Source organism: Mesorhizobium sp. B2-3-12 (assembly GCF_006442205.1).
GTDB lineage: Bacteria > Pseudomonadota > Alphaproteobacteria > Rhizobiales > Rhizobiaceae > Mesorhizobium.
Genome location: NZ_VFVR01000005.1, coordinates 1 through 114104, shown reverse-complemented (window position 1 = coordinate 114104; position 114104 = coordinate 1). Strand labels below are relative to the sequence as shown.

Annotated in this window: 101 protein-coding genes and 2 tRNA genes (1 of these 103 running past the window's edge); 47 read left to right on the top strand and 56 right to left on the bottom strand. The window is 63.8% G+C overall.

Annotated features, from left to right (window positions below):
* From FJ948_RS30910 to FJ948_RS16330, 10 genes are all read right to left on the bottom strand, one after another.
* Positions 1-721: the 5' portion of an acyltransferase family protein gene (locus FJ948_RS30910; RefSeq protein WP_281405361.1), read on the bottom strand. It extends 602 nt beyond the left edge of the window; only the first 721 of its 1323 coding nucleotides appear in the window; the start codon lies at positions 719-721; its stop codon lies off the left edge, out of view.
* Positions 715-1329 (bottom strand): acyltransferase, encoded by a 615-nt coding sequence (locus FJ948_RS30620; RefSeq protein ID WP_281405360.1) that lies wholly within the window; start codon positions 1327-1329, stop codon positions 715-717. Before FJ948_RS30620 ends, FJ948_RS30910 begins: the two co-directional genes overlap by 7 nt.
* A 214-nt stretch (positions 1330-1543) precedes the next feature.
* A complete protein-coding gene (locus FJ948_RS16365; RefSeq protein WP_140706101.1) occupies positions 1544-3019 on the bottom strand; it encodes a hypothetical protein in 1476 nt (491 codons plus the stop codon).
* A gap of 37 nt (positions 3020-3056) precedes the next feature.
* Positions 3057-3527 carry a GtrA family protein gene (locus FJ948_RS16360; RefSeq protein ID WP_246677537.1) on the bottom strand — a complete coding sequence of 157 codons (471 nt, stop codon included), beginning with the start codon at positions 3525-3527 and terminating at the stop codon, positions 3057-3059.
* Positions 3505-4206, bottom strand: coding sequence for a class I SAM-dependent methyltransferase (locus tag FJ948_RS16355; protein WP_140706097.1), 702 nt, complete (start codon positions 4204-4206; stop codon positions 3505-3507). The genes FJ948_RS16360 and FJ948_RS16355 overlap by 23 nt, the downstream gene beginning before the upstream one ends.
* Positions 4199-5227 carry a glycosyltransferase family 2 protein gene (locus FJ948_RS16350; protein ID WP_140706095.1) on the bottom strand — a complete coding sequence of 343 codons (1029 nt, stop codon included), beginning with the start codon at positions 5225-5227 and terminating at the stop codon, positions 4199-4201. Before FJ948_RS16350 ends, FJ948_RS16355 begins: the two co-directional genes overlap by 8 nt.
* A gap of 124 nt (positions 5228-5351) precedes the next feature.
* The gene (locus FJ948_RS16345; RefSeq protein ID WP_140706093.1) at positions 5352-6782 is read right to left on the bottom strand and encodes a HAMP domain-containing sensor histidine kinase; all 1431 of its coding nucleotides are present in this window, start codon (positions 6780-6782) and stop codon (positions 5352-5354) included.
* Positions 6779-7453, bottom strand: a complete 675-nt coding sequence (locus FJ948_RS16340; RefSeq protein WP_140706091.1) for a response regulator transcription factor — start codon at positions 7451-7453, stop codon at positions 6779-6781. The genes FJ948_RS16345 and FJ948_RS16340 overlap by 4 nt, the downstream gene beginning before the upstream one ends.
* A 50-nt stretch (positions 7454-7503) precedes the next feature.
* Positions 7504-7890 (bottom strand): hypothetical protein, encoded by a 387-nt coding sequence (locus FJ948_RS16335; RefSeq protein ID WP_140706089.1) that lies wholly within the window; start codon positions 7888-7890, stop codon positions 7504-7506.
* A 173-nt stretch (positions 7891-8063) separates the two neighbouring features.
* On the bottom strand, positions 8064-8681 hold the full coding sequence (locus FJ948_RS16330; protein WP_140706087.1) for an outer membrane protein: 618 nt from the start codon (positions 8679-8681) through the stop codon (positions 8064-8066).
* Between the two features lie 463 nt (positions 8682-9144).
* On the opposite strand from FJ948_RS16330, the gene FJ948_RS16325 reads away from it, so the two are divergent.
* Entirely contained in the window at positions 9145-9408 is a 264-nt protein-coding gene (locus FJ948_RS16325; RefSeq protein WP_140706085.1) for a DUF6460 domain-containing protein, read from the top strand.
* 3 nt (positions 9409-9411) lie between these two features.
* Here FJ948_RS16325 and FJ948_RS16320 read toward each other — a convergent pair whose 3' ends face one another.
* Positions 9412-10314, bottom strand: coding sequence for a histone deacetylase (locus FJ948_RS16320; protein WP_140706083.1), 903 nt, complete (start codon positions 10312-10314; stop codon positions 9412-9414).
* Positions 10315-10444: 130 nt separating this feature from the next.
* On the opposite strand from FJ948_RS16320, the gene FJ948_RS16315 reads away from it, so the two are divergent.
* Positions 10445-11785, top strand: a complete 1341-nt coding sequence (locus FJ948_RS16315; RefSeq protein ID WP_140706081.1) for an MATE family efflux transporter — start codon at positions 10445-10447, stop codon at positions 11783-11785.
* Here FJ948_RS16315 and FJ948_RS16310 read toward each other — a convergent pair.
* Positions 11778-12854 carry a quinone-dependent dihydroorotate dehydrogenase gene (locus FJ948_RS16310; RefSeq protein ID WP_140706079.1) on the bottom strand — a complete coding sequence of 359 codons (1077 nt, stop codon included), beginning with the start codon at positions 12852-12854 and terminating at the stop codon, positions 11778-11780. The two genes, FJ948_RS16315 and FJ948_RS16310, sit on opposite strands and share 8 nt — an antisense overlap.
* Positions 12851-13201 carry a DUF952 domain-containing protein gene (locus FJ948_RS16305; protein ID WP_140706077.1) on the bottom strand — a complete coding sequence of 117 codons (351 nt, stop codon included), beginning with the start codon at positions 13199-13201 and terminating at the stop codon, positions 12851-12853. Before FJ948_RS16305 ends, FJ948_RS16310 begins: the two co-directional genes overlap by 4 nt.
* A gap of 162 nt (positions 13202-13363) precedes the next feature.
* Between FJ948_RS16305 and FJ948_RS16300 the strand changes: the two genes are divergently transcribed.
* Positions 13364-13798 carry a hypothetical protein gene (locus FJ948_RS16300; RefSeq protein ID WP_140706075.1) on the top strand — a complete coding sequence of 145 codons (435 nt, stop codon included), beginning with the start codon at positions 13364-13366 and terminating at the stop codon, positions 13796-13798.
* 122 nt (positions 13799-13920) lie between these two features.
* The gene (locus tag FJ948_RS16295; RefSeq protein WP_127870796.1) at positions 13921-14580 is read left to right on the top strand and encodes a response regulator transcription factor; all 660 of its coding nucleotides are present in this window, start codon (positions 13921-13923) and stop codon (positions 14578-14580) included.
* A 76-nt stretch (positions 14581-14656) separates the two neighbouring features.
* Here FJ948_RS16295 and FJ948_RS16290 read toward each other — a convergent pair whose 3' ends face one another.
* Positions 14657-18187 carry a PAS domain-containing hybrid sensor histidine kinase/response regulator gene (locus FJ948_RS16290; RefSeq protein ID WP_140706073.1) on the bottom strand — a complete coding sequence of 1177 codons (3531 nt, stop codon included), beginning with the start codon at positions 18185-18187 and terminating at the stop codon, positions 14657-14659.
* 253 nt (positions 18188-18440) lie between these two features.
* On the opposite strand from FJ948_RS16290, the gene mscL reads away from it, so the two are divergent.
* Together mscL and FJ948_RS16280 are read left to right on the top strand one after the other, a co-directional pair.
* A complete protein-coding gene (gene mscL, locus FJ948_RS16285) occupies positions 18441-18860 on the top strand; it encodes a large conductance mechanosensitive channel protein MscL (RefSeq protein ID WP_140706071.1) in 420 nt (139 codons plus the stop codon).
* A gap of 109 nt (positions 18861-18969) precedes the next feature.
* The gene (locus tag FJ948_RS16280; RefSeq protein WP_140706070.1) at positions 18970-20136 is read left to right on the top strand and encodes a pyridoxal phosphate-dependent aminotransferase; all 1167 of its coding nucleotides are present in this window, start codon (positions 18970-18972) and stop codon (positions 20134-20136) included.
* 192 nt (positions 20137-20328) lie between these two features.
* Here the strand turns inward: FJ948_RS16280 and hemA are convergent, their stop codons facing one another.
* Entirely contained in the window at positions 20329-21606 is a 1278-nt protein-coding gene (gene hemA, locus FJ948_RS16275; RefSeq protein WP_140706068.1) for a 5-aminolevulinate synthase, read from the bottom strand.
* 280 nt (positions 21607-21886) lie between these two features.
* Between hemA and galE the strand changes: the two genes are divergently transcribed.
* From galE to FJ948_RS16260, 3 genes are all read left to right on the top strand, one after another.
* Positions 21887-22882: a UDP-glucose 4-epimerase GalE gene (gene galE / locus FJ948_RS16270; RefSeq protein ID WP_140706066.1), complete on the top strand. Its 996-nt coding sequence runs from the start codon at positions 21887-21889 to the stop codon at positions 22880-22882.
* Between the two features lie 105 nt (positions 22883-22987).
* Complete coding sequence (locus FJ948_RS16265) at positions 22988-24238, top strand: D-amino acid dehydrogenase (protein ID WP_140706064.1); 1251 nt, start codon at positions 22988-22990, stop codon at positions 24236-24238.
* A 1-nt stretch (position 24239) separates the two neighbouring features.
* Complete coding sequence (locus FJ948_RS16260; RefSeq protein WP_140706062.1) at positions 24240-26066, top strand: alanine racemase; 1827 nt, start codon at positions 24240-24242, stop codon at positions 26064-26066.
* Here the strand turns inward: FJ948_RS16260 and FJ948_RS16255 are convergent, their stop codons facing one another.
* The 7 genes from FJ948_RS16255 to FJ948_RS16225 all read right to left on the bottom strand — a co-directional run bounded on the left by FJ948_RS16255 (position 26067) and on the right by FJ948_RS16225 (position 33311).
* Complete coding sequence (locus FJ948_RS16255; protein ID WP_140706060.1) at positions 26067-27443, bottom strand: FGGY-family carbohydrate kinase; 1377 nt, start codon at positions 27441-27443, stop codon at positions 26067-26069.
* Positions 27440-27757 carry an L-rhamnose mutarotase gene (gene rhaM, locus FJ948_RS16250; protein WP_140706058.1) on the bottom strand — a complete coding sequence of 106 codons (318 nt, stop codon included), beginning with the start codon at positions 27755-27757 and terminating at the stop codon, positions 27440-27442. Before rhaM ends, FJ948_RS16255 begins: the two co-directional genes overlap by 4 nt.
* Positions 27757-28758, bottom strand: coding sequence for an ABC transporter permease (locus tag FJ948_RS16245; protein ID WP_140706056.1), 1002 nt, complete (start codon positions 28756-28758; stop codon positions 27757-27759). Before FJ948_RS16245 ends, rhaM begins: the two co-directional genes overlap by 1 nt.
* On the bottom strand, positions 28755-29732 hold the full coding sequence (locus FJ948_RS16240) for an ABC transporter permease (protein ID WP_140706054.1): 978 nt from the start codon (positions 29730-29732) through the stop codon (positions 28755-28757). Before FJ948_RS16240 ends, FJ948_RS16245 begins: the two co-directional genes overlap by 4 nt.
* A complete protein-coding gene (locus FJ948_RS16235; RefSeq protein ID WP_140706053.1) occupies positions 29729-31270 on the bottom strand; it encodes a sugar ABC transporter ATP-binding protein in 1542 nt (513 codons plus the stop codon). The genes FJ948_RS16240 and FJ948_RS16235 overlap by 4 nt, the downstream gene beginning before the upstream one ends.
* A gap of 185 nt (positions 31271-31455) precedes the next feature.
* Positions 31456-32451, bottom strand: a complete 996-nt coding sequence (gene rhaS / locus FJ948_RS16230) for a rhamnose ABC transporter substrate-binding protein (protein WP_135861998.1) — start codon at positions 32449-32451, stop codon at positions 31456-31458.
* A gap of 56 nt (positions 32452-32507) precedes the next feature.
* The gene (locus tag FJ948_RS16225) at positions 32508-33311 is read right to left on the bottom strand and encodes a DeoR/GlpR family DNA-binding transcription regulator (protein WP_140706052.1); all 804 of its coding nucleotides are present in this window, start codon (positions 33309-33311) and stop codon (positions 32508-32510) included.
* A gap of 185 nt (positions 33312-33496) precedes the next feature.
* Between FJ948_RS16225 and FJ948_RS16220 the strand changes: the two genes are divergently transcribed.
* The 3 genes from FJ948_RS16220 (at position 33497) to ggt (ending at position 38957) form a co-directional block, all read left to right on the top strand.
* The gene (locus FJ948_RS16220) at positions 33497-35599 is read left to right on the top strand and encodes a bifunctional rhamnulose-1-phosphate aldolase/short-chain dehydrogenase (protein WP_140706050.1); all 2103 of its coding nucleotides are present in this window, start codon (positions 33497-33499) and stop codon (positions 35597-35599) included.
* Positions 35600-35688: 89 nt separating this feature from the next.
* The gene (gene rhaI / locus FJ948_RS16215; RefSeq protein ID WP_140706048.1) at positions 35689-36981 is read left to right on the top strand and encodes an L-rhamnose catabolism isomerase; all 1293 of its coding nucleotides are present in this window, start codon (positions 35689-35691) and stop codon (positions 36979-36981) included.
* 236 nt (positions 36982-37217) lie between these two features.
* Entirely contained in the window at positions 37218-38957 is a 1740-nt protein-coding gene (ggt, locus tag FJ948_RS16210) for a gamma-glutamyltransferase (protein ID WP_140706046.1), read from the top strand.
* Positions 38958-39022: 65 nt separating this feature from the next.
* On the opposite strand, the gene FJ948_RS30995 is transcribed toward ggt, so the two are convergent.
* A complete protein-coding gene (locus FJ948_RS30995; protein ID WP_171883371.1) occupies positions 39023-39277 on the bottom strand; it encodes a hypothetical protein in 255 nt (84 codons plus the stop codon).
* A 360-nt stretch (positions 39278-39637) separates the two neighbouring features.
* Between FJ948_RS30995 and FJ948_RS16200 the strand changes: the two genes are divergently transcribed.
* Genes FJ948_RS16200 through FJ948_RS16190 form a run of 3 tightly spaced genes read left to right on the top strand, consistent with a single transcriptional unit; the run spans position 39638 to position 43498 of the window.
* Entirely contained in the window at positions 39638-40567 is a 930-nt protein-coding gene (locus FJ948_RS16200) for an ABC transporter substrate-binding protein (protein ID WP_246677536.1), read from the top strand.
* A gap of 34 nt (positions 40568-40601) precedes the next feature.
* A complete protein-coding gene (gene fhuB / locus FJ948_RS16195; protein ID WP_246677542.1) occupies positions 40602-42608 on the top strand; it encodes a Fe(3+)-hydroxamate ABC transporter permease FhuB in 2007 nt (668 codons plus the stop codon).
* A 23-nt stretch (positions 42609-42631) separates the two neighbouring features.
* Positions 42632-43498: an alpha/beta hydrolase-fold protein gene (locus FJ948_RS16190; protein ID WP_140706043.1), complete on the top strand. Its 867-nt coding sequence runs from the start codon at positions 42632-42634 to the stop codon at positions 43496-43498.
* Positions 43499-43506: 8 nt separating this feature from the next.
* Here the strand turns inward: FJ948_RS16190 and FJ948_RS16185 are convergent, their stop codons facing one another.
* The 4 genes from FJ948_RS16185 to FJ948_RS16170 form a co-directional block, all read right to left on the bottom strand.
* A complete protein-coding gene (locus tag FJ948_RS16185) occupies positions 43507-43941 on the bottom strand; it encodes a hypothetical protein (RefSeq protein ID WP_140706041.1) in 435 nt (144 codons plus the stop codon).
* A gap of 112 nt (positions 43942-44053) precedes the next feature.
* Complete coding sequence (gene pcaF, locus FJ948_RS16180) at positions 44054-45259, bottom strand: 3-oxoadipyl-CoA thiolase (RefSeq protein ID WP_140706579.1); 1206 nt, start codon at positions 45257-45259, stop codon at positions 44054-44056.
* Between the two features lies 1 nt (position 45260).
* Positions 45261-46067 carry a CoA-transferase subunit beta gene (locus tag FJ948_RS16175; RefSeq protein ID WP_140706040.1) on the bottom strand — a complete coding sequence of 269 codons (807 nt, stop codon included), beginning with the start codon at positions 46065-46067 and terminating at the stop codon, positions 45261-45263.
* Positions 46064-46921 (bottom strand): CoA transferase subunit A, encoded by an 858-nt coding sequence (locus FJ948_RS16170; RefSeq protein ID WP_140706038.1) that lies wholly within the window; start codon positions 46919-46921, stop codon positions 46064-46066. The genes FJ948_RS16175 and FJ948_RS16170 overlap by 4 nt, the downstream gene beginning before the upstream one ends.
* A gap of 120 nt (positions 46922-47041) precedes the next feature.
* Between FJ948_RS16170 and FJ948_RS16165 the strand changes: the two genes are divergently transcribed.
* From FJ948_RS16165 to FJ948_RS16150, 3 genes are all read left to right on the top strand, one after another.
* On the top strand, positions 47042-47812 hold the full coding sequence (locus tag FJ948_RS16165; RefSeq protein ID WP_140706036.1) for an IclR family transcriptional regulator C-terminal domain-containing protein: 771 nt from the start codon (positions 47042-47044) through the stop codon (positions 47810-47812).
* Between the two features lie 208 nt (positions 47813-48020).
* On the top strand, positions 48021-48242 hold the full coding sequence (locus FJ948_RS16160) for a hypothetical protein (protein ID WP_140706034.1): 222 nt from the start codon (positions 48021-48023) through the stop codon (positions 48240-48242).
* Positions 48243-48696: 454 nt separating this feature from the next.
* Positions 48697-49833, top strand: coding sequence for a site-specific integrase (locus FJ948_RS16150; RefSeq protein ID WP_140706031.1), 1137 nt, complete (start codon positions 48697-48699; stop codon positions 49831-49833).
* A gap of 56 nt (positions 49834-49889) precedes the next feature.
* On the opposite strand, the gene FJ948_RS16145 is transcribed toward FJ948_RS16150, so the two are convergent.
* Together FJ948_RS16145 and FJ948_RS16140 are read right to left on the bottom strand one after the other, a co-directional pair.
* Positions 49890-49965 (bottom strand) — tRNA-Phe (locus tag FJ948_RS16145).
* A gap of 172 nt (positions 49966-50137) precedes the next feature.
* Positions 50138-51010: a helix-turn-helix domain-containing protein gene (locus tag FJ948_RS16140; RefSeq protein WP_140706029.1), complete on the bottom strand. Its 873-nt coding sequence runs from the start codon at positions 51008-51010 to the stop codon at positions 50138-50140.
* A gap of 104 nt (positions 51011-51114) precedes the next feature.
* Here FJ948_RS16140 and FJ948_RS16135 point away from each other — a divergent pair, with 104 nt between their 5' ends.
* The 5 genes from FJ948_RS16135 to FJ948_RS16115 all read left to right on the top strand — a co-directional run bounded on the left by FJ948_RS16135 (position 51115) and on the right by FJ948_RS16115 (position 57405).
* Complete coding sequence (locus FJ948_RS16135) at positions 51115-52383, top strand: extracellular solute-binding protein (RefSeq protein WP_140706028.1); 1269 nt, start codon at positions 51115-51117, stop codon at positions 52381-52383.
* A gap of 176 nt (positions 52384-52559) precedes the next feature.
* Complete coding sequence (locus FJ948_RS16130) at positions 52560-53420, top strand: sugar ABC transporter permease (protein ID WP_140706577.1); 861 nt, start codon at positions 52560-52562, stop codon at positions 53418-53420.
* Entirely contained in the window at positions 53417-54253 is an 837-nt protein-coding gene (locus FJ948_RS16125) for a carbohydrate ABC transporter permease (protein ID WP_140706026.1), read from the top strand. Before FJ948_RS16130 ends, FJ948_RS16125 begins: the two co-directional genes overlap by 4 nt.
* Before the next feature lie 8 nt (positions 54254-54261).
* Positions 54262-55341, top strand: coding sequence for a sn-glycerol-3-phosphate ABC transporter ATP-binding protein UgpC (gene ugpC / locus FJ948_RS16120; RefSeq protein ID WP_140706025.1), 1080 nt, complete (start codon positions 54262-54264; stop codon positions 55339-55341).
* A 36-nt stretch (positions 55342-55377) separates the two neighbouring features.
* Complete coding sequence (locus tag FJ948_RS16115; RefSeq protein ID WP_140706023.1) at positions 55378-57405, top strand: aldo/keto reductase; 2028 nt, start codon at positions 55378-55380, stop codon at positions 57403-57405.
* Between the two features lie 22 nt (positions 57406-57427).
* On the opposite strand, the gene FJ948_RS16110 is transcribed toward FJ948_RS16115, so the two are convergent.
* The gene (locus FJ948_RS16110; RefSeq protein WP_181173693.1) at positions 57428-58336 is read right to left on the bottom strand and encodes an AraC family transcriptional regulator; all 909 of its coding nucleotides are present in this window, start codon (positions 58334-58336) and stop codon (positions 57428-57430) included.
* A 213-nt stretch (positions 58337-58549) separates the two neighbouring features.
* On the opposite strand from FJ948_RS16110, the gene FJ948_RS16105 reads away from it, so the two are divergent.
* The 6 genes from FJ948_RS16105 (at position 58550) to FJ948_RS16080 (ending at position 67589) form a co-directional block, all read left to right on the top strand.
* Positions 58550-60016 (top strand): alpha-glucosidase/alpha-galactosidase, encoded by a 1467-nt coding sequence (locus tag FJ948_RS16105; RefSeq protein WP_140706021.1) that lies wholly within the window; start codon positions 58550-58552, stop codon positions 60014-60016.
* Positions 60017-60163: 147 nt separating this feature from the next.
* Positions 60164-62245: an ABC transporter substrate-binding protein gene (locus tag FJ948_RS16100; protein ID WP_140706019.1), complete on the top strand. Its 2082-nt coding sequence runs from the start codon at positions 60164-60166 to the stop codon at positions 62243-62245.
* A 131-nt stretch (positions 62246-62376) separates the two neighbouring features.
* On the top strand, positions 62377-63384 hold the full coding sequence (locus FJ948_RS16095) for an ABC transporter permease (protein ID WP_140706017.1): 1008 nt from the start codon (positions 62377-62379) through the stop codon (positions 63382-63384).
* Entirely contained in the window at positions 63385-64521 is a 1137-nt protein-coding gene (locus FJ948_RS16090; RefSeq protein WP_140706015.1) for an ABC transporter permease, read from the top strand. It begins immediately after the preceding gene.
* Between the two features lie 10 nt (positions 64522-64531).
* Positions 64532-66199, top strand: a complete 1668-nt coding sequence (locus FJ948_RS16085; protein ID WP_140706013.1) for an ABC transporter ATP-binding protein — start codon at positions 64532-64534, stop codon at positions 66197-66199.
* Between the two features lie 19 nt (positions 66200-66218).
* Positions 66219-67589, top strand: coding sequence for an alpha-glucosidase/alpha-galactosidase (locus FJ948_RS16080; protein ID WP_140706011.1), 1371 nt, complete (start codon positions 66219-66221; stop codon positions 67587-67589).
* A gap of 15 nt (positions 67590-67604) precedes the next feature.
* Here FJ948_RS16080 and yacG read toward each other — a convergent pair whose 3' ends face one another.
* The 9 genes from yacG to FJ948_RS16035 all read right to left on the bottom strand — a co-directional run bounded on the left by yacG (position 67605) and on the right by FJ948_RS16035 (position 73355).
* Positions 67605-67802, bottom strand: coding sequence for a DNA gyrase inhibitor YacG (gene yacG, locus FJ948_RS16075; protein ID WP_140706009.1), 198 nt, complete (start codon positions 67800-67802; stop codon positions 67605-67607).
* On the bottom strand, positions 67799-68425 hold the full coding sequence (locus FJ948_RS16070) for a Maf-like protein (protein WP_140706007.1): 627 nt from the start codon (positions 68423-68425) through the stop codon (positions 67799-67801). Before FJ948_RS16070 ends, yacG begins: the two co-directional genes overlap by 4 nt.
* A gap of 22 nt (positions 68426-68447) precedes the next feature.
* On the bottom strand, positions 68448-68666 hold the full coding sequence (infA, locus tag FJ948_RS16065; protein WP_006329283.1) for a translation initiation factor IF-1: 219 nt from the start codon (positions 68664-68666) through the stop codon (positions 68448-68450).
* A gap of 149 nt (positions 68667-68815) precedes the next feature.
* The gene (locus tag FJ948_RS16060) at positions 68816-69286 is read right to left on the bottom strand and encodes a low molecular weight phosphatase family protein (RefSeq protein ID WP_140706005.1); all 471 of its coding nucleotides are present in this window, start codon (positions 69284-69286) and stop codon (positions 68816-68818) included.
* Entirely contained in the window at positions 69274-69759 is a 486-nt protein-coding gene (locus FJ948_RS16055) for a UPF0262 family protein (protein ID WP_140706003.1), read from the bottom strand. Before FJ948_RS16055 ends, FJ948_RS16060 begins: the two co-directional genes overlap by 13 nt.
* Before the next feature lie 6 nt (positions 69760-69765).
* Positions 69766-71058, bottom strand: a complete 1293-nt coding sequence (hisD, locus tag FJ948_RS16050) for a histidinol dehydrogenase (protein WP_140706001.1) — start codon at positions 71056-71058, stop codon at positions 69766-69768.
* 7 nt (positions 71059-71065) lie between these two features.
* On the bottom strand, positions 71066-71497 hold the full coding sequence (locus FJ948_RS16045; protein ID WP_140705999.1) for a DUF2948 family protein: 432 nt from the start codon (positions 71495-71497) through the stop codon (positions 71066-71068).
* Between the two features lie 204 nt (positions 71498-71701).
* On the bottom strand, positions 71702-72994 hold the full coding sequence (murA, locus tag FJ948_RS16040; RefSeq protein WP_140705997.1) for a UDP-N-acetylglucosamine 1-carboxyvinyltransferase: 1293 nt from the start codon (positions 72992-72994) through the stop codon (positions 71702-71704).
* Between the two features lie 130 nt (positions 72995-73124).
* On the bottom strand, positions 73125-73355 hold the full coding sequence (locus FJ948_RS16035; protein WP_181173692.1) for a hypothetical protein: 231 nt from the start codon (positions 73353-73355) through the stop codon (positions 73125-73127).
* A 108-nt stretch (positions 73356-73463) separates the two neighbouring features.
* Here FJ948_RS16035 and FJ948_RS16030 point away from each other — a divergent pair.
* The 5 genes from FJ948_RS16030 to FJ948_RS16010 all read left to right on the top strand — a co-directional run bounded on the left by FJ948_RS16030 (position 73464) and on the right by FJ948_RS16010 (position 79114).
* Positions 73464-73538 (top strand) — tRNA-Thr (locus FJ948_RS16030).
* Between the two features lie 221 nt (positions 73539-73759).
* A complete protein-coding gene (locus FJ948_RS16025) occupies positions 73760-74902 on the top strand; it encodes a hypothetical protein (protein ID WP_140705993.1) in 1143 nt (380 codons plus the stop codon).
* Positions 74903-75114: 212 nt separating this feature from the next.
* Positions 75115-76755 carry a DUF882 domain-containing protein gene (locus tag FJ948_RS16020; protein WP_140705991.1) on the top strand — a complete coding sequence of 547 codons (1641 nt, stop codon included), beginning with the start codon at positions 75115-75117 and terminating at the stop codon, positions 76753-76755.
* Positions 76756-76850: 95 nt separating this feature from the next.
* Positions 76851-77756: a MurR/RpiR family transcriptional regulator gene (locus tag FJ948_RS16015; protein ID WP_140705989.1), complete on the top strand. Its 906-nt coding sequence runs from the start codon at positions 76851-76853 to the stop codon at positions 77754-77756.
* Between the two features lie 41 nt (positions 77757-77797).
* Positions 77798-79114, top strand: coding sequence for an ArgE/DapE family deacylase (locus FJ948_RS16010; protein ID WP_140705987.1), 1317 nt, complete (start codon positions 77798-77800; stop codon positions 79112-79114).
* Between the two features lie 22 nt (positions 79115-79136).
* Here the strand turns inward: FJ948_RS16010 and FJ948_RS16005 are convergent, their stop codons facing one another.
* Genes FJ948_RS16005 through FJ948_RS15985 form a run of 5 tightly spaced genes read right to left on the bottom strand, consistent with a single transcriptional unit; the run spans position 79137 to position 83758 of the window.
* Positions 79137-80171 (bottom strand): branched-chain amino acid ABC transporter permease, encoded by a 1035-nt coding sequence (locus FJ948_RS16005; RefSeq protein WP_140705985.1) that lies wholly within the window; start codon positions 80169-80171, stop codon positions 79137-79139.
* A complete protein-coding gene (locus FJ948_RS16000) occupies positions 80168-81043 on the bottom strand; it encodes a branched-chain amino acid ABC transporter permease (RefSeq protein WP_140705983.1) in 876 nt (291 codons plus the stop codon). Before FJ948_RS16000 ends, FJ948_RS16005 begins: the two co-directional genes overlap by 4 nt.
* A gap of 9 nt (positions 81044-81052) precedes the next feature.
* Positions 81053-81766, bottom strand: a complete 714-nt coding sequence (locus tag FJ948_RS15995; protein WP_140705981.1) for an ABC transporter ATP-binding protein — start codon at positions 81764-81766, stop codon at positions 81053-81055.
* Positions 81763-82500, bottom strand: coding sequence for an ABC transporter ATP-binding protein (locus tag FJ948_RS15990; protein WP_140705979.1), 738 nt, complete (start codon positions 82498-82500; stop codon positions 81763-81765). The genes FJ948_RS15995 and FJ948_RS15990 overlap by 4 nt, the downstream gene beginning before the upstream one ends.
* A gap of 4 nt (positions 82501-82504) precedes the next feature.
* Entirely contained in the window at positions 82505-83758 is a 1254-nt protein-coding gene (locus tag FJ948_RS15985) for an ABC transporter substrate-binding protein (RefSeq protein ID WP_140705977.1), read from the bottom strand.
* Positions 83759-83948: 190 nt separating this feature from the next.
* Here FJ948_RS15985 and FJ948_RS15980 point away from each other — a divergent pair, with 190 nt between their 5' ends.
* Both FJ948_RS15980 and FJ948_RS15975 read left to right on the top strand, forming a co-directional pair.
* Positions 83949-84767 (top strand): alpha/beta hydrolase, encoded by an 819-nt coding sequence (locus FJ948_RS15980; protein ID WP_140705975.1) that lies wholly within the window; start codon positions 83949-83951, stop codon positions 84765-84767.
* Positions 84768-84949: 182 nt separating this feature from the next.
* Entirely contained in the window at positions 84950-86341 is a 1392-nt protein-coding gene (locus tag FJ948_RS15975; RefSeq protein ID WP_140705973.1) for a multicopper oxidase family protein, read from the top strand.
* 32 nt (positions 86342-86373) lie between these two features.
* Here FJ948_RS15975 and FJ948_RS15970 read toward each other — a convergent pair whose 3' ends face one another.
* The 3 genes from FJ948_RS15970 to FJ948_RS15960 all read right to left on the bottom strand — a co-directional run bounded on the left by FJ948_RS15970 (position 86374) and on the right by FJ948_RS15960 (position 88622).
* A complete protein-coding gene (locus FJ948_RS15970; protein ID WP_140705971.1) occupies positions 86374-86661 on the bottom strand; it encodes a PTS sugar transporter subunit IIB in 288 nt (95 codons plus the stop codon).
* 21 nt (positions 86662-86682) lie between these two features.
* On the bottom strand, positions 86683-87144 hold the full coding sequence (locus FJ948_RS15965; RefSeq protein WP_140705969.1) for a PTS sugar transporter subunit IIA: 462 nt from the start codon (positions 87142-87144) through the stop codon (positions 86683-86685).
* Positions 87145-87215: 71 nt separating this feature from the next.
* Positions 87216-88622, bottom strand: coding sequence for a PTS transporter subunit IIC (locus FJ948_RS15960; protein ID WP_140705967.1), 1407 nt, complete (start codon positions 88620-88622; stop codon positions 87216-87218).
* 342 nt (positions 88623-88964) lie between these two features.
* On the opposite strand from FJ948_RS15960, the gene FJ948_RS15955 reads away from it, so the two are divergent.
* The gene (locus FJ948_RS15955) at positions 88965-90278 is read left to right on the top strand and encodes an NAD(P)H-dependent oxidoreductase (RefSeq protein WP_140705965.1); all 1314 of its coding nucleotides are present in this window, start codon (positions 88965-88967) and stop codon (positions 90276-90278) included.
* 184 nt (positions 90279-90462) lie between these two features.
* The gene (locus FJ948_RS15950) at positions 90463-90699 is read left to right on the top strand and encodes a type II toxin-antitoxin system VapB family antitoxin (protein WP_140705963.1); all 237 of its coding nucleotides are present in this window, start codon (positions 90463-90465) and stop codon (positions 90697-90699) included.
* A gap of 21 nt (positions 90700-90720) precedes the next feature.
* Here the strand turns inward: FJ948_RS15950 and proC are convergent, their stop codons facing one another.
* The 3 genes from proC to FJ948_RS15935 are packed head-to-tail and all read right to left on the bottom strand — an operon-like array spanning position 90721 to position 93892.
* The gene (gene proC, locus FJ948_RS15945) at positions 90721-91536 is read right to left on the bottom strand and encodes a pyrroline-5-carboxylate reductase (protein ID WP_140705961.1); all 816 of its coding nucleotides are present in this window, start codon (positions 91534-91536) and stop codon (positions 90721-90723) included.
* Between the two features lie 60 nt (positions 91537-91596).
* Positions 91597-92925 carry an O-antigen ligase gene (locus FJ948_RS15940; protein WP_140705959.1) on the bottom strand — a complete coding sequence of 443 codons (1329 nt, stop codon included), beginning with the start codon at positions 92923-92925 and terminating at the stop codon, positions 91597-91599.
* Positions 92894-93892, bottom strand: coding sequence for a glycosyltransferase (locus FJ948_RS15935; RefSeq protein ID WP_140705957.1), 999 nt, complete (start codon positions 93890-93892; stop codon positions 92894-92896). The genes FJ948_RS15940 and FJ948_RS15935 overlap by 32 nt, the downstream gene beginning before the upstream one ends.
* A gap of 171 nt (positions 93893-94063) precedes the next feature.
* On the opposite strand from FJ948_RS15935, the gene FJ948_RS15930 reads away from it, so the two are divergent.
* Genes FJ948_RS15930 through FJ948_RS15920 form a run of 3 tightly spaced genes read left to right on the top strand, consistent with a single transcriptional unit; the run spans position 94064 to position 96962 of the window.
* Entirely contained in the window at positions 94064-95236 is a 1173-nt protein-coding gene (locus FJ948_RS15930) for a glycosyltransferase family 4 protein (protein ID WP_140705955.1), read from the top strand.
* Positions 95233-96039 (top strand): WecB/TagA/CpsF family glycosyltransferase, encoded by an 807-nt coding sequence (locus tag FJ948_RS15925; protein WP_140705953.1) that lies wholly within the window; start codon positions 95233-95235, stop codon positions 96037-96039. The genes FJ948_RS15930 and FJ948_RS15925 overlap by 4 nt, the downstream gene beginning before the upstream one ends.
* Positions 96036-96962 (top strand): DUF6492 family protein, encoded by a 927-nt coding sequence (locus FJ948_RS15920; RefSeq protein WP_140705951.1) that lies wholly within the window; start codon positions 96036-96038, stop codon positions 96960-96962. The genes FJ948_RS15925 and FJ948_RS15920 overlap by 4 nt, the downstream gene beginning before the upstream one ends.
* 6 nt (positions 96963-96968) lie before the next feature.
* Here FJ948_RS15920 and FJ948_RS15915 read toward each other — a convergent pair whose 3' ends face one another.
* Complete coding sequence (locus FJ948_RS15915) at positions 96969-98264, bottom strand: lipopolysaccharide biosynthesis protein (RefSeq protein WP_140705950.1); 1296 nt, start codon at positions 98262-98264, stop codon at positions 96969-96971.
* Positions 98265-98463: 199 nt separating this feature from the next.
* On the opposite strand from FJ948_RS15915, the gene FJ948_RS15910 reads away from it, so the two are divergent.
* The 4 genes from FJ948_RS15910 to FJ948_RS15895 all read left to right on the top strand — a co-directional run bounded on the left by FJ948_RS15910 (position 98464) and on the right by FJ948_RS15895 (position 104920).
* The gene (locus FJ948_RS15910) at positions 98464-101043 is read left to right on the top strand and encodes a GNVR domain-containing protein (RefSeq protein ID WP_140705948.1); all 2580 of its coding nucleotides are present in this window, start codon (positions 98464-98466) and stop codon (positions 101041-101043) included.
* Positions 101044-101223: 180 nt separating this feature from the next.
* Entirely contained in the window at positions 101224-102123 is a 900-nt protein-coding gene (gene folD / locus FJ948_RS15905) for a bifunctional methylenetetrahydrofolate dehydrogenase/methenyltetrahydrofolate cyclohydrolase FolD (protein ID WP_140705946.1), read from the top strand.
* Positions 102124-102151: 28 nt separating this feature from the next.
* Positions 102152-103150 carry a GlxA family transcriptional regulator gene (locus FJ948_RS15900; RefSeq protein WP_135920564.1) on the top strand — a complete coding sequence of 333 codons (999 nt, stop codon included), beginning with the start codon at positions 102152-102154 and terminating at the stop codon, positions 103148-103150.
* Between the two features lie 108 nt (positions 103151-103258).
* The gene (locus FJ948_RS15895; protein WP_140705944.1) at positions 103259-104920 is read left to right on the top strand and encodes a VWA domain-containing protein; all 1662 of its coding nucleotides are present in this window, start codon (positions 103259-103261) and stop codon (positions 104918-104920) included.
* A gap of 64 nt (positions 104921-104984) precedes the next feature.
* Here the strand turns inward: FJ948_RS15895 and edd are convergent, their stop codons facing one another.
* The 3 genes from edd to zwf all read right to left on the bottom strand — a co-directional run bounded on the left by edd (position 104985) and on the right by zwf (position 109052).
* The gene (edd, locus tag FJ948_RS15890) at positions 104985-106808 is read right to left on the bottom strand and encodes a phosphogluconate dehydratase (RefSeq protein WP_140705942.1); all 1824 of its coding nucleotides are present in this window, start codon (positions 106806-106808) and stop codon (positions 104985-104987) included.
* A 73-nt stretch (positions 106809-106881) separates the two neighbouring features.
* On the bottom strand, positions 106882-107598 hold the full coding sequence (gene pgl / locus FJ948_RS15885; protein WP_140705940.1) for a 6-phosphogluconolactonase: 717 nt from the start codon (positions 107596-107598) through the stop codon (positions 106882-106884).
* Complete coding sequence (gene zwf, locus FJ948_RS15880) at positions 107580-109052, bottom strand: glucose-6-phosphate dehydrogenase (protein ID WP_140705938.1); 1473 nt, start codon at positions 109050-109052, stop codon at positions 107580-107582. Before zwf ends, pgl begins: the two co-directional genes overlap by 19 nt.
* A 312-nt stretch (positions 109053-109364) precedes the next feature.
* Between zwf and FJ948_RS15875 the strand changes: the two genes are divergently transcribed.
* A complete protein-coding gene (locus FJ948_RS15875; protein WP_140705936.1) occupies positions 109365-110111 on the top strand; it encodes an SDR family oxidoreductase in 747 nt (248 codons plus the stop codon).
* A 92-nt stretch (positions 110112-110203) separates the two neighbouring features.
* Positions 110204-111508, top strand: a complete 1305-nt coding sequence (locus FJ948_RS15870) for a Mur ligase family protein (RefSeq protein ID WP_140705934.1) — start codon at positions 110204-110206, stop codon at positions 111506-111508.
* Positions 111509-111541: 33 nt separating this feature from the next.
* On the opposite strand, the gene FJ948_RS15865 is transcribed toward FJ948_RS15870, so the two are convergent.
* Together FJ948_RS15865 and FJ948_RS15860 are read right to left on the bottom strand one after the other, a co-directional pair.
* Entirely contained in the window at positions 111542-112408 is an 867-nt protein-coding gene (locus tag FJ948_RS15865; protein ID WP_181173690.1) for an SH3 domain-containing protein, read from the bottom strand.
* A gap of 377 nt (positions 112409-112785) precedes the next feature.
* Positions 112786-114072, bottom strand: coding sequence for an FAD-binding oxidoreductase (locus FJ948_RS15860; RefSeq protein WP_140705931.1), 1287 nt, complete (start codon positions 114070-114072; stop codon positions 112786-112788).
* Positions 114073-114104: the final 32 nt, after the last annotated feature.

Sequence of the window (114104 nt, the reverse complement as noted above, 5' to 3'; positions counted from 1 at the left end):
TTTTATCGGCGTTGGCCTCCAGGCCCGACACATAGTGGGCGGCGAAGGAATCGCCCCACAGCAGCACATTGGTGGCAAAGCCGTGCGTGCGCGTGCAGGCGGCGAGATTCCAGTTCTCGATCCGGTTCCCGCCCTCGTTGAAGCAGACACCGTTGCGCCAGTCGCCCACCACGATCCTTTGTGTCGAAAAATCGGGAAACCGCTGTGGAAACCCATTGCCGAGCATGCCGGCCAGGCCGCCGATGCACAGCAGCGCGATCGCCGTCGCCGAAAAGGCGAAGATCGGCAGCGGTGCGGTGAAGGCCCGCTTCTGCCGGAAAGGCTGTTCGACATATTTCCACGAAAAGGTCGCCAGGGCGAAGCTGGCCACCGTCATCGCGACGATCGTCGGCACGGAGATGGCTTTAAGGGAGAGGTAGTGGACGAAGGAATTGATCGGCCAGTGAACGAGGTAGAGCGAATAGGAGATGAGGCCGACCCAGACCATCGGAGCGAATTGGAGCACGCGCGTGGCGACCGGCACCGGCCGGTCCGCGTGATTTTGGCCCGCGTAGATGAGCAGCGCCGTTCCGATGCAGGGAAACAGGGCATTGTAGCCGGGAAACGGGTCGCTCTCCGAAATCGTCAGGAAGCCGAAGGCGAGCAGGGCAAAGCCTGCCAGGCCGATCAGTTCCGTCGCCGGCCGGCTGGCAAGCGCCGGCGGCTTTTTCAGCATCAGCATGGCGCCCAGCGCCAGTTCCCAGATGCGTGTCGGCAGGAGTAGAAGCCGGCGGTCGGCGCCAGCGTGGTCGCCGTCACCGCCAGCGCAAAACTGCCGATGGCGATCGGCAGGAGTATCGTCAGCCAGCGCTTCGAGGCATAGCGGTAGATCAGGTACACGAGGATCGGCGCGAAGATGTAATACTGCTCCTCGACCGACAGCGACCATGTGTGCAGCAGCGGCCGCAGCTCGGCGTCGATCGAAAAATAGTTCGTCGTCTTCCAGAAATAGATGTTCGACCAGAAGGTCGAGGCAGCGATCACGCTGAGGCTGTATTCGTGCAGGTCCGACGGCAGCAGGATGAACCAGGCCGCAATGCTTGAAAGCAGGATGACGAAGCTCAGAGCCGGCAAGATCCGCCTTGCACGGCGCCAGTAGAAGCGTCCGATCGAGAACTGGCCGCGATCGAGATCGTCGAGCAGGCTGCCGCTGATCAGATAGCCCGATATGACGAAAAAGATGTCGACGCCGGTGAAGCCACCGGGAATGGCGGACACGCCGAAATGGAAGAGCACGACGGGCAGCACCGCGACGGCCCGCAGGCCATCGATGTCACGCCTGTAGTTCATTCGGCCGGTCCCAACGCCGTGACCCGCGACGGTCGCTCGGCGGGACCTGACAGGCTCGTCATGCGGTGATCCCGCGTCGTGCGAAAAATCATGGCTTGTAGGCCTCACGGAATGTGCCCTGCAGCATAGTTTTGCTGCACCGCAACATGCATGTCAAGGCGAATGCCAGGCCCGTGAGCGCCGGTGGTGCCGGTTTGCGAAGGGAGGCGATAAATCAGGCGCCGGGAGGCAGGTAGATTACGGCATGGTCGTCGGAATAGGCTCGCTTCCAGCCCAACTCCGCGAAGAAGGGGATGCGTGTGTCGTCGGCGGCAAGCAGCGCCCAGCTAATGGCGTATTTCTTCAACTGCGCCTCCAGCAGCGGTTTCCCGTCGCTTTGCCCCGTCGCGTCATCCGCTTTCATGAACCCGCCCAGGAACAACTGGTCGGTCCTGCCATCGATATAGGTCTTGATGCCGTGGAAAATCAGCGTGCCGCCGAAATTGTAGGAATTCAGCACGTTGCCGGCGAGGTTGTGATCCCTGGCGAATGCAAGCGCACCGCTGGCTGATGTCTTCGGACTTGGCTCGACCTGGTAGGCACTGCCGGCGATCGCGGCCACACCGAGCACCAGGACAATGACCGCGGCGCAAAGCGCGTGGAACCGCCTGGCAAAGAACATTTCCAAGCTGTCTCGCTTTTCCGCCAGCCAGGTCGTGGCCGAGAGCGGCGGATATTGCCGTGCGATTTCGACCGCCATCACCAGGGGTATCAACAGAAAGGGCAAATACATAAATCGCAGATGGGTGAGATAGACATGCAAGGTGAAGGCGATGAACAGCGCCTTGGCCCAGTCGATTCGTATCCGCGACACCAGCAGTGCGAAAAGCGCCGCCAGCATTGCGATTTCCTGGGAAGATTGCTCGCTCGCGTTGAAAGGGCGCCATTCCTGGATCAGGGATACCGCCTCATTGCCGCTGGCGACGGTGAATGTGGCCAGGATTGCTTTCACGCCGTAAGGATGGATGAGGCTGGCCACCAGGCAAAGCAGGCCGAACGCGACCCATCTTGCCAGGAGCGCGGGCTTCGACAGGCCGATGCGTGCCAGAAGGTTCAGGCCGGCAAAGCCGGCGATCACGAAGCTCAGCGTGAAGGTCGCGTGCAGGTTCGCCCACAAGACGACCAGCGCAAGCAGCCACCAGGGCGGCGCCTGCTCCTCGGCCGAAGCGCGAAACAGCACCGCGGTCCAGGCGACGATGATGGGCAAGGTGAAGACATGTGGACGCGCGGTATAGATCGGGGCGATCAGAAAGGCGGCGGCGAAGGCCAGCGCCACCGCCAGTGTCGGCTTGAGCCGCGCGGTGAGGAACCATGTCATCATCAGGACCATCAGCCCGATCGTGGCGATGATCAGCGTGACGACGCCATTCCAGCCGGCAGCGCGATAGGCTAGTCCGAGAAGGACCTGGCCCAGCCATTCCTTGGCGATCCAGGGCTGGCCGGCGAAAGTATAGGAATAGGGGTCGACGGTCGGAAATGTCCGGTTCGCCAGGAAGTCCAGCCCCACCTTCACCTGCCACCAGCTGTCGGGGTCCTGTAGGGTCGCGCCGGCAAAGGGGACGAGTGCCATAGCCGTGAAACAGGCTGCGAGGAGGCAGAACATCAGCCTGATCCGTTCCCCCTGCACCGCCTCCGGCTGAGCGTTCGTCATATTGCGTTGCCCCTGACTGTTTGCGCCGGCGTTTGGTTCAAGACACCGGCCCGGACGGCGACCGCCCCGGCCGCTCCGTCATTGGAATTTTGCGGCCGGCATTGTCGTGATCGCCATGGTCCACGAACACGAAGTGCGCCGAGCCGAGGTAGAAGACAATCGAGTAGACGCAGATCCCCGCAAGGTGAACCAGAGGGCTCTCGATCAAGCCGGCCGAACGGGCCGCGATCACGATTGCCAGGTTGAGGCCGTAGGCGATCAGGAAGACGCTTCCATAGCGCAGTGCCGTTCCGCGCCGCGAGCCATCCCTCCCGCCGAAGGTCCAGTTGCGGTTGAGAAAGAAGCCCACGACCAGACCCGCCGCATAGCCGGTCGCATTGGCAAGGATGTCGCCAAGCCCAAGAGCAAGCCCGGCCAGGATAACCGTATATCCCAGCGCCGTGTTCAACAGGCCGACCGCACCGAAACGAAGCAGCCTCGAACAGTCAAACGGCAGGCTTGACCACATGCGCAAAATATTGGGCTCCGACGGGTATCTTGGTGAGAAACCGTTCCAGCGGCCTCAGCCTCGCAAGCAGTCTGGGGAAGAAAATCCGGTAGACGATCCGCGTGTGGGAAAGACCCGCCGCGGCCAATCGCCCGCGCATCTCGCGCGAGGTGATCAGCACCGCATTCTCGTCGAAGGCGCAATTTCTGACCGCGTGGGTGGTCAGAGGATTCCACGGATTGTGCTCGAAGAGAAAAAAGCTGCCCCCATCGGCCATCACCCTGCCGATCTCGGCGAGCAGCCCGACCTGGAGGGTTTCGGGAATGTGGTGGAAGACGCAGGCCGCGAATGCCAGATCGAAGCTGCCGTCAGCGAACGGAATCGTCCTGCCATCGAAATGCGCGAAGACGCCCTGGCCGGGAAAACGCTTGCGGGCGATGTCGAGCGATTCCCGCGAAGGATCGAGCAAGACGATCTCGCTGTCGGGAAACGCGCGGCGCATATGGCCGAGCGAATTGCCGACCCCGGCGCCGAAGTCGAGTATGCGCCGGGGCGTCACACCGGCTTGCGCCAGCGTCGCCGCGACATCGTCGATCTTGTATTTCGCGAAGAATTCCGGCGTCTCGCCGCTCAGTCTTATGCTCGCGGCATGCTGTTCCTGGTATTCTCGCGCGAACTGGTCGAACTCGGCTTCAAGCACGGGCGGCCCTCTTTGCCATCTCCTGGAGGCGGTGGACAGGCAAATCCTGGTCTTCGGTCGCCGCCTGGCTTCGTGAAACGATCTCGTTGACGAAGTAAAGCGGCCGCCGCTTCGTCTCCATGTACATGCGGCCGAGATACTCGCCGAAGATGCCGAGCACCAGAAGCTGGACGCTGCCCAGGATGAGGATGATCGCGGCAAGGCTCGTCCAGCCGGGCATCACGTTGCCCATGGACCATTCGAACAGCGCATAACCCAGCACCACCAGGCCGAGCAGGCCGAACATCATTCCCAGCAACGAGGCAAACCGCAGCGGCACGATCGAAAAGCTGGTCATCGCGTCGACCGCCAGAAGAACCATCTTCTTCAGCGGGTAGTGGGTGGCTCCGGCATAGCGCCGGTGCCGTTCATAGGGGAAGGCCACCTGCCTCAGCCCGATCCAGCTCACCATGCCGCGAATGAACCTGTAGCGTTCGGGCATCGTGTTCAGGTGGTCCAGAGCACGGCGGCTCATCAGCCGGAAATCTCCGGTGTTTGGCGCGATCTCGACATCGACCATCCGGCCGAGCAAACGGTAGAACATCGAGGCGGAGGCCAGCTTGAACCAGCTTTCGCCGTCCCGTTTCACCCTTTGGCCGTAAACGACGTCGAAGCCTTCATCCATCTTCGCCAGCATCGCGCCGAGCAGTTCAGGCGGATCCTGGAGATCGGCATCGAGAATGAGGATGCGCTGACCGCGGCAGAACTCCAGTCCCGCGCTCAAGGCGATCTGGTGGCCGTAGTTGCGGGCAAGGTCGATGGCGACCACATGGTCGTCCTTTTCGGCCAGCTCGAAAATGGCCTCGCGGGTGCCGTCGGTCGCTCCGTCGATGACGAGCACGACCTCGTAGGAGAGGCTTTGCTCGAGACATGCGGCGCTGACGCGTCGATGAAGCTCCGCCACGCCGTCGCGCTCATTGTAGCAAGGCACGACGACCGACAACATGGGTGCGCGGTGCGCGCCGATTTTTTCCGTTCCCACCAAAGCCTGGCTCCCGCTTTGGAGATGGCAATAGCGGCAATTGGTTAGAAAACAGATAAGCCAGGGATCGGCGCGGCGGTTGCCGGCCCTGCCGCGATGCTTTTGGTGCCGTCAATGGCCCGAGTCACAAACAAACCGGCAGTTCCATGCGGATGCGGGCGCCGCGCCATGAGCCGGCCAGGATCCGGATCGTTCCCTGGTGCAACAGGGCGATCTGCCGGGCAAGATTAAGCCCCAGCCCCGCCCCACGCGACTGCGGCCTGAGGCGATAAAAGGGTTCGAAGACATTCTCCTGCTCTTCCACGGGAATGCCCGGGCCTTCGTCGCGCACTTCGATGCCACCGGCCTTGTCGATCGCGATCGTGATCGTGCCGACGCCGCCGCCATGCTCAATCGCGTTGCGCACGAGGTTGGCGAGCGCCCGCTCGATCTGCGGCACGTTGACTTCGACGCGTGTCTTGTCAGGCGAGGGCTCGAAGGCAAGGTCGTAGCCGGCCTCGACGGCGAGCGGCGCGAAGTCGGCCGCCACCCGGCTGACGAGACCCTCGAGATCGACGATCTCGCGCTGGTCCGATGGCCGGTCGAGCAATTGATGGTCCAGCAATTGCTGTGCAAGATGCGACAGGCGCTCGATATCATGCAGCAGCCGCGCGCTCTGCGGCTCCTGCCGCAGCAATTCGGCGCGCGTGCGCAGGATGGCGATCGGCGTGCGCAATTCGTGCGCGGCATCGGTGAGGAAACGGTTGTGCCGGTCATAGCCCTGCGCCAGGCGGGCCAAGGCTTCGTTGAAGGCATGCACCAGCGGCGCGATCTCCTGCGGCACATGCTTGACGGGCAACTGCATCGCGCGGGTACCGATATCGATGCGGGCAGCCTGGCGGACGGTTTCGACAAGGCCGGCAAAGGAACGGCGCACCACGGCCGGCGTCGTCACCAGCGTGGTGGCGCCCATGACCAGGACGATGGGCAACAGCAGTATGGCGATGACGAGCGCCAGCGCCGGCAGCGCGCGCTCCCAGTTCCTGCTGCCATCCGGATACCGGGCGACCTCGACCGTGGCCGAAATGTTGATCTCGAGCCCGTCGGTCTCCTGACGCGAGGACTGCGTCGCGGCGATGATCCGGACCGCCCCGGCCCTGGTCGAAGCGTTTTCGATATAGGCTTCCGGGCGCATATCCTCATCGGAGAATCCGATCGTGGCGTGGTCTGCTTCACCGAGCAGCCCACCGAAATCCTTGGTGTAGACAGCTGGTATCGTGCCGGAACGGACGCTCTGCCCGCGATCGTCGCGAACGATGTACCAGACATTCGGGAAGCCCCGGCGAAACGCCGCGAGTTCTTCCGTTTCACGCACGATCAAGCTGCCGCCCTTATCGCGGTCGACGGCATCCTTGACGGCCGCGACGGCAGCCTCATTGTCGATAAGCAGCCTCGGATTGGCAATCCAAAGGGCCGCCGCGCAAAGCACGATGAAGAAGAGCAGCGTTGCTGCCTGCAGCAGGATCAGCCGGCGGACCAGGATCCATTGCAGCGATCGCGTGCGGATCTTCTTCACGAGACTGCCCGCAGGAGATAGCCAAGGTTGCGGATCGCCCGTATCTCGATGCCGGCCGCGACATCATCGAGTTTGCGGCGCAGCCGCGAGACATGTGCGTCGAGCGCATTTGAGCCGATCTCGTCGTCCAGGGCGTAGACGGCCTCCTCCAGAGCGCCGCGCATGATGGTCCGGCCCGGCCGGCGGATAAGGGTTTCAAGCACCAGCCTCTCACGTCGCGGCAAATCAAGGGCCTGATCCTCGACCAGCGCCTCGCGATGGCGGAAATCATAGGTGAGGCGGCCGACCATCGTCTGGTTGGCGCGCGGAGTGAACGAGCGGCGATGGAGCGCATGCAGCCGCGCGACGAGTTCCACCGTAGCGAAAGGCTTGACCATGTAATCGTCGGCGCCGGCATCGAGCCCGGCGACCCGGTCATCCAACCCGCTCATCGCCGTCAGCGCGATGACAGGCACATCCAGGTGCAATGCGCGCAGGCGCGGGATCAGGCTGAGACCGTCCCCATCCGGCAGCCGGCGGTCCAGCACCACGGCGTCGTGATGGCCCAGGCGAGCGACCGCCTCCGCGTCGGTCAAGGTCGCGGCATGGTCGACGATGATATCCAGACGTTCCAGGGCGGCCTTCAACACGGAGGCCATTTCCGGTTCGTCCTCGACCAGCAGGACGCGCATTGGCGTTCTCCTTCACCCGTAGCCGCGGGATTTGCCGCCGCCGCGGCGGTTCATTCGCATTCCAGCTTTGGCCGGCGGAAATTGGTGATGAACCAGCGGCCGCCGGAAGCGCGGGCGTAAAATGTGTAGAAGCATTCCTGACGCTCGATATAGCCGGGCGTCTCGGTCTCTTCATAGACGGTTCCGTGTTTTGTGTGGCGAACCTCGCCGCTCGATGTCCCGGCAACCGTTGACGTCGAGACCTGGCGCCATTGATAGGCACGCTCCCCCTGGCCGAGATCGACGACCGCCGTTGGTGGACCGTAGTCCAGGACGACCGATTCGACCGGCTGTCCGACATAGTTCTTCATGATGTCGGAGGCGCAGCCCGCCAGGGCGAACGCGGTCGCGATGAATACTATCTTGGACGTCAGTCGGCCGGCGCGATGCGTGGACATTGCTGATTCCATGGTGAAAACGCCGGACCTAGATTGCGAAGATTACATCGACATTGCGACAAGCATGGAATGTTCGCGGCCTCGAAGGGAGATCGGTGTCCAGGAACCAAGACCGAGAAGATCGCGCAATGCCGTTGCTGGCATCGCGCGATCGAATCCGCCATTTGCCACTGCTAGAACCGGTAGTTGATGCCGGCTTTCAACTCATGGCTGCCGATTGTCTCCCTGGATCTGCCAAGGGTCGATGTCGTTTCCACGCCGGGGGTGCGGACATAGTCGTACTCGACCTTGGCCGAGAGGCCGCCGGCGAAGCCCTGCTCGATGCCGGCGCCGACAAGGTAACCGACCTTCCAGCCGTCGCTGCTTATCACGCCGTCGCCCTTGTCGAACCTGGTCATGGCCACGCCGCCGGTCCCAAACAGCAGGGTCTGGTCGAAACTGACGCCGGCCTTCGCCTTGGCCGCGCCACGCCATTTTTCCTTGATCTTGCCGCCCCGGACATCGTGCTCGGCGCCGCCCAGATAGGAACCTTCGATCTCGGCGCCGAGAACCGCCGGACCCACCTGCTTGACATAGCCGGCCTGGACGCCGCCGCTGAGGCCGTTTCGGCCCGCGAACGGGTTCGGCATTCCCGTGAACGCCGTCCCGCCATGGACGCCGACATAGGCGCCACTCCATTGGAAGGCCGGGGGATCGTTGTAGGTGGGCGACAGGTCGGCGGCCATCGCCGGTCCGAGGAGACAGACGGCAAGGACACTCGCCGTCAGGACGATCTTTGCTCGAGAGGACACTGCATTACTCCAACACAAACGCGCATCCGGCACCGATGCGCTGGTTAACTGCCGAGGAGCCGGACCGTTGGGGCGGTCGGCTCCGATTGGTGTCTTTCAGGGATGGTTGCGCGGCTTTGGGGACCGGCTTTCACCGGCTGTGGTAGGGGCAGAGCGCCGCGCGGTCCGTCACCTGAAAGACGCCTGACATCTCGCAAGTGAAAATTGCACGCACATTGCGCAGAACTGGAAAATGGCGATTTTGTGCTTTATTTTCAATAAATTAAAATGAATTTGTTTACCCGTTTTTAAGAATTGCGAAGGGCTTGAAGCCGCTCGGCCAGTTGCTCGAACGATAGAGGGCCCCCTCTGGGCCGCGGCTTGTCGGTTCCAGCCATGCGCCGCGCCGGCTTGATGGATGGCCGCCAAGCACGTATCTCTGGGCCGTGCCCACGAGTCCGGGCATCTCAATCGGGAGACGACCTTGTCCGCACTGACGCGCTTTCTCGGCGACTCGCCGCTCAGGGTTGTCCTGAAGCTGCTGGTGATATCCTTTCTCGTCGGCCTGGTCATGAATGCCTTCGGCTGGTCGCCGATGGACGTGTTCTACGGCATCCAGAAGTTCTTCATGGACCTCTGGAATCTCGGCTTCCACGCCATCGACCGCTTCCTCGGCTATATCCTGCTCGGCGCGGCGATCGTCGTGCCGGCCTTCATCCTGCTCAGGGTCGCCAACTACCGGAAATGACCTTCAGGCGTAGCCCGAGGCGACCTCGAACAGGATGGCGTGGCGCGCCGCAAGCGCCGGCACATCGGTGGAATAGCCGCCGCCGATGACACCGCAGACGGGAACGCCGAGCGCCCGAAAATGGCCGATGACCATCTCGTCGCGGGCGCGAAGTCCATCGTTGGAAAGCGCCAGCCTGCCCAGCCGGTCCTCGGCATGGACGTCGACGCCGGCATTGTAGAAGACGATGTCCCAGGGCGTACGGGCGGAGAGTTCCGGCAGGATGGTATGGAGCCTTTCGACATAGGCGGCATCGCCGGTGCCGTCGGGCAGCGCCACGTCGAGGTCCGAGGCTATCTTGCGTACGGGGTAGTTGCGTTCGCCATGCATGGAAAAGGTGTACGCGCGGGGTTCATCTCGCAGAACGTCGGCCGTGCCGTCGCCCTGATGCACGTCGAGGTCGACGACCAGGATATTTTGTGCCGCGCCCTCTTCAAGCAGCACCAGCGCGGCGACGGCAACATCGTTGAAGGTGCAGAAGCCGGCGCCTTGCGCGCGCCGCGCATGATGGCTGCCGCCGGCGGTGTTGCAGGCGATGCCGTGGCGCAAGGCAAGCCGCGCCGCCGCCACCGTGCCGCCGGTGGCAAGCTGTGCGCGCAGCGAGACGCGCGGGCCGACCGGAAAGCCGATCTCACGCTCGATTTTTTCAGGCACGGCGCAGTTGATGACCTGGTCGACATAGTCCGCGGCGTGGGCAAGCCTCAACCAGGACGCCGGCGCGGGCCCGGCTGTGTTGAGCGTCTCGGGTCCGGTCAGGCCGCGGGCCCGCAAGGCCTCCATCAGCAACGGATATTTGCTCATCGGAAAGCGATGGTTGGTGGCGAAGCCGGCGTCGTAGTCGGGGTGGTGGACGATCTGCAGGGGCATGAACTGGTCGGACGGTTTCGCGCCAGAGCGGGATTTCGGTTGGCCGTCGCGTAACGGCGATTGCGCGGTGGCCGGAAAATGGGGCACATCGGTTCCCCGATCAAGTCGCAATCAGCAAGGCAGCAATCCTTTGGACCAGGGTGCCAGCCCAACCGACGCCAGGGCCTTTTCCGTCACCAACCGCTCGGTGCTTGCCATTGCCGTGCCGATGACGCTCGCCTATCTGACGACGCCGCTGCTCGGCCTGGTCGATACGGCGGTGGTCGGCCAGTTCGGGGATGCCGCCTTGCTCGGCGGCCTGGCGGCCGGCGCGCTGGCTTTCGACGTCGTCTTCACCACCTTCAATTTCCTGCGCTCGGGCACAACTGGCCTCGTCGCCCAGGCATTCGGACGCGGCGACGCCCTCGAGGAACAGGCGGTGTTCTGGCGCGCCGTGCTGATCGCGGTCGTTGCCGGCGTCGTGCTGGCAGCGCTTTCGCCGCTCATCGCCCTTGGCGGCCAGTGGTTCATGGACGCTGGACCACGCGTCAGCGACGCGATGGGCGTTTATGTCAGGATCAGGCTCCTCGCCGCCCCGTTCTCGCTGATCAACTACGCCATCCTCGGTTACGTGCTGGGGCGCGGCGAGGGCGGGCTCGGGCTTGTCCTGCAACTGGTGCTCAACGGCATCAACATCGCGCTCTGCTTCCTGCTCGGCCTTGAACTTGGCTGGGGCGTTTCCGGCGTCGCCTGGGCAACCGTCACCGGCGAATTCCTGGCCATGCTGCTTGGTCTGGCGATCGTGGTGCGCCGGTTCCGATCCAGCCCGCCCTTGCCCCGCCACCGCCTGCTCGACATGTCAGCCTTCCTGCGCATGCTGTCGCTCAACCGCGATATCATGATCCGTTCGTTCTCGCTGCTCGCCGCCTTCGCGCTGTTCACCCGCCAGGGGGCTGCGTTCGGCACGGTGACGCTTGCCGCCAATGCGGTGCTGATGAATTTCTTTCTCGTCGCCGGTTACTTCCTTGATGGTTTCGCCACCGCCGCCGAACAGCTGGCCGGCCGCGCCATCGGCGCGCGGGCGGCACAACCCTTCCGGCAAGCGGTCCGTCTGACCCTGTTCTGGGGCTTCGGCTTGGCCGCCGGCGCGACATTGGTGCTGTCGCTGGCGGGTGCCAACCTGGTCGCTGTCGTGACGACATCGCAGGAGGTCCGCGCCGTGGCCGATGTGTATCTGCCGTGGGCGGCTTTCACCGCGCTGAGCGGTGTGCTCGCTTTCCAGATGGACGGGGTTTTCATCGGCGCGACATGGTCACGCGACATGCGCAACATGATGCTCTTGTCATTCCTCGTCTTCGCCGCCGCGCTGATGACGCTGGCGCCCGCCTTCGGCAATCACGGCCTGTGGGCCGCGCTGCACGTTTTCCTGCTGGTGCGGGGATTGAGCCTGCTGACAATTCTGCGGCTGCGGATGCGGACCGCGTTCAGCTGAGCGGCTTCGACGCCCACTGGTCAAGATGGCTGTCGCGCAACTCGCGCATCGAGCTGAGTTTCTCCGTCTGAGCAAAGCGCGCCATCCCGGCCACGATCCGGCCCGGCAGCGCCGGTCCGGCATAGATCATGCCGGTGTAGAGCTGGACGAGATCGGCGCCAGCGCGGATCTTGTCAAGCGCCGTCTCCGACGAGTTGACGCCGCCGACACCGATGATGGCCATGTCGGGCCCGAGCAGCTTGCGCATCTTGGCAAGCACCATGGTCGAGCGCTCGAACAGCGGCTTTCCCGAGAGCCCCCCCGTCTCCCCCGCGGCGTCGCCGCGCAGCGCCGGCCGGGAAATCGTGGTGTTGGAAACGATGATGCCGTCGATCCGCTTTTCGGTGACCTCGGCGGCGATATCCTCCAGCTCGGCCTCGACCAGATCCGGCGCGATCTTGAGGAAGACCGGCGGCCGCGCGGACGCCGCGGCGCGTGCGGCCATGACGCGCGACAAAAGTTCGCCGAGCTGTTCGCGCGCCTGCATGGTGCGCAGGCCCGGCGTGTTGGGCGAGGAAATGTTGACGGTGAGATAGCTGGCGTGGGGCGCGAAGCGGGTGACGCCGCGCTCATAGTCGCCGATTCGATCGGTGCTGTCCTTGTTTGCGCCGATGTTGACGCCGACGATGCCGCCGCGCCCCTTGCGCGCGGCAAGGCGTTTTTCGGCCGCGGCGTGGCCTTCATTGTTGAAGCCCAGCCGGTTGATGACAGCTTCATCCGAGGTCAGCCGGAAGATGCGCGGCTTCGGGTTGCCGGATTGCGGCAATGGCGTGACGGTGCCGATCTCGGCGAAGCCGAAGCCCAGCCCAAGCAGCGCGTCGGGCACCTCGGCGTTCTTGTCGTAGCCGGCCGCCATGCCAAGCGGATTGGGGAAATCGAGACCGCAAAGGCTGATCTTCAGCCTTGTATCGCGTACCGTCCGCGCGCCGACCGGCAGGCCGCAGCGCAGTGCCGCGATCGACAGGCCATGCGCGGTTTCCGGATCGAAGGTGAACAGCAGCTTCTGGCCGATCCGGTCGAACACGCTCATTGCCCCTCCAGGGCGGGGAACTGGTGGGTGCCGTCAGCACCAAGCGGCAGCGGCTTGACCCATAGCACCGCTTTCAGGTCGAGCACGCCGTAGAGATGCGGAAACAGCGCACCGCCGCGCGAGACCTCATATTTCAGCGCTTCACCCAGGCTGGCGCCGTCGATGGCGACCAGCAGAAGGTCGGCCTGGCCGCGGAAATGCTTGGCCGCCGTTTCCCTGGCCTGCGCCGCCGTCGAGAAATGGATGAAGCCGTCGGCGATGTCGATCGGCGCCCCGGTGAAGCGGCCATTGGCTTCGGCCTCGCGCCAAGGCGCTTGCGGGGTTATCTTGTAGATAATCTGTGACATGGTTGCGCTATAGAGCAATTCCGGGAAAAGTGTGAGGCGGTTTTCCGTCCGGAATTGCGTCAGACGAGTCCGAACCAGTCGTGCGGGGAAGGCCAGGCCAAGGGTCTTCCCCATTTCCGGCGCAAACATGCGATATTTCAGGCTTTGGCCATGGAGGACGACATGCGTCTGCAGCACATCCTGATCCCCGCCGCGCTCGTTTCGCTGGTCGCGGCTTCAGCTTATTCGGAAGAAACCGACCGCTACCGGCTGGAAAAGTCGGCCACCGGCTATATCCGCATGGACACCCAGACCGGCGCGATGTCGATCTGCGAGGAGCGTTCGGGCCAGCTCGTCTGCAAGATGGCCGCCGACGAACGCGCCGCTTACCAGGATGAGGTCGATCGCTTGCAGAGCTCGATGAAGGCTATGGACGAGCGCGTCACCAAGCTGGAGAATTCGCTCTCCGCCCGCCTCGAATCGAAACTGCCGAGCGAAGAGGATTTCAACACGACGATGAGCTACATGGAGCGCTTCCTCAGGAGCTTCATGGGCATCGTCAAGGACATGGACAAGGACAGTGGCAACGGCGCCCAGCTCAACTCGCAGAAGACCTGAGCGCCATAGACGAGGGAAAACGCGGCGCGTTGGCTTTGCCGCTTGAAAACAGCGCGCCGCCCCTCATAATCGTCCGACTGATCCCGCAAAAAGCAGTAAATCGGGGATTCGGGGAGGGACATTTGCCGTCAGGCTATTCTTTCGTCATCGCCGACGATCATCCGCTGTTTCGCGGCGCCCTGCGCGAGGCGCTTGCCGGCATCGGCAACGTCACGGCTATCCACGAGGCCGGCGATTTCGAAAGCGCCAAGGCGCTGGTCGTGGCCAATGAAGACGTCGATCTGGTGCTGCTGGACCTGTCGATGCCCGGCGCCAGCGGCCTCTCCGGCCTGATCTCGCTGCGCGGCATCCATCCGGCGGTGCCGCTGGTCGTGGTGTCGGCGCATGACGATCCGGCGACCATCCGGCGCGCGCTCGATCTCGGCGCTTCCGGTTTCATCTCCAAGTCGGCCAGCATGGAGGAGATCCGCGGCGCGGTGCAGTCGGTGCTTGCCGGCGATATCGCGGCACCCGTCGGCGTCGATCTCGGCGTCGAACGCGATCCCGAAATATCGGACCTGATCAAACGGCTGCAGGCGCTGACGCCGCAGCAGACGCGCGTGCTCGGGATGCTGGCCGAGGGGCTGCTCAACAAGCAGATCGCCTATGAGCTTGGCGTCTCCGAGGCGACGATCAAGGCGCATGTCTCGGCCATCTTGCAGAAGCTCGGCGTCGACAGCCGCACCCAGGCGGTGATCCTCTTGTCCAAGATTGGCAGCGACCCGCTGCAGCCGGCGGGCTGACCGGATGTCCGGGACGACCCAATCTCCACGGAGCTGTCCAAATTCCCTGCTTCGGTTGCCCTTGGCTCTTGGCGGGCTATTCGGCGGCCGAAGCCAGCGGCCTGACCCTGGCCATCATCGAGCGCAGGGCGGCGGGTTTCAACGGCTTGTTGATCACCGGAATCTCGAGCCTGCCCGCCGCCGCCCGCACCTCGTTGGAGCGGTCGGCGGTGACCAGCACGGCCGGCAGGTCGTCCCCATGGGTCGCTCGCAGCCCGACAATGATATCGAGACCGGTTTCGCGGTCGAGATGGTAGTCGGCAAGCACGATGTCCGGACGCTCGATCGCGGCCCTGTCCAGATCCTGCGAGCCGGTGACCGTGGCGACATTGCAGCCCCAGCCTTCGAGCAGCAGCCGCATGCCTTCGAGGATACGGGTGTCGTTGTCGATGCACAGCACACGCAGTCCCGACAGCGAAGCCGCCGCGCGGGCCGGCGCCCTGGCCTCGACCTCGCGTAGCGGCTCCTGCGCGGCCGCTACCGGCAGGATGACAGAAAAGCGCGTGCCTTTGCCAGGATTGGAGAAGATGCGGATCTCGAGCCGCAACACCCTGGCGATGCGGTCGACGATGGAGAGGCCGAGACCAAGACCTTCGGCTTCGCGTGCACCTTCGTCCAGCCGGGTGAACTCGTGGAAGACGGTGTTCAGCTTGTCGCCGGCAATGCCGATGCCGGTATCGATGACCTGGATCTCCGCCAATTCGCCACGGCGCCGCACGCCGACCAGGATGCGGCCTTGGCGGGTATATTTGATGGCGTTGGAGACCAGGTTCTGGATCAGGCGGCGCAAAAGATTGCGGTCCGTCATCACCGTCAGTGAGGACGGAATAATGGTCAGTTCGAGCTTCTTTGCCGCGGCCATCGGCCGAAAATCATTGCCGATCTGGCTGAGCAGTCCGTCGAGGTTGAAGGCCGTGTCATCCGGTTTCATGGCGCCGGCATCGAGGCGCGAAATGTCGAGCACCGCGCCCAGGATGGTCTCGACCGATTCCAGCGAGGATTCGATGTTGACCGCCGCCTTGCCGGCCGGTCCCCGGCCGGCTTTCTCGATCAGCGAGGAGCAATAGAGCCGGGCGGCATTCAAGGGCTGCAGGATGTCGTGGCCGGCGGCGGCGAGGAAGCGTGTCTTGCCGAGATTGGCCTCCTCGGCCAGCATCTGCGCCTGTGCCAGTTCCTCGTTGACCCGGATCAATTCCTCGTTGACCCGGATCAATTCCTCGTTGACCCTCGTCAGCTCGATGGTGCGGGTCTTCACGCGCTGCTCCAGCGATTCATTGGCACTTTTCAGCGCCAGGTCCTGCTCGACGCGTCCCGATATGTCGGCATAAGTGGCGACGATGCCGCCGTCCGGCATCGGGTTGGAGCGAAGTTCCAGGATGCGGCCGCTGGTCTTCAGTTCCGTCTGCCACGGGCTGACGAAGCTGGTCAGCCGGTTGAGCATCGCCACGCGCTGGTCGGAGGGAATGTCGCCGCGCTCGGCCAGATGACGCAGGATACGGTCGAGCGAGACGCCGACCTGGCCCATCTCGTCTGGCAGGTCGAACAGCGCCCGGTATTGACGGTTCCAGCAGATCAGGCGGAAATCGCGGTCGAAGACGGTGATGCCCTGTTCCATCTGGTCGAGCGCGATCTGCAGCAGGTCGCGATTGTGCTGCAGCGCCTCCGTCGCGTCGTCGAGCAGGCGGAAGGCGTCCCTGGATTCGCGGTCGTGGCGGCGAAACAGCAGCGACAGGATCAGCCGCGCCGAGGACGAGCCGACGGCGCTGGCCAAAAGCTGTTCGGAAAAGCGGATGACGTCCATGCTGGCCTGCTCGTTGCCGTGCAGCGAGGTGCCGTTGCTTTTCTCGAAGGATTGGAAGGACCGCTCGGTGCGTTCGACGCCGAGATAGCGTGAGATCGTGTCCTTGAGGTCGTTGACGGTGATGGCGGTGCGGAAGCGGCGCAGGCTCGGCATCGGGCCGGCTTCGCGCGGCACGAAGATCGACGCCTGGATGCGCTCAAGCGGCACCGACGCCCGCGACAGCGAGCCGAAGACGAAGAACAGCGTGTTGATCGACAGGCTCCAGAGCACGCCGTGATTCAGCGGTTCGGCCACGGTGCCGAACAGTGCCTGCGGCCGCAATGCCTCGAAACCGAACAGTCCATGCACGATGATGCCGGTATCGGGGGGGACGAGCGACGGCACCAGCAGCGTGTAGCCCCAGACCAGGATGCCGGCGACCATGCCGAGTGCCGCGCCCCGGCCGTTGGCGCCGCGCCAGATCAATCCGCCGATCAGGGCCGGCGCGAATTGCGCGATCGCGGCGAAGGACATCAGGCCGATCGAGGATAGCCGGGCGCTGTTGGTGCTCTCGCGGTAGTAGAGAAAGGCGATGAAGAGCAGGATGAAGATCGCTCCGCGCCGCACATTGAGGATGAGCGTCGACCAGTCCTCGTTTTCGGAAGTGGTCGTGCGCAACAGCCGGCGCACAAACAACGGGATGATCAGGTCGTTGGAGATCATGATCGACAGCGCCACGCTCTCCACGATGACCATGGCGGTTGCCGCCGACAGGCCGCCGATGAAGGCGGCCATGGCCAGAAAATCATGGCCGCTGAACAGCGGCAGCGACAGCACGTAGAGGTCGCTGCTCGTCCTTGTGCCGACCAGCGTCAGGCCGGCAAAGGCGATCGGCAGCACGAACAGGTTGATCGCCACGAGGTAGAGCGGAAACACCCATGTCGCGGTGCGCAGCTCCGCCTCGCTGCGGTTCTCGACAATGGTGACGTAGAACTGCCGCGGCAGAAGGATTATGGCGAAGCCGCTCAGGCAGGTCAGCACCAGCCAGGTGGCAAGCGACGTCGAATAGCCCATTGCCTGCCGCACCTGGCCATTCTCGGCCAGCCGGTCGAACATGTCGCCGGGGCCGCCGAAGATCAGGAAGGTGACCATCAGGCCGATCGCCAGAAAGGCGGCAAGCTTGACCACCGTCTCGACCGCCACCGCCAGCACCAGCCCGTCCTGATGTTCGGTGGCGTCGGCATGACGGGTGCCGAACAGGACCGCGAACAGGGCCAGCAGCATGGCGACGACCAGCGAAATGTCGCTGACGAAGGGATCGAAAGAGGGTGGCGAGCCAGTATAATGCTCGACCATCAGGCTGACCGAGCCGGAGATCGCCTTCAATTGCAGGGCGATATAGGGCACGGCGCCGATGGTGGCGATCAGCGTGGCGATCGCGGCCACGGTAAAGCTCTTGCCGTAACGCGCGCCGAGGAAGTCGGCGACCGAAGTGATCTTCTCGGTCTTGGCCAGCCGCACGATACGGTTGAGCAGCGGAAAGCCGAACACGAACACCAGCACCGGGCCGGTATAGATGCCGAGGAATTCCAGGCCGCGTTCGGAGGAAAGGCCGACCGAGCCGAAGAAGGTCCAGGACGTGCAGTAAATGGCAAGGCTGAGCGCATAGATAAAGGGTCGCGCCCTGCTGGGGCCTGATAAGGCCGAGCGGCGGTCGCCCAGGCTGGCGATGGCGAACAGCAGCGTCACATAGGCGATCGCGATGAAGACGATGAACAAGCCCTGCACGCCGGCAAGATCCTCCCTGTGCCGATTTTCATCTAGCCGGGTTAGACGCAATCACAGCTTGGCACATGAGTCCATCACGGCTTTGGGCGCATGAAGCATCTGATTTCAAAGGGGTAACGCAAGGTAAGGCGAAGCCGGTTGTTTTCTCCTTTTTGCCCATGTTGCAACTTGAGGTTTTTGTTATGGTGTCCGCGGGCCGGTGCCGGAGAGGTGGGAAGCGGCAGCGCGGCCCGCCATGATAAGGAGGGTCGAAATGCTGAAAGAATTCCAGGAATTCATTTCCAAGGGCAATGTGATGGACTTGGCCGTCGGCGTCATCATCGGCGCTGCCTTCGGCAAGATCGTCACTTCTCTGGTCGACGACGTCATCATGCCCTTCATTGGTGCACTCGGAGGAGTCGACTTCAATAACTACTTCATTGGGCTGTCACACAATGTAACTGCCACCAATCTTGAAGATGCGCGCAAGCAAGGCGCTGTCTTTGCTTATGGCAGCTTTATCACCGTGGCGTTGAACTTCCTAATCATTGCCTTTGTCATCTTTCTGATGGTCAAGGCGGTGAATAATCTTCGCCGCCGACTTGAGCGCGAGAAGCCTGTTGCTCCCGCCGCGCCGCCCCCCGCTGACGTTGCGCTGCTCACCGAAATCCGCGATCTGCTGGCCAGGCGATAGGCGGATACGGTTCTTCTGGACCAAAACCCCGGTCGTTCACGGCCGGGGTTTTCTGTTTTCGTATCTGGTAAGCAGCGCTTGAGACCGCCCGAGACAACGGACCTTCCCAATGACCTTGATCCAGACCCTGCGCCCCGAGGCCCTGGCCGCGCCTGAAAGCGGTATCGTCGCCGTCGTCAACTATGGCCGACTGCGCGAGGGCCTGATCCCGCTCTGGGCCGGCGAGGGCGACCTGCCGACACCGTCCTTCATCACCGATGCCGCGTCGAAGGCGCTGGCCGGCGGCGAGACGTTCTACACCTGGCAGAGGGGCATTCCCGATCTCAGGCAGGCGCTGGCGCGCTACTACGCCAGGCATTTCGGCAAGACCTTCCCCGAGGAACAATTCATCGTCACCGGCTCCGGCATGCATGCCATCCAGCTAGCCCTCGACGCGCTTGCGGGCGCCGGCGACGAAGTGATCTACCTGTCGCCCGCCTGGCCGAATTTCGACGCCGCCGCCGCCATCGCGGGCGCCGTGCCGGTGCCGGTCACGCTCGACCATTCCGGAAATGGCTGGTCCTGCGACGTCGAGAAGATCGCCGCAGCGGTCACGCCGCGCACCAAGGCGCTGTTCATCAACACACCGTCCAATCCGACCGGCTGGACCGCCGACCATGAGACCTTGCGTGCGATCCTCGATCTCGCCCGGGCCAAGGGCCTGTGGATCATCGCCGACGAGATCTATTCGCTGTTTCACTACGGCCATGGCCGCGCGCCGTCCTTCCTCGATATTGCCGAGGCCGAAGACCGCATCCTGTTCGTCAACAGTTTCTCCAAGAACTGGGCGATGACCGGCTGGCGGGTCGGCTGGATCAAGACGCATCCGAGCCTGCAGCAGGTGTTCGAGAACTTGATCCAGTATTCCAACTCGGGCGTCGCCCAGTTCATGCAGCGCGGCGCGGTCGCGGCGCTCGACGAGGGCGATGCCTTCGTCGCCGAACAGGTGGAGCGGGCACGGAAAGCCCGCGACCTGGTCTGCCGCATTCTCGGCGAAACCGGCAAGGCGCGCTTCACCGTGCCACAAGGCGCCTTCTACCTGTTCTTCACGGTCGACGGCATCACCGATTCACGCAGCGCCGCCTTCGACATCGTCGACAAGGCCAATGTCGGCCTGGCACCCGGCACCGCCTTCGGCCCCGGCGGCGAAGCGTTCCTGCGCCTATGCTTCCACCGCCGCCTCGACCAGCTCGAGGAAGCGGCAAACCGGCTGGCGAAGTGGGTGAAGACTGTTTGAGGTCGGTTTGGGATTGATGGTCTCGCAAGACGATAGCGTGCGGCGGTAGCGGCCGACCGTCGCATTCTTCGGCTGATGTCGCGGCGGAGACCCTAGGATCCTGTGTGTTTTTGCCATGCTACAGTTGAGGTGGGCTGAAGAAACGGGCGGAAGGCGGCGCCCTAACCAGCCAGTCGCCTACGAACAGCGCCGTCAACCGCCCGACTTGGGCACCAGCAGCGGAATGATCCGGTCGCTTTTGGCCACCGAAGGCCGTCCCGCCGAACCGTAGGGGATGCCGAGTGCGTCCCAGGTCTCGACGAGCGCGTCCTGCAGTTCGGCGATCAGCGCATCGGAATGGAATGGCGTCGGCGTGATGCGCAGCCGCTCCGTGCCGCGCGGCACGGTCGGGTAGTTGATCGGCTGGATGTAGATGCCGTGCACGCCGAGCAGGCGGTCGCTGGCCATCTTGCAGAGTTCCGGATCGCCAACCAGCAGCGGTACGATATGGGTTGGCGACGCCATCACCGGCAGGCCGGCCGCCGACAGGATCTGCTTGGTTCGCGTTGCCTGCTGCTGCTGGGCGTCGCGCTCGGCCTGTGAGCGCTTCAGGTGACGGATCGAGGTGGTGGCCGCGGCGGCGATCGCCGGCGGCAGCGCGGTGGTGAAGATGAAGCCTGGCGCGTAGGAGCGAACCGCGTCGATGACGGCGCTCGTGCCGGTGATGTAGCCGCCCAGCGTGCCGAAGGCCTTGGCAAGCGTGCCTTCGATGATGTCGATGCGGTCGGCGAGGCCTTCGCGCTCGGTGATGCCACCGCCGCGCGGCCCGTACATGCCCACTGCATGGACCTCGTCGATATAGGTCAAGGCATTGTAGCGCTCGGCGAGCTCGACGATCTCCTTGATCGGCGCGATGTCGCCGTCCATCGAATAGACGCTTTCGAAGACGATCAGCTTGGCGCGTTCGCGGCCCGCCGCCTGCAGCAGGCTTTCCAGATGCGCGACATCGTTGTGGCGGAAGATCTTCTTCTCGGCGCCCGAGCGCCGCACGCCTTCGATCATCGAGGCATGGTTCAGCTCGTCCGAGATGATCAGGCAATTGGGCAAAAGCCGTGCGATGGTCGAGATCGAGGCCTCGTTGGAGACGAAGCCGGAGGTGAAGACCAAGGCGGCTTCCTTGCCGTGCAGGTCGGCCAGCTCATGCTCGAGTTCGACCAGCGGGTTGGACGTGCCGGAAATGTTGCGGGTGCCACCGGCGCCCGAACCCATCTTGCCGGCCGCGTTCTGGAACGCGGCGATGACGTCGGCGTGCTGGCCCATGCCGAGATAGTCGTTGGAGCACCAGACGGTGATTTCCTCGGCGCGGCCGTTGGAACGCCAGATAGCACGCGGGAACCTGCCCGCGATGCGCTCGAGGTCGGCGAAGACGCGGTAGCGACGCTCGGCATGGAGCTGATCGATCGCTTCCTCGAAAAACCGCTGATAGTTCATATCGACTTCCCAATTTTGCGCGGGATCATAATCATTGGCCTTTTGGTCGTCCACCGGGCCGATTTGGTCAAAATGCCACGCCCCGGACCTGTTCCTAACGACAGCGGATCGTGGCCTATTCCCAATTCATGGCACGGTCTTTGGTTCACTTTTGTTTCCGCACGATGCCACATCAAGTGAACGCTGGTTACCTCTCGTTTTAATGGGCAGACGGCAGACTTTCCAGTAAGGCGGTTGTTGAGACAGTTTCCGATAAATCTTGGGTAAGCGAGGACTTGGGATGACGGTTTTGGTAACAGGCGGCGCCGGCTATATCGGCAGCCATATGGTCTGGGAGTTGCTGGATGCGGGCGAGAACGTCGTCGTTCTCGACCGCCTTTCCACCGGCTTCGAATGGGCGGTGGCACCTGAGGCGAAGCTGGTCGTCGGCGATGTCGCCGACGGGGAATTGGTCGGCTCGATCATCCGGGAAAACAAGGTCGACGCCATCATCCATTTCGCCGGTTCCATCGTGGTGCCGGAATCGGTCGCCGACCCGCTCGCCTACTACGAGAACAACACCTCGAAGACCCGCACGCTGATTGAAACCGCGGTGCGCGAGGGCGTGCCGAATTTCATCTTTTCCTCGACAGCCGCCGTCTATGGCGGCGCCGGACTGGAGCCGGTGCGCGAGGATGCCCGCCTGGCGCCGGAATCGCCCTATGGGCTGTCCAAGCTGATGAGCGAGTGGATGCTGCGCGACGCAAGCCTTGCGCACGACATCCGCTACACGGCGCTGCGCTATTTCAACGTCGCCGGCGCCGATCCGAAGGGCCGCACCGGCCAGTCCACCCCGGGCGCCACCCATCTGATCAAGGTCGCCTGCGAAACCGCGCTCGGCAAGCGCCCGTTCATGCAGGTCTTCGGCACCGACTATCCAACGCCGGACGGCACCTGCATGCGCGACTACATCCATGTCAGCGATCTGGCCGCCGCGCATCGCCTGGCCCTGCAGCGGCTGCGCGATGGGGGACAGAGCCTCGTCGCCAATTGCGGCTACAGCCATGGTTATTCCGTGCTCGAGGTCATCGACAGCGTGCGCCGCGCCTTCGGCCATGATTTCGAGGTCAGGATGGGCGACCGGCGTGCCGGCGACGCCGCCGCCGTGGTGGCCAATTCGGATCTTGCCCGCTCTGAACTCGGCTGGACCCCGCAGCGCGACGATCTCGACCAGATCGTCAACGACGCGCTCGCCTGGGAACGTATCCTGACCAGCAAAAACTCCGCGCGGGGCTAAGCCCGCGCTTTCCCCAAGGGCTCGCAAGCCGCGCGGCGACGCGCTATGGAAGCATTCGCGATACGGTGCCGAGGCGCCGTGCCGCGAGGAGCTTTGGGGGATCGCATGAAGATAACGGTGCTTGGAGCCGGCGTCGTCGGCACGGCAGCCGCCTATTATCTGGCCGCGGACGGTCACGAGGTCACCGTGATCGAGCGCCATCCGGCGCCGGCGCGGGGCACCAGCCAGTCGAATGCCGGCCTGGTGTCTCCCGGGGATGCCACCGCCTGGGCCTCGCCCGCGGCACTTAAGACGTTCCTGCGCGGGCTCTACAATCATGATCTCGGCATCAAGGTCAGGCTGCGCTTCGATCCCTATTTCCTCGCCTGGAGCCTGCGCTTCCTGCGCCAGTGCACGGTGGCCCGCCTGCGCGCCAACAGCCAGGTCAAGCTGCGGCTGGCGCTCTATTCGCGCGACTGCATCAACGCCATCTCCGCCGAGACTGGCATCCATTACGACGAGCGCAAGAAGGGAATCCTGTATTTCTTCCGCTCGCAGCACAGCCTCGATACCGGCACCGACAATTATCGCTATCTGGCCGAGCATGGCCTGCCGATCGAGATCGTCGGCCGCGATCGGCTGGTCGAGCTTGAACCGGGTCTTGCCGGTGTCAAGGAAAAGATCGCCGGCGGCGTCTATTCGCCGATCGACCAGACCGGCGATTCCCGGCAGTTCGTGGAAAATCTGGCCGCCTATGCCGCCGAAAAGCTCGGCGTGAGGTTTCGCTACGGCACCACGGTCGAAGGCCTCGACATCGAAGGCGACCGGGTGCGTGCCGTGATGACCTCGGCCGGGCCGGTCACCGGCGATGCAGTGGTGATCTCGATGGGGCCGGAGAGCGGTCTGCTCGGCCGCCGCTATGGCATCGACCTGCCGGTCTATCCGGTGAAAGGTTACACGGCGACGATTCCGCTGGAGGACGAGAGCAAGGGCCCGACCATGGGCGGCGCCGACGAGGACCAGCTGATGGCCTATTCGCGCCTTGGCAATCGATTGCGGTTGGCTTCGACCGCCGAATTCACCGGCTTCGACCGCACCCACAAGCCCAGCGACTTCGCCACCATGTTCAGGACCGGCAAGGATCTGTTTCCTGGCGCTTTCGACGAGAAGAAAGCCGAGCTGTGGGCGGGTTTGCGGCCGATGATGCCGAACTCGGTGCCGGTCATCGGCCAGGCGAAATACCGCAACCTCTATCTCGACACCGGCCACGGCCATGTCGGCTGGACCATGGCCTGCGGCTCGGGCAAATTCCTCGCCGACCTAGTTGCCGGGCGCAAGCCGGAGATCGATCCCCAGGGACTGGTCTACGGGGGATAAAATGTCGGGACCGCAAGTCGCCATCGACCTTGGCCGCATCGAGCGCAACGCCCGCACCATCGTCGACCGCTGCGCGCTTTCTGGCATCAAGGTGTTCGGCGTTACCAAGGGCACATGCGGCATGCCGCAAGTGGCGCGCGCCATGCTGCGCGGTGGGGTGGCCGGCATTGCCGAATCCCGCTTCGAAAATATCCGCCGGCTGCGCGCCAGCGGCATATCGGCGCCGATCATGCTGTTGCGCAGTCCGCCGATGGCGCGCGTCGAGGAGGTGGTGCGCACCGTCGACGTCAGCCTGCAGTCGGAACTGACCATCATCCGCGAGATCTCGCGCATCGCCGAGCGCATGGGCCGTGTCCACGACATCATGCTGATGATCGATCTCGGCGATCTCAGAGAAGGCATCTGGCCGAACGACCTCATCCCCACGGTCGAGCAGATTCTGGACATGAAGGGCGTGCGCATCGCCGGCATCGGCACCAATCTCGGCTGCTTCGGCGCCATCATGCCGACCCAGGAAAATCTCGGCCAGCTCGTCGCCCATGCCTACAAGACCGAGCGTCTGTCAGGAAAAAGCCTGGACTTCATCTCCGGCGGCGCCTCGTCGTCGCTGCCGCTGTTGCTCGAAGGCAAATTGCCGGCCGGCATCAATAATCTCAGGGTCGGCGAGGCGATCCTGCAGGGCGGCGTCGAGACTTTTCGCGATGTGCCATGGGCCGAACTCGAACCCGATGCCTGTCGGCTGACCAGTGACGTCATCGAGGTCAAGCTAAAGCCGTCACGGCCGATCGGCATGTCGGGCTACGATGCGTTCGGCAACCAGCCGGTCTTTCCAGACGAAGGCGACAGGCTGCGCGCCATCGCCAATATCGGCCGCGAGGACGTGCTGGTCGAAGGGCTGACGCCGATCGCAAAGGGGATACGGGTGCTCGGCGCCTCCAGCGACCATCTGCTGCTCGATGTGCAGGACGCCGATCCGCCGCCGGCCGTCGGCGACCGCGTCGCCTTCCGCATGAGCTATGGCGCCATGCTGCTGGCGATGACCTCGGAATATGTCGAAAAGGCCCCGATGCACGATGTCGCCGACTTTTCCGGCCGCAAGATGGTGCAGATCACGGCCGAGCCTGGGGCCGCCGGCATCCTGGCCAGGGAAGGCACCGGTGCTCGGCTGGAAGCGATGAATTTCGATGTCGTCGAACTGGCCGATATCGACCGGCCGCCCTCGGGCCTGATCCGGCTGACCGCTGGCGCTGACCGGCGCATCGCTCACAAGGCGCTGACGACGACCGCGCGCGCGACACACTCCTTCGGCCTGATCTGGGTCGATTCCATCGCCGCCCTCATGCCGGAAGAAGAGGAAGGCATCGATCTGCCGGAGGCGTCCGTGCTGGCGCGTACGCTTGGGCTCGACCACAAGGCGGGCGCGCTGCAGCCGCGGCTGTCGCCGGAAAACGTCGTCATCGTCGGGCTGCGCCATGCCGATCCGGCGGAAGCGCGGGTGCTGAAGGATTCGCGCGTCTCGGCCTTCACCATGACCGATATCGACGCCATGGGCATGCGCGACCTGATGCACGAGGCGATCCGCATCGCCACCTCCGGCACACAAGGTTTTCATGTCAGCTATTCGCCCACGGCGACCGAATTCGCCGGCTGGGCGGCTGGTTCCGGCGGCCTCACCGTGCGCGAAACGCATCAGGCAATGGAGGCGATCGCGCTGTCCGGCGGGCTGCTGTCGATGGATGTCTCCGGCCTGGCCACCGATCTTGAACCCAGGATCGGCAGCGACACCATCAACTTCGTCATGTCGGCCTTCGGCAAGCGGATCCTCTGATTACCCAACTGCCTCGACCGCCGTCCGCCACGCGCGCGCATACTCCGCCCAGGCCGGATCGACCGGGGGCTCTTGTGTCTGGCCCTTGCCATGCGCGGCTCCCTGATCCGATGCCAGCAGAGCGGCCCCGATGCTGGTGCCGGTCGCGGCTTGCGATGCGATGACCGCACGGCCAGTGCTCGCGGCGAGCATCCGTGTGAACAATTGGTTGCGCGCAAAAGGTCCCTCGACGGTGGTCGGGCCATCGCCGCCGATGAGGTCGAGGCACGTCGCTGTCATCAGCGCCAGGTAGAAGGAGATGGCGGCAAAGCGCTGGCCGGGAGGGATGGCCTCGCCCTTGCGCCATGCGGCCGCATGATGCGGAAACGGCCCCGAGCCTTGCTGGGTCGAAGGCAAAAGCAAGGTCCTGCGCGCCAGCACGGCGACAACGTCGTTGTCGGTCCAGTCCTGCGCCGCGCCTTCGGTCAGCAGCGAGAATTCCCGGCCGCCCATGAAACGCGCCGAGGGCACGGGGTCGCCGAGCGCATTGACGTTGACCAGCGTATCCCTTGCAGGGTCGAGCGCCACCGTCCTGCCGCCGACCGCCATCGACACCACCCAGGTGCCGGTCGAGACGACCGAGAAAGGCGGTTTGTCGGCCAGGAGATGCGGCAGCAGGGAGGCGTTGGAATCGTGCAGGCCGCAAAAGACGGGCGTTAGAGGATCGAGCCCGGTGCGCTGCGCAAGCACGGGCAGGACCGAGCCAAGACGGTCCCTGGCAGGTCGCACGGGCGCCATCAGGCCGCGCCAGCCCAGCCGGTCGACCAGCGCCGAAAGATCTGCTGTCCAAGGGTTCCACAGATCGGTGTGGCAGCCGAGCGACGTCACCTCATTGGCGGCGACGCCGGTCAGGCGCAGCGCCCAGTATTGTGGGTACATCAGCATCGCGGCGACCTTCGCGAACTGCGTCGGGAAGCTTTGCTGCTGCCAGAAGAATTGCGCGCCGAGATTGAGGCCGAGCGGCAGGCGCGGGGTGCCGGTCTCGGCGAAAGGCGGGCGGATCGCGTCATAGTCCGCCGCGAGCCCGTCGGGTCCGTCGAATTCATAGTCGAGCACAGGCAGCACCAGCTCGCCCGTGGCGTCGACCAGCACGCCGGTCGCGCCATGGGTGGTAATGGAAATCGCGTCGATGCGCTGGTCGCGGTTGAGGTCGGCGAGACTGTCGAGGATGAACGCCCACAGCGCTTCGACATCGTGATGCGGGTAGGGCGCCTGCCGCACCGGCGCGTTCGGCATGCGGCGCAGCGCCACCTCGCTCAATGTGGCGAGATCGACCAGCGCCACCTTGGCGTTGGTCTTGCCGATATCGATAACGGCGATGTGGCGGAGCGTGCTCATTCCATATGGAACACGGTTTCCAACGGCACAGCCACTGGCTCGTTGTCCGCCTTCGTCTCCATGACATCGGCCATGTGGGCCCACCAGCGCTGCATCACCGGATGGCTGGGCAGATCGGCCATGCCGTGATCGTCGCGCCGCCACAGCACGCCGAACAGGATGTTGGTGTCTTCGTCGAGATGGATCGAATAGTCGGAAACGCCGGCCTGTTTCAGCAGCGCGACCAGCGACGGCCAGATTTCGTCATGACGCTTTTTGTACTCGGCCTTCATGTCGGGTTTGAGCGTCATCTTGAATGCGTATTTCTCGGACATCAGGCCAGGCGTCTCCCGCGCAGCCGCCGCCAGACGATCGGCAGGGCGATGACGATGATCAGGAGCAGGCCGATGAAGATCGACATGACGATGCCGGGCACGTTGAGCAGGCCCAGACCAAATGTCACCAGCCCCATGATCAGGGCGGCAAGCACCACGCCGACAATGCTGCCGGCGCCGCCAAGGATCGAGACGCCGCCAAGCACCACCATGGTGATCACCTCGAGCTCGTAGCCCTGCGCGATCGACGGCCGCGTCGAGCCGAGCCGCGAGGTGATCAGCACCGAGGCGATGCCCGACATCAGCCCGGTCAGGCAAAACAGGATGAATTTTGTGCGGCCGACGCGCACGCCGGAAAACTGCGCCGCGATCGGATTGTTGCCGATGGCGAAGACACGGCGGCCGAAACTCGTGCGGTGCAGCACAAACCAGTAGACGACGGCCGCGATGAGAAAGAGCACCAGTTCGAACGACACCACCCACCAGACATAACCCTGGCCGAAGAAGGCGAAGCTTTCTGGATAGCCCTTGTAGGCCTGATCGCCGAGGATGATGAAGGCGATGCCACGAAACAGGCTCATCGTGCCGATGGTGACGACGATGGACGGCAGGCCGAGGCGCGTCACGAGGAGCCCGTTGAAGGCGCCGCAGCCGAGGCCGACGCCGATGCCGATCAAGACAAGCACCGGCGTGCCAGCGCCGGCCTGCACCGCCATGCCCATCATGGTCGAGGCGAGTGCGATGATTGCGGCCACCGACAGGTCGATCTCGCCCGAAATGATCAGCAACGCCATGGCAAAGGCGATCAGGCCCTTCTCGGTGAAATTGAAGGTCAGGTCCGAAAGCGAATAAGGGTCGAGGAAATAGGGCGAGGCGAAACTGTTGATGGCGAAGATGGCGATGGCCACCACGACCAGCAGCGCTTCCCAGGAAAAGATCGCCGAGGAGAGCGGCTTGTCGAGCCGGTCGGGAATGTGGCGCGGGACGGGAACGTCGGTCATGCCGCCTCCACTTTCCTCAGGATGATGCGGCCCTGCTGGCGTTCGCCGCGCGCGTTGAGCACGACGGCCAGGATGATGGCGCTGCCCGAGATCGCCATCTGCCAGAAGGGCGAGATGTTGATGACAGGCAGCGCGTTGGAGATGATGCCGAGGAACAATGCGCCGAGCACCGCGCCGCCGACCGAACCGATGCCGCCGGCGATCGAGATGCCACCGATGACGCAGGCGGCGATGATGTTGAGCTCATAGCCGTTGGCGACCTCGACCGAGGCGATTACGTAGCGCGAGATCCAGAGATAGCCGGCGAGGCCGCCGATCATGCCGGAGATGCAGAAGACGATGAATTTCGTGCGGCCGACATCGATGCCGGTATAGACCGATGCCGTCGGATTGACGCCGATCGCATAGATCGAGCGGCCGAGCGCGGTACGCGTCATCAGGACGAAGAACAGCGCGATGACCAGCATGGCGATCCAGGACAGCACGGGAATGCCGAGCAAAGCGGCGCGCTGGAAGCCGATGAAGTCCGGGCTCATCTTGTCGGCATTGACCCAGGCGCCGCCCGAAATGACGAAAGTGGCGCCGCGATAGATGGTGAGCGTGCCCAGCGTCACCACGATCGATGGGATGTTGAGCCGCCACACCAGAAGACCGTTGATGGCGCCGAGCACCAGCCCTACGGCAAGTGCGATCACGATCAGCAGCGGGATCGGGATCGCCGGATGGGCGGCGTTCAGCATCGCCACCACCATGCCGGTGAAGCACAGGTTCGAGGCCATCGACAGGTCGATGGAGCGGGTCAGGATGACCACCATCTGGCCGAGCGCCAGGATCATCAGGATCGAGGTGTCGTTGAACACCTGCCGCAGATTGCCTGGGTCGGCGAAGGCCGGAAAGCGCGTCGAGATCAGCCCGATCAGCACGGCGATGGCGGCCAGCAGCCAGATTTCGCGGTATTTGAGCAAAGCCTTCATGCCGCGATCCCCGCTGCCGTCCGGACCAACGTCTCGGCGTCCAGTCCCTTATTGTCGTAGACCGCCGCGATCAGGCCTTCGCGCATGACGACGACGCGGTCGGACATGCCAAGAATTTCCGGCAGTTCGGATGACACCATGATCACCGACAGGCCCTGCGCCACCAGCTCGGCCATGAAGCCGTGCACGGCGGCCTTGGAGCCGATGTCGATGCCCTTGGTCGGCTCGTCCAGGATGATCACCTTGGGTGTCGTCGCCAGCCATTTGGCGATGACCACCTTCTGCTGGTTGCCGCCCGAAAGCGTACCGACATCCTGGCTGAGCGAAGAGGCGCGCAAATCCAACCGCTCGGTGTAGGAGCGGGCCAGCGAAAACTCCTCCGCCAGCCGCAGCATGCCCGACTTGGAGGTGCGGGCGAGCGATGGCAGCGAAACATTCTGGAAGATCGGCAGGCCGATCACCACGCCTTGCTTGCCGCGTTCCTCCGGCACGTAGACGATGCCGGCCTCGATCGAATCCGCCGCCGATTTCGGCGCGATCGCCTTGCCTTCCAGCGTGATCGTGCCGCCTGATATGCGGGTGATGCCTGAAATCGCCTGCATGACCTCGCTGCGCCCGGCGCCGACGAGGCCATAGAAGCCGAGGATTTCGCCCTTGTGCAGATCGAAGCCGATATCCCTGAACTCGGTCGGATGTGACAGGCCGGAAACGGAAAGCACCGGCGCGCCGATCTCGGCCTTGCGCTGCGGGAAGATATGGTCGACCGAACGGCCGACCATCATGCGCACGATCTGGCTCTGGCCGGCATCCCTGATCAGCCCTTCGCCGACCATCTCGCCGTCGCGAAACACGGTGTAGCGGTCGGCGATGCGGTAGATCTCGTCGAACTTGTGGCTGATGAACAGGATCGCCTTGCCCTGCTCCTTGAGGAAATCGATGAGCAGGAACAGCTCCTCGATCTCCTTCATCGAAAGGGCGGCCGTCGGCTCGTCCATGATGACGATCCGAGAGTCGATCGACATGGCGCGCGCGACGGCGACGAGATGCTTGTTGGCGATGCCGAGATCCCTGAGCCGTGCATCGGCGTCGATATGGCCGGCATGCATGGTGTCGAGAACTTCGCGCGCATTGTTGCGCATTGTGCGCCAGTCGATGGTGCCGAAGCGGCTGCGCGGCGCATGGCCGAGAAAAATGTTTTCGGCGACGCTGAGATCGTCGAACAGCACGGTCTCCTGATGGATGGCGGTGACGCCAATTCCGAAGGCGGCGTGCGCGCTTGGCAAGGTGACGGCCTGGCCGTCGATGCTGATCGTGCCTGCGTCGGGCTGGTAGATGCCGGTCATGATCTTGACCAGCGTCGATTTGCCGGCGCCGTTCTCGCCGATCAGCGCGGTCACCTGGCCCGGATAGAGCGACAGGCTGACATTGTGCAGGGCGCGGACACCGGGAAAGCTTTTCGAGATGCCGGACAGCGTCAGGCGTGGAGCCGAGGCCGGAGGCCGCTCCTGCGTCTCGCTGTGTCGGGCCGTCGTGTCCATATCCGTATCAAGCCCTGAAACTAGAGCAATTCCAGGAAAAGCGTGTAACGGTTTTCCGTCCGGAATTGCGTGAAAACAAAGAGTTAGAGCGGGTCGGCGATTCCATCAAACGCTGAACCGCTCTAGGTCCGTTTGAAGACGCGGCGGGACGTGAGTCCCGCCGCGTCAGCTTGAGAACTCGGAGATCAATAGATCTTGGAGAACTTTTCGATGTTGCTCTTGTCGAACTGGAAGGGCGGAGCCATCGCGGCCGAGTTGGTGTCGTCGAGCGTCACCTTGCCGACACGGCCGATCGACAGCGTCGCACCGGGCTTGGCTTCTTCCTTCTTCACCGCCAGGTCATGGGCGAGGTAGACGGCGGAATAGCCGAGGTCGATCGGGTTCCAGAGAGCCACGGCCTGCGAGGCGCCGTTGTCGATGAACTTCTTGAACTCGGACGGCAGCGCCAGGCCGGTGACGTTGACCTTGCCGATCAGGTTCTCGTCGGTGACGACCTGGGCGGCGGCGACGACGCCGACGGTGGTCGGCGCGATGATCGCCTTGAGGTTCGGATAGGACTTCAACAGGCCCTTGGCTTCGTCGGTGCTCTTGGCCGAATCGTCATCGCCATAGACGGTGGCGACGAGCTTGATCTTGGGGAACTTCTCCGGCAGCACTTTCTTGGCCGCTTCGATCCACGAATTCTGGTTGGTCGCGGTCGAGGAGGCCGACAGGATGGCGACGTCGCCGCCTTCCGGCAGATAGTCGGCGGCGAGCTTGATGATGGTCTCGCCGATCAGGCCGGTGTCGGACGGGTTGAGGTGAAGCTGGCGGCCTTCCTTGGCGACGCCCGAATCCCAGGAGATGACGGTGATGCCGCGCTCCATGGCCTTCTTCAGCACCGGCACCAGCGCGTCGGCGTCATTGGCGGAAATCGCGATGGCGTTGACCTTCTGCGCGATCAGCGAATTGACCACTTCGATCTGTGCCTCGGCGGTCGCCTTGGTCGGGCCGGTGTAGATGATATCGACGTCGCCGAGTTCCTTGGCGGCCTCTTCGGCGCCCTTGTTGGCGGCATCGAAGAAGCCGTTGCCGAGCGACTTCACCACCAGCGCGATCTTGACGTTTTCCGCGTAGGCGGCATTCACGAACATGGCGGCCGAGAAGGCCGCGGTCACCATCAATTTCTTCAAGAAGCTCATCTGATATCCTCCCTTGAGCGTTGCATTTCCATCGCCGCCGCGGACGTGAGTTGGTCTCAGGCCTGCAGTGAAGATTCTTCCTTTGTCGACTTGCGGGCGACGATCAGCGTCACCCCCGCGGTCTCCAGCATCTTGGCTTCGCGATCCTCGATGCCGTCATCGGTGATGACGGTGGCGATGCGCGAAAGACCACACAGGATCAGGCTGGAGCGTTTGCGGAATTTCGAGGAATCGACCAGCACCACCAGTTCGTCGGCCTGGTCGATCAGCTTCTGCTCCGCCTGGATCAGCAGCGGATCGCCTTCCATCAGGCCGAGCGGCCCCAGCCCTTGAGCACCCATGAACATGCGGCGTGCGTAGAAATTGCGCGTCACGTCATTGTCGAACGGCGACAGGATGATGTTCTGCTCGCGGTAGATCGTGCCGCCCGACAGCATCACCGTGTTCTTGGAGTGTTTGAGCAGGTGCTCGGCGATCGGGAACGAATTGGTGAAGATCGGCATGCGGCGCCCGGTCAGGAAATGCACCATCTGGAAGGTGGTGGTGCCGCCATTGATGATGATCGGCTCGCCGTCCGTGCACAGTTCGACCGCTTCTCGAGCGATGGCGCGCTTCTGCGAGGCATTGAGCGTTTCGTTGACGGAGAAGGGCCGACCGGCCAGCCCGATGAACTGCGGCGGCGAGATCGCCTCGGCGCCGCCGCGCACCCGGCGCAGGCGTTTCTGCACGTGGAGAGCCGCGATGTCGCGCCGGATCGTCGCCTCGGAGGACTCCGTCAGGTCGACCATCTCCTGCACCGTCACCACAGGTTTTTCCTGGACGGCGGACAGAATGATCCTGTGGCGCTCTTTTTCGTGCATGGTTCCTCCCTGCCTGGCCATCTAGGCACCCAAAACGAGCAGTGTCAATCATTTCCGATCATATAATTTCATTGTGCAGTGCAATATGATCGATGTTGATCGTTTGTGATTGACAAGCCGCCTGCTTGCGTAGACATTCCCGGCCAAATGGACCGCGCCTTTTCGCGTCCCCAGGGAGGATATCTATGCTCGACAAGCGCTCCGGCTCGCGCCTCGCCAATCTTTGGGATGATGCGAAAGTGCAGGGGATGAGTGGTCCCGAGCTGCTGGTCTATCGCTCGAACACGCTCGGTTCCGACAAGCGCGTCACCAATTATGGCGGCGGCAATACGTCATCGAAGATCCGGCAGAAGGATCCGCTCACCGGCCAGGACGTGGAAGTACTATGGGTGAAGGGCTCGGGGGGCGACAGCGCCTCGATCAAGCTTGACGGCTTCGCCACGCTCTACATGGACAAGCTGCAGGCGCTGAAGGGCCTCTATCGCGGCGTCGAGCACGAAGACGAGATGGTGGGGTATCTGCCCCACTGCACCTTCAACCTCAATCCACGCGCGGCCTCGATCGACACGCCGCTGCACGCTTACGTGCCGAAGCCTTTCGTCGACCACATGCATCCCGATGCCATCATCGCCATCGCCGCCGCGAAGGATTCCAGGGCGCTGACCAAGGAAATCTTCGGCGATGCCATCGGCTGGCTGCCGTGGAAACGGCCGGGCTTCGAACTTGGCCTGTGGCTGGAGAAATTCTGCGTCGAACACCCTGCCGCCAAAGGCGTCATCCTCGAAAGCCATGGCCTGTTCACCTGGGGCGATACCCCGAAGCAATGCTACGAAACGACAATCGCGGTGATCAACCGGGCGATCGAGTGGTTCGAGCGCCGCTCCGAAGGCGTGGCGATCTTCGGTGGCGAGGTGGTGAAGGCGCTCGACGCTACCGCGCGTCGCGCGATTGCCGCCAAGCTGATGCCGAAAATCCGCGGGCTGATCTCGGAAAAGAGCCACAAGCTCGGTCATTTCGACGATTCGGCCGCCGTGCTCGAATTCGTCAACTCAAGGAATTTGCGCCCGCTGGCGGCACTCGGCACTTCGTGCCCGGACCATTTCCTGCGCACCAAGATCCGGCCGCTGGTGATCGAGTTCGATCCGGCGAAGCCCGATGTCGACGCCGTCATCGCGCGCCTCGCCGACGACATTGCCGAATATCGCGTCGGCTACCAGGCCTATTACGATAGCTGCAAGCATCCGGATTCGCCCGCCATCCGCGATCCCAATGCCGTGGTCTACCTGATGCCCGGCGTCGGCATGTTCACCTTCGCCGGCGACAAGGCGACGGCGCGCATCTCGGGCGAATTCTACGTCAACGCCATCAACGTCATGCGCGGTGCCTCGACCGTGTCGTCCTATGTAGGCTTGCCCGCGCAGGAAGCGTTCGACATCGAATACTGGCTGCTCGAGGACCTGAAGCTGCAGCGCATGCCAAAGCCGAAGTCGCTCGCTGGCCAGATCGCGGTGGTCACCGGCGGCGCCGGCGGCATCGGTCGCGCCACGGCCAACCGGCTGTTGCGCGAAGGCGCCTGCGTCGTGCTGGCCGATATCGACGAGGCGGCGCTCGCCAGCGCCAATGAGGAACTGGCAAAGGCCTATGGCAAGGATTTCGTCCGGCCGGTTCTCATCAACGTCACCTCGGAGGATCAGGTCGTCGCCGGCTTCGCCGAGACCGCGGTCGAGTTCGGCGGCATCGACATCCTTGTCTCCAATGCGGGGCTCGCCTCCTCGGCGCCGATCGAGGAGACGACGCTGGCGCTGTGGAACAAGAACATGGACATCCTGTCGACCGGCTATTTCCTGGTCTCGCGCGAAGCGTTCCGGCTGTTCAGGGTACAGAAGATCGGCGGCAACATCGTCTTCGTCGCTTCCAAGAACGGCCTTGCCGCATCGCCCAACGCATCAGCCTATTGCACCGCCAAGGCCGCCGAGATCCACCTCGCGCGCTGTCTGGCGCTGGAAGGGGCGGAAGCCCAGATCAGGGTCAATGTCGTCAACCCGGACGCGGTGCTGCGCGGCTCGAAAATCTGGACCGGCGAGTGGAAGGAACAGCGCGCCGCCGCCTACAAGATGTCGACCGACGATCTGGAAGAACATTACCGCTCGCGTTCGATGCTGAAGCGCTCCGTCTTCCCGGAAGACATCGCCGAGGCGATCTATTTCCTCGCCTCCGACATGTCGGCCAAATCGACCGGCAACATCATCAACGTCGACGCCGGCAACGCGCAGAGCTTTACGCGCTAAGCTTTCCTTCTCCCCGTTCTACGGGGAGAAGGTGCCCGAAGGGCGGATGAGGGGCGGCGCCAGCCGTGCGAATACCGGGAGGAACAGCAGTGTCCGAATTGATCATCTCCGCCGACATCGTCGCCAGCAGTAACGCAGCGCGCGAGGCCGACCTCGAGCGTGACTATGCCTCGCTCGGCGAACGCCTCGACCGCCGAGGCATCGCCGTCGACGCCATCCGCGACAAGGTCGAGAAATTCGCGGTGGCGATCCCCTCCTGGGGTGTCGGCACCGGTGGAACGCGCTTTGCCCGCTTTCCCGGCGCCGGCGAGCCGCGCGATGTCTTCGACAAGATCGAGGATTGCGCCGTCATCAAGCAGTTGACGCAGGCGACCCCGACCGTCTCCCTGCACATCCCATGGGACAAGGCCGATCCGAACCGCCTGAAGCAGGCGGCCTCCCGCTTCGGCCTCGGTTTCGACGCCATGAACTCCAACACCTTTTCCGACGCGAAGGACCAGGAGCATTCCTACAAGTTCGGGTCGCTGTCGCATGCCGATGCCGGCGCTCGCCGGCAAGCGGTCGAGCACAATCTCGAATGCATCGAGATCGGCAAGACGATTGGCTCCAAGGCCCTGACGGTGTGGATCGGCGACGGTTCGAATTTCCCCGGCCAGGTCAATTTCGCCAAGGCGTTCGAGCGTTATCTCGACGCCATGCGGGAGGTCTATGCCGGCCTGCCGGCCGACTGGAAGCTGTTCACCGAACACAAGATGTACGAGCCGGCCTTCTATTCCACGGTGGTGCAGGACTGGGGCACCAACTACATCATATCGAAGGAATTGGGTGACAAGGCCTTCTGCCTGGTCGACCTCGGCCACCACGCACCCAACGTCAACATCGAGATGATCGTTTCGCGGCTGATCCAGTTCAAGAAACTCGGCGGCTTCCATTTCAACGATTCGAAATATGGCGACGACGATCTCGACGCCGGTTCGATCGATCCCTACCGGCTGTTCCTGGTCTTCAACGAACTGGTCGACGCCGAACTGTCCGGTGCCGAGGGGTTCGACCCCGCCCACATGCTCGACCAGAGCCACAACGTCACCGATCCGATCGAGAGCCTGATGCTGTCGGCGGTCGAGGTGCAGCGCGCCTATGCGCAGGCGCTGCTGGTCGATCGCAAGGCGCTCGAAGGGTTTCAGGAGGGCAATGACGCGCTGATGGCGACGCAGACGCTTAAAGTAGCCTACCGCACCGATGTCGAACCGATCCTGGCCATGGCGCGGCTAAAGACCGGCGGCGCCATCGATCCGGTCGCCGCCTACCGGGCGGCAGGCTACCGTGCCAAGGTCGCGGCCGAACGGCCTGCAGTCGCTGGCGGTGGCGGCGGAATCGTCTGAGGTCGAGCCACTCCCCCTCATCCGGCCGCTTCGCGGCCACCTTCTCCCCGAGGGAGAAGAGGTCAGCGCCGGCGCAAGCTCCTCTCCCCTTGGGGAGAGGTCGGATTGCCCGAATTGCTCTTGCAATTCGACTTGGCAATCCGGGTGAGGGGGTCTCTCACGCGCTTATTCAATTGTTATTGGACTAACGCCTTCCGAAGGTCTTTCCTAGGCCGTCCCCGCTTAGGAGTCCCGCCATGCACCTCACCCGCCGGACGCTCATTGCCGTCAGCCTTTCGATCACCTTTGCCTTCACACCATCCGCCGGCGTCTTCGCCGCCTCGCCGGCCCCGGCCAAGGGCGAGAACGGCATGGTTGTCACGGCCCAGCATCTGGCTTCGGAAGTCGGCGTCGAGGTGTTGAAGAAGGGCGGTAATGCCGTCGATGCGGCTGTCGCCGTCGGCTACGCCTTGGCCGTCGTCTATCCCAATGCCGGCAATATTGGCGGCGGCGGCTTCATGACCATCCGCTTCAAGGACGGCAAATCGACCTTCCTCGATTTCCGCGAACGGGCGCCGCTTGCGGCGACCAAGACCATGTATCTCGACAAGGGCGGCAACCCGGTGAAGGGTGCCAGCCTCGACGGCTATCTGGCGGTCGGCGTGCCGGGTTCGGTCGCCGGTTTCGAAATGGCGCGCGAGAAATACGGCACCTTGTCCAGGCAGGATTTGATGGCGCCGGCGATCGCCTATGCCAGGGATGGCTTCGTCCTCAACCAGGGCGATGCGGCGTCATTCGCCGGCGGCGCCGACAGGCTGGCGAAGGATCCGGCGGCGGCGGCCATCTTCCTCAAACCCGACGGCAAGCCATACGGCATTGGCGAGAAGCTGGTTCAGCCCGACCTTGCCGCCTCGCTGTCGGCCATTTCCGAGAGAGGGCCCGATGCCTTCTACAAGGGCGCTATCGCCGACGCCATCGTCAAGGCGAGCGGCGCCAAGGGCGGTATCCTGGCCAAGGGCGATTTCGAGCAATACGCGGTGCGCGAACTGAAGCCCGTCACCTGCTCCTATCGCGGCTACGAGATCATCTCATCGCCGCCGCCGAGCTCCGGCGGCGTCATCATCTGCGAAATCCTCAACGTGCTGGAAGGCTATCCGCTTTCCTATCTCGGCGCCGGATCGGCCGAGACCGTCCATGTCATGGTCGAGGCGATGCGCCACGCCTATGTCGACCGCAATTCGGCGCTCGGCGATCCCGATTTCGTCGACAATCCGGTCTCGAAACTGCTCGACAAGGGCTACGCCAAGGACATCCGCGACAAGATCGATCCATTCCGGGCCGGCGTGTCGCAGGACCTGATGCCGAAGGGATTTGGCGAGTCGAAGGAGACCACGCATTATTCGATCATCGACAAGGAGGGCAACGCGGTCGCGGTCACCTACACGCTGAACGGCTCGTTCGGCGCCGGCGTCGTTGCCGATGGCACCGGCATCCTGCTCAACAACGAAATGGACGATTTCACCCAGAAGCCCGGCGTGCCCAACCTCTATGGCCTCGTTCAGGGCGAAGCCAACGCCATCCAGCCGAAGAAGACGCCGCTGTCCTCGATGAGCCCGACCGTCGTGGCCAAGGACGGCAGGCCGTTCATGGTCATCGGCAGCCCGGGCGGCTCGCGCATCATCAACATCACGCTGGAAGCGATCGTCAACGTCATCGACCACGGCATGAACATCCAAGAGGCGATCGACGCGCCGCGCATTCATCACCAATGGCTGCCCGACACCGTCTATATCGAGCCGTTCGGCCTGTCGCCGGACACCGAAAGGCTGCTGGCCGGCATGGGCTACCACCTCGATCTGGCCGACCAGAGCTGGGGCCAGGCGGCGGGCATTCTCGTCGGCGGCAAGAGCCTGGCCGAAATCGAGAAGGGCGGCGGCGCGCGTTACAATGGTGCCATCGACAGCCGCGCGGCATCGGGCGAGGCGCTCGGATACTGACAGGCGGTAAGCCCGTTCCCTGAGCGGCGAAGCCGGACTCCGCCTTTCGGGACCGGCAAGTGCCGTCAGGTCACCAGTGTGATGGTCGATGCAATCAGCATCAAGGCGGCAATGCCGACGAACAGCGCGTAGATGCGCGGCCGGTCGAGCAGAAGCGCATTGCCGGAAATCCAGGCTGACGTGGCGCCGCCGAGGGCGAAGAGGAAGCCGTTGCGATGGCCGAACGTCATCGACGCGGCCATCAGCCCGCCGATGATCAGGGCGCCGAACACGATGATCACGGCGACCGCGTATTTCTCGAAGTCGTTGCCGCCGCCCATGGCTGGACCGATTGCGTTCAGATTCGGCAGGTCGTCCGGATCGAAGGGGTTCGCCGACCCGTATTCGTCTTGACCCATGGATTCTCGCATCACTTGATCTCCGCTGACCGGCAACAAACCATCAACGCCTGCCGAGTGCAACCCGATCGCGCTGTGGCGGATGCGCCCGGCACCGGCTTCGGCCCGTTTTTGGCGATGGTTTGCTGACGGATTTCCGGAGCTGTTGCCGGTTCGCGTCACCTGCGTCCCTCGCATTTGTCGCCTCCCATCTCGTCTTAAAACTTGACTGGAAATATCCTGTTTTATAGTCAACCGGGATCGGTCGCCGAAGACCAGGTCCCGGCAAACAGGCAAGACAAGTTGAACACAGACCATCGACCCCGGCCAGGAGAGGCAAATCGCCCGCACGGCCTGATCACACGCCGCCGCGCGCTCGCGCTGTTCACCTTGCCTTTGGCCGGCATGGTGACGCCGCCAGCCAAGGCGAAGCCGCTGCGCATCGTCTGCCTCGATGACGGGCTGGCGGAGACTTTGCTCATGCTCGGCGTCACGCCGATCGCCGTCGCCGACCGCGCGGTCTGGGAAAAGTGGGTCGTCGAGCCGTCGCTGCCGCCCGAGGTCGCCGATATCGGCACGATCCTGGAGCCCAATCTCGAATTCCTGCAGCAGCTTCGTCCCGACATCATCCTCTCCATCCCTTTTCTCGACGGCATCAGGCCGCTGCTTGAACGCGTCGCGCCTGTGACGACGATCGGCATCTATACGCCGGACGGTCAGCCCTATCAGCGCGCCGTCGAGGCGACCCGGCAACTGGCCAGGCTTGTCGGCAAGGAAAGTGAAGGCGAGGCGCTCATCGCGGCGACGGCGGCCCATTTCTCAACCATCAAGCAGCAGCTGGAACCGCTTTCGGCACGGCCGGTCTATGTCCTCAGCTTCCTCGATCCGCGCAATGTTCGCGTCTATGGCGAAAAAAGCCTGTTCCAGGCGGTGTTTGACCGCATCGGCATCCGCAATGCCTGGACCGGCGAGACCAATTACTGGGGATTTGCGACCGTCGGCATCGACGGCCTGGCGACGTCCTACGACGCACGCCTTGCCTATCTCGAACCCTTGCCTGAAGGGGCAACAGGTACACTGACCGAGAGCCCGGTCTGGAACGCCATGCCGTTCGTGCGCAACCGCTCGATCATGCGCCTGCCCGCGGTGCTGATGTTCGGCACGCTGCCCTCGGCGCGCCGCTTTGCCCGGCTGCTGGCCCGGGCGCTGATGGCGGAGACCGCCCGTGGCTGAGCAGCAAGCAATCTTGCCCGACGATGCCAGCCTCATGCGCGGCCAATCCTCGCCGTCCCGCATGCCAGACAAGTATCCTCTGGGCGCGATGCTGCTCTGCGTCGTACTTGTCTGCGCGGCCAGCGCCGCGACCCTCTCCAACATGAGCGTGCAATTGCCGGCGGCGCGTTGGCCGGATGCGCTCGCAAATCCCGATGTTGAAGATATCAGGCAGGTGCTCGTTCACTACGCCTTCCTGCCAAGGCTTGCCGTCAGCCTTCTCTGTGGCGCGGCGCTTGGTTTGGCCGGCGCGGTGCTGCAGCAGGTTCTGCGCAACCCGCTCGCCTCGCCGGAGACCGTCGGCGTTTCGGCCGGTGCCTATCTGGCGCTGGCGCTGGCGACGCTCCTGGCGCCCTCCCTGTTGGCCCACGGCCGCGAATGGGTGGCGCTTGCCGGCGCTTTCACGGCCCTTGCCGCGGTCCTGGCGCTCTCCTGGCACAAGGGCCTGTCGCCGCTTTCGGTCGTGCTCGCCGGGCTGGTCGTCAGCCTTTATGCCGGCGCCATCGGTGCCGCGCTGGTGGTGCTTCGGCATGAATGGCTGGCCAGCCTGTTCCTCTGGGGCGCTGGTTCGCTCGGCCAGCAGGACTGGTCGGCGACGCTGTGGCTTCTGCCGCGCCTTGGCGGTGCCGCGCTGGCGATCGGCCTGATGGTGCGCCCGCTGACCTTGCTTGGCCTCGACGACGAAGGCGCGCGCAGCCTCGGCGTTCCGCTCGGTGTCTATCGCTTCGCCGGCCTGGCGGCGGCGGTCGCCCTGATCGCCTTCGTCGTTGCCGCCGTCGGCGTCATCGGCTTCGTCGGTCTCGCAGCCGCCACGCTCGCGCGCATCGGCGGCGCCCGCCGGCTTGGCCAGCAACTGGTGATGGCGCCGCTGATCGGCGCGGCACTGCTGTGGGCCGCCGATCAGGGGGTGCAGGTGGCGACCGGGCCGCAGGGCGACCTGCTGCCGACCGGCGCGATGACCGCGCTTCTCGGCGCGCCGCTGCTGCTGTGGCTTCTGCCCCGACTCGCGCTTGGGACGGAAGCGCCGGCCCTCACCGTCGAGCGGTTGCCCAGAACGACAAGGCCGGGCCTGGTGCTGGCGGCGATCGCTGGCGTCCTGCTTCTGATGCTCGTGCTGGCGCTGCTCTATGCACCGGGGCCAGATGGCTGGACATTCGCGTCCAGCGATCAGCTGCAACCCTTGTTGTCCTGGCGGCTGCCCAGAGTGTCCGCGGCGCTTGCCGCCGGCGCGATGCTGGCGCTGGCCGGTTTGATGATGCAGCGGCTGACCGGCAATCCAATGGCAAGTCCCGAAGTGCTCGGGATCAGCGCCGGCGCGGCACTTGGCATGATGGTGGCGCTGTTCGGGCTGGCCGACGCCAGCCGGCCGGTGCAGACCGTGGCCGCCACGATCGGCGCCTTCGCCGCCCTTCTGGTGACGCTGGCGATCGGCCGTCGCGCCGCCTATGCGCCGGAGCGGCTGCTGCTTGCCGGCGTCGCTCTGACGGCCCTGTTCGACGCGCTGATCCTGGTGCTGACCGCCACCGGCGATCCGCGCGCCATGCTGCTGCTCAACTGGCTCACGGGTTCGACCTATGGCATCGACGCGGGCTCGGCGCTTTTGACCTCGACGACGGCCTTTTGCCTGTTCCTGGCGACCCCACTCTTCATGCGCTGGCTGGACATGCTGCCACTCGGATCCGCCGCGCTTCAAAGTCTCGGCGTCAACCTCAAGGCAACACGGCTGCTGGTGCTCCTGATGGTCGCCGCACTCACCGCCGCCTCGACGCTTGTCGTCGGGCCGCTGACCTTCATCGGCCTGATGGCGCCGCACCTGGCCCGACGCCTCGGCCTGTCACGCGCGCTGCCGCAAGCCATCGGCGCGGTGCTCGCCGGCGCCCTGATCATGGTCTGTGCCGACTGGATCGGCCGCACCGCCATCTTCCCGCGCCAGATCCCGGCCGGCCTCGTCGCGACGCTGATCGGCGGCCCCGTCCTGATGTGGCTGCTGCGCCGCCGCTGACGTTTGTCCCTGTGGAGATATTCATGTCCAAGTCGACGCCCGCTTTGATCGCCGACACCACTGCTCACGATTTCGTTCCGGCCTATGGTGGCGCCCCCTGGCGGGTCTTCATCCATGTGCCCTCCGGCCCGGCGCCCGAGACCGGCTGGCCGGTGCTCTACATGACCGACGGCAATGCCGTCATCGCAACGGCGGTCGACGCCATGCGCGCGCAGGCCTTCTATCCCGCCGGCACCAACGTCGGCTGGGGCGTCATCGTCGCCATCGGCTATCCCGTCGAGGGCGCCTACGACCCGCTGCGCCGCTCCTGGGACCTGGGACCCCCACCGGGCCAGACCTACCCGCCCTTCTACGAAGGCACACCGGAAGTCAGGACCGGCGGGGCAGGGGAGTTCCTGGCCTTCATCGAGGATGAGCTGAAGCCTTGGGTCGCCAGCCGGGTCAGAATCGATACCAGCCGCCAGGCACTTTACGGTCACTCCTTCGGTGGCCTGTTCGCGCTCTACGCCCTGTTCACGCGCCCGCTTTCGTTCCGTACCTTCATCGCCGCCAGCCCGGCCATCTACTGGGAAGACCGCGCCATCGACCGCTTCCTGAAGCCATTCGAAATCGCCATACCAGAAGGATTGGAGGCTGACGTGATCCTGTCGGCCGGCGAATACGAGACTGAAAAGCTGGCGCCGTTCCAGATCGGCGCGGAAGACGAGGAAAAGCGCCTGCAGCAGAAGAAACTGATCCGCACCGACGAATTCGCGCGGGCGATGGCGGAACGCCTCGACGCGCTGCCGGGCCTGCGGGCGAGTTTCGAGCTGCACGCCGGCGAGAACCACATGTCGATCCTGCCGGTGACCGTCAATCGCGCGGTGCAGGCGGCGTTCGCGGTGCGGTAAATTTCTGTTCAGCGCGCCGGCAGCAGTTCGAACAGCTTGGCGCCGTTTTCCTGGCCGCGCTCGTCATAGCCGATAATGCCGAACCATCGGGCGACGTCGGGCCCCTGCAGCCAGCTGCGCGAGTGGATGGGCAGGTTCCCGGCAAGCGCCTGGATATGCCTGATGTGCCGCTTGCAGAAGCGCACGGTCGAGCCGCGGAAGAAATCCTCCTGCGCGGCAAACAGCGTATCGGCCGCGTCGCTGTTCTCATGCCAGGCAATGATCGCCACGGCCTTGTCGCCCTCGACCAGTGCGTGCGCCCGGCCTTCCTTCAGATTCATCATCAGATTGTCGTAGGCGATCTTGCTGTCCTTGCCGGCCGCCGCGTACTCGTCCGACATCCGTTTGGACAGGCCATGGAAGACATCCTCGAGATCCCCCAGCGTCGCTGCGCGTGCTCTCATTTCACCTCCTGCAGCCCCGGCAGGGAGTTTGCCCTAGGGTTGTGGGATCACCAAGCAAATTGAATCCGCAAGAAGGCGGATGAGAGCAAAGTCGTACCACCCACTGAAGCGGTCAGACCCGCTCCAGCGCGATGGCGATGCCTTGGCCGACGCCGATGCACATGGTGGCCAGCGCATAGCGTCCGCCGCGTTCGCGCAGCTCCAGTGCCGCCGTGCCGGAGATGCGGGCGCCGGACATGCCCAGGGGATGGCCGAGCGCGATGGCGCCGCCATTCGGGTTGACGTGCTCGGCATCCTCGGCGATGCCAAGCTGGCGCAGCACGGCGATGCCTTGCGAAGCGAAGGCTTCATTGAGCTCGATGACGTCGAATTGTTGCGGCGTCAGGCCAAGCCGCGCGCATAGCTTTTGCGTTGCCGGCGCCGGACCGATGCCCATGATGCGCGGCGCGACACCGGCGGCCGCACCGCCAAGGATGCGCGCGATCGGCGTCAGCCCGTATGTCTTCACGGCCGCCTCCGAGGCAACGATCAGCGCCGCCGCGCCGTCATTGACCCCGGAAGCATTGCCGGCCGTCACCGTGCCGCCTTGCCGGAACGGCGTCGGCAATTTGCCGAGCGTCTCGACCGTGGTACCGGCGCGGGGATGCTCGTCCTTCGAGACGACGACTGCGTCGCCCTTGCGCTGCGGGATCGTCACCGGGGTGATCTCCTTCGCCAGCCGGCCATTGGCCTGTGCCGCGACCGCCTTGTCCTGGCTGCGTGCGGCGAAAGCATCCTGGTCCGCGCGGGAAACTGCGAAGTCTTCCGCCACGTTCTCGCCGGTCTCGGGCATGGAATCGACGCCGTACTGCTTCTTCATCAGCGGGTTGACGAAGCGCCAGCCGATGGTGGTGTCATAGATCTCCGCATTGCGGGAAAAAGCAGCGTCGGCCTTGGGCATGACGAAGGGCGCCCGGCTCATCGATTCGACGCCGCCCGCGATCATCAGCTCCGCTTCGCCGGCCTTGATCGCGCGCGCGGCGATGGTCAGCGCGTCCATGCCCGAGCCGCACAGCCGGTTGACGGTCGAACCCGGTATCTCCTTCGGCAGCCCGGCGAGCAGCAGCGCCATGCGCGCCACGTTGCGGTTGTCCTCGCCGGCCTGGTTGGCGCAACCATAGACGACGTCGTCGACCGCCTGCCAATCGATGCCGGCATTGCGCTCGACCAATGCCCTTAGCGGTATCGCACCAAGATCGTCCGATCGTACCTGGGATAGCGAACCGCCGAAGCGGCCGATCGGCGTGCGGATGTAGTCGCAGATATAGGCCTCGGCCATGTCAGGCTGCTTTCCCTTTTCCGGTCCCTTCATGCGCCGCCTTGGTGCGGGCCTGCAGGTCGCGCAATGTCTTCAGTTCGAGTTCGCTTGGCGCCGGCGTTTCGTCAAGCGCCTCGGCGAACCTGACCGTCCAGCCACAGCTCTCCTGCACCTGTTGACGGGTGACGCCGGGATGCAGCGAGACGACAATGAATTCCTTGGTCAGCGGATCCGGCTTCCAGATGGCGAGATCGGTGATGAGAAGCGTCGGGCCTGATGTATCGATGCCCAGCCGCTTGCGATGATCGCCGCCCTCGCCATGGCCGAAGGAGGTGAAGAAATCGATCTTCTCGACCATGCCACGCTTCGACTGCGCCATGGTGATGTAGATCTCCTTCGACGAGGTCGCGATCTCCGGTGCGCCGCCGCCGCCGGGCAGCCTGGTCCTGGGATGGAAATAGCCGCCGATCACGGTGGTGTTGATGTTGCCGAACTTGTCGAGCTGGGCGGCACCCAAAAAGCCAATGGAAATGCGGCCGCCCTGTAGCCAGTAGCGGAACATCTCCGGCACCGCGACGGTGGTGACCGCCGTCTCGCACAATTCGCCATCGCCGATCGACAGCGGCAGCACATCGGGCGCGGTACCGATCGTGCCGCTTTCGTAGATCAAGGTGATGTCGGGCGCGTGCGTCAGCCGGGCCACGTTGCAGGCGGCCGATGGCGCGCCGATGCCGACGAAGCAGACATCGTCGTTTTTCAACGCGCGGCTGGCGGCGATGGTCATCATCTCATTGGGGGTGAAGCCCAAGGGGCTATCATTGTCGCTCATGCCGCTCTCCTCAGATGCTCGATCCGGGCGGCGAAATCATTGGCGCTCTTCTCGATCACATTTGCCTGCATCCAGGCCTGGAATTTCTCGCGGTCGCCGGCGATCTCGTCCCATTCGAGATAGGCGGCATTGTCCCTGACATAGTAGCCATGCGCGTAGGATGGATGCGAACCGCCCGGCACGACCGAGATCGCCGCGATGGTCCAGCGCGGCAGCACGGTCAGATTCGGGTGCAGATCGTCGAAACTGTCGACCACTTCCTCGACCGTCACCACCGCGCGTTTGGCGGCGAGCACCGCTTCCTTCTGGATGCCGATGATGCCTTCGACCAGCACATTGCCTTTTCTGTCAGCCTTCTGCGCATGGATGAAGGTGACGTCAGGCCGGATCGAAGGCACGGCCGCGAGCACCTCGCCGGTGAATGGGCAGGTGACTGACTTGATGTTCGGATTGACCTCAACCAGCCCGGCGCCGCGATAGCCGCGAAACACGGCGCAAGGCAGACCGGCGGCGCCCGCCTCATAGGCGTTGGCCATACCGGCATGGCTGTGCTCCTCGACCTCGATCGAGCGGGGAAAACCGTTTTCGATGGCGTCGCGGGCGCGCCGCAGCAAGCCGACGCCGGGATTGCCGACATAGGAGAAAACAATCTTCTTCGCCATGCCCATGCCGATCATCTGATCGTAGATCAGGTCGGGCGTCATGCGGATCAGGGTCAGGTCGCGAAACCCCTGGCGGATCGCCTCATGCGCGGCGGCTGTGGGGATCAGATGGGTGAAACCTTCGAAGGCCACCGTGTCGCCGTCATGCAAATTCTCCGCGACAGCCTCTTTCAGGGGCAGGAACTTGACCATTCCAATGGCTCCGCATCTGCAAAAAAGTTCGTATTGCGAACATGTGTTTTATATGCGATACTTTTACGTCGAGCTCTGCCGCCGAGTCAATCCGGTGGCATTGGATTTCCGGAGGCGGCATTGGACGACGAGACCGTTTCGCGTGACCATGTCGGATCGCTCGAGCGTGGGCTTGGCGTGATGGAGATTCTGGCCCGGCATCCCACCGGCATGACCCTGACGGAGATGGCCGAGGAAGCCGGCCTGACCCGCGCCGGCGCGCGGCGCTTCCTGCTGACCTTGGTCGCCACCGGCTACGCGACCCAGTCCGGTCGTGTATTTTCCTTGTCGCCGCGCCTGCTGACTGTCGCCCGCACCTGGCTGGGAGGCGCCTCGCTGTGGACCTTCGCGACGCCCATAATGCGTGCCGTGGCGGCGCAGTTGAACGAGGCTTGTTCGGCGGCGATCCTGTCGGGCGAGGATGTCGTCTATGTCGCCCGCATTCCCGGCCGCCGTATCGTCAGCATCTCGCTTGATGTCGGCACCAGGCTGCCCGCCTATTGCACCTCGATGGGAAGAATGCTGCTGGCAGGACTGACATCAGGGGAATTGGAAGCATTTCTTGGCAAGGCGACGATCGAACGGCGGACGCCGAAGACGATTGTTGAGAGGCCGTTGCTCGCGAAGGCCATTGCCAGGGCCAAGACAGTCGGGTTCGCCATCGTCGACGAGGAACTGGAGCTTGGGCTGCGGTCGATCGCCTTACCGATCAACGACCGCGCCGGCCACATCGTCGCCGCGATCAATGTCTCGACCCAGTCGGCGCGCTTTTCTGTCGAGGCGATGGAGCGCGACATCCTGCCGGTGCTTCGAATGGCCAAGGGGCGGGTGGAGGAGTTCTTCGTCGTCTGAGGCCCGGGATTTCCGGAATACTCTCGGAAAAGATCACACGCGCAAGCGTAGGGGATTCGGCGAAAGGGAGTGGCGGGAGGGAAGATGGTGCCCAGAGGCGAGGCACAGAAAATAGGCAGATTCAATGCCTTGCGGCGCGGCTGGACAGTTTCGCTTCCCACGCAATCATTGATCTTTTCGCAAAAGTGTCCAGCAGCTATCATGGCGCATGTCTGACCAGGTTCCGAGCCAGAAGAGACCGAAGCTCATCGTCGTCGTCGCTTTCGATCGTGGCAATGATGGCGAGCTATTCCCTGCATTCGGCCCGGCCGATCAGCAGAGCGAGGAGCGCGCAATCCGCATTGCCAAAGATCTGGCAGGGAAGCACGTCGGCGTGCCTACGTTTGAAACGACCTCTTGGCCGTCGTCGTCCGTGATGATGGTTGCATAGCGAGTTGACATAGAAGTCTCCTTGTGGGGGCTCAGATGGAACATCGTTGCTGTCATCAAGTTTGGGCCTGAATTGCCTTGATTCAGAAAGTGAACCCGATGACAGACAATCTATCGCGCCGAGAGGAACAGAAGGGAACAGGCCGGGTCCTCAAGTGGGGAGTGGTCTTGGCCGGGGCCATTTTACTATGCCTGCTGGCAATTTTTGTGCTTACGCCCCTGTCAGGGGGCTCATGGCGGACAGCGCCGTTCAAGCGCGCTCCTGAGCAAAACCAGGGTGGGAATGCGCCAGCGGAAACCTCGCCGTCGCCGGGCGTCCACAAAGATCCCAATGGATATGCCAAAATGCCAGGTTCGCAGTAGCCCTCGAAGCCGCGACCCTCACGCAGCTCGATCCCCACGAAGTCAACAAAAAACCCGCCTGATTTGGCGGGTTCCCGGCGCAACACACCACTATGACGGCGCGCGGCTTGAACAGGCTGCAAGCTTCAGCCTACATCGTTGAGGATCGGACGGATGGCATCCTCCGGTTCTATTTCCGCCGCGGCAAAGCAAAGAAGATCCCGCTACCCGGCGTCCCCGGCACCGACGAATTCAACACAGTCTATTATCAGGCCCTGAAAGGCGAGATCAAAATTGGCGCTACAGGTCCAAAGCTTGCCGGCAAGGGAACTCTGCGTTGGCTGTGCGAGCAATACTATGCGTCGGCCGAGTTCAAGCACCTCGACCCGAAGACGCGCCAGGTTCGCCGGCTCATTCTCGAATCCTGCTGGGCTGAGCCGACCAAGCCGCGCGGAACGAAGCTCTTCGAGGATATGCCCCTGCCAGCCTTTACGGCGAAGTCGGTGCGCGTGCTGCGCGACCGCAAGGCCGACCTGAAGGAAGCAGCCAACGGCCGCGTCAAGGCGCTGCGCCAGGTCTTCAAATGGGCATGCCTTCCCGAGATCGACCTTGTCACCGTCAACCCGGCCCGAGATATCGCCTATTTCAAAACAGGGTCGGAAGGCTTCCACTCCTGGACCATCGAAGAGGTCGAGCAGTTCGAGAAACGGCATCCGGTCGGCACCAAGGCCCGCCTTGCCCTCGACCTGCTGCTCTACACCCTTCAGCGCCGAAGCGATGTGGTGCTGTTCGGCAAGCAGCACGTGCGCAAGGGCGTTCTCCACTTCACCCAGTACAAGGGTCGAAACAAAAAACCGATCACGTTGGAAATCCCGATCCACCCCAGGCTGCAGTTCACCATCGACAACAGTCCCTGCGGGGATCTGACGTTTCTGGTGACCGAGTTCGGCCGTGGCTTCACTGGCAACGGCTTCGGCAACTGGTTTCGGAAGCGGTGCGACGAAGCCAACTTGCCGCAATGCAGCGCCCATGGCCTACGGAAGGCAGCATCAGGCCGCATGGCCGATCGCGGCGCCACCGAGCATCAGATCATGTCGATGACGGGGCATCAGACCTCAAAAGAGGTGACGCGCTACACCAAGGCAGCGCGCCAAAAGGTCATTGCCAAGAGCGCGGTCGGACTGCTTGCCGATAGGGAAGGTGCGGAGGAAACCGAGAACAAAAGTGTCCAGAAAAACGGGGTGGTGTAAATCGGCTGGACAAAACGGGGCAAAAAACCGTGCAAATCAGACGGCAAGGAAAGTGATGGTGCCCAGAGGCGGATTCGAACCACCGACACGCGGATTTTCAGTCCGCTGCTCTACCAACTGAGCTATCTGGGCCTGTTCCGGCTAACGAAAACTCGTGCTCCGGATTTCATGGCAGCGCCGTGGGCGCCCCTTGAAAGCGCGTGGGTTATAGCATGGGAATCCGGCCTGTCCAGCGCCTAGATGTGGATTTCCGGCAGGAAAAGAAATGCCGTGCGATCCGCTGCTTTCCGCGCCGCGGTCCGGCCTATCTGGCGCTTGCCAGCCCCTTGCGGAAATCGGAAGGGGTCATGCCGGCGAGCTTGCGGAAGGATTTGTTGAAGGCGCTGAGCGAGCCGAAGCCAGAGTCCATGGCGACGCGCAGCACATTGGCGTCCTGGTGCATCAGCAGCGCCTGCGCATAGCTCAGCCGCAACAGGTTGACATATTCGTTGAGCGTCATGCCGGTCGATTTCTTGAACAGGCTCATGGCGTATTTGGGGTGGATGTCGGCGGCCGCCGCTATGTTCACGCAATCGATGTCGTAGAGGAAATTCTCGGCGATGAAATCGCACATGCGCCCGACATTGCGCGACGATTGCTGGTCGAACGGGTTGCCCGCTTCCTGTCCGGCCGGGTTTTCCGGCACCAGCCTGTAAGGTTCGAACCGCACCCGCTCCAGCCGCAGCAGCAGCTCGTTGACGGCGTGCTCGGTCCGTGCCGCATCGCCCGAGCGGGCATAGCGGTTCCAGCGCGCAAAATTGTCGTTGTCGGATTGGTCGGTGGCGCTGGTCACCAGCGTTGCCCCGGTCATCAGCCGGTGGCGTATGTCGGCTGGCAGATGCAACCGGAAGAAATGCACCAGCGGCAGGTGCGCGCCGGCATAGATGGCGTCGTCGCTGAGATCGTCCATCTGATGCGGCAGGCCGCCCCAGAAAAAGCACATCTCCCCGGCCGAAAGCGAAATCTCATGCTCGTTCATGCGGTAGTGCACACTGCCGCGTACGATGAAATTCACCTCGACCTGGGCATGCCAATGTGGCTTGAGCATCACCAGCGGCGCGGTGTGAAACATCTGCAAGAGCAGCGGCAGCCCTTCCACGCTGCTGGCGCCTGGCTGGTAAAACGGCCGTTCCGGCATCTTACTTTCCGCCAATTCCGTATTCCCTTTGTCGGCGACAAGCCTTCCGCGCCGCCTAGTCTAGCCGGGCTCGCAGAGAGAGCAAATGAAATGGGAGGATTTCAATGCGCATCACACTGACATGCGCCGCGCTCGCGCTTGCCCTGGGCTCAGCCCCGGCCTTTGCGCAGTCCGGCGAAATCACCATCTGGAGCTGGAATGTCGCCGCTTCGTCGCTGAAGGCGACGGTTGCCGGCTTCAACAAGCTCCATCCCGACATCAAGGTCACGGTCCAGGATCTCGGCAATCAGCCGACTTACGACAAGTCGATCGCCGGCTGTGCCGCCGGTGGCGTCGGCCTGCCCGACATCGTCACCATCGAGAACGGCGAGGCCGAGAATTACTGGAGCCAGTTCCCAGACTGCTTTGTCGACCTGCACACGCTGGGCTACAGCGCCGAGGACCAGAAGAAATTCCCCGATTTCAAACGCACCGAACTCGAGGTCGGCGACAAGGCCTATGCCATGCCGTGGGATTCCGGCCCGGTCGCCGCCTTCTATCGCCGCGACTTCTATGAGAAGGCCGGCGTCGATCCGGCATCGATCAAGACCTGGGACGATTTCATCGCCGCCGGCAAGAAGATCCAGGCCGCCAATCCGGGTGTCTCGATGACCAACGCCGATTTCAACGGCGACAGTGAATTCTTCCGCATGATCGCCAACGAACAGGGCTGCGCCTATTTCGCGGAGGACGGCCAGTCGATCACGGTCAACCAGCCCAAATGCGTCGACGCCATGACCAAGCTCAAGGAGATGAAGGACGCCGGCATCGTCTCGTCAGCCGACTGGGGCACCAAGATCACCAACAACACCGCCGGAACCGTCGCCACCCAGGTCTATGGCGGCTGGTATGAAGGCACCATTCGCACCGAATCGGCGGGCGAGAACGGCAAATGGGGCGTCTATCTGATGCCGAGCCTGACCGCGGACGGCCCGCGCGCCGCCAATCTCGGCGGCTCCTCGCTCGCCATCACCTCGGCGTCGAAGAACAAGGAAGCTGCCTACGAGTATTTGAAATACACGCTCGGCACCAATGAAGGCCAGATCACCATGCTGAAGGAGTTCGGCCTCGTCCCCTCGCTGGTCTCGGCGCTGAACGACCCCTATGTCAGCCAGGGCTTGCCCTACTGGGGTGGCCAGGCGGTGTGGAAGGATATTCTCGGCACCTTGCCCAAGGTGGTTCCGAGCCGGGGCACGCAGTTCCAGAGCGATGCCGAGATTATCGTCCGCGCCGTGCAGACCAAATATCTCGCCGGCGGCTATCCCGACGCCAAGGCTGCACTCGACGATGCCGCCAGCCAGATCGCCTCGGCGACTGGACTGCCGGTCAAGTAAAGCGCCGTCTTGCCTTCTCCCCTTGTGGGAGAAGGTGGCCGCGAAGCGGTCGGATGAGGGGTGTTCCAGCTTGGCAATGACGTAGATCCGTCACACACCCCTCATCCGTCTCGGCGCTACGTGCCGATCCACCTTCTCCCATAAGGGGAGAAGGAAAAGCGAAAGGAGGAGAAAAGATGCGCAACCGCAATGCCACGGCCTATCGCTTTCTCACGCCCTATCTCCTGATCTTCGCCATCTTCTGGGTATGGCCGATCATCTCCTCGTTCATGATCTCCTTCCAGGCGACGCGCACCGTGCCCTGGCGCTTCGCGCCAGGCTTCAACTGGGGCCGGCTGATCGGCGATCCCGCCTTCTTCAACGCGCTGAAGAACACGCTGCTCATCCTGGTCATCCAGGTTCCGGCCATGATCGCGCTGGCCATGCTGATGGCGGTGCTGCTGAATTCGCCGCTGCTCAAGGCGCGCGGCCTCTATCGCTTTGCCTTCTTCGCCCCGGTGGTGGTCGGCGAGGTCGCCTATTCCGCGGTGTTCCGGCTGATGTTCAGCCTCGATTTCGGCATCGTCAACAAGCTCCTGAACAGCATTGGCCTGCCCAAGATCGACTGGTTCTCGAATGTCACGCCGGCCATGGCGCTGATCATGATCGCGGTGACCTGGCGCTGGGCCGGCTACAACGCCATCATCCTGCTTGCCGGCATGCAATCCATCCCAGAGGATGTCTATGAGGCGGCGACGCTCGACCGGGTGAGCAAGCTCAAGCAGTTCTTCTACATCACGCTGCCGCTGCTGAAGCCGGTCATCGTCTTCTGCGCCGTGCTGTCGATCATCGGCACCATGCAATTGTTCACCGAGCCGTTCCTGATCACCGAACGCGGCGGGCCGGGCGGCGGCACCGAGACGCTCGGCCTGCTGCTTTACCGCCAGGGTTTCCGCTCGCTCAACTTCGGCTATGCCTCGGCCGTCGCCTACACCATGGCGGGGCTGGCGATCGCCATCACGCTGGTGCAACTGTGGCTGACGAGGGAACCGAAATGAGCTCGCTCGCATCGGCAAGACTGAAACGAAGCATCGCGTTGCATCTTTTTCTGACGCCGCTGGCGCTGATCTGGCTGTTTCCGCTGTGGATGATGGTGGTGTTCTCCACCATGCCCGACAACGGCATCTTCAGCCCCGGCATCGAGCTGTTGCCGCACGGCAATTTCATCGACAATTTCAACAATCTGCAGCGCGACACCGACTTCGTCGGCGCCATCGTCATCTCGGTCTGCGTGGCGGTGACCTACACCTTCCTGTCGGTGATGCTGACCTCGATGGCGGGCTGGGCGCTGGCGCGCTACCAGTTCGTCGGCAAAGGCGTGGTCGTCGCCATCATCCTCGGCACCATCACGCTGCCCTATGCGGTGGTGCTGATCCCGCAATTCATCATGGTGGCGCGCGACTTCAAGCTCGCCAACACCTGGGTGGCGCTGATCGTGCCGCCGCTGTTCAATTCGCTTGGCGTGCTGTTCATGCGCCAGAGTTTTTCGATGATGCCCGACGACCTGTTCGACGCCGCCCGCGTCGAGGGCGTCAAGGAGTGGCGCATCTACGTCTTCATCGCCCTGCCTTTGGCGCGGCCGATGCTGGCCGCGCTCTGCATCATCCTGTTCCTCGCCTCCTGGAACAACTATCTGTGGCCGCTTTTGATCAACAGCCAGCCGGGTTCGATGACAGCACCCGTGGCGCTCGGCACGCTGATCGGCCTCACCAAGGTGTCGTGGGGCGGCATCATGGCGGGCGCGGTGATGCTGACCGTGCCGATGCTCATCGTTTTCGTGCTCCTGCAGCGTCATTTCATCGCCGGCATCGCCGCCGGCGCGGTCAAGTAAGAGGCAGCATGGCAAACGTCACGCTCACCAATGTCGCCAAGCGTTTCGGCGCCTTCGAGGTTGTCCACGGCGCCAACATCGACATCAGGGACGGGGAATTCGTCGTCTTCGTCGGCCCGTCAGGCTGCGGCAAGTCCACGCTACTGCGGATGATCGCCGGGCTCGAGGACATCAGCGGCGGCGAGATCGCCATCGGCGGCAAGGTGGTCAACGATGTCGAGCCGGCCGATCGCGGCATCGCCATGGTCTTCCAGTCCTACGCGCTCTATCCGCATATGAGCGTCGAACAGAATCTCTCCTTCGGACTGCGCATGACCGGCAATCCCAAGGCCGATACCGACCGGCGGGTGAAGCGGGCGGCCGAGATCCTGCGCATCAGCGAATTGATGGAGCGGCGGCCGAAAAAACTCTCCGGCGGCCAGCGCCAGCGTGTCGCCATCGGCCGCGCCATCGTGCGCGAGCCGCAAGTGTTCCTGTTCGACGAGCCGCTCTCCAATCTCGACGCCGAACTGCGCGTGCAGATGCGGGTCGAGATCTCGCGGCTGCACAAGGAACTCGGCACCACCATGATCTATGTCACGCACGACCAGACCGAGGCGATGACGCTCGCCGACCGGATCGTCGTGCTGCGCGCCGGGCATGTCGAGCAGATTGGCCGGCCGCTCGATCTCTATGACAATCCCGACAATATTTTCGTGGCCGGCTTTGTCGGTTCGCCGAGGATGAACTTCATCAAGGCCCACATTGCCGGGCGCGATGCAAAAGGGGTTCTGGTCGAGCTGGCGGGCGAGGAGAAAACCCGCATCGTGCAACCATTGGCAGGGCCTGCACCCGAAACCGGCAGCACAGTCATCGTCGGCGTGCGGCCCGAGCATTTCGGCGGCGCCGGTGAAGGCGATGCTGATCTTACCGTCGCCATCGACGTCGTCGAGCATTTGGGCGGCACGAGCTTCCTCTATGCCAGGACGGCCCATGGCGAGGACGTGGTGATCCAGCGCGACGCGGCAAGAGTCCCGCAGACATCGGAGGTCACCGTTTCCATCCGCAAATCCTATTTGTTCGACGAAAAGGGGCTGCGGCTGCGCTGACCGGCCGCCCCTTTCCAAGCCCGCAAGGAGAATGACATGACTGTATCAACGCCCATTCGCTGGGGCATCCTCGGGCCAGGGGACATCGCCAAGGCCTTTGCCGGCGGCGTCGCCGGTTCGCGCACCGGCAAATTGGTCGCCATCGGCGCGCGCAATCCAGGCAAGCCGGGCCTTTCGGAAAAATTTCCCGGCGCCCGTATCATCGACGGCTACGACGCGCTGCTTGCCGATCCGGAGATCGACGCGGTCTACATTTCCATCCCTCATCCCGGCCACGCGCAATGGGCGATCAGGGCGGCGGAAGCCGGGAAGCATGTGCTGTGCGAAAAGCCGCTGGCGCTGACCGCCTTCGAGGCCGACGCCATGATGCATGCCGCGCGCAAGGCCGGCACCTTTCTTGGCGAAGCCTTCATGTACCGGCTGCACCCGCAGACGTTGAAGCTGGTGGACCTGATCAAGTCCGGCGTCATCGGCGAGGTCAGGATGATCAAGTCGAGCTTCGGCTTCGCCATGCCCGATTTCATGCCGGAGCACCGGCTCTACGCCAATGACCTCGCCGGCGGCGGCATCCTCGATGTCGGCGGCTATCCCGTCTCGATGGTGCGGCTGATCGCGGGTGCCGCCGTCGGCGAGCCGTTCGCCGAACCGGACAAGGTGGCCGGCCTTGCTCATCTTGGCCAATCCGGCGTCGACGAATGGGCGTCCGCTGTCTTGCATTTTCCGGGTGGCATCGTCGCCGAGGTCTCCTGCAGCATCTCGCTCAACCAGGACAATGTCCTGCGTATCTTCGGCACAAAGGGGCGTATCGCGGTGCCGGACTTCTGGTTCGCCGGCGGCGACCGCAATGTCGGCCTCGGCCGGATCGATGTGATCGGCGCCGACGGCACACAAAAGACCATCAGCGTCAACGAAAAGCGCCATGTCTATTCCTTCGAGGTCGATGCCGCCGGCGATGCGATCCGCGCCGGGCGCCAGGAATTCGCCTGGCCGGGCATGGGCTGGGCCGACAGCCTCGGCACCTTGCGCGTGCTCGACAGATGGCGCGCCGCCGTGGGGCTGGAGTACGAGATCGAGAAGGCTTCCGAGCGCACCAGCACCATCTCAGGCCGGCCGTTGCGCTCTGGAGGCACCGCGATCGGCAAGCGCGCCATTCCCGGCCTGGCGAAGCCGGCATCGGTGGTGGCGCTGGGCTTCGAGGATTTCCGCACCTTTTCCTCCGGGTCGATCCTGCTCGACGCCTTTTTCGAGGCCGGCGGCAACCTGTTCGACACCGGCTATGTCTATGGCGGCGGCTACACCGAGATGCTCCTCGGCCAGTGGCTGAGGAGCCGTGGCGTGCGCGAGCAGTCGGTTGTTATCGCCAAGGGCGCGCATTCGCCGCTCTGCTATCCCGACGTTATCGCCAAGCAGCTAGCCCAGTCGCTCGACCGCCTGCAGACCGACCATGTCGATATCTATTTCATGCATCGCGACAATCCGGACGTGCCGGTCGGAGAGTTCGTCGACGCCATGGATCGTGAGGTGAAGGCCGGCCGCATCCGCGGACCGTTCGGCGGCTCGAACTGGACGATGCAGCGCATGGACGAGGCGATTGCCTATGCCGAGCGCACCGGCAAGCAGAAGCCCGGCGCGCTTTCCAACAATTTCTCGCTGGCCGAAATGCTGGAGCCGATCTGGGCCGGCTGCATCACCTCCTCCACCGACGACTGGAAAGCCTGGCTGACATCGAGGCAGATGCCGAATTTCGCCTGGTCTAGCCAGGGGCGCGGCTTCTTCACCGACCGCGCCGGCCGCGACAGGCTGGACAGTGAGGAACTGGTGCGGGTCTGGTACTCCGAGCGCAATTTCGGTCGCCGTGACCGGGCGATCGAACTCGCCGCCAGGCTGCGCAAGAGCCCGATCCATATCGCGCTGGCCTATGTGCTCAACCAGCCCTTCCCATCGGTGCCGTTGATCGGGCCGCGGACACTGGGCGAACTGGATGACAGCCTGCGGGCGCTCGACATCGCGCTTTCGCCAACCGAACTCGATTGGCTGGACGGCGGCAGTCTGCACGCGGCCTGATGGAACAAGGCTCGAAGCGGCGTCAGGTCTCGTCGTCCGACACCTTGGCGCCGCGCCTGGCCGGCGTTCGCAAGCTGGCATACATGCCGGTGGTGCGGAACTGGCTGGGCGTCGTGCCATAGAGCCGGCGGAAGACCTTGGAAAAATAATTCGCATCCTCGAAGCCGCACAGGATGGCCACTTCCTTCACCGGCAGGAAGTCCGCTTTCGTCAAAAGCTTCGCCGCCCGTTGCAGCCTTTGCTGCAGCACGAACTCGGCGGGCGGCAAGCCTTCGCTCTCGGCGAAGCAGCGCGAGAAATGAGCCCGGCTCAGCCCGCTGATCTGGACGAGGTCCGCCACCGGCAGGGCTTTGTCGAGATTGGCGTTGATGTGATCGATGACCGGCTGCATGGCGCTCTGTTTTTCGGCAAAGGCGTGCGAGCCGAACACATCGTCATAGAGCGCCATCGCCGCCTCATAGGCGATCGCCGACGCGGCTCCCGGCGAAACGGCTCCCTTGATGAGGCGAAGGCTGCAATCGGCGAGATGATCGATCGTCGCCGGCTGCAGCCGAAAGACCGGTCCCGACACGTCGAGGATCGACTTGTGGACGCGCAACGCCTCCTCGCCGTTCATCGAAATCCAGAAATATTCCCAGCGCTCGTCCCTGGCCAGCCAGTAGCGGTGGTTGTGCGGCACCAGCACCAGCAGCGTGTCGTTCTTCTGCAGGCGGTAATCGCGATTCTCGTAGCGCAGCCGGCCGGTGCCGCTGATCGTGTGCTGGAGCACGGTGAACGGTGTCTGGCCGCGCTTTCGCCCGTCCCAGTCATAGGTCACGTCCTCGCGCAGTTCATAGCCCGTGCTCGTCGGCATGGCATGCAGGCGCTGGCGACCGCGCGGCAGCGAGATCGTCCGCATCGACTGTCCGTTGGCGATCAAATCACGCAGCACAAAATTACCCCTGAAAGCATAATCCTTCTCTGGCCGCGCCCGCGAATAAGCGCATAATCCCGCCTCGAAGAACGCGAATAACCCGCGATCGAGGAGCGGGCGGGAGGAAGGAAAGCCGGATTCCGGCTTGAATGGCTTGCACGCCAAGGCGTGTGGCCGTTTTCCTCCCTTGCTGCTCCTTGCCTAGCATTCGATTGGATCGAGGTGAAGGTGATGAGTTTCAAAATCGCTATTATCGGCGCCGGCAGCGTCGGTTTCACCAAGAAGCTGTTCACCGACATTCTCTGCGTGCCCGAATTCAAGGACATTGAATTCGCGCTGACCGACGTCAGCGAGCACAATCTGGGAATGATCAAGGCGATCCTCGACAGGATCGTCGAGGCGAACGGATTGCCGACCAGGGTGACCGCGACGACCGACCGCCGCAAGGCGCTCGAAGGCGCGCGCTATATCATCAGCTGCGTGCGGGTCGGCGGCCTCGAAGCCTATGCCGATGACATCCGCATTCCCCTGAAATACGGCATCGATCAGTGCGTCGGCGACACGATCTGCGCCGGCGGCATCCTCTATGGCCAGCGCAACATTCCGGTGATCCTCGACTTCTGCAAGGATATTCGCGAGGTCGCCGATACCAACGCCAAATTCCTCAACTATGCCAACCCGATGGCAATGAACACCTGGGCGGCGATCGAATACGGCAAGGTCGACACGGTCGGCCTCTGCCATGGCGTCCAGCACGGCGCCGAGCAGATCGCCGCTGTGCTGGGCGCGAAATCGCCGCGGGAACTCGACTATGTCTGTTCCGGCATCAACCACCAGACCTGGTTCATCGATTTGCGGCTCAACGGCCGCAAGATCGACAAGGATGAGCTGATTGCCGCCTTCGAGGCGCATCCGGTCTATTCCCGGCAGGAAAAGTTGCGCATCGATGTGCTCAAGCGTTTCGGCGTCTATTCGACCGAAAGCAACGGCCATCTCTCCGAATATCTGCCCTGGTACCGCAAGCGGCCCGACGAGATCACGCGCTGGATCGACATGTCCGACTGGATCCATGGCGAGACCGGCGGCTACCTCCGCTATTCCACCGAAACCCGCAACTGGTTCGAGACGGAATATCCGCAATTCCTCGAAGCGGCTTCGACGCCGATCGATCCGCAAAAACGCTCCAACGAGCATGCCAGCCACATATTGGAGGCGCTGGAGACCAACCGCGTCTATCGTGGCCACTTCAATGTGAAGAACGATGGCGTGATCACCAATCTGCCGCGCGACGCCATCATCGAATCGCCCGGCTTCGTCGACCGCTTCGGCATCAACATGGCCGCCGGCATCACCCTGCCGGAAGCCTGTGCCGCCACCTGCATGGCCTCGATCAACGTCCAGCGCATGTCGGTCCATGCCGCCATAACAGGCGACATCGATCTTCTGAAGCTTGCCGTGCTGCACGACCCCCTGGTCGGCGCCGTGTCGACGCCCGAGGAGGTCTGGCAGATGGTCGACGAAATGGTCGTGGCCCAGGCGCAATGGCTGCCGCAATACGCCCATGCGGTTCCGGCGGCCAAGGAGCGGCTGTCGAAATCCGCGGTCAAGACGCGCGAATGGGCGGGTGCGGCGCGGCGAAGCGTGCGCTCGATCGAGGAATTGCGCGCCGAAAAGGCCGCGCTGAAACAGGCCGTCTGAAACCGGGGCGGCGGCGGATCCAGGGAGGCGGGTCCACCGCGGTCAGCCGTCCCGTGCAATTCCAGAGAAATGTAAAGCCCTCCGGAATTGCGCCGAGGCATGGGCAAGACGAACAGCAGCAGACGTCTGAACACGAGGGAGGACACCATGATGAACCTACGCAGCATTGGCATTGCCGCTGGACTGGCGCTGAGCGTCTCCGTTCCGGCGCTCAACGCTCTCGCTTCAGAGCCGACCGTCCCGCCGGTGCCGGCGACGTTTCCGGCCGAAGGTAAGATCAAATACGTGGCGCGCGACTCCATCGTGGAGTTCAAGGCGCTGCCCGAGTATCACGAGCCGGATTGGGTGACGGAAAAATACGTCAAGCCCGGCAAGCTACCGCCGGTGAAGGACCGGCTGCCGAAGGAGCCGCTGGTCTTCAAGACCGCCAACATGCCGGACGGCGTCGGCGTCTATGGCGATACGATGCGCCATGTCATCGGTGGCCGGCCGGAAGGCTGGAACTACGGTGCGGGCCAGACGCAGGGGTGGGGCGGCATCGATATCGCCCTTTCCGAATGCCTGACGCGTACCGCGCCGCTGTTCCAGGTCGAGGCCAAGGACACCGAGCCGTTGCCGAACCTTGCCAAGAGCTGGGACTGGTCGGCGGACGGCCACAAGCTGACCATGCACCTGATCGAAGGCGCCAAATGGTCGGACGGCGTGGCCTTCAATGCCGACGACGTCATGTTCTACTGGGACGATGAGGTCGTCGATCCCAACGTCTCGCCGCTCAACGGCGCAACGCCGGAAACCTTCGGCGTCGGCACGACGCTGAAGAAGATCGACGACTACACCGTCGAGTGGACCTTCAAGGACGCCTTCCCGAAACAGTACCTCTACGCGATGGCCTACGGCACCTTCTGCCCCGGTCCCGCGCACATCTTGAAGCCGCGGCATCCGAAATATTCGAAGAACACCTACGAGCAGTTCAAGAACGCCTTCCCGCCGGAATATATGAACATGCCGGTCATGGGCGCCTGGGTGCCGGTCGAATACCGGCCGGACGACATCATCGTCATGCGCCGCAATCCCTATTATTGGAAGGTCGACGAGAAGGGCAATCAGCTGCCCTACCTCAACGAAGTCCAATACAAGCTGTCGACCTGGGCCGACCGCGATGTCCAGGCGGTGGCTGGCTCGGGCGACTTCTCCAATCTCGAGCAGCCGGAAAACTTCGTCGCCTCGCTGAAGCGCGCCGCGGAGGCGAACGCTCCGGCGCGCCTTGCCTTCGGCCCGCGCCTCATCGGCTACAATCTGCGCATGAATTTCTCGGCCAATGGCTGGGGCAATCCGGAAGAGCGCGGCCAGGCGATCCGCGAGTTGAACCGCAACGAGGATTTCCGCAAAGGCGTCACCATGGCGCTCGATCGCAAGGCGCTGGGCGATGCGCTGGTCAAGGGACCGTTCACGGCCATCTATCCCGGCGGCTTCTCCTCCGGCACCAGCTTCTACGACCGCAACTCGACCGTTTACTATCCCTTCGACCTCGAGGGCGCCAAGGCTGAACTCGCCAAGGCTGGCCTCAAGGACACCGACGGCGACGGTTTCGTGAACTTCCCGGCCGGCACCGCCGGCGGCAAGAATGTCGAGATCGTGATGCTGGTCAACAACGACTACACCACCGACAAGAGCCTCGCCGAAGGGGTTGTCGCCCAGATGGAAAAACTCGGGCTGCGGGTCGTCATCAACGGGGTCAACGGCACCCAGCGAGACTCTACCCAGTATGCCGGCCGCTTCGACTGGCTGATCCGGCGCAACGAGACCGAACTGACCTCCGTCGTGCAGAACACCGAGCAGCTTGCACCGGTCGGCCCGAAGACCAGTTGGAACCATCGGGCGCCGGAAAGCGGCCAGGTCGACCTGATGCCTTTCGAGAAGGACCTCGTCGATATCGTCAACAAGTTCGTCACCTCCGACGATAATGATCAGCGCGCTGCCTTGATGAAGCAGTTCCAGAAGATCTCGACGGAGCACGTCTACAATGTCGGCCTGACGGAATATCCCGGCGCCTTGATCGTCAACAAGCGCTTCTCCAACATCCCGCAGGGCACGCCGATCTTCATGTTCAACTGGGCCGAGGATTCGATCATCCGGGAAAGGGTCTTCGTCGCGGCGGACAAGCAGGCGAAATATGAATTGTTCCCGCAAGAGCTTCCCGGCAAGCCTGGAGACAAGGGTCCGATGTAAGTTCAAGGACCCAATGCAAGTTTACCTCCCCTGACTGAGAGACCCGGCCGCGCCGCTGGCGCGGCCGGGGCAAACCAACCCACCGAGCGCACCCAAGGGAACGCCCGGCGAGATGAGGAAGCGGACCGTCCATGCTGCGATTCCTGCTCATGCGCATAGCGTCGGCAATTCCGGTTCTCGCCATTTTGAGCCTCGTCACCTTTGCCATCATCCAGGCGCCGCCCGGCGACTATGCCGATTACATCCGCTCGCAGCTGATCAACCAGGGCGGCGCTTCCTTCGCCGAGGCCGACGCGCAGGCCCAGGCCTATCGCGTCGAACACGGCCTCGATAAGCCGCTGCCCGTCCAGTATCTCAACTGGATCGGCGGCATCGTCACCCGCGGCGATTTCGGCTACAGCCTCTATTACAACAAGCCGGTGGCCGACGTGGTCGGCGAGCGCCTGCCGCGCACGCTGCTGCTGGCGCTGGTCTGCCATCTGCTCGCCTCGGTGCTGGGCATCACCTTCGGCATCTGGGCGGCGACCCGGCAATACACCTGGATCGATACGACGCTGTCGGCCATCTCCTTCCTCGGCATGACGGTGCCGCGCTTCCTGATGGCGCTGATCATCGTCTATCTCCTGGTCTTCCGGTTCAACGTGTCGGAGATCGGCTCGTTCTTCTCGCCGCAATATGGCGGCGCGCCTTGGTCGTGGGCCAAGTTCGTGGACCTGGTCAAGCATGTCTGGCCGGTGGTGGCGATCGCCACCTTCGGCGGCCTCGCCTACAATATGCGCGTCATGCGCGGCAATCTGCTCGATACGCTCAACGCGCAATATGTCGAGACGGCCAGGGCCAAGGGCCTGACCGGGAGCGCCGTCGTCATGCGCCACGCCGTGCCCAACGCGCTGCATCCGCTCGTCATGTACCAGGGCGTGGTGCTGCCCTACATGCTGACCGGCGAGATCGAGACGGCCATCATCTTCGCGCTGCCGACCGTCGGCCCTGCCATCGTCGGCTCGATGGCGGTCGGCGACGTCTATGTCACCGCCACCTTCATGATGGTGCTGTCGGCGACGCTGATCGTCGGCAACATCATCGCCGACATGCTGCTGGTCCTGCTCGATCCGCGCGTGCGCCAGTTCGGGGAGGGCTAGATGCTGGCGCGCGACCCTTCACCACCACCCTTGCCGGCCGAGCGAGCCACAGTGGCGCCCGCGCGCGGCAATGAGAGCTACATGGCGCTTGTCTGGCGCCGGCTGAAGCGCTCGTGGACCGGCATGGCCGGTCTTTGGCTGGTCGTGCTGCTCCTTGTCATGGCCGTGTTCGCCGAATTCCTGGCGCCGATGGACCCGAAGGCGACCGATGTCGGCTTTGCGCCGCCGCAGCTGCCGTCCTTCCACGACAAGGATGGCAATTTCGTCGCGCGGCCGAGGGTCTATGCGCTGGCCGATTCGGCCGACCTCGATCCGGTCACCTTCCAGCCCATCGTCGGCCCCGACTACGATCATCCGAGGCTGCTCGGCTTCTTCGTCGAGGGCGCGCCCTACAGGCTCTTCGGGCTGATCCCGGCGAACCGGCACTTCTTCGCCTCGACCGACGGCCAGCCCGTGCACTTCCTCGGCACCGACAAATTCGGCCGCGACGTGCTGTCGCGCGCCATCCACGGCTCGCGTGTCTCGCTGATGATCGCGCTGACCGTCGTCTTCATCATCACCGTCATCGGCACCACCGTCGGCATGGTCTCAGGCTATTCCGGCGGCAGGTTCGATGTCTGGATGCAGCGCTTCGTGGAACTGGTGCTCGCCTTTCCGCAACTGCCGCTCTATCTGGCGCTGACGACACTGATCCCGGTCACCGCGCCGACCAATGTGTTCCTCGCCTTCGTCATCATCGTCATGTCGGCGCTCGGCTGGGCGCAGATGTCGCGCGAGGTGCGCGGCAAGACACTGGCGCTGGCGCGCATCGAATATGTGCGCGCCGCCATGGCGGTCGGCGCCACCGACCGGCGCATCATCCTGCAGCACATTCTCCCCAATGTGATGAGCCATGTGATCGTCGCCGTGACGCTGGCGATCCCGACGGTGGTGCTGCTCGAATCCTTCCTCGGGTTCCTCGGCTTCGCCGTCAAGCCGCCGTTGATTTCCTGGGGCCTGATGCTGCAGGACACGGCGACCTATTCGGTCATCGGCACTTATCCCTGGATCCTGTCGCCGGTCTGTTTCGTGCTCGTCACGGTCTTTGCCTTCAACGCGCTGGGCGACGGCCTGCGCGACGCCGTCGATCCGTATTGAGGGGACCGCGATGACCGTCTTACTCGCCGAGCCTTTCGCACCAGCCTTCCGCCTCGACCATGATGGGCGCAAGGGAGAGCCCGTCATCGATGCCCGCAACATCGAGGTCGCCTTCAAGGTGGAACACGGCACCGTCGAGGCGGTCAAGGACATCTCGTTCCAGCTCTACCGCGGCGAGACGATCGCAATCGTCGGCGAATCCGGTTCCGGCAAGTCGGTGACGGCGCGTACCGTCATGGGCCTGCTGTCGCGCCGCGCCACCGTGTCGCCGAAATCGAACATCTGTTACGACGGACAGGACATCCTGAAATTCCCCGAGAGCGCCCGGCGCAAGCTGCGCGGCAACCGCATCTCGATGATCTTCCAGGAGCCGATGAGCTCGCTCAACCCGATCTATACGGTGGGCAGCCAGATCGTCGAGGCGATCAGGGTGCATCGCAAGGTGAGCCGCAAGCAAGCCTGGGCGCGGGCGCTCGAGCTGCTGCGGCACGTGCAAATTCCCGAACCCGAGGCGCGGCTCAAGCAATATCCGCATCAGCTCTCGGGCGGGCAGCGGCAACGCGTGATGATCGCCATGGCGCTCGCCAACAATCCCGACGTGCTGATCGCCGACGAGCCGACCACCGCGCTCGACGTCACGGTGCAGGCGCAGATCCTCAACCTGATCCGCAATCTGCAGAAGGAACTGCGGATGGCGGTGATCCTGATCACCCACGATCTCACCGTGGTGCGCAAGTTTTCCGACTATGTCTATGTGATGCAGCATGGTGAAATGTGCGAGCACAACGTCACCGAACGGCTGTTCGCCGATCCGCGGCATCCCTACACCCAGCGGCTGCTCGCGTCCGAGCCGCGCGGCCGACCGCAACCGCTGCCCGAGAGCTCAGGCACCATCCTCGAAGCGAACGGCGTGCGCGTCTGCTTCATGCTGCGCCATGGCACGTTCCTGAAGCCGGACTGGCGTGAACTGGTTGCGGTCGATGATCTCGATCTCAAGCTTTGCCGCCACGAGACGCTGGGGCTGGTCGGCGAATCCGGTTCCGGCAAGACCACCTTCGGCCAGGCGTTGCTGCGGTTGACCGACGCCAAACGCGGCGAGATCCGCTTCGATGGCCAGCCGATCCATGGCCTGTCGCGGGCACGGATGCGGCCGCTGCGCTCGCGCATGCAGATCGTCTTCCAGGACCCGTTCTCCTCCCTCAACCCGCGCATGACGATCGGCCAGATCATCGAGGAAGGGCTGATCGTCAACAGTATCGGCGCGACGCGGCGCGAGCGGGTCGAGCGGGTGCGCGAGGCGCTGGTCAGCGCCGGCATGCCGGGCGATATCCTGTCGCGCTTCCCGCATGAATTCTCCGGTGGCCAGCGCCAGCGCATCGCGATTGCGCGAGCCATCGCGCTCGAACCCGAATTCATCCTGCTCGACGAGCCGACCTCGGCGCTGGACCTCTCCGTCCAGGCGCAGATCATCGATCTCTTGCGCAAGCTGCAGGACGAGCGCGGCCTGAGCTATCTCTTCATTTCGCATGACTTGAAGGTGGTGCGCGCGCTGTGCCACCGCGTCATCGTCATGCAGCACGGCAAGATCGTCGAGCAGGGACCCGTCGACGAGGTCCTCACCCATCCCAAGACCGCCTACACCGAACGGCTCGTCAGGGCCGCGTTCGACGTGGCCTGAACATTAGCCGGAGGTTAACGTGGCAAGACATCCAAGGATCACTTTCATCGGCGCCGGCTCGACCGTGTTCATGAAGAACATTGTCGGCGACGTGCTGCAGCGTCCGGCGCTTTCGGGCGCCACGATCGCGCTGATGGACATCAATCCGCAGCGGCTGGAAGAAAGTGCCGTCGTCGTCAACAAGCTGATCGCCACACTCGGCGTCAAGGCGAAGGCCGAGACCCATACCGACCAGCGCAAGGCACTCGCCGGCGCCGATTTCGTCGTCGTCGCCTTCCAGATCGGCGGTTACGAGCCCTGCACCGTGACGGATTTCGATGTGCCCAAGAAATACGGCCTGCGCCAGACCATCGCCGACACGCTCGGCGTCGGCGGCATCATGCGGGGCCTGAGGACCGTGCCGCATCTTTGGAAGATCTGCGAGGACATGCTCGCCGTCTGCCCGCGGGCGATCATGCTGCAATACGTCAACCCGATGGCGATCAACACCTGGGCCATATCGGAGAAATATCCCGAGATCAGGCAGGTCGGACTGTGCCATTCGGTGCAAGGCACGGCGATGGAGCTCGCGCACGACCTCGACCTTCCCTACGACCAGATCCGCTACCGCTCGGCCGGCATCAACCACATGGCCTTCTACCTGAAATTCGAGCATCGCCAGCCGGACGGATCCTACCGCGACCTCTATCCGGACCTCGTGCGCGCCTATCGCGAGGGCCGGGCACCCAAGGCCGGCTGGAATCCGCGCTGCCCCAACAAGGTGCGCTACGAGATGCTGACGCGGCTGGGCTATTTCGTCACCGAAAGCTCGGAACATTTCGCCGAATACACGCCCTATTTCATCAAGGACGGCCGCCCCGATCTGATCGAGAAATACGGCATTCCGCTCGATGAATATCCCAAGCGCTGCATTGAGCAGATCGAGCGCTGGAAGGACCAGGCGCAGGCCTACCGCTCGGCCCAGCGTATCGAGGTCGAGGAGTCCAAGGAATATGCTTCCTCGATCATGAATTCGGTCTGGACCGGCGAGCCGTCGGTCATCTACGGCAATGTCCGCAACAATGGTTGCATCACCTCGCTGCCGCGCGATTGCGCCGCCGAAGTGCCATGTCTGGTCGACGCGTCCGGCATCCAGCCGACCTATATAGGCGACCTGCCGCCGCAACTGACGGCGCTGATCCGCACCAACATCAATGTGCAGGAACTGACGGTGCGGGCGCTGATGAGCGAAAACCGCGAACACATCTATCACGCCGCGATGATGGACCCGCACACGGCGGCCGAGCTTGATCTCGATCAGATCTGGTCACTGGTCGACGATCTCCTGGCCGCTCACGGCGACTGGCTGCCGGCCTGGGCGCGTGTGAAACGCAAGAACGAAGCCGCCTGACTGGCGGCGCTCGTCTCATTTAGGCTCGTCGACGTCCGGTTCTTCCTCGTCGTCACGGGCCGAGATGACATAGGCGCCCTTCAGCCAGCGGTTGAGGTCGATGTCCTTGCACCGCGTCGAGCAGAACGGATAGGTTTCGCGCGCCGACGGCTTGCCGCATTCCGGGCAAGGGCGCTTGGGCCGCAGGGGCGTGACCTTGTCGTCGAGGCTCATGGTCGCGCGGACGACCAGTTTTGATGGGTCTTGAAACCTTCGCCCGACAGCAGCGCCACCGTTTCATAGAGCGGCAGGCCGACAATGTTGGTGTAGGAGCCGACGAGCTTGACGACGAAGGCGCCGGCCAGGCCCTGGACGGCATAGCCGCCGGCCTTTCCGCGCCACTCGCCCGACGCGACATAGGCGTCGATCTCCTCGCGCGGCAGCCGCTTGAAACGCACCCGCGTCTCGACCAGCCGCTGGCGCAACTTGCCGCCCGGCGTGATCAGGCAGATGCCGGAATAGACCCGGTGCGAACGGCCCGACAACAACCCGAGGCAGTTGGCGGCGTCGTCCAGCGTCTCGGCCTTGGGCAGGATGCGCCGCCCGACGGCGACCACCGTGTCGGCAGCCAGCACGAAGCCCGGCGCATAGTCCGTCTCGGTCTTGAGCGACGCGAACGCCTTTTCGGCCTTTTCCTTCGACAGCCGCTTGGCCAGCGAGCGCGGATGCTCGCCACGCAGCGGCGTTTCGTCGATATCGGCTGGCAGGATGCGGTCCGGCTCGATACCGGCCTGCTGCAAGAGTTCGATGCGGCGGGGCGAACCCGAGGCAAGCACCAGCTTCTGCAAAATGCTCATCGCGTTCGGCCGGGCCTTGATCTTACTTGAAGCGGTAGGTGATGCGGCCCTTGGTCAGGTCGTATGGCGTCATCTCGACCAGAACCTTGTCGCCGGTCAGCACGCGGATGCGGTTCTTGCGCATGCGGCCGGCCGTATGGGCGATGATCTCGTGTTCGTTTTCGAGCTTGACCCTGAACATCGCGTTGGGCAACAATTCCGTGACGATACCCGGAAACTCGAGGACTTCTTCCTTCGGCATTCGATACCTTTGCTTGGATGGCAGTTCCGGCGTCTAGAGCATGATGCCGAAAAGTGTGAAGCGGTTTTCAGACGACATCATGCTCAACTTCCGACTCTGGCCGGAATTTCGGCGGAACCTATATGATAATCGTGCGCTTGTGAACACGCTTAATCCGTCGCGTTTTTTGCTTCGGGAGGCAAAAAACGTCGGCTTATGCGCAACTTCAGCCGCTCGCGCACGTCGCGATAGCTGGCCATGATGTGTTCGCGCGTGCCGCCGGCATCGGTCGGGTCGGGCGTCGGCCAGTATTCCACCTCGACGGCAAGCGAGCGGGTGAGTTCGAGCGCGGCATGGTGCGCTTCCGGCGCCAGCGTCACGATCAGGTCGAAATAATCGTCCTCGAGATCGTCCAATGTCCTGGGATGGCGCTCGCCCAGCGTGAGACCCTCCTCGGCAAGCACGGCATCGACGAACGGGTCGCGCTCGCCGGCGCGCACGCCGGCCGAGGCGACGAAAATCGAGGCGGGCAGCATCCGGCGCGCCAACTGCTCGGCCATTGGCGAGCGCACGGCATTCATGCCGCACAGGAACAGAATCGAACGGGGCAGGGCGCCGGCAGCCAGGATCAGCCCCGCCAGTGCAGCACGCAGACCAGCGTGAACAGCCGCCGCGCCGTGTCGAAGTCGATGTCGATCTTGCCGGAGAGCCGGTCCATCAGCGCCTGCGAGCCCTCATTGTGCAGGCCGCGGCGGCCCATGTCGATCGCCTCGATATGGCTCGGCGTCGAGGAGCGGATGGCGTCGTAATAGCTCTCGCAGATCATGTAGTAATCCTTGACGATGCGCCTGAGCGGCGTCAGCGACAGGATGTGGGTGACGACCGCGGCGCCGTCCTCGCGCGCCACGGCAAAGACCAGACGGGACTCGGCCAGCGACAGCTTCAACCGATAGGGACCCGTGCCGCTGTCGTTGACGGGCTGAAACCTGTTTTCCTCGATCAGGTCGAAGATCGCCACCGCCCGCTCATGCTCGACATCGGGCGTCGAACGGCCGATCGATTCATCGAGTTCGACATCGATCAGTTTTGCGCGGGTTTGATCGGAGCCCGTCATCTCGGCCTACATGTTCAACCGGATGGTGACGGAGCGGCCATGCGCGTCAAGTCCTTCCGCCTGGGCAAGGGCGACGGCCGGTGGCGCCAGAGCGCGCAACTGCTCCGGTCCGAGCTTCAGGATAGAGGTGCGCTTGACGAAATCGAGGACCGAAAGGCCCGACGAGAAACGCGCCGAGCGTGCCGTCGGAAGCACGTGGTTGGAGCCGCCGACATAGTCGCCGATGGCTTCCGGCGTATGGCGGCCGAGAAAGACGGCGCCGGCATTGCGCATCCTGGCCAGGAAGCCCTCGGCATCGTCAATGGCCAGTTCGACATGCTCGGCCGCGATACGGTCGACCAGCGGCAGCGACGCCTCGATGGTCGAAACAAGGATGACGGCGCCGAAGTCGCGCCAGCTCTGCGCCGCCGTCTCGCCGCGCGGCAAGGTCTGCAACTGACGTTCGACCGCCTGTTCGACCGCCTTGCCGAAGGCCGGATCGTCGGTGATCAGGATCGACTGCGCCGACACGTCATGTTCGGCCTGGGCGAGCAGGTCGGCGGCGATCCAGTCCGGATCGTTGTCGCCGTCCGCCACCACGAGCACTTCGGAAGGGCCGGCGATCATGTCGATGCCGACCGTGCCGAACACCTGCCGCTTGGCCGCGGCGACATAGGCATTGCCCGGACCGACGATCTTGGCGACGGGCCTGATCGTCTCGGTTCCGTGGGCAAGCGCCGCGATCGCCTGCGCGCCGCCGACGCGGTAGATTTCCGACACGCCGGCAATATCGGCGGCCACCAGCACCAGCGGGTTGATGACGCCACCAGGAGCCGGCACCACCATGACGATACGCTCGACGCCCGCCACTCCCGCCGGGATGGCGTTCATCAGCACGGAACTCGGATAGCTCGCCGTGCCGCCTGGCACATAGAGCCCGACCGCTTCGATCGCGGTCCAGCGCCAGCCGAGTTCAACGCCGGCCGCATCCGTGAAACGGTCGTCCTTGGGTCGCTGCCGCTCGTGATAGGCGCGGATGCGATCGCGCGCGAATTCGAGTGCTTCGATGGTGCTGGGATCGGCGGTCTTGTAGGCCTGGGCGACATCGTCCTTCGAGACGGCGATGCCGAGACTGCCTAGGTCGGCACGGTCGAATGTCATCGTGTAGTCGATCAGTGCCGCGTCGCCCTCGGCGCGCACGCGCGCGATGATCCGCCGGACCGCGGTATCGACGTCCTCCGACACCTCCCGCTTGGTCGTCAGAAAGGCAGCAAAACGCTGCTCGAAATCGGCGTCGGACTGGGCAAGCGTGATGGCCATCGTATGCTCAAGCCTTATGCACGGGGCGCGACGTGGCTTCCCACGCACCGCCGATATCGGCAAGGCGGGCCTCGATGCATTCGACATCGAGCATGATGGTGCCGCCGCCGGAAAAAATCAGTTCGACGATGCCGGCCGGCTTGCTGATCTCGATGAAGCTGATCGCCAGCAGAGAGAGGATTTCGGCCGGCTTGTCGCGGGCGATGCCATTTGTCTTGGCGCCCAGCACGCGGTCGAAATGCAGCACGGCCTGCCGTCGCTCATTGTGTTGGCGAAACAGGCCGGATCTGGCCTCCCACACGAAACGGTTCATGGTCAGCACGAAACGCTTGGCCTTGGGCAGGAATTCGAGGTCACTGACTTTGAGCACAGCGTCCTGGACGTGAGCCGAAACAATGCTCAGATCCTGGTCGTCGAGCGCGATAAGCTTGAGGGCCATGCGGATTTCACACCTAAAGGTTGGCAATTCAGCCTTTCTGTTAGGCGGTCTTTCCGATCGGTGCAACCGCGACAGGGACCCCGCTGGAGGCAATTGCCTCAGGTTTTGCGCTGCCCCTCATCGCCCTGTCGGTCACTTCTCCCTGTATGGCGACGGGGAGAAGGACGCCTTCGCCGATGATTTTCGCCAAGCGACTGGAGATCGCTAGGCTGAAATGCGCTCGATCACCGCACCGCAATTGGAGAGCTTTTCCTCCAGCCGCTCGAAGCCGCGGTCGAGATGGTAGACACGGTTGACCGTGGTCTCGCCTTCTGCAGCGAGACCGGCGATGACCAGCGAGACGGAGGCGCGAAGATCGGTCGCCATGACCGGCGCGCCCTTCAGTTTGGCCACGCCGTCGACGATCGCGGTCTGGCCCGAAAGCGTGATGTGGGCGCCGAGCCGGGCCAGTTCCTGGACGTGCATGAAGCGGTTTTCGAAGATCGTCTCGGTGATGCGGGATTTGCCCTTGGCCATGGTCATCAGGCCCATGAACTGTGCCTGCAGGTCGGTCGGGAAGGCTGGGAAGGGCGCCGTCGTCACGTCGACTGGCGAAATCCCGGCGCCGTTGCGCTTCACGCGGATGCCGGAATTGGTCTGCGTGATCTCCGCGCCCGTCTGCGAAATCACGTCGAGCGCCGTCTGCAGCAGCTCCGGCCGTGCGCCTTCGAGCACGACGTCGCCGCCGGTCATCGCCACGGCCATGGCATAGGTGCCGGTCTCGATGCGGTCGGGGATGACGCGCACGCGCGCCCCCGACAGCGCTTCGACGCCGTCGATGGTAATGGTCGGCGTGCCGGCGCCCGAAATCCTGGCGCCCATGGCGTTGAGGCATTCGGCGAGGTTGACGATCTCGGGTTCGCAGGCGGCGTTTTCGAGCACCGTCTCGCCCTTGGCGAGCGATGCCGCCATCATCAGCACATGGGTGGCGCCGACCGAGACCTTGGGGAATACGTAGCGGTTGCCGACAAGGCGGCCGTTCTTCGTCTTGGCGATGACATAGCCGGTGTCGACGTCGAGATCGGCGCCCAGCGCCTGCAGGCCTTCGAGGAACAGGTCGACCGGCCGCGTGCCGATGGCGCAGCCGCCGGGCAGCGACACCTTGGCCTCGCCCATGCGGGCCAGCAGCGGCCCGATCACCCAGAACGAGGCACGCATCTTGGACACCAGTTCGTAAGGGGCTGTCGTGTCGACGATGTTGCGAGCGGAGAAATTGATGGTGCGCGAATAGCCCTCATTCTGCTTCTCGCGGCGGCCGTTGACCGAATAGTCGACGCCGTGATTGCCGAGGATGCGGATCAGTTGCTCGACATCCGCCAGATGCGGCACGTTTTCGAGTGTCAGCGTGTCGTCGGTCAGAAGCGAGGCGATCATCAGCGGCAAGGCGGCATTTTTCGCGCCGGAGATCGGAATGCTTCCGGCAAGCTTGTTGCCGCCGACGATTCTGATGCGATCCATTGGAGAATGTCCCTCTCGGCCAGAAAAAGGCCGGTTCAATCGTTTGAGTATCGGCCCGTCTAGACCATCGGGCAGTTTGGTTCAAGAAATAGGATTTCGCCGACCCCAGGCCAAGAGTGGCCGATTTGAGTTAATCTTTTTGTATTTCCTTTGCCGCGCCGAGCCCGTCGGGCCGCTTGTCGGCGTCGCCACTACGGCGCGAGCGCGACTGCGCCTTGCGCTTCTGCAGATTGGCGCGCAATTGCTCCGCGAGCCGGTTCTTGCGGATCGTTTCGCTGTTTTTCGGTGAATTCGTCTTGTCGCTCATCGTCTCCGCCCCGGCTGGCGACCAGCCACCCCGCCATTCAGGGATAGCCAACATTGTGGCGCCGCCATGTCAACAAAAGCTATCCGGCAAAGGCTTTCACACAAGCGCTGTTCTTGGCCTTGCGCTTGCCGGTTCGATATGGCAGAAGCCCCGCCATTGGCGGCTGCGGTAGCTCAGTGGTAGAGCACTCCCTTGGTAAGGGAGAGGTCGAGAGTTCAATCCTCTCTCGCAGCACCAGATCTCCCTGGCTTTGACGAATCGGCCCATTCTGGTTCCCCCGGCACGCGTCGGATGTGTCCTGTTCGGCGGATCGGAGCAGGTCCGCAATTGGCATCTCGCCATGCGCCTCAATGCGGTCGCCGGTCTCGTGGCAATGGCCGGCTGATCGTTTTCGCTCGCCGACGGCTTGTCTGGCGCCCGGGTCGATGGCTAAATGATCGAGCACAGGGGAAGGTAATATGGCACTTCACCTTTCGGCGGATGCCCCAGCGTCAGCCGCGGCCACGCCGCAAAAATATCTCTTTGGACCGTTCATCGACTTTTTCATGCTTGGCGGAAGCGCGCTTCTGATCCTGCCGGTCCTGTATTTTGTGCCTCTCAGGTACGAAGCTACCCTGACGCTGGCGATGTTCTTGCTGTCCCACCTCATAAACCAGCCGCACTTTGGTCATTCATACCAGATCTTCTACCGCGATTTCGCGCGCAAGATACGCGGCGACGGCTACGGCCGGAATCTCCAGATCCGTTATGTCATTGCCGGCATCGTCGTCCCGTTGGCCATGATTGCCTTCTTTGCCTATGGCTCGCTGACGGGGAACGCCCGGCTGCTCGGCTACGCGACCAACGCGATGGGCTTTTTCGTGGGCTGGCACTACGTCAAGCAAGGCTACGGCATGCTGATGGTGGACGCCGTGCTGAAGCGCAAATTCTTCAGCGAGCAGGACAAGAAGGTGTTGCTGTTCAACGGCTACGCCGTGTGGCTGTTCGCATGGCTCCAGACAAACGTGGTGATCACCGAAAGGCAATTCTGGGGTCTGGATTATTACACGTTCGCGGTCCCGCCATGGCTCATCACCATCGCCATGTCGATCGCGGCTGCTTCCTCGGCGGCTACCGCCGTGATGTTCATCAATCGCTGGCGCAAGCATGGTGGGGCGCTGCCTTATAATGGCGTCGTCGCCTATGTCGTGTCGCTCTATGCCTGGATCCTGTTCGTGACGCTGAACCCTCTCTGGCTGCTGGTGGTGCCGGCGCTCCATTCATTGCAGTACCTGGCCGTGGTCTGGCGCTACCAGACCAATGTCGAGCGCGACCGTCCGGACGCCGTCGAGAGGCCGGCATGGAAGGTCCTGTCCATTCTTGGACCTCTGTACAGGCTGCGCGTGCTGGCGTTCATCGTCGTGGGCGGCATTCTTGGCGCGCTCGGCTTCTGGCTGGTGCCGATGGCGCTGATCGACCTGGTGCCTTACGACAAGGCGGTGCTCGGCTCGTCGCTTTTCCTCTTCATCGCCTGGATATTCATCAACGTTCATCACTATTTCCTGGACAATGTGATGTGGCGGCGCGGCAACCCGGAAGTCTCGAAATATCTGTTCCGCTGAGGCGATTGATTGAATTCACCGTGGGACGGCCCATGCCGGGCACCGACACAATTCGTTAACCAAGATGCTGTTCATCGACATGACGGGTTTGGGACGGATTCCCGTCTGCCCCGGGTCGAACCCATGCCTTCTCGGGTCGAGACCGCCAAGAAAGAAGGCTCCGCATCAGGCGAAGACGTCAAATCGCCTGAAACAAAAACAATGTGCAAGGCATGAACGTGATTGAAAGCCAACAAAACGCGCCCGGCGCTTCCCATAGTTGGGCACGCTTGCCGGCCCTCCTGGTTGCATTCCTTTGCATGTGCGTCACCGATGCGTTCGGCGAAACGCGGGCCCTGCGAATTCAGCATCTCCACACGGGCGAGAAGGCGGAGATCGTTTTCAAACGCGATGGACGTTACGATCAGGCGGGATTGAAGAAGATCAATTTCATGCTGCGCGACTGGCGCCGCAACGAGCCGACCAGGATGGATCCGCGCCTGCTCGACCTGGTCTGGCAGGCCTACCGCGCCAGCGGCTCGAACAGCTATATCCATGTGGTCAGCGCCTATCGTTCGCCGGCGACCAACGCCATGCTGCGCGGCCGCTCCAAAGGGGTGGCCCGGGAAAGCCAGCATATGGTCGGCCGCGCCATGGACTTCTTCCTGCCGGACGTGCCGCTGAAGAAATTGCGTGACATCGGCCTCAAGATGCAGGGCGGCGGCGTCGGCTATTATCCGACCTCCGGTTCGCCTTTCATCCACATGGACGTCGGCAATGTGCGGCATTGGCCGGGCATCAGCCGCCAGGAACTCGCCAGGGTCTTCCCGAACGGCAACACGCTGCATGTGCCGAGCGACGGCAAGCCGCTGCCTGGCTACGAGCAGGCGTTTGCCGCCTACAAATCGCGCAAGGCCGGCGGCACGCCCAACATCGAGCTGGCAAGCGCGGACGCCGGCCAGCGCAGGCCGGCGCGTGGCCTGCTGGCGACGCTGTTGGGCGGGCGCGGCGCGGATGAAGCCGATGACGCCGCTGAAGCGGCGCCGGCGCCACGCAAGCCGGCCAAGCCGGTTGAACCCAAATCCGTTGAACCAAAATCAGTTGAACACAGGACGGCCGGACAGGGCATCGCCATTGTGGCGCCGGAGGTTGCCCAGCGGGCGGATATCCAGATGGCTTCCGACCGCCCGGCTGAAGAAACGCCCGCGAAGACGCCCGAAGCGATCGTCATGGCGCTGGCGCCTCGTGCGGTGCCGTTGCCCGCCTTCGCACCGCGCGCCGGGCTCGTGGCCAGCACCCCGACCCCGCAGCCGGAACCGCTCCAGGCGGCGGGCGCAGCCACGGCGCGGGCCGAACAGGCGGCGCCCGACGCCGAGATTCTATCGGCCAAGGCGGGTGCTCCCGCGATCGCCGCGCCGGACATGGTGGCGCTCAACATTCCCTTGCCGACATGGCGGCCGGAGGGCCAGACAGGCTTGGCGCGTCAGGCGGAGGCCGCCAAATCCACCGATGCAATCGGTGCCTTGCTGGCCATGCATCATCCCGATGGCGGCCTCGATCGGCCGGCCGCTCAGCGCATTGCAGTCCCTGCATCGAAGTCAGAAGATCGTGTCAGGACCAGCCCCAAGGCCGACCGTGTCCAGCCACGTGTCGATCCCAAGGCCACCGCCGTCATAGCGCCCCCGGCGTCGACCGGCCGGCCGGTTGCGGCTGCTCATAGCATTGCCGGCGGAGCCGGATCGGCCGCCAATTTCATCCGCACCACGCCGGAGCAGGTTTATCTCGAGGGGTTCCGGCCCCGGGGACAGACCTCCGATCACCGCCGCTTTGCCGGCTCCGCGGTCAAGTTCCTGCCCATCGCCAGCTTCAAATAGGTCGCCTGTCCTGTTCTGTAAGATATTTTCCAAATTTGACAATCGGACATGAAATTGTAAGATAATCGTCTTCCCGTCAGCGAGAGGCGATGACCATGTCGATCCGCGAAGAACTGGCCAACACCACCTTGGCGTTCACATCGGCGGAAGAAAAAATCGTGCAGGTCCTGCTCGCCGATTATCCGATGTCCGGCCTGGGAACGGCGACCCGGCTGGCGCGGCGCGCGGGCGTCAGTGACCCGAGCGTGACACGGCTGATGACCAAGCTCGGCTATGTCGGTTTCGCGGATTTCCAGGCGCGGTTGCTCACGGAGGTGGAATCCCGGCTGCACTCGCCGCTTTTGATGATGGAGGCCAAGCGTCCCGGCGGCTCCAGCGAAGGCACCGCGCTCGCCTACTTCCATTCGGTTTCCGACAGTCTGGAGCGCACGCGCACGGCGGTGCCGCTGCAGGCCTATACGCGAGCCGTCAACCTGTTGCTCGAGACAAAGGGCCAGGTCGTGCTGCTGGGCGGTCGTTTCAGCCGGCATATCGCCTCCATGCTTGCTGGCTACCTCCTGCAGTTCCGCTCCGGCGTGCGCGACATCGGTTCGCTCAGCCCCGCCGATTTCGACCTGTTGATCGACCTTGGCAAGCGCGACCTTCTCGTCGTCTTCGACTACCGGCGCTACCAGTCGGATGTGGTGAGCTTTGCGCAGCAGGCGCATGAACGCGGCGTTTCCGTCCTGCTTTTCACCGATGTGTGGCTGTCGCCGATCGCTGACATCGCCGACCTGACCATGGTCGCGGCGATCGACGCCAACTCGCCCTTCGACACGCTGGCGACCGCCGTGGCCCAGATGGAGACCGTTTTCGCCCACGCGCTGGAAGGCCATGGCGCCGGGGTGCGCAAGCGCATCGAGGATATCGAGAAGATCCGCAGCGCCAATGCCGTTACCCTCGATGCCGCTCTGTCGCCGTCCGATACCGAAACCGCCAAACCAAGAACCCCGAGGAAATAGCGTCGAAACGCCCAGGGCGGCGATGCGAGAAAGGAATAGCCATGGCTGACACCCAGACGATCATCGATGCCGTGCAGGCTGAAATCGAGGCCGACCGCGACTGGCTGATCGGCCTGGTCCGCGACATGGTCCGCATCCCGTCGGTCAATCCCAAATTCGAAGCCAATCCGGCGATCAACCGCGAGGCGGACGTCCAGGCGCTGCTCGAACCGGTCCTCAAGCAGGATGGCTTCCGCACCGAGCAGTGGGACGCCTTGCCCGGTCGGCCCAATCTGGTCGGCGAATGGGCCGGAAACGAGGAGCGCAGCCTGATCCTGTGCGGCCATATCGACGTGGTGCCGGTCGGCGAGATGAAGGATTGGTCGGTCGACCCCTTCGGTGGCGAGGTCACCGATGGCCGTCTCTATGGCCGTGGCGCGGTCGACATGAAGGGCGGCGTCGCGGCTTGTGTCGCTGCCGCGCACGCGATCCGCAAGGCCGGCATCACGCTGCAGGGGCGGCTGGCGATCCACTCCGTCGTCGACGAGGAGGCCGGCGGTTTCGGCGCCATGGACGCGGTCAGGAAAGGCAAGCTTGCCAAGGCGGTGCTGGTCGCCGAGCCGACCTGGGGCGATGTCCTGCCGGTCGAGGGCGGGCTCGAATGGGCGCGGGTGACGATCCGTGGTCGCAATGCGCATTCGGCGCTGCGTTACAATGAAATCTATCCGCAGAGACACGACAAGGACCGGCTGAAGCCGGGCGTCAACGCGATCGAGATCGCAGCCCGCTTCATCGCCGCCGTTCGCCAATACGAGCTGGACCGGACGCGGGCGAAATCCCACCCGCTGCTGCCAGTCGGCATGAACACGATCAACATCGGGGTCATGCATGGCGGAACGGGCCTCGGCGAGCACGGCCTGCCGACGGTGATGACCAATCCGGCCATCATTCCCGATGTCGCGGTGCTCGACCTCGACATGAAATTCCTGCCCGATGAAACCTCGGCCGAATACCGCCGCGACTTCGAGACGTTTGTCCATCATTTCGCGCAGGCCGACGCCTGGCTGCGCGACAACCCGCCTGTCATCCAGTGGGAGCTCGGCGGGCTGCATTTCCCGCCCATGAACACCCCGGTCGATCATCCTCTGGTGACGTCGCTGATGCAGCGAAAGGCCGCCATCGGCAAGGCGCCGAAGACAAGCGGCTTCGTCGCCGTCTGCGATGCCGCGCACTATGCCGGCGCTGGCGTCGACGGCGTCATCTTCGGCCCATCGGGCGATGGTTTCCATGGCGCCAACGAATATGTCGAGGTGGAATCGGTGGTCGAGACCGCCAAGGTGATCGCCGCTTCGGTGATCGACTGGTGCGGCGTGCGCTGAGAGACGTAATCTTTCCAGGCGGTCAGGCCGGGCGTTTGATCCGCCCGGCGACAACATTCCATGCCGACTTGATCATGCCGGCCAGTCCGCTCGGATAGGCCAGCATCACGCCGATGATCAGCACCGCCGTGATGATCGGACGCCATGCGCCGAAATCGGCCATCCACTCGGCGAAGATCGTCAGCACGAACGAGGCGATGATGGCGCCGTAGATCGTGCTGGTGCCACCCAGCAGCACCATCGACAGGATGATGGTCGCCAGACTCATGCCGAACACGTCGATCGAGGCATTGCGCTGGTAGGCGGCGTAGAAGGCGCCGGCGATGCCGGTGAAGAAGGCGCTTGCCGCGAGCGTCAGCATGCGCTGGCGCACGATCGAGACGCCGCGGCTGATGGCGTATTCCTCATTGTCGCGCAGCGCCACGATGCTGGCGCCGGTGCGCGAACGCACGAACACGCGCAGGAACAGCGTGCTCGCCACCAGCAGCGCCAGCGCGATGTAGAAATAGGCTAATTTGGCGTCGCGGACCATGTTGTGGTCGAACCAGTAGAGGCCGGGAATGCGCACCAGCCCTTGCGTGCCGCCGGTAATGTCGGACTGGCTGAGGATGACCTGCATGATGAGCTGCGCGAAGCCGAAGGTGACCAGGATGATATAGATGCCCTTCAGCCGCAGGATCGGGATGGTCACCACGATCGCCGCCAGGGTGGCGATGACACCGCTGGCGAGGAGCGCGATCCAGGGGTCGAGTCCGGCCAGTTTGGTGAGCAGGCTGTAGGCGTAGACGCCGATGCCGAACAGCGCCAGATGGCCGAAGTTGAAGACGCCGCCATAGCCGAGGCTGAGATCCCAGTTGGACGCCACGATGGCATAGATGAAGGCCATGATCAGGATGTGGCGGGCATAGGTGTCGCCGAAGAGCAGCGGCAGCAGCGCCAGCATGGTGAAGCCGAGCACGAAACCGACGGCCTCGTGCTTCCACGGCGTGCGGCCGGGCGCGACCGGGTTTGCCGCCGCCATCCGTATCTGGGTGATTGGAGAGGTCGTGTCGGTCATGCGAGGCCTCGCGAGCGGCTGGCGAAAATGCCCTCGGGGCGCACCATCAGGGTCAGGATCAGCACGCCGAATAGCAGCGCCGGCGTCCAGTAGAGACCGAAATAATAGCTGCAGGCGGCCTCGAAGAAGCCGATCAGATAGGCGGCGAAGATCGGGCCCGATATGCTCGATATGCCGCCGAAGACGACAACGATCAGCGCCTTGAGCAGCGGGTCCGAGCCCATGACCGGCGACATGAAGCGATAGCCGCCCATGAAGATGCCGGCGAGCCCCGCCAGCGAGGCGGCGATGGCGAAGGCCAGGCCATAGAGCGCGGTGACGTTGAGACCAACCAGATGGCTCGCATCCTCGTTCTGCGCCACGGCGCGCAATGCCAGTCCGAGCCGCGTGCGGTTGAGGAACATCCACAGCGCCGCCAGGATCAGCGGCGTGATGACGATGATGGCGATCTGGTGCAACGAAACGCCGACACCGCCGATCGTGGTGTTGCCGTCGATGAGCGCCGGGATCTGCTTGGAGCGCGGCCCCCAGATGGTGAGCGCGCCGTTCTCGATCAGCGATCCGGCGGCAAGCGTGGTGATGACGACGACCAGCACGATGTTGGGCCGGCCGATCAGCGGCCGCACGACGCTCGCCTGCAGGATCCAGCCGACGCCGGCCATGACGACGACGGCGATGGGAAAGGCCACCGCCGCCGGCAGGCCGAGTTCAACCAGCTGCCAGGCGATGTAGGCCCCCAGCATCATGAACACGCCATGGCTGAAGTTGAACACGCCGATCGTCGTCCAGACCAAAGCGAGCCCGACCGCCATCATGGCGTAGAGCGAGCCCTGGAACAGGCCGCCGAACAGGATTTCCGCCAATGCGCTCATCTTGGAATCCTAGTGGCCAAAATACATCGACATGATCTCGCCGTGGTCGAGGCTTTCGCCCGGCTTGATCTCGGTTGCCACCGCGCCGTGATTGACGAGGTAGAGTTGCTGCGTCAGCTCCAGCAGGAATTCGATGTCCTGCTCGACGACGATGAGCGGCACGCCGCCGCGCGAAATGTCCATAACGGAGGCGCAGAGCTCGTCCTTGATCTTGGGCGCCAGCCCAAGCGTCGGCTCGTCGAGGATCAGCAGGCGCGGATGGCTCATCAGTGCGGTACCGATCGACACCATCTGGCGCTCGCCGCCCGACAGCGTGCGCACGCGCTGGCGCCAGCGTTCGGCGAGTTTCGGGAACAGCTTGACCACCTTCTCGCGGTTCTCCGCCTCATGCGGGCGGGCGCGCGGCGAATAGGCGCCCAGCGCCATGCAGTCGGCGATGGAGAGATCGGGAAATAGCCGGTTGCCCTGCGGCACATGGATCAGGCCGGTACCGACGATGGCGCGGGCGCTGAGGCCCGATATGTCCTGTCCGTCGAATTGGATGCGGCCGCTTTTGGCCTGCAGCAGCCCGGAGATGGCACGCAACAAGGTCGTCTTGCCATGACCGTTCGGCCCGAACAGGCCGACATTGCCGAAGCGCCCGGCCTCCAGCGAAATGTCGTGCAGCACGGTGACGCGGCCATAGCCGGCGGTGATGCCTTCGACGGTGAGAATAGGGTTCACGCCACCGCTCTCCGGGTTCCGAGATAGGCCTCGATGACGCGCGGGTCGGCGATCACGCTCTCCGGCTCGCCGGCGGCGAGCACGCGGCCATTGTTGAGCACCAGCAGATGCCGCGACAGGCTCATCAGGAAGGTCAGCACATGTTCGATCAGGAGAATGGTGATGCCGCGCTCTGCGGTGCGGCGGATCAGACCGATCGACGTCTCGATCTCGGGCTTGGTCAGGCTCGACGCCGGCTCGTCGAGCAAAAGCATGCGGGGCTGCATGGCGATCGCGGTGGCAAGCATCAGGCATTTGCGTTCGAAGACGGAAAGCTCGCCGGCCAGCCGCCCGAACGACGCTGATCCCAGACCGACGAATTCCAACGCCTCGGCCGCGGCATCGCGGGCCGCCGCGGCCGTCTTCTCCTGCTTGCCATAGCTCGCGCCGATCAGCGCGTTCTCGAACACGGTCAGCCCGTCGAAACTGGTCTCGCGCTGAAAGGTGCGGGCAAGGCCAAGGCGCGCGATGGCATGCCCCGGCTTGCCGTTGATGGCGGTCCCGTTAAAGCGGATGTTGCCCCTGTCCGGCCCGAACGGGATGCCGGTGATGATGTTGAACAGCGTGCTCTTGCCGCTGCCGTTCGGGCCGGCGATACCGAAGATTTCGCCGGCCTCGACCTTGAACGACACGCCATCGACGGCCTTCAGCGAACCGAAGGCCTTCGACACGTCGTCCAGTTCAAGCAATGCCATTAGCCTATTGCATCCACGGCTGCGGCTTGAAGGCGCCGGTGGCGTATTTCTCCGGCGAGATCAACGTGCGCTGGCCATCCCAGATCTGGAAGAAGGTGATCGGGATATAGTCGTCGCCCTGCGTGGCGAGATGCGTGGCGGGATCGAATTTCAGCCGGCCTTCCGCAACCTGCTTGTCGGTCTCCGACAGCGCCTTCATGATCGCCGCATGGTCGGATGCGCCGCCGACTTTCTTGACCGCGTCGAAATAGACATTGGTCATTTCGTAGAGGCCGACGCCGTAGGTGCCGCTCTCGACGCCGTATTTCGCCTTGAACTTGGCCGCTACCTCGTCGGCACGCGGGTTCTTAGGTGTGGTCAGCGCGCCGCCGAGAAGATTGTAGATGACGCCGTTCGACTTCTTGCCGGTCAGTTCGACGAATTCCGGAACGCTCGGCGCATATTGCAGGAAGACCAGGCTCTTGGTCGGCTGCTCGAGGAACTGGTTCAGGAACGATGCCGAATTGCCCGGCAGATAGTCGGTGTTGATGACGACGTCGGGAACGTTCTCGCGCACCTTGGCGAGGATCGAGCGCCAGTCGGTCACCTCGCCGAACGGCACGATCTCGTCGACGGTGATGGTCCAGCCCTTCTCCTTGAAGGTCTTCTTCATGCCTTCCGAGATGGTTTTCGAATAGGCGTTGTCGGAGGAGATGATGGCGACCTTCTTGGTCGGCAAGGTGATCTTGCCGTCGGCAGCGAGCTTCTCGACGAAAAGGGTGACGTCGGTGTTGTAGGCGTCGAACGACGGCGTCAGCGACCAGCAGCACATGTATTTGTCTGGGTTCGGGGCGATGATGTCCCTGGTCTGCTGCGAGGTGGCCGCCAGCATGTAGGGCATCTCGGCCTCGGCCATGTTGTCGATCTCGAAATTGGTCAGGCTGGCGTAGCCGGTGAGCATGAACTGCACACCAGGATCGCCAAGCAGGCGCTCGACCGCGCTGGTGACGTTGCCGGCCGACTGATCCTTGACGTCGCCGACCACCAGTTCGAACGTGTTGCCGGCAACGCCGCCGGCCGCATTCGCCTCGTCGATCGCCATCTGCACGCCACGCTGGAACTCCTGGCCGTCGGCCGCGGCGGGGCCGGTGATCGGCGCCAGCAGGCCGATCTTGACGACATCGGCGAAAGCGGGCGCGCTTGCGGTGGCGAATGCCGCAATCAGGGCCGTGCTCATCAGCATATGGCGGATTCTGTTGCCTGCGGATTTGGATTTCATCGTGCCGTTCCCTGTTTTCCTCCCGTTCATCGGGAGTTGGATAATTGACAATCTACGCATAATTGTTCTTATTTGAAAAGGATTTTTCAACGCAACCTGACCGGGAAGACGGTTCCCGCAAAGGTATAGAAGCCATGGCGCTTTGCTGCGCATCTGCACTAAAACAAGGCAAGTCCAGACGGAGCCGACCATGACGACCTCGCAGAAGACCCTTGAAACCAGCCACGGCAAGATCGCCGTTCGCGAGACCGACGGCAAAGGCACCGCCGTGCTGCTGATCCACGGCAATTCGTCGTCAAGCGCGGTCTTCCGCAACCAGCTCGAGAGCCCGCTGGGCGACCGCTACCACATGATCGCTCCCGATCTGCCCGGCCACGGCGCATCCGGCGACGCCATCGATCCCGATCGCTCCTACAGCATGGAAGGCTACGCCGATGCGATGACCGAAGTGTTGGGATTGCTCGGGGTCGGCAAGGCCATCGTCTTCGGCTGGTCGCTCGGCGGCCATATCGGGCTGGAGATGATCGACCGTTATCCCGGCCTGCTTGGCCTGATGATCACGGGCACCCCGCCGGTATCGCCAGAGGAGGTCGGCAACGGTTTCAAGCAGAGTCCTCATATGCACCTTGCCGGGCAGGAAACCTTCAGCGCCGACGATGTCGAGGCCTATGCGCGCAGCACCTGCGGCGAACCGTTCGAGCCGTTCCTGATCGACACGGTGGCGCGCACCGACGGGCGGGCGCGGCGCCTGATGTTCGAGAAGTTCGCCGCCGGCACCGGCCGCAACCAGCGCGAGATCGTCGCCGGCAAGACGCCGCCGATCGGCGTGCTCAACGGCGTCGACGAACCGTTCGTCAACACCGATTTCCTCGCGGCGGTCAAGTTTTCCAATTTGTGGGAAGGCAAGGCGCATCTGCTCGACAAATCGGGCCACGCGCCGTTCTGGGATTCACCCGACCGCTTTAATCCGATCTTCGCCCGCTTCCTGGCGAGCGTGGATCAGGCATAGACCCGCCACAAGGCCACCGATCAGCTGCCATCGTCCAGAATGCGTCCCGGCACGGGCACTGCTGGCCGCGTTGCACTGACGGCGAGGGGGCCGTCGCGACCGGCAGCGTTGGCAAACGCATGCCAGTCCGGCTATTACGGCAAAGCTGCGCAGGACAGTCAGCTTTTCCGTTGGAGTGCGACATGACCGTATTTACACGCCGCGGACTGCTCAAGACTGCCGCGGTTGCCGGTGCGAGCGGCGTCGGGCTCGCCGCCATGGGCCGGCTGGGCGGCTTCGCCGCGACGCCTGAGCCGATAGAGCTGCGAACGGCGAAAATCGCGGCCAAGCTGATGGACGGTGGCCAGACCAACAATGTGCTGACCTATGGCAATGCCGGGATGCCGCCGGTGATCAGGATGAAGAAAGGCGAACCCTTCGCCGCGCGCCTGGTCAACGCCATAGACGATCCGACGACCATCCACTGGCACGGCATCCGCGTGCCGAACAAGATGGATGGCGTGCCGTTCCTGGTGCAGCCCTATGTCTATACCGGCGACCATTTCGACTACGCCTTCACCCCGCCGGACGCCGGCACCTTCTGGTACCATCCGCACTGCAATACGCTTGAGCAGATGGGCCACGGCCTGACCGGCGTGATCGTGGTCGAAAACCCGAAAGATCCGAAATTCGATGCCGAAGTGGTCCTCAACCTGCGCGACTGGCGCCTTGGCGACGACGCCCAGTTCATCGACCAGTTCCGGCCGCGCGATGCGGCGAGAACCGGCACTTACGGCACGGTGCGCACCGCCAACTGGCTAGACCAGCCGCGATATGACGCGCCGGCCGGCGGGCTGACGCGTCTGCGCGTCGCGATCACCGATGTCACCCGCATCTATGCCTTTCGCGTCGACGGGGCCGAAGCAATGGTGATGGCGCTGGACGGCAATCCGGTGCCGCAGCGCTTTGCGCCCGACGCCTTGCTGCTTGGGCCCGGGCAACGCATGGAACTCGCCATCCGTATGCCGGACGAGGAGGGCGCGATCGTCAGCCTGCGCGACGTCAGGGGCACCAAGCCCAAGGTTCTCGCGACGCTGCGCGCCACAGGCAATTCGCTGAAGCGGGATAGTCGCGACCTAGCACCGCTGGAGGTCAATCCGGTGGCGGAGGTCGATCTCAGCACTGCCCAGCATATTTCACTGGCGCTAAGCGCTACAGCGGAAAACATCCCCAGCGACGGCATCTGCGGTTCGCTCGGCTACAGTTTCTGGGCCATCAACAAAGTGCCGTGGCCAGGCGATACGCCGGACCCGACCACGCCTTTGGCCGAATTGAAGCTCGGCAGGAGTTACATCATCGACATGGAGAACCTGACGCCGCAATCGCACCCGATGCATCTGCACGGCATGAGCTTCAAGGTGCTGTCGTCATCGACGCGTCCGGTGCAGCCGTGGATTTCGGACACCTACCTCATCCAGCCTAACGAGAAGGTGAGCCTGGGCTTCGTCGCCGACAATCCCGGTGACTGGCTGCTGCATTGCCACATCATCGAGCACCAGAAATCGGGCATGACGAGCTACGTCAGGGTGGCCTGAACCACCCTCGGCAAGGCCGCGTCGTCCGCGACCTACTTGCGCAGCTGCGCCTCGATCTCGTCGAGCACCTTGTCCTTGCCGATGCCGGTGAGGAAGGCGAGGCCCTTGATGACCGGCTTGGTCACTGAAGCCGAGATCGGGGTCGTGGAGACGATGAAGTCGACACTGTCGGCCAGCCCCGGCACTTCGGTCGCCTTGGCCTGTTGCGCGTTGAAGGTAAGGCCGCGCTTCTTCATCGCCTCGGTGACGGCGACGTTGACCGCCGTCGAGGTGGCGATGCCGGTGCCGCAGGCAAAGAGAATTGTTTTCTGTTTGGACATTTGCTGCTCCTCCTTGGGTTATCAGCCGAGCACGGCACGCACGTCGTCGAGGTTCCTGGCCGACCTCAAGCCGTCCAATGCATCGGGATTCTGGATGGTGGCCATGACGGACTGCAGCGCTTCAATCTGCTTGTCCTTGTCATTGATGGCAAGCAGGAAGACGAAGCCGACCGGCAGCTTCTCGTCGGGATCTTCCATGTTGGCGAAGGTCACCGGCTTAATCAGCGTGCCCATCGCGATGCCGGGCTTCAGCACATGCTCGGGATCGGTGTGCGGCACCGCGACATTATCGGCGCGCTCCAGGGGCAGTCCCGTCGGGATGGTCATTTCGCGGCGCACGACCGCGTCGGCATAGGAGCTTTTGACATAGCCGAGAGCCTCGAGCCTGCCCGCGAGGATACGGATGATCTCCTCATTGGTCGAGGCATCCGACCCGAGCACGATCGCTTCGGGATCCAGAAGCTGCATGAGGCCGTCGGACATATCTTGCTCCGTTGGAAATCGTGCGCCCGCGAAGGGCGCACGATCGTGTCAAATTGAGGCGCGATGAAGGGTCAGGCCGTGCCTTCGGCAGGCTCGTCCTCGGCGCCCGCCGCCCGCTCCCAGCCAAGCGTATTGCGGCGATAGAGCACGAACAGGGCGGCTATGACCACCGCGATGAGGATGATGCCAGCAAGCCCAAGCCCTTGGATCGCCTCGATGATCACGTAGGGAACCCACAGGAAGCCGTCGACCACCGAGGTGATCTGCAGCGCATCCGCCGGCAGCTTGAAGCCCGATGCGACGGCGGCACTTGTGAACAGCGGCGCCAGCGCGTTGGCGACATAGAAACCGATCGCCAAGGTCACCGTGCCGATCACCACCATGCGGAACACATTGCCTTTGACCAGCGGCGCGGTCATGGCGACGATGAAGGGGATAACCGCCAGGTCGGCGAACAGGATGACGCGGTTGCCCGGCAGGATCACCGACAGGATGATCGCGATCGGCACCAGGATCAGCGACGACGAGATCGCCGCGGGATGGCCGATCAGGATCGCCGAATCGAGGCCGACGAGAAGCTCGCGGTCGCCGGTGCGCTTGCGCACGAATTCCTGCGCCGCGTCGGAAACCGGAAGCAGGCCTTCCATCAGGATCTTGACCATACGCGGCAACAGCAGCATGACCGCGGCCAGCGTCATACCGGTGCCCAGCACCTTGGCCAGCACCGTGCCGAGATCGCCGGCATTGTAGAAGGCGATGGCGCCGAGCACGAGGCCGATGATCAGGCCAAGCACGACCGGTTCACCGAACACGCCGAAGCGGCGCTCGATGGTTTCGGTGTTGATGTTGATGCGGTTGATGCCGGGAATGCGGTCCATGATCCAGTTCAGGATGATGGCGATCGGCAGGATCTGCGCCGAGGCGAGGTGCGGCACCGAAATGCCGGGCACGCCGTAGAACTGCTGAACCGCGCGCGCCGACCAGTCGGCGAAAAGCAGCGAAAGCGCTGCGACGAGCGCCGCGATCGCAATGCCGTAAGCCAGATTGTTGGTGGCGGCAACGACAAGCGAACCGACGAAGGCGAAGTGCCAGAAATTCCAGACGTCGACATTGAGCGTACGTGTCATGCGCGTCAAAAGCAGCACGATGTTGACCAGGATGCCGACCGGGATGACCCAAAGCCCGACCGACGAGCCGAAGGCGATCGCCGCCGCCGAAGGCCAGCCGACATCGATGATGTCGCGATGGATGCCGGTGTTGGTGACAATGGCCTTGGCCACGTCGCCGATCGACGTGAACATCAGGCCAAGCACGAGGTTGATACCGATGAAGGCGACGCCGATGGTCACGGCGGCGCGAAAGGCCTTGCTGACCTTGGCGCCCAAAACCACGGCAATGATGAAAATGACGATCGGCAGCAGGACTGTCGCGCCGAGCGTGTCGATGGCCCCCTTGAGGCCAGCAAGTAGAGTATCCATTCTTCCTCCCCTGGAGCCGCGGGCTCTGCCCGAAGATGCTCCGTTGATCTCGTCAACGCCTTTGCCGCCTTGGCGCAAAGGCCTCCCCTACCTAACGAGAGGCGGAATGCTCGTCCGAACAGGCTGTCGGAATGAACATTTGCCTTTGTTAGCAAACGAATGTTTTATTGGGGCTGTTCACGGCAATGTCAATTGGCAACCCTTTGGGCCAATAATTCGCGGCGAATGCAGCTTTTCCCGGCGTTTCCGTTGGAAATCGCCGGCCGCGAGCGGTTTCATTGGCACAGCGGACCCGTCCCTGCTAATTCGGCCCCAAATCAAGAAGCTGTGGACATCCCCTGCATGACCAATGTGGCCTTGACCGGACTTGCCCGCGATCTCGCCAGACGCGCGGCCGAGGGCCGCCCCGTGCGCATCGGCGTCATCGGCTCCGGCGAGATGGGCACCGACCTTGTCACGCAAGGCATGCTGATGCCGGGCATCGCGGTCTGCGCAGTCTCGACGCGCCGCCCGCACACCGCGCGCGACGCCATCCGTATCGCCTATGGTGACGAAGGGATGGCGGTCGAGGCCGACGCCGCGTCGACAGTCACCGCGGCGATAGAGGCGGGAAAAATAGCCATCACCTCGAATGAGATGCTGGTCACCAATCCACTGATCGACGTCGTCATCGACGCCACGGGAAAACCCGGCGTCGCCGCCGATTTCGACCTCATGGCGATGGAGCATGGCAAGCATCTGGTCATGATGAATGTCGAGGCCGACGTCACCATCGGCTGCTACCTCAAACAGCAGGCCGACCGGCTCGGCGTCGTCTATTCGGTCGGCGCCGGCGACGAGCCGTCGAGTTGCATGGAACTGATCGAGTTCGCGTCCGCCCTCGGCCTGACCATCGTCTCGGCCGGCAAGGGCAAGAACAACCCGCTCAACCACGATGCCGTGCCCGACGACTATCGCGAGGAAGCGATCCGCCGCAACATGAACCCGCGCATGCTGGTCGAGTTCGTCGACGGCTCCAAGACCATGGTCGAGATGTGCGCCATCGCCAACGCCACCGGACTGGTGCCCGACGTGCCCGGCATGCATGGTCCGAAGGCCGACCGCGACGACCTCGTCAAGGTGTTGATCCCGCGCCAAGACGGCGGCCTCCTGCTGAAGAAGGGTGTCGTCGACTACACCATCGGCAAGGGTGTCGCGCCCGGCGTCTTCGTCATCGTCGAGGCGACGCATCCACGCATTATCGAGCGCATGGACGACCTGCATATCGGCCACGGCCCTTATTACAGCCTGTTCCGGCCCTACCATTTGACGTCGCTGGAAGTGCCGCTCACCGCAGCCCGCATCGTGCTGTTCGGCAAGCCCGACATGGTGCCGCTGCCGAGGCCGGTCGCCGAGGTCTGCGCGGTCGCCAAGCGCGATCTCGTGGCCGGCGAGACCTTCGATGCGATCGGCGAGACGTGTTATCGCTCCTGGACCATGACCGTCGGCGAAGCCCGCGCCCAGCGCGCCGTCCCGGTCGGCCTGCTCGAGGGCGGCAAGGTGTTGAAGCCGGTCAGGAAAGGCGATTTGCTGACGGCCGACAATGCCGCGCCCGACCAGACGACCAGGCTGTTCGCCTTGCGCAAGCTGCAGGATGAGCTTCTGTACGGGAGCTAAGCCTCCCGTTGCCTGGAAAGAGCTAACCGCTACTTCGTCATCCTGGGGCGAAGCAAGGAGCGTAGCGACGCGGCGCAGACCCCGGGATCCATTCCGTGATTTAGAAGCGTTGCGGCGGGTGCAGAATTTTGCTCCGCTGCGCCGTTCGCTTCCATCTGTCAAAATCATCGCGTAGAGGACCCAGATGAAGCTTCACATCAGAAATCCGCGCGCACGCGAGTTGGCGAGACGGCTTGCAGACTTGCGCAATACGTCGATGGCCAAGGCGGTCATCGAAGCGCTTGAATCCGAACTGCGGCGAGAGCAACTCCCACTCGCCAAAAGGCTCGCCATCATAGCTGACGATCTTAGAGCCAAGGCAGGGGCGGGAGGCCGAACCATGGACAAGGACGAGATCAGTGAAATGTGGGGATGGCCCTGACACCTCCGAGCCGTCGCCACCCTACTTTCCCAGTTCGATCGACCTTAGCCGCGCCGCTTCCACCGCTTGCGTGAGGAGGTTGGTCAGCCGGTCCTCGCCCATCAACACGCCAAGCGCGGCCGCCGTCGTGCCGTTGGGGCTGGTCACCTGCTGGCGTAGCACGCCCGGATCCTCACGGCTTTCCGCCGCAAGCGACGCGGCGCCGTAGACGGTCTGCATGGCAAGCAGCCTGGCGGTCGCCGCCGGCAGGCCGGCTTTTTCGGCGGCCACGGTCAGCGCCTCGATGAAATGGAAGATGTAGGCCGGCCCCGATCCTGAGACGGCCGTCACCGCGTCCATAAGGCCTTCGTCGTCGATGGTGGTCACTTCGCCGCTCGCCGACAAAAGATCCGCGACGAAGCGCTTGGCGTCGTCGGAAACCAGGGGGTTGGAATAGACCACCATCATGCCCTTGCCGATGGCGGCGGGTGTGTTGGGCATGCAGCGCACGATCGGCGCGCGGTTGCCGAGGATCGCCTCGAAGGTGGCGGAGGGTGTGCCGGCGGCAATGCTGACGAATGTGGTGCGGCCGTCGCCGAAGCGCTTGTAGGCGGCGGTGACGTCACGGATCACCTGCGGCTTCACGGCGATGACGACGAGGTCAGGCACCGCGTCCGCCGGAATGGCTCCGGCTTCCGCCGCCGTGCCGCAGCCCAAAGCCGCCGCGCGCTGGCGCAGGTCTTCATTGGGCTCGACCACGAAGACCGCCGAGGGTGCAAGCTTGCCGGATTTCAGCCAGCCCGAGAGCATGGCGTAACCCATATTGCCGCAGCCGGCGAGAACAAGCCTGATCGTCATCGAGAGCCCTCCAAGCAAAGGCCATGACATAGACGCTCGCGGATCGGCGGGGAAGCCCTCTCAGGATCGCTGCACGGGCGCGCGCACCGCGATCGGCCGCAGCGACACTTGCCTGAGGCCCAGCACGCCGAAGACGAAGAACAGCCAGACCGGATCGCCGCGATGGAAGAAGAAGCTTTCGAGAAAGGCGTTGAGGGCGGTGAACAGCACCACCATCATGAAGAAATCGCCGAGAAAGATGTTTTCCTTGCGCAGCGGAATGCGCATGTAGTCGCGCAGCGGCGCGATGAGGAAAGTGTAGACAGCGACGCAAAGGGCAGGGATGCCCATCAGCACGGCGATGTCGAGATAACCGTCATGGCCGTGCACGATGGTCCTGATGTCCCACGGGCGGTCAAAGGGCTGGTCCTGGTTGAACAGCAGCGGCGTGCCCCAGAAGCTCTCATAACCGTAGCCGGTCCACGGTTTCTTCGCCAGCATCGAGCCGGCGAACTCCCACAGCGTGGTGCGGCCGGTGTAGGTCATGTCGGGAAAATAGATCGCCGCCAGATGTTTGACCGGCGGCAGGAAGACGATGCCCAGCGTGCCGACCGCCGTGGCGATGACCGCCAGCGCAAACAGGATCGGCGTGCCGAGCCGCATGCCCATCAGGCTCGGGAACATCACGATCAGGATCGAGAACGGCACCAGCCCGGCGGTGGTCTTGGAGCCAGTGTGCAGCATGAAGATCATCGCCGCGCAGAAGATACCAGCGCCCCACCAGCGCTGACCGCGCCGATAGAGATAGAGGCCGGCGAAACTGAAGCAGGCCATGATCGGTCCGGCGATGTTCTTGTGGGTGAACACGCCGCGCCACAGGCCGGCATGTTCGGGCTCCTGCGAGTCGGCCGTGTGCATCGCCTCGTGCGGAAAGGCGAGGAGGCCGAAATAGGACAGGCCCATCACCACGACGGCGGTGAAGATGATGACCCTGGAGAAGGACTCGGCGTCGCGGGGCAGCGCCAGGATCGTTGCCATCGTCAGGATGCCGATCATGGTGAAGGACGCAGCGCGCATTGCCGAGGGCGGATCGGTCGCCAGCACCACCGACAGGAAGAAGAAGCCGAGCATCAGTATCCAGGACGGGCTGAGCAGCGAGCGCACGACGCGCGGATCGGCGAAAGCCGTCAGCGCGAAGATCGAAACAGCGCCGAGCGAGCCGAAGCCGAGCTGGTTGACGATGTCGCCGCCGTCGCCGGTGAGTTCGGCGCCGGCCGGCTGGAACGGGCGGAACGACACCATGATGACGGTGAACAGCAGCGCGGCGATCGCGGTCGCCACGCCGTCGCGCGTGAACGCGGCGCTGAGCGGGGCGCGATCAGTTTTTCTCAGGCTGGCGGTATTGCTCATTGGCATATCCGAATTCGGCCAGCACGCGGCCAAGCGCCACATGGATGGGATAGAGCGCGATCGCCGGCGATCCGGTCCGCGCCAGCCGCATGATGCCGCGAAGCGGCGAGACGGCAAGCAGCGCCAGGCTCTTGGCGAACACCTTGGCACTGCCGAAGGGCGTGCCGGCGCGCTTCTTCTTTTCCACCAGTGTCGAGATGACACCGTTGCGCAGGCTGCGGGCGCGGATCCAGTCGCTCTCGACGCGCCGGGCCGGAACCGTCTCCCGCACCTTGGCTTCGGCGCACCAGCCCAGCACGAAGCCTTTTTGCGCCGACCGGCTGAGAAAGTCGGCGTCGCCGCCGCCCATGAAATTGAATCTGAGATCGAGGAACGGCGTCCCCATGGCGGTCAACACGCCGCGCCCGACCAGAAGATTGCCGGACGAATAGAGCGCGGGCACCCGCCCGGTCTCCCGGTAGGGCGGCGCGAAGACAGGATGGCCGGCCCATTTCACATGGGCGGGATCGGCAAAGACGGGCACTTGCGGGCCGCCAACGATATCGGCGCCGAGCGTTTCGGCAGTGCCGCACATCCGCTCCAGCCATTGCGGATCGGCGAGCTCGTCATCGTCGATGACCAGCAGATGCCGGAAGTTCGGGAAATGCAGGATCGCCGTCTGCCAGCCGGCATTATAGGCGCTGCAATTGCCGCGCTCGTGCGCGATGATGACCATGCCTGGCATCTCGCCGCGTTCGAACAGCGGCAGCGCCGCCTTGGCGCCCTCCCGCGCCTCGGCTTCGTTTTCCATGACGATGACGGCAAAGCGCCTGCCGGTTTGTTGCGCGCGCAGCGATGCCAGCGTCTCCAGCACCTGTTGCGGCCGCTTGAAGGTCGGCAAGGTGACGATCGCTTCGACGGCCTCGACGTCGAGCCGGGGAGACCGTCCCGCGATCGATACCGAACCGTCCAATGGCAAAGGGATCATCCGTGTCCAGCCGCGTCGTGAGTCGCGTTCTGGTAGCACCACGGTTGATAAGGTTTCGTTAATCACCTTGCACGGAGAAGCCCGCCAGGCATGGGCTTTGGCGCGCTGGTCGTGCTCGTTTAATCAAGGGTTCACCGCGCTTTGCTACCGGCTACACCACAGGATAGTGAGATGCATCTGCTGTTCGCCACATCGATCGTGCCCGACGGTGCTCTTGCCTCGGGCTACGAGATCGCCAACGCCGCGGTCATCGCCGCCTTGCGGCGCGCCGGCGCGCGCGTGACGGTCATCGGCTTCACCTGGCCCGGAAAAGTCGCGATGGATCCCGAAAATACGGTGGTGCTAGGTGCGATCGACGTGCGCACCGAAAGTGCTTCCCCGCTGCAAAAGCTCGCCTGGCTCGGCAAGGCAGTATTTTCGGGCCTCACCTTCGCGTCGGTCAAGTTGCTTGCGGTGTCCGAGCACGATGTTCAGTCCGCCATCGAACGAGCCGGTCCGTTCGACGGCTATGTGCTGAATTCCGTGCAGTTCGCCGGCGCTTTCGAAAAGCTCTTGGGGGACCGGCCCTCGATCTTCGTCGCCCACAATGTCGAGCATCTCTCGGCCCGCGAGAATGCCGTTGCCGCCGACGGCATTTTCCAGCGCCTGCTGTTCCGGCGCGAGGCAAGGCTGCTCAAGCTGGTGGAAGAGCGCCTCTGCAGGCGTGCGCGCTTCGTCTTCACGTTGGCCGAGGAGGATCGCGTGGCACTCGGTGTCGCCTCGGATGACCGTTCGGCTGTGCTGCCGCTGGTCACCGGCGCCACGGCGCCAATCCCCAAAGGCCGACGTCCGATCGACTGCGACGCGGCCTTGATCGGCACCTGGACCTGGCAGCCGAACCGCATCGGCCTCGATTGGTTCCTGGGCAAGGTGGTGCCGCATCTCAAGCCTGATTTCCGTATCCGCATCGCGGGCCACATGCCTTACGGCGTCGCCTCGGCGCATCCGGGGGTCGAGTTCGTCGGCCGTGTCCCGGACGCCAGGGCTTTCGTCCGTGGCGCGGCCGTCATCCCGCTGATCAGCACCGCGGGCAGCGGCGTGCAGCTGAAGACCATCGAGACATTCGAGCTTGGTCTGCCCTCGGTCGCAACCAGCCGCTCGCTACGCGGCATCGACCATCGCCCCGCCAATTGCGTGGTCACCGATGACCCGGCCAGCTTCGCCCGGTCACTGGAGGCAGCCGCGGCCGATATCCACGATGTCGATGGCGGCGCCTTCCATCGCCAGCAGGTCAAGGCGCTCGATGCCGCGGTGCGTGTCGGCCTCGAAAAACTCGGCGCTGTCCGGCAGGAGGTGTTCGCATGAACATGCACGCCGCCCGCGCCGCGTTCGGGCTCGACAGTCTGAAAATGATCCTCGGCATCCCGGTGCTCGCCATCCGCTGGAACGATGCGATCGCCCTGCTCAATCGCCTGCTAGCCGAGAAGCGCTTCACCAAGGTGAGCTTCCTCAACGCCCACAATGCCAACATCGCCTATACCGACCCGGTCTTCGCCGAGGCGCTCGACGATTTCCTCATCCTGCCGGACGGCATCGGCGTCGATCTCGCCGCGAAGCTTCTCTACGGGGCGCCGTTTCCCGACAATCTCAACGGCACCGATTTCGTGCCGGCCTTCCTGCAGGCCTCCAAGAGGCGGCTGACCGTGGGGCTGCTCGGTGCGACGCGTGTCAACGCCGAGGCGGCGTCGGTGAAGCTGGCGGCACTTGCCGTGCAGCACGATTTCGTGGTCATTCACGATGGCTATTTCTCCGCCGAACAGGAGCCGGAGATCATCGACCGGATCGCAAAACTGCGGCCGGACATGCTGCTGGTCGCGATGGGCGTGCCGCGCCAGGAGCTGTGGATCGAGCGCCATATCGACGAACGCCACTGCACGCTGCCGGTCGCGGTCGGCGCGTTGCTCGATTTCCTGAGCGGCTCGGTGCCGCGCGCCCCGCTATGGATGCGCCGGCTGAGGCTGGAATGGCTGTTCAGGCTGGCGGTCGAGCCCGGCCGGCTCTGGCGTCGCTACGTGGTCGGCAATCCCGTGTTCCTGTGGCGCGTCGTCAGGCAGAAATGGTCGCGGGGTGCCGAGACCGTCACGGATGTTCCCGGAGAGTTTCGTTGAACAAGCGCTTCGTCCCAGACCCGCTGACCGGCCCGGGCGTGTTGGCGAAAACGCCGACGGCAGCGGTGGTGACGGCAAGCTACGCCCCGGATTTCGAGCGCTGCCGCCTGCTGTGCGAAACGCTCGACCGGCACGTCTCCGGTGCCGTGCGCCACTACATTCTGGTCGAACATCGCGACCTCGCGCTTTTCCGTCAGTTGGAGACCAGCCGCCGCTCGGTCGTCGATGAACGGGACCTCTTGCCGCGCTGGCTGCGCGCCTTCGACGATCCGCTCAGCCTGTTTCGCCGGCGCGTCTGGCTCAGCCTGAAGACCCAGCCGCTGCGCGGCTGGCATGTGCAGCAGTTGCGCCGTATCGCCATTGCGGCGCATGCCGGGGAAGACGTCCTGATCTTCTGCGATTCCGACGTCGCTTTCCTGAAGGCGTTCGATTGCGGTGCCTTCTGGCACGACGGGAAGGCGCGCCTGTTCCGCCGCGATGGCGTGCTTGCCGATGAGGGCCACGACGAGCACCGCCTGTGGTCGCGCAATGCCGGTGCGGCACTCGGCATCGACCCGTCCCGGACATCGGCCCATGATTATATCTCGACGCTGATCGCCTGGCGTCGGGACACGGTGCTTGCCATGTGCGGCCGGATTGAAGAGATCCATGGCCGGGACTGGGTCGAGGTCATAGGCTCGGCGCGCAAATTCTCCGAATGCATGATCTACGGCCGCTATGTCGATGATCTGCTGGACGGAGCCGGCCACTTCCACGGTTCGGAGGAATTCTGCCGCGTCCACTGGACGGGCGAGGCGCTGTCGGACGACGAGTTCCGCCGCTTCGTCGCCGGCATGGCGCCGGAGCAGGTGGCGATCGGCATGCAGTCCTTCATCGGTACCGATATCGGCCGCATCCGCCGCCTGATCGGGCTTGATCGCTGACTTGTTCTAGATTGCCTTCGCCGGTCTGCGCAGCGCCGAATAGGTCAGCAGCATCGACGCGAGATAGAGCAGCAGGAAGACGATGTTAAGCGACAGCACCAGATCGGATGTATCGGTAATGGTGGTCAGCACATAGGTCAGCAGCAGCGCCTTAAGCGCGGCGAGCAGGCCGAGATTGAGCGCCCGCACCAGCGTCTGGCCGCGCGCGAACAGAAGCTCGGCCTGGTATTCGACCAGATTGCGCAATCCCGGAACGCAGATCGCCAGCGCCACCAGGGGCGCGGCTTCCGAGACATTCTTGCCAAGCGCGTTGGGGAAGAAATGCAGCACGATGCCAAGCGCCGCGAGCGCCGCCGTCGAGACCGCGAACACGCCCCCTTCGATGCCGCTCTTGACCGTCAGCCGCGACAACAGATCCGGCGCGCGCATCATGCGCTGCACCAGCATCATGGAGAAGGTACGGATCGGAATTGCGGTCAGGTCAACCAGCCGCATGATGATGGCATAGATGCCGGCCAGATGCGGGCCGCCGATCGCCAGCACCAGCAGCTTGTCGAATTCCGATTGCAGGTAGAACAACACCTCGGCGCCGGCGACATAGATCGAATCGGCGAGCCGCCGCATATAGAGCTCGATGCGCAGCCGCAGCCTCTGGCGCGGATAGAACCAGCCGAAGGCGAGTAGCAGGGAGGCGGCGTTGGCGCTGATATAGAACCAGGACCACGCCCAGATGCTGTGCTGTGCCGAGAACATGAACAGCACCGCGCCGAGCGCCCGCAGCGCGGTTGCCAGGATCGCCAGCACGGCGGCACGGCCGAATTTGCCCAGTCCGTTGTTGACGATCAGCGCCACCTCCACCGGCCGCCACAGCAACGCCTCGGCAAAGACGATCGCCGTGAATACCGACAGCGGCACGGTGCCGGCGAAGAAGAGCAGGTAGACGCCGAAGGAGGCGGCGGCCAAGAGCGGCAGCGAGGCGACGCCGAGCAGCATGAAACCCGCGGTGAAGGTGCCGATCAGATTGGGCCGGATGGTGGCGGTGCGATAGAGCGCCGAAATGAAACCGAAGGCCAGGATCCGCGACAGCATGACGCCGGCCGCCGAGGCGGTGGCGAACATGCCGAATTCAGCGATCGAGAGCGTGTTGGCGAGCGCGATGAAATAGGCGAGTGAAAACACCAGTCGCCCACCGGCGCCGCTGATGGCTGAAAAATAGTCGCGCACCAGCCCCCGTCGTTCGGCCAGGAAGGTGCCGATCCGCGCGAAGGTCCGCCTTTGCGGTATGTCGCTGGCCTCAGTCATACGTCAAGGAGATGCATAGGCTGGAAAGTTTAACGCGCCGTTCTGAAGCTTTCGATTGCGTTTAAAATTATTGCAATCATAGCGTGAATTCCAGCTATAGCCCGCCGGAAATTAACCTTTTGTTTCCTATGCCTGTTTAGCGTGGCTTAACGAATGGCCGACCGCCGCTGCCAAGCGGCCCAGGGTAAAGCTCAACGACATGGTCGACAGGGAAAACCGTGAGGACTGGAAGCGCGAGCGCTCCTTGCTGGCGCTTGGCCAGGCCGTGCGCGGCGAGGATGAAGCCTCGCTGGTGTCGATAGGGGACCCCTCATGGCGCGAGGATGCCGCCACGCGCCACCGGCTGGCCCGTTCCCGGCGCGAGACGCGGGCAAATCCTGCGGCCGCTGCCCCAGAACATAACCGTCCTGGCGAAGAGCATGTCGCGCACGAAGCCGGCGGCGGCTGGCGCCCGCGACACGAGGACGCGGTCGCCGATTTGCCGCCAGTCGCGTCGCGCGCAAGAGTGGACGATGCGGATCGTTCCAGCGGCGAACGGCCTCGTGATGCATCAGGCTCCGGCCCCGCGACCCAAGCGGGCGCATCCTCCGGCGATGGCGGGGACGACCAGCAATGGAAGCCGCTGATCGATCCGATGCTGGTCGTTCGCGGCGTTGCCAGGTCGAAGCTGCTGATCGTTGCGACCACGATACTGGGCGCCGGGCTCGGCATTGCCATCGCCCTGTCCATGCCGAAGAAATACGAAGCCACGACCGAACTGATCATCGAGCCCGGCGACCTGAAGCTCTCCGACCGTGATCTCACCCAGCCGGTGGGGCAGCCCGATGCCGCGTTGGCGGTCGTCGAAACCCGGATCAAGATGCTGACGTCGGGCACCGTTCTCGACCAGGTGGTCAAGAACCTCAATCTTGTCAACGATCCGGAGTTCAATGGCCAGGGTTCGGGCGGTCTCGGCGTCATGTCGCTTATCCGCTCGATCGTGTCACGCAACGATGGGCCGGGCGGCGTCGACGAGGTTCGCCGCCAGGCGCTGGCCGTCGGCAATCTGGCCAAGAGCCTGTCGGTCGAACGCACCGGCAAGACCTTTGTCATCTCCGTCAGCGCCGTCACCCAGAATGGCGAGAAGTCGGCCCTCATCGCCAATACGACGAGGACCGTTTTCCAGCAGGAGGCCGCCAAATACCAGTCCGACATGGCTGGACGGGCGACGAACGAATTGACCTCCAAGCTCGATGATCTGCGCAAGGGCGTCGAGGCGGCCGAGCGCAAGGTCGAGGATTTCAGGGCCACGCATGGTCTCGTCGACGCGCAGGGCCATCTGATCAGCGACGATCAGATGCTGAAGCTCAACGAGCAGCTCTCCGTTGCCCGCGCCCGCACGCTGGAACTCAATGCCCGGGCGGCGTCGGCGCGTTCGGTGGACGTCAATTCCGTTCTGACCGGCACCTTGCCGGAGGAGATCAACTCCAACACCATGAGCGATCTGCGCTCGCAATATGCGACGCTGAAGCAGGAGGCCGATCGTGCCGCGGTCAGGCTGGGGCCGCGCCATCCCGAACTCCAGGCTCTCGATGCCCAGATTGCCGGCGCGCGTGAGCGCATCGCGGGGGAATTGCGCCGCATTGCCTCTTCACTGCAGGTCGACCTGAAGCGCGCGGTCCAACTCGAGCAAGACCTCGCTTCCCGACTGGCTCAGGCCAAGGTTCAAAGCGGCGACGTCAACAGCGACCTGGTCGCCCTGCGCGAACTGGAGCGTGAGGCCACCGCCAAGCGTTCCGTCTACGAACAATATCTTTTGCGCGCCAAGGAGACCGGTGAACAGACCGGCATCAACACGACCAACATCAACGTGATCACCTCCGCTCAAGCCCCACTTGAGCCAAATGGACCCTCGCGGGCCTTGGTGGCACTGGCCGGCCTGCTGCTTGGCTTTGGCGCCGGTATCGGTCTCGGCGCCTTGCGCGGGACCTATGACAGCCTGCGCGAAACGGCAAGCTCGCGCTCACGCCGCGAGCGCAAGCTGGATGAGCGCAAGGCGGATGCGCGCAACGAAAGTGAAAGCAGGGCGCCTCTCGTGGAGCAGTCATTCCGGCCGGAGCCTCCGCCCGCGCCAGCAATGCCGGCAGCGCCGGTGCCGCCGCCGCCCCCCGCCCCGCCGCCGGTCGCCCGGGCCGAGGCAGCGCCCGCCGAAAGTTCCGGCAGGGTCGGCGCGCTCATGGCGAGACTGCGCAAGGCCGTGTCCCGCAAGCCGTCGACCGAAGCCGACGACGACCTGTCCAGCGAGTTCGCCGCCTTTGCCGACAACGGACGGTTGGCCAACGCGCCGATATTCCCAGCCTATCCGGAGTCCGGTTTCGCGCCTCGGCAGGCGCAGGCGGCCGGCCCGGACTATTCGCGGTCATCTTCCCAGCCAGGCCCCGATGCCGGCTACGGGCGGCAGATGGCCTCGCCGTCGCCCCTGTTGCCGCAACAGGGGCTGTATCCAGCTCCGCCCTTGTCCTCTCCCTATGCGCAGCCGCTGGGCTATCCCCCGGCGCAGCCATGGTCGCAGGCGGGCCACCCCTACATGGCGGGCCCTTACGCGGCGCCGATGCCGTACCCGCCACAGCCCGCTCCGACGCAGCCATCGGCCCATACTACCGCTCCGCATACGAGGCCGGACCAGGCCGAGGAGGGTGGCGAGCAATCATCGGTCGACGAGATCCGCGCCAGCCTGCGCGAATTCCGCGAAGCGGTCCGCGAACTCACCGAGAGCCGCACCCGTCGCCGCTACTTCTGAGCCACCACATACGCCGCGGAGGCCGAACAAAACCGTGCTGGTTTCGCGTAAACGGCATGGGACGGCGCTTTGGCGGGATTGCGAGCGTGAATTTTCGTGACAATGCCGCGCTGCAGAGTGCCACCGCCGCATTGTGTTGTCGGAAGCGGCGTTGGGCGAAACGATGTTGAGGGTTGGTTCATGGCCGAAGTGATTGACGGAAAGAGCGTTGCCGAAGACGTGGTGCGAACGGTCAAGACCTTGACCGCCGAGCTGGTCGCCAAGGGCAATGCCAAGCCCGGCCTGGCCGTGGTCATCGTCGGCGAGGATCCGGCGAGCCAGGTCTATGTCGCTTCCAAATCCCGCACCGCCAAGGAGTGCGGCTTTCATTCGCTTCAGCACACGCTGCCGGCCGAGACGTCCGAAGCGGCATTGCTCGAGCTCATCGCCGCGCTCAACGCCGACCCTGAAATCAACGGTATCCTGGTCCAGCTTCCGCTGCCCGCCCATGTCGATGCCGGCAAGATCATCCAGGCTATCGCGCCGCAGAAAGATGTCGACGGCTTTCATTTCATCAATGTCGGCAAGCTCGGCACCGGTGAACTCGACACGGCCTTCGTTCCCTGCACGCCCGCCGGCTCGATGCTCCTGATCGAGCGCGTGCGCGGCAAGGACCTGTCCGGCCTCAACGCCGTCGTCGTCGGCCGCTCCAACATCGTCGGCAAACCGATGGCCAATCTGCTGCTTGCCGCCAATTGCACCGTCACCGTCGCCCACAGCCGCACCAGGGACCTGCCGGCGCTTGCCCGCACCGCCGACATCCTCGTCGCCGCCGTCGGCAGACCCGAGATGGTCAAGGGCGATTGGGTGAAGCCCGGCGCCACCGTCATCGACGTCGGCATCAACCGCATTCCCGCACCCGAGAAGGGCGAGGGCAAGTCGCGCCTGGTCGGCGACGTCGCCTATGCCGAGGCGGCAAAGGTGGCGGGTGCCATCACGCCGGTGCCTGGCGGTGTCGGGCCGATGACCATTGCCATGCTGATGGCCAATACGTTAGCTTCAGCCTACCTTGCGGCCGGATTGAAGCGGCCCTCCTTCTGAGCCCGGGTTGACCCTGAAAGCCGCAGCTTTGCCGAACCCCACCATTTCCCCGGAACGGCCGGTCACGAGTGATCCCGTTCAAGGCGGACGGCAGTTCGCCTTCCTGCTGGTCGACAAGTTTTCCATGTTCTCGCTGGCCGCGGCGATCGACACGTTCCGGTCGGCGAACCGCCTGCTTGGCCGCGATTTCTATGGCTGGACGACGGTGTCGGCCGATGGCGACCCGGTGATGGCTTCCAACGGCTTGCCGCTCAAGATCGACTATGCCGTCGCCGACCTGCCGCCGGTCGACATCCTCTTCGTCTCGGTCGGCCTGACGACGGAATTTCCGGGCAAGAGCAAGGTTCTGGCGGCCTTGCGCAGCTGGGGCCGGCGCGGCAACGCGCTTGGCGCCCTGTCGGTCGGATCCTACCTCTTGGCCGAGGCCGGCCAGCTCGAAGGCTATCGCTGCACCATCCATTGGGAAAACCGCGCCGGTTTCGTCGAGCGCTTTCCCGACATCAACTGCACCGGCAATGTCTTCGAGATCGACCGCAAGCGCTACACCTGCGCCGGCGGCACCACGTCGATCGACCTGATGCTGGAGATCGTGCGCGGCGATTTCGGTTCCAACCTCGCCAACGGCGTCGCCAACCAGTTCCAGCACGAGCGCATCCGCTCCGCCGGAGACCGCCAGCGCGTCGGTCCGGAGCGCGACCTGACCGGCAAGTCGGAGAAGCTCAGGCGCATCGTCGAACTGATGGCCGACCATCTCGACGAGCCGCTGTCGGCGGTGCAGCTCGCAAAGTCGGCGGGCCTTTCGGTGCGCCAGGTGGAGCGGCTGTTCCTGCGCCATCTCAACGTCACCCCCGGCCGCTACTATATGCGCCTGCGGCTGGAGCGGGCGCGCGAATTGCTGCGCCAGACCAACATGCCGATCCTCGACGTGGCGATCGCGACCGGCTTCACCTCGCATTCCTATTTTGCTCAGAGCTATCGGCTGCAGTTTGGCCGCCCGCCCTCGGAAGAACGCCGCACCACATACTGAGTGATTTGCTGGCTCGGGCATGCCGGCGCCATGCCTGCGGGCTTGTGTCCCGACGCCACGTAAAATAGCTTTCACGTGCCGACGAGGGGGCTAACTCAGGAGATTTCGATGGCGGGACTTGCACGGAGCGTCGCTGCGGCGATCCTCCTTTTGTCGATGACGACATTCGGCTTTGCCGCCAACAAGGTCATCATCATCCTCGACGCGTCGGGATCGATGTGGGCGCAGATCGACGGCAAGCCCAAGCTGGAAATCGCCCGTGAATCGCTGAGGACCGTGCTCCAGTCGGTTCCCGGCGACGACGAGATCGGCTTCATGGCCTACGGCCATCGCGAAAAGGGCAGCTGTGACGACATCCAGCTCATCGTACCGCCCCAGGCTGGCTCGGCAAGTGCCATCTCGGCGGCCGCCGACAGCCTGAAATTCCTTGGCAAGACGCCGTTGACGGCGGCCGTCAAGCAGGCGGCCGAAGCGCTGAAATACACCGAGGACAAGGCGACCGTCGTCCTCATCACGGATGGGCTCGAGACCTGTGGTGGCGACCCCTGTGCGCTGGGCAAGGAACTGAAGGCATCCGGCGTCGACATCACCGCCGACGTCGTCGGCTTCGGCCTGACCGCCGATGAAGGCAAGCAGATCTCGTGCCTCGCCGAAAACACCGGCGGCAAGTACATCCAGGCCTCCGACGAGAAGGCGCTGCAGGCAGCGCTGGTCGAGACCGTCGCGGCGCCGGCGCCAGCCCCTGCGCCAGCCCCAGAACCGGCGCCCGCGCCTGCGCCGAAAGCAGCCGAGGTCGACTACAATCTCATCCCGCAAGCGTTCTTGAAGGAGGGCGGCGAGGCGCCGAAATCCGACGTCTACTATGAAGTCTTCAAGGACGACGCCAAGGGTGTCGGTGGAGACAATGTCAACTACGGCTATAGTGGCATCAAGTTCCACGTTCCCGCTGGCAACTACATCGTCGTCGCCAGCAGCGGCGGCGCGAAGGTCGAGCAGAAGGTTTCGCTGACGGCCGACAAGGCAACGGAGCTGTCGCTCAACCTCAACGCGGCGGAGATATCCATTCATGCGCGCCCGGCGCCCGGCGCCGAGGTCGACCGCAACGCGCAGATCAGCATCGCCTATCCCGGCGGCACGTCCGACGCCAACTACGGCGAAGTCAAATTCGTCGTGCCGGTCGGCGAGACCAAGATCACCGTGAAGCTTGGGGCCGGCGAGGCGAGCGAGACGATGCAGCTTGTCGCCGGCCAGATCGTCGACAAGGACATCATCGTCGGCGTTGGCAAGGCCAAGGCCAACGCCTTCTACGCCCAGGGCGGGGAAAAGGCGGAAACGGACGTTTCCTGGAAGGTGTACAAGGCGGCCAAGAAGCTCGACGGCAGCCGTGACCAGGTCACCTACGCCTACGGCGCCGACAGCCAGTTCGACCTGCCGCCAGGTGACTACGTGATGGGCGTCGACGTGCAGGCCGTGTCCACCGAGCAGCCTTTCAGCGTGACGGTCGGACAGATGACCGATGTCAACGTGACGCTGAACGCGGGCGTCCTGGCCGTCGACGCGCCAGGCGCGGAAGGCTTCAAGATCTATGAGGCGAAGAAGAACATCCAGGGCGAGCGCATGCAGGTGACCTACGGCTATGGGGACAAGATGCAGACCACGCTGGCGGCGGGCGACTATGTGCTGGTGACCAACTTCACCACCGACAAGGCCGACAAGGAAACGCCCTTCACGATAAAGGCCGGCGAGCGGAACGAGCTGAAGGTCGAGTAATATTGAGCTGAGACGCCGAAAAGGGCGGCCCCGAACCGCCCTTTTTCATGCCGGACAGAATGCGTCAGGCGGTGCCGAAGGCGCTGGCGCCGTGGTCGGCTCGGCCCACCAGCTGCCGCAAGCCCGCGAAAAGCTCGCGGCCGAAGCCGAACTCATTGCCGATGAGGTCGGCATCCGCGGTACGGCGCAGCGCGAACTCGGTTCCTGGCACCAGCACCTCCAGCGTGCCGGCATCGGCATCGAGGCGGATGACGTCGCCGTCATGAATCCGCGCGATCGGTCCTTCCTCGACCGCTTCCGGCGTCACATGGATCGCCGCCGGCACCTTGCCGGAGGCGCCCGACATGCGCCCGTCCGTGACCAGCGCCACGCGCTGGCCGCGGTCCTGCAGAATGCCGAGCACGGTGGTCAGCTTGTGCAATTCCGGCATGCCGTTGGCCTTCGGTCCCTGGAAGCGGATGACGGCGATGAAGTCGCCGGTCAGCGTGCCCGCCTTGAACGCGTCGTTCAGGCCCTGCTGGCTGTCGAATACCTTGGCCGGCGCCTCGATGATGCGTCGCTCCGGCTTGACGGCGGAAGTCTTGATGACCGCGTGGCCAAGATTGCCTGACAGCACCTTGAGGCCGCCAGTCGGCTGGAATGCCTTGTTGAACGGCGCCAGCACCTTTTCGTCGCCGCTGGTGCGCGGCGAGGCCTCGCGCACCACGCTGCCGTCGGCGCCGAGCTTTGCCTCGACCGCATAGGGCCGCAAGCCTTCGCCCCAGACCGTCTGCACGTCCTCATGCAGGACGCCTTCGTCGAGCAGTTCGCGGATCAAGAAGCCGAGCCCGCCCGCGGCGTGGAAATGGTTCACGTCGGCAAGCCCGTTCGGATAGACGCGCGCCAGCAGCGGCACGGCTTCCGAGAGATCGGAAATATCCTGCCAGGTCAGCGTGATACCGGCCGCCGCCGCCATGGCGATCAGGTGGATGGTGTGGTTGGTCGAGCCGCCGGTGGCATGCAGGCCGACGACGCCGTTGACGAAGGAACGTTCGTCGATCATCCGCCCGACCGGCGTATATGCATTGCCGAGCGCGGTGATCGCCAGCGCCCGCTTCGTCGCTTCGCGGGTCAAGGCGTCGCGCAATGGCGTGCCTGGATTGACGAAGGACGCGCCCGGCGTGTGCAGGCCCATGATCTCCATCAGCATCTGGTTGGAATTGGCCGTCCCATAGAAGGTGCAGGTGCCGGGCCCATGATACGACTTGGACTCGGCTTCCAGGAGTTCGGCCCGTCCTGCCTTGCCCTCGGCATAGAGCTGGCGGACCTTGGCCTTCTCATCGTTCGGCAGGCCTGTCGTCATCGGCCCGGCCGGAATGAAAATCGCCGGCAAATGGCCGAAGGTCAGTGCCGCGATCACCAGCCCCGGCACGATCTTGTCGCAGACGCCGAGATAGACGGCGGCGTCGAACATGTTGTGCGACAGGCCGATCGCGGCCGCCATGGCGATGACGTCGCGAGAGAACAGCGACAGCTCCATGCCGGGCTGGCCTTGCGTCACGCCATCGCACATCGCCGGCACGCCGCCGGCGACCTGGGCGAGGCCGCCCGCCTCGCGCGCGGCCTCCTTGATCAGGGCCGGATAGGTCTCGAAGGGCTGATGCGCCGACAGCATGTCGTTGTAGGAGGTGATGATGCCGAGATTGGGCACCTTGTCGGCGCCGAGCGCCAGCTTTTCCGAGGGGCTGCAGACCGCAAAGCCGTGAGCAAGGTTGCCGCAGGACAGCACCGACCGGTTGGCGGTCTGGTTCGACGCTTCGGCGATACGGCCGAGGTAGCGCTCGCGGCCCGCCTTGGAGCGCTGGCGGATCCGCTCGGTGATGGCTTCGATATCGCGTCTTGCGGTCATGGCATCAGGTCCTTTCAGGCGAGGTCCCGGAAACATCCTCCCGCAATTGCCGGGACCACTTGTAAACTCGAAATCAGGGCGCCCAGAAAACCTCCACGGGCCTGGGCGATGCGTCGAGCACGGCGCGGATAGGCTTGCGCGGTCCGGGCGCGACGGCGTTGTCGAAGGCGGTGCGCTTGTCTTCACCCTCTATGTGCAAGGCGAGGAAACCCGCATCGATGATGCGGGCGAGCGTCAGGGTCAGGCGAGGCTCTCCGGCGCTAGCCGCATGGACGGGCAGGATGATCCTGTCGGAGGCCGGGTCCAGCAGCTTCGGCAGATCGTCGGCATCGGGAAAGAACGAGGCGGTGTGGCCGTCAGGCCCCATGCCGAGGATCACGACATCGAGCGGCCAGGGCAGGGATCGCAGTGTCGCATCGTCGGATGCCGCGGCATCCTCGATGCCGGTGGCCTCGTGGTAGAGCGGAACGAAACGGGCGGCCTTCGCGGCGTTCTGCAATAGGTTTGCGGCAACCAGCCCGGCATTGGATCGCGGCGAGGCGGCCGGCACGAAACGTTCGTCGACCAGCGTCACGATGACCTTGTCCCAGGCAATCGGTGCCGTCGACAGCGCGGCGAAAAATTTCGCCGGCGTCGTGCCGCCGGAGACAGCCAGCAACGCCGTGCCGCGCCGGTCGATCGCCCTCGTTAGGCGGTCGGCCACCTTTGTAGCCAGCGCCGAGGCCAGTTGCGGCCGGTCGGGGAAGGCATTCCAGTTATAGCTGGCGCTGTTCAATTGCTCTCGTGCCATGTCCGCCCGTCACGTTCGATCAGCGCTATCGAGGCCGACGGACCCCATGTGCCTGCCGTATAACCCTGTGCTTCCTGCTTGGCGCCTTCCCAGGCATTCTGGATCGGATCGATCCATTTCCACGCCGCCTCGACCTCGTCGCGGCGCATGAACAGCGTCTGGTTGCCCCGGATGACATCCATGATCAGCCGTTCATAGGCGTCGGGCGCGCGGCCGTCGAAAGACTGCGCGAAGCTCATGTCGAGCGAGATCTGGCGCAGCCGCATGCCGCCCGGGCCTGGATCCTTGATCATGATGAACTGCTTGACGCCTTCATCAGGTTGCAGCCGGATGACCAACTGGTTGGCGAAGATCGGCCCCGCGCCGCTGTCGCCGAAGATCGAATGCGGAATCGGCTTGAACTCGATGACGATTTCCGAAACCCGGGTCGCCAGCCGCTTGCCGGTCCTGAGGTAGAACGGAACGCCAGCCCAGCGCCAGGTGCCGATCTCGGCCTTGATGGCGACGAAGGTCTCGGTGTTGCTGTCCTTGCCCAGTTCCTCGACATAGCCCTTCACCGGTCCGCCGGCCGACGCCCCGGCGCGGTACTGGCCACGCACCGTGTGCTTCGGCGCCTCGTTGCCGTTGATGCGCTTCAGCGCCCGCAGCACTTTCAGCTTCTCGTCGCGCACGGCGTCGGCGTCCATCGACGACGGCGCTTCCATGGCGACGAGGCAAAGCAGCTGCAGCATGTGGTTCTGCACCATGTCGCGCAGCGCGCCGGCCTTGTCGTAATAGGTGACGCGATCTTCCAGGCCCACCGTTTCGGCGACGGTGATCTGCACGTGGTCGATATGGGCGGAGTTCCACAGCGGCTCGTACAGTGCATTGGCAAAGCGCAGCGCCATCAGGTTCTGCACCGTCTCCTTGCCGAGATAATGGTCGATGCGGAAGATCTGGCTTTCGTGGAAGTCGTCGCCGACAAGGTCGTTGAGCGCCTGCGCCGAGGCCAGGTCGCGGCCGATCGGCTTCTCCAGCACGATGCGCGAATTCGGCGTGATCAGATTGTGCTCTTTGAGCTTGTGCGAGATGTCGCCGAACAGCGCCGGCGCCACGGCCAGGTAGAAGGCGCGGATGCTGTCGCTTTCGCCGATCGCCTTCTTCAGCTTGTCGAAACCCGCGCCGCTCGTCGCATCGGCCGAGACGTAGGAAAGCCGGGCGAGGAAGGTCTTCAACTCCTTGGCGTCGATGTCGGCCGGTTTGACATGCTCCGAGATCGCCTGCTTGGCGAAGGCCTGGAATTCCTCGTCGCTCATCTTGGATCGCGACGTGCCGATGATGCGCGTCGGCTCGGAGAATTGATGGTCACGCTGGCGGTAGTAGAGCGACGGCAGGAGCTTGCGTTCCGACAGGTCGCCGGTGCCACCGAAGATGATGAAGTCGAAAGGGTCGACGGGGATGATCTGGCTGGTCATGGTCTGTCCGCTTTGACGCCGGTCGCGAGTACGCGGCTGATATATTCTAATCGATTTAAATTTTCCAGTGCCATGGTGTCACATCAAGGACCAATCGCTGGATATGGATTGGGTCCCACATGTGCGCTTGACACTGGCGCCAGCCGGAGGCTTGTCGGTGAACGAGGACTCCGGAAGCTTTCGCACCTGCAGCATAGAACGTGAATGTGACGAAAGCTAAGGGAGAAATCGGCGCTGCATCTGTCGCGGCACCGGCTGGGCCTTCAGCCCTCTCGTGCGAGCCGCGCGATGAACCCAAGGAGCGGGAAACGTATGCGTCTTGAGAACAAGGTTGCCGTCATCACCGGTGCGGCATCGGGCTTTGGCGAAGGCATTGCCAAGCGCTTCGCGCAAGAAGGGGCCAAGGTTGTTGTCGCCGATCTCAACGCCAAGGGGGCGGAACGCGTCGCCGGCGAAATCGGCGATGCGGCGATCTGGACACAGACCGATGTTTCGCTGCGCTCCGAGTTCGACGAGATGATCTATGCGGCCAAAAGCGCCTTCGGCCGCATCGACATCATGGTCAACAATGCCGGCTTCACCCATCGCAATGGCGACATGCTCAAAGTCGACGAGGAAACCTTCGATCTGATCACGTCGGTCAACATGAAGGCGATCTATCACGCTGCCCTTGCCGTCGTTCCGATCATGGAACGGCAGGGCGGCGGCGTCATCCTGACCACGGCGTCCACCGCGGGCCTGCGGCCTCGGCCCGGCCTCACCTGGTACAATGCCTCGAAGGGCTGGGCCATTACCGCCACCAAATCGATGGCGGTGGAACTCGCGCCGAAGAACATACGCGTCAACTGCCTGTGCCCGGTCGCCGGAGAAACCGGCATGCTGGAGAAATTCATGGGCGCCGACACGCCTCAGCTTCGCGAGGCATTCCGTGCCTCGATCCCGCTCGGGCGGCTGTCGACGCCTCTCGACATCGCCAATGCCGCACTCTGGCTGGCCTCGGACGAGGCCGCCTTCATCACCGGGGTAGCGCTGGAGGTCGATGGCGGACGCTGCGTTTGAAGCGCATCGGCCGCATCGACAGCGTTTCTGACCGGGTTTGACTTAGGGTTCCCATGGCCTAGTGTTCAAAGGGTCAAGGGGGTGATGGCCTGATGGGCGCGGGATTGGGTAAGCTACGCGAAGAACTGCGGCATCGCACCAGGGTTTATAGAGCCAGCCGCGCCCGGGCAAATAGCAAGGCGACCTTCATCGGCGTCACCGGCAGTTCGGGAAAATCGACGGTGACGGCGCTGCTCGGGCACATATTGGCCGCCCATCGGCCGACCTATGCGCGTTTCCTCGCCAACACCATGCAGTCGTTGGTCGGCACGCTCTACAAACGCATGCGGCAAGCCGGCGAGGTCGACTATGTTGTTTTCGAAGCCGGGGCTTTTGGCCTCGATACGATCCGGCCGATGGCGCAGATGCTGCAGCCACATGTGGCGGTCGTCACCATGGTTCGCCTTGAGCATGTAGCCAGTTTCAGGACCCTGGAAAACGTCGCTGTCGAAAAACGTGCCTTGGTCGAGGCGCTGCGGCCGGATGGCCTCGCGGTCCTCAATGCCGACGACCCCTATGTGGCCGACATGGCAGCCGGTGCGAGGTGCCGTGTCGTTACCTTCGGCATTGCCGCAGGAGCCGACTATCGTGTGACCGACATTCATGCCGCTTATCCCGATCGGCTGGCGCTGTCGATCGATTGGCGCGGAGGCCGGCTCCAACTCGAAACGCCATTTCCCGCCGAACATTTCTGGCTCCCGACCGCCGCCGCCGTCGCGACGGCGCTGGAGCTCGGCGTTCCCCCGGATAAGGTTGCCGCCCAGGTGGCGACTTTCCAGCCATTGGCAAATCGCTGTGCCGTGATTGTCACCGACGGCGGTCCACAATTCATCGTCGATGCCGCCAAGGCGCCCTGGCACTCCATCAACCTCGCCCTGGAAATGATGACCAAGGCCACCGCCGTTCGAAAGCGCATCGTCCTTGGCCAGATTTCGGACTATGTCGGCTCGACCAGGAAATACGACCAGGCCTATCGAACCGCGCGGGAAATCGCGGATCAGGTCATCTATACCGGCGACAATGCACATCGCTCGCGGGCGAGCCAGGCTGATCGCGATGGCGGCCGGTTTGTCGAGCTTCGCACGCCGGAGGACGTCTCGGACCATATCAAGCGAACGGCGGTGCCGGGCGAATTGATCCTCATCAAAAGCTCTTCAAACCTTCACCTGGAGCGCATCGCGCTCGCCTGGAAGCATGATGTCAAATGCTGGGTTCCTGTCTGCGGCAAGCGGGAGGGCTGCGATACTTGCGGTCTGTACGAAGTGCCCTTTGAGCAACATCGCGACCACGTCAGGCAACGCAGGCGCGACAGAAGATGGCAACGGCTGCGGCGGATGTTCGGCGGCCGGTCGTCATAAGCCCGCCTCGACGCATCCAGACGCGGAGGCCCGCTACGCGCCGGTCTTGATGTAGCTCTTGTAGATCCAGCCGGTCTTGCCGTTGTAGACGATCTGGCACCACTGCTTGCAGCTCATCACCTGCACCGAGGTTCTGGCCGGCACAGTGCCGATGGCGGCCGCATTCTTCTTCGGCCCGCTCCGCATGGTCACTGCCCGCAGGATACGCCCGCTTCCGGCCGCCGCCACTTTGCGTGGTTTTGCCTTGGCCTGGCCATCGTCATCCTGGCTGGCCGCCGGCTGCTCATCCGGCGCTTGCGGCTGTACAGCCGGGATAGCTGCGGTCTGCGCGCCATCGGGTTTGCCGCCATTCGTCGCCGCCTGGGGGGCCGCAACCTTGGCAAGTTCGGACTCGGCATCGCTGCTTGACGACGGTTGTGCGAATGCGGCCGCGGTCGCCGGCTTGCCCTGGGCCTGCTCCGCCTGGGGCGTCCCCTGGTCGGCCGAAGCCGATGCGGCTTTCGCCTGTGAGCCGGTCCAGCGGGGATCATTGGCCGCGAGTGCCGGAATGGCGGCCTGGGCGGCAGCCATGGTCGGTGAAACCTGGTTGGACGTGCGCTCTACCCGCGGTGTCACGGCGGCAACCGCCACCGTGGTGCCAGAGGTGGAAACTTTCGTCGTCTTCACCGGAATCGTCGGAATGCTTTGCTCCGGGCTGGCGGCTGCCTGCCTCTCGCTGGCCGGCAATGCCAGCCACAGCGCCACCGCGGCAACGCCAAGTAGGGCGGCGGTGCCGACCGCGGCAATGACCAGATGCGAGTTCGAACGCACGCCCTGCCAAAATGACGGGCGCATGTCATAGCCGAACTGCATGGCAAAGCGCCGACGTTCCGGAGCACCGAAACTGAAGGGCTCTATCACTCTTGCCACCTCCATAAGCGGGCCGGTGTTCTTTCGATCAAATGTCGCAAATCATGCGTTCGATCGGCATCGGTCCCAAAACGCGGGCAGGCCCGCAACAATCCCCGAACAATTCGCCCAGATGCGGACCCTTCGCCCGCGATTGTGGCATCAGTACGCCATGACAGGGGATTCTGCGCCTTTGGCGGCAATTCCGCAATGCGTCGCCCGGGCAACAAATGTTACATGGATATTACAATATTACATGAGATCGTGATCGCATGGGATACCGGCAATCCGGGCCAGCCTGAAGCATGTCGCGTATAAACGGACCAATGCAACGCGTTTTAGGGTCTTTGTCTTGATGCATGTCGTCTCTCACTTTTGGGAGACACGCATCAGATCCTGTCCCTGAGCGCAAACCAGTTGAGCGCCAGGAAAAGCAACGGCGCCCGGAACCGGCGGCCGCCAGGAAAGGGCGGAATTTTCAGGTCCTCGATCAGTTTCAGCCGGTCGCGGTTGCCGGTGACGGTTTCGGCATAGAGCTTGCCGAAGAAGTTCGACAGCATGACGCCGTGACCGGAATAGCCCCCGGCAGAGATCACATTGGGCATCACTTCACGCACGAACGGCTTCCTCGGCACCGTGATGCCGACATAACCGCCCCAGCCATGGGTGATCTCGACGTCGCTCAGCGCCGGATAGAGCTCCGCGATCTGGCGGCGAATATGGATGTGGATATCCTTGGGATCGTTGACGCCATAGACCTCGCGTCCGCCGAACAGCAGCCGGCCATCCCTGGATTTGCGGAAATAGCGCACGACGAAGCGGGAATCGTCGACCGATTCGCCCCTCGGCAACACGTTCGAATCCGATCCCAGCGGCACTGTCGCGCCGATGAAGGATCCGATCGGCATGATGTGCGCGGCACTCACCGGCTCGAGCGTGCCGCCATAGGCGTTGACCGCGATCAGGCATTTTTGCGCCGAGATCGTCCCTCGTGGGGTGGAAACCCTGACCTTGCCGCCAGCCGAGACGATGCCGGTCGATGGCGTCCCTTCGAACAAGTGCGCGCCCGCCTGTGCCGCCACCCGCGCCGTGCCGATCACCAGTTTCATCGGATGGATGTGGCCGGTGCCAATGTCGCGGGTGCCGCCGAAATAGGCGCTCGAGCCCAGCCGCTCGGCCGTCTCCGCCTTGTCCATGAAAGAAATATGCGGGTAGGAGAAGCGGCTGGCCATGATCTCGGCATGCGCCTTGTAGTCGTCGACATAGCGCGGCTTGTGCGCGACCGAGAGCTGACCCGGTGCGTAGTCGATGTCGATCTGGTTGATGGCGGCGAATTCAAGCAGATGTGCCTTCGCCTCCTCGGCAAGATCGAACAGCGCCTTGGCGCGGGAAAGGCCATATTCGGCCTCCATGTCCTCGGCCCAGGCGCGCTGGCCGGTACCAAGCTGGCCGCCATTGCGCCCGGAAGCACCATCGCCGAAGCGATGCGCCTCGATCAGCACCACGGCCGCTCCAGCCTTGGCCAAATGAACCGCTGCAGACAGACCGGTAAAGCCGCCGCCGATGATAACGACGTCGCAAGTTCGATCGCCATCGAGCGCCGGATATTCAGGCCGTTGGCCGGCAGTGTCCTCATACCAGGAGCGGCCGGGAGAGATGGGTGATTGATAAGTCATGATACTCATAGGGGAGTAGGGGAGTAGGGGAG

What these genes read in the sequence shown, in the direction of transcription:
- FJ948_RS15935 (WP_140705957.1), bottom strand. Translation starts at nt 93,892, where the DNA reads ATGATCCCTTTGCCATTGGACGGTTCGGTATCGATCGCGGGACGGTCT.
- ggt (WP_140706046.1), top strand. Translation starts at nt 37,218, where the DNA reads ATGCACCTCACCCGCCGGACGCTCATTGCCGTCAGCCTTTCGATCACC.
- mscL (WP_140706071.1), top strand. Translation starts at nt 18,441, where the DNA reads ATGCTGAAAGAATTCCAGGAATTCATTTCCAAGGGCAATGTGATGGAC.
- FJ948_RS15965 (WP_140705969.1), bottom strand. Translation starts at nt 87,144, where the DNA reads ATGTCCGACGGCCTCATGCAGCTTCTGGATCCCGAAGCGATCGTGCTC.
- FJ948_RS16265 (WP_140706064.1), top strand. Translation starts at nt 22,988, where the DNA reads ATGAAGATAACGGTGCTTGGAGCCGGCGTCGTCGGCACGGCAGCCGCC.
- FJ948_RS16340 (WP_140706091.1), bottom strand. Translation starts at nt 7,453, where the DNA reads ATGCGCGTCCTGCTGGTCGAGGACGAACCGGAAATGGCCTCCGTGTTG.
- FJ948_RS16255 (WP_140706060.1), bottom strand. Translation starts at nt 27,443, where the DNA reads ATGAGCACGCTCCGCCACATCGCCGTTATCGATATCGGCAAGACCAAC.
- murA (WP_140705997.1), bottom strand. Translation starts at nt 72,994, where the DNA reads ATGGATCGCATCAGAATCGTCGGCGGCAACAAGCTTGCCGGAAGCATT.
- FJ948_RS16170 (WP_140706038.1), bottom strand. Translation starts at nt 46,921, where the DNA reads ATGGTCAAGTTCCTGCCCCTGAAAGAGGCTGTCGCGGAGAATTTGCAT.
- FJ948_RS16045 (WP_140705999.1), bottom strand. Translation starts at nt 71,497, where the DNA reads ATGGCCCTCAAGCTTATCGCGCTCGACGACCAGGATCTGAGCATTGTT.
- FJ948_RS16190 (WP_140706043.1), top strand. Translation starts at nt 42,632, where the DNA reads ATGTCCAAGTCGACGCCCGCTTTGATCGCCGACACCACTGCTCACGAT.
- FJ948_RS15990 (WP_140705979.1), bottom strand. Translation starts at nt 82,500, where the DNA reads ATGGCATTGCTTGAACTGGACGACGTGTCGAAGGCCTTCGGTTCGCTG.
- FJ948_RS16000 (WP_140705983.1), bottom strand. Translation starts at nt 81,043, where the DNA reads ATGAGCGCATTGGCGGAAATCCTGTTCGGCGGCCTGTTCCAGGGCTCG.
- FJ948_RS16070 (WP_140706007.1), bottom strand. Translation starts at nt 68,425, where the DNA reads ATGAGCATTTTGCAGAAGCTGGTGCTTGCCTCGGGTTCGCCCCGCCGC.
- infA (WP_006329283.1), bottom strand. Translation starts at nt 68,666, where the DNA reads ATGCCGAAGGAAGAAGTCCTCGAGTTTCCGGGTATCGTCACGGAATTG.
- FJ948_RS15955 (WP_140705965.1), top strand. Translation starts at nt 88,965, where the DNA reads ATGACCAATGTGGCCTTGACCGGACTTGCCCGCGATCTCGCCAGACGC.
- FJ948_RS15980 (WP_140705975.1), top strand. Translation starts at nt 83,949, where the DNA reads ATGACGACCTCGCAGAAGACCCTTGAAACCAGCCACGGCAAGATCGCC.
- FJ948_RS16185 (WP_140706041.1), bottom strand. Translation starts at nt 43,941, where the DNA reads ATGAGAGCACGCGCAGCGACGCTGGGGGATCTCGAGGATGTCTTCCAT.
- FJ948_RS16240 (WP_140706054.1), bottom strand. Translation starts at nt 29,732, where the DNA reads ATGAAGGCTTTGCTCAAATACCGCGAAATCTGGCTGCTGGCCGCCATC.
- FJ948_RS16015 (WP_140705989.1), top strand. Translation starts at nt 76,851, where the DNA reads ATGTCGATCCGCGAAGAACTGGCCAACACCACCTTGGCGTTCACATCG.
- FJ948_RS16130 (WP_140706577.1), top strand. Translation starts at nt 52,560, where the DNA reads ATGCGCAACCGCAATGCCACGGCCTATCGCTTTCTCACGCCCTATCTC.
- FJ948_RS16105 (WP_140706021.1), top strand. Translation starts at nt 58,550, where the DNA reads ATGAGTTTCAAAATCGCTATTATCGGCGCCGGCAGCGTCGGTTTCACC.
- FJ948_RS16220 (WP_140706050.1), top strand. Translation starts at nt 33,497, where the DNA reads ATGCTCGACAAGCGCTCCGGCTCGCGCCTCGCCAATCTTTGGGATGAT.
- FJ948_RS16245 (WP_140706056.1), bottom strand. Translation starts at nt 28,758, where the DNA reads ATGACCGACGTTCCCGTCCCGCGCCACATTCCCGACCGGCTCGACAAG.
- FJ948_RS16175 (WP_140706040.1), bottom strand. Translation starts at nt 46,067, where the DNA reads ATGAGCGACAATGATAGCCCCTTGGGCTTCACCCCCAATGAGATGATG.
- FJ948_RS15930 (WP_140705955.1), top strand. Translation starts at nt 94,064, where the DNA reads ATGCATCTGCTGTTCGCCACATCGATCGTGCCCGACGGTGCTCTTGCC.
- edd (WP_140705942.1), bottom strand. Translation starts at nt 106,808, where the DNA reads ATGACCGCAAGACGCGATATCGAAGCCATCACCGAGCGGATCCGCCAG.
- FJ948_RS15925 (WP_140705953.1), top strand. Translation starts at nt 95,233, where the DNA reads ATGAACATGCACGCCGCCCGCGCCGCGTTCGGGCTCGACAGTCTGAAA.
- FJ948_RS15860 (WP_140705931.1), bottom strand. Translation starts at nt 114,072, where the DNA reads ATGACTTATCAATCACCCATCTCTCCCGGCCGCTCCTGGTATGAGGAC.
- FJ948_RS15950 (WP_140705963.1), top strand. Translation starts at nt 90,463, where the DNA reads ATGAAGCTTCACATCAGAAATCCGCGCGCACGCGAGTTGGCGAGACGG.
- FJ948_RS16150 (WP_140706031.1), top strand. Translation starts at nt 48,697, where the DNA reads ATGACGGCGCGCGGCTTGAACAGGCTGCAAGCTTCAGCCTACATCGTT.
- ugpC (WP_140706025.1), top strand. Translation starts at nt 54,262, where the DNA reads ATGGCAAACGTCACGCTCACCAATGTCGCCAAGCGTTTCGGCGCCTTC.
- FJ948_RS30995 (WP_171883371.1), bottom strand. Translation starts at nt 39,277, where the DNA reads ATGGGCGGCGGCAACGACTTCGAGAAATACGCGGTCGCCGTGATCATC.
- FJ948_RS16280 (WP_140706070.1), top strand. Translation starts at nt 18,970, where the DNA reads ATGACCTTGATCCAGACCCTGCGCCCCGAGGCCCTGGCCGCGCCTGAA.
- FJ948_RS16235 (WP_140706053.1), bottom strand. Translation starts at nt 31,270, where the DNA reads ATGGACACGACGGCCCGACACAGCGAGACGCAGGAGCGGCCTCCGGCC.
- FJ948_RS16225 (WP_140706052.1), bottom strand. Translation starts at nt 33,311, where the DNA reads ATGCACGAAAAAGAGCGCCACAGGATCATTCTGTCCGCCGTCCAGGAA.
- FJ948_RS16160 (WP_140706034.1), top strand. Translation starts at nt 48,021, where the DNA reads ATGTCTGACCAGGTTCCGAGCCAGAAGAGACCGAAGCTCATCGTCGTC.
- FJ948_RS16005 (WP_140705985.1), bottom strand. Translation starts at nt 80,171, where the DNA reads ATGACCGACACGACCTCTCCAATCACCCAGATACGGATGGCGGCGGCA.
- hemA (WP_140706068.1), bottom strand. Translation starts at nt 21,606, where the DNA reads ATGAACTATCAGCGGTTTTTCGAGGAAGCGATCGATCAGCTCCATGCC.
- FJ948_RS16010 (WP_140705987.1), top strand. Translation starts at nt 77,798, where the DNA reads ATGGCTGACACCCAGACGATCATCGATGCCGTGCAGGCTGAAATCGAG.
- FJ948_RS16100 (WP_140706019.1), top strand. Translation starts at nt 60,164, where the DNA reads ATGATGAACCTACGCAGCATTGGCATTGCCGCTGGACTGGCGCTGAGC.
- FJ948_RS16310 (WP_140706079.1), bottom strand. Translation starts at nt 12,854, where the DNA reads ATGAGCGTGTTCGACCGGATCGGCCAGAAGCTGCTGTTCACCTTCGAT.
- fhuB (WP_246677542.1), top strand. Translation starts at nt 40,602, where the DNA reads ATGCGCGGCCAATCCTCGCCGTCCCGCATGCCAGACAAGTATCCTCTG.
- FJ948_RS15940 (WP_140705959.1), bottom strand. Translation starts at nt 92,925, where the DNA reads ATGAGCAATACCGCCAGCCTGAGAAAAACTGATCGCGCCCCGCTCAGC.
- FJ948_RS15960 (WP_140705967.1), bottom strand. Translation starts at nt 88,622, where the DNA reads ATGGATACTCTACTTGCTGGCCTCAAGGGGGCCATCGACACGCTCGGC.
- FJ948_RS16135 (WP_140706028.1), top strand. Translation starts at nt 51,115, where the DNA reads ATGCGCATCACACTGACATGCGCCGCGCTCGCGCTTGCCCTGGGCTCA.
- FJ948_RS16360 (WP_246677537.1), bottom strand. Translation starts at nt 3,527, where the DNA reads ATGTGGTCAAGCCTGCCGTTTGACTGTTCGAGGCTGCTTCGTTTCGGT.
- FJ948_RS16335 (WP_140706089.1), bottom strand. Translation starts at nt 7,890, where the DNA reads ATGTCCACGCATCGCGCCGGCCGACTGACGTCCAAGATAGTATTCATC.
- FJ948_RS16035 (WP_181173692.1), bottom strand. Translation starts at nt 73,355, where the DNA reads ATGTTGGCTATCCCTGAATGGCGGGGTGGCTGGTCGCCAGCCGGGGCG.
- FJ948_RS16300 (WP_140706075.1), top strand. Translation starts at nt 13,364, where the DNA reads ATGCGTCTGCAGCACATCCTGATCCCCGCCGCGCTCGTTTCGCTGGTC.
- FJ948_RS15915 (WP_140705950.1), bottom strand. Translation starts at nt 98,264, where the DNA reads ATGACTGAGGCCAGCGACATACCGCAAAGGCGGACCTTCGCGCGGATC.
- FJ948_RS16305 (WP_140706077.1), bottom strand. Translation starts at nt 13,201, where the DNA reads ATGTCACAGATTATCTACAAGATAACCCCGCAAGCGCCTTGGCGCGAG.
- FJ948_RS15985 (WP_140705977.1), bottom strand. Translation starts at nt 83,758, where the DNA reads ATGAAATCCAAATCCGCAGGCAACAGAATCCGCCATATGCTGATGAGC.
- FJ948_RS16025 (WP_140705993.1), top strand. Translation starts at nt 73,760, where the DNA reads ATGGCACTTCACCTTTCGGCGGATGCCCCAGCGTCAGCCGCGGCCACG.
- FJ948_RS15895 (WP_140705944.1), top strand. Translation starts at nt 103,259, where the DNA reads ATGGCGGGACTTGCACGGAGCGTCGCTGCGGCGATCCTCCTTTTGTCG.
- folD (WP_140705946.1), top strand. Translation starts at nt 101,224, where the DNA reads ATGGCCGAAGTGATTGACGGAAAGAGCGTTGCCGAAGACGTGGTGCGA.
- FJ948_RS15875 (WP_140705936.1), top strand. Translation starts at nt 109,365, where the DNA reads ATGCGTCTTGAGAACAAGGTTGCCGTCATCACCGGTGCGGCATCGGGC.
- FJ948_RS15870 (WP_140705934.1), top strand. Translation starts at nt 110,204, where the DNA reads ATGGGCGCGGGATTGGGTAAGCTACGCGAAGAACTGCGGCATCGCACC.
- FJ948_RS16020 (WP_140705991.1), top strand. Translation starts at nt 75,115, where the DNA reads ATGAACGTGATTGAAAGCCAACAAAACGCGCCCGGCGCTTCCCATAGT.
- pgl (WP_140705940.1), bottom strand. Translation starts at nt 107,598, where the DNA reads ATGGCACGAGAGCAATTGAACAGCGCCAGCTATAACTGGAATGCCTTC.
- FJ948_RS16090 (WP_140706015.1), top strand. Translation starts at nt 63,385, where the DNA reads ATGCTGGCGCGCGACCCTTCACCACCACCCTTGCCGGCCGAGCGAGCC.
- FJ948_RS16095 (WP_140706017.1), top strand. Translation starts at nt 62,377, where the DNA reads ATGCTGCGATTCCTGCTCATGCGCATAGCGTCGGCAATTCCGGTTCTC.
- FJ948_RS16125 (WP_140706026.1), top strand. Translation starts at nt 53,417, where the DNA reads ATGAGCTCGCTCGCATCGGCAAGACTGAAACGAAGCATCGCGTTGCAT.
- galE (WP_140706066.1), top strand. Translation starts at nt 21,887, where the DNA reads ATGACGGTTTTGGTAACAGGCGGCGCCGGCTATATCGGCAGCCATATG.
- yacG (WP_140706009.1), bottom strand. Translation starts at nt 67,802, where the DNA reads ATGAGCCTCGACGACAAGGTCACGCCCCTGCGGCCCAAGCGCCCTTGC.
- FJ948_RS30620 (WP_281405360.1), bottom strand. Translation starts at nt 1,329, where the DNA reads ATGAACTACAGGCGTGACATCGATGGCCTGCGGGCCGTCGCGGTGCTG.
- FJ948_RS15975 (WP_140705973.1), top strand. Translation starts at nt 84,950, where the DNA reads ATGACCGTATTTACACGCCGCGGACTGCTCAAGACTGCCGCGGTTGCC.
- FJ948_RS15970 (WP_140705971.1), bottom strand. Translation starts at nt 86,661, where the DNA reads ATGTCCAAACAGAAAACAATTCTCTTTGCCTGCGGCACCGGCATCGCC.
- rhaM (WP_140706058.1), bottom strand. Translation starts at nt 27,757, where the DNA reads ATGTCCGAGAAATACGCATTCAAGATGACGCTCAAACCCGACATGAAG.
- FJ948_RS16085 (WP_140706013.1), top strand. Translation starts at nt 64,532, where the DNA reads ATGACCGTCTTACTCGCCGAGCCTTTCGCACCAGCCTTCCGCCTCGAC.
- FJ948_RS16115 (WP_140706023.1), top strand. Translation starts at nt 55,378, where the DNA reads ATGACTGTATCAACGCCCATTCGCTGGGGCATCCTCGGGCCAGGGGAC.
- FJ948_RS15910 (WP_140705948.1), top strand. Translation starts at nt 98,464, where the DNA reads ATGGTCGACAGGGAAAACCGTGAGGACTGGAAGCGCGAGCGCTCCTTG.
- zwf (WP_140705938.1), bottom strand. Translation starts at nt 109,052, where the DNA reads ATGACCAGCCAGATCATCCCCGTCGACCCTTTCGACTTCATCATCTTC.
- FJ948_RS16365 (WP_140706101.1), bottom strand. Translation starts at nt 3,019, where the DNA reads ATGACGAACGCTCAGCCGGAGGCGGTGCAGGGGGAACGGATCAGGCTG.
- FJ948_RS16140 (WP_140706029.1), bottom strand. Translation starts at nt 51,010, where the DNA reads ATGCCGGAACGGCCGTTTTACCAGCCAGGCGCCAGCAGCGTGGAAGGG.
- rhaS (WP_135861998.1), bottom strand. Translation starts at nt 32,451, where the DNA reads ATGAGCTTCTTGAAGAAATTGATGGTGACCGCGGCCTTCTCGGCCGCC.
- FJ948_RS16260 (WP_140706062.1), top strand. Translation starts at nt 24,240, where the DNA reads ATGTCGGGACCGCAAGTCGCCATCGACCTTGGCCGCATCGAGCGCAAC.
- pcaF (WP_140706579.1), bottom strand. Translation starts at nt 45,259, where the DNA reads ATGGCCGAGGCCTATATCTGCGACTACATCCGCACGCCGATCGGCCGC.
- FJ948_RS16320 (WP_140706083.1), bottom strand. Translation starts at nt 10,314, where the DNA reads ATGCCCCTGCAGATCGTCCACCACCCCGACTACGACGCCGGCTTCGCC.
- hisD (WP_140706001.1), bottom strand. Translation starts at nt 71,058, where the DNA reads ATGGCCATCACGCTTGCCCAGTCCGACGCCGATTTCGAGCAGCGTTTT.
- proC (WP_140705961.1), bottom strand. Translation starts at nt 91,536, where the DNA reads ATGACGATCAGGCTTGTTCTCGCCGGCTGCGGCAATATGGGTTACGCC.
- FJ948_RS16055 (WP_140706003.1), bottom strand. Translation starts at nt 69,759, where the DNA reads ATGACGGGCTCCGATCAAACCCGCGCAAAACTGATCGATGTCGAACTC.